Raw genomic sequence first — 115343 nt, 5'->3', positions numbered from 1 at the left:
CAACATCTCCGGACTGGCGAACATCGGTGGAAACATGGCCGGCGCGGTGCGCGACGTCAACGGCGTCTACATCAACGTGGGCCTGGTGAATGCCGGCGAATTGAACCTGGGCAACGGGAACTTTGGCAGCGGCAACCTGGGCAACGGAAATATCGGCGGCGCAAATATCGGCGACGGAAACATCGGCAGCACGAACTTCGGCTTCGGGAACATCGGCTTTGGGAACATCGGGTTCGGTAACACCGGTCCGTCGTTGGCAGCGGGCATCCACAACATCGGCTTCGGCAACACCGGCAGCGACAACATCGGCTTCGGTAACACCGGCAACGGCAACATCGGCTTCGGCAACACCGGCAACGGCAACATCGGCATCGGGTTCGCCGGCGATCGCCTGATCGGCTTCGGGAACTTGAACTCCGGCAGCGGCAACTTCGGCCTGTTCAACTCGGGCACTAACAACGTCGGCTTCTTCAACTCGGGCGATGGAAACTTCGGCATCGGCAACTCCGGCAGCTACAACACCGGCTTCGCCAACACCGGCAGCACCAACACGGGCTTTTTCAACTCCGGCATTGCCAACACCGGTATCGCCAACGCAGGCAGCTACAACACCGGGACCTACAACATCGGCAGCACCAACACCGGCATGGCCAACCCCGGCAACTACAACACCGGATGGTTCAACGCCGGAAACTCCAACACTGGCCTGGCGAACTCCGGCGACGTCAACACCGGCGGCTTCGTCACGGGTGACATGAACAACGGCTTCTTCTGGCGGGGCAACCAGCAAGGCCTGATGGGTGGGAACTACACACTCCGCGTTCCCCAGATGCCTGGGCACGTCACCCTGAGCGTCCCCATCAACATTCCCATCACGATGACTGCGACCGGTGGCGTCTACAACGGAATGACGATTCCGAGCATCCCCTTCAATATCACCTATGGATTGTTCACGGGGATCAGCCTGTTGGACGGGAGTATCAACTCCCTCACGATTCCTCAGATTCCATTCGAAATAACGCTATTGAGCGTCTACATCGGCAATCCGAACGGTTCTACAGCGATAACCGTGCCTGCTACATTCAGCGTTAATTACTTCGAGTGGACGGCCTTCAACCAGGATTTCAAGCCGGGCTTCTACAACTCCGGCACCGGTGTCTCCTCCGGATTTTTCAACGGCGGCCTGGGCGGCAATTCGGGCTATGGAAACATCGGCGCCAACAGCTCCGGCTTCCAGAACATCGGTTCCGGAATTCTCGGAAACTCGGGTTTCAGGAACTACGGCGCCCTGCAGTCGGGTATGCAGAACATGGGCAACACCGTATCGGGTGTGCTCAACTCGAGTTCGCTGGACTTTGCGACAGCTGCTCGCGTCTCCGGCATATCGAATACCGGCACCAACCTGGCAGGCATATTCCGCGACGCGCTGCCCGGCAGCATTGGCGGCACCACTAACTTCAACCTGGGCTTCGGAAATTTGGGCGGGCTCAACGCCGGCTTGGGAAACGTCGGCGAATACAACTTCGGCCTCGGGAATCTCGGCGACTACAACGTCGGCAACGGCAACGTCGGCGACCAGAACTTCGGCAACGGGAACATCGGCAGCCTCAACATCGGGTTCGGCAACAGTGGGCCCGGGCTGACGGCGGCCCTTAACAACATCGGGTTCGGCAACACCGGCAGCAACAACTTCGGTTTCGGCAACTTCGGCGACGGCAACATCGGCTTCGGCAACACCGGTAGCGGCAACATCGGCATCGGGCTCAGCGGCAACAATCAGTACGGCTTCGGCGGCTTGAACTCCGGCAGCGGCAACGTCGGTCTGTTCAACTCCGGCACCGACAACGTCGGCTTGTTCAACTCGGGCACCGGCAACTTCGGTATCGGCAATTCCGGCCGTTACAACACCGGCTTCGGCAACACCGGCAGCACCAACACCGGCTTTTTCAACACCGGTCTGGTCAACACCGGGATCGCCAACGCGGGCAGCTACAACACCGGCAGCTACAACATCGGAAATACCAACACCGGTGACTTCAACCCGGGCAGCTACAACACCGGCAACTTCAATACCGGCAACTACAACACCGGGATGGGGAACTCGGGCAACGTCAACACCGGCGCCTTCAACACCGGTAACCTCAACAACGGCTTCGGATGGCGGGCCGACAATCAAGGGTGGGTCAGCGCCGACGCGGGCACGGTCATCCCCGACACCCCTGTTCCGTTCGAGTTCGACGTGCCGATTCACTTGTCCATACCGATCGGCGTCGCACTACCCACCATCAGGATCTCGAGCTTCACCATTCCGTCACTGACGGTTGACCTCGACACGATCATTGGCGACGCGAACCTCGGCCTCACCTCAATCGGTGTCCCACCTCTGACGATCGGCCTCCCGTTCATCGGTATGCACATCGGCACACCCGTAGGTGAGACCGGACCGTTGATCCACATCACCGGATCCGGTGGGCTACTGCCCCTCACCACGCCGGCCGTCGACGTCAAGCCGTCTCCGGGCTTCGGAAACTCGACCACGAGTCCGTCGTCGGGCTTCTTCAACTCCGGAAGCGGCATCTCTTCCGGCTTCATGAACCTGGGCGCCAACGCATCCGGCTTCTTCAACGTTGCGTCCGGCACCTCAGGAATCTCGGGCTACAAAGTCTTCGGCGACCTGGTATCGGGCTTCTCGAACCTGGGCAACACCGTCTCGGGCTTCTTCAATACAAGTTCCGCCACCAGCGTGTTCACCACGCCCGCCTTTGTTTCCGGGGCCGGCAACGTCGGTATGAACCTCGCGGGATTACTGAGCAGCAGCGAGGACGGATCGTTGCTCAATTTTGGCCTGGGCGATGTCGGCCAGTTGAATGTGGGCAGCGGCAACGTCGGCGACTTCAACCTGGGCAACGGAAACATCGGCGGCTACAACATCGGCAGCGGGAACGTCGGCGACCAGAACTTCGGCAGCGGGAACATCGGCTTCGGGAACATCGGGTTCGGCAACAGCGGGCCCGGGTTGACGGCCGCGTGGAAGAACATCGGGTTCGGCAACACCGGCAGCGACAACTTCGGTTTCGGCAACTTTGGTGACGGCAACATCGGCTTCGGCAACACCGGTAGCGGCAACATCGGTATCGGGCTCAGCGGCAATAACCAGTCCGGCTTCGGTGGCTTGAACTCCGGCAGCGGCAACATCGGCCTGTTCAACTCCGGCACCAACAACGTCGGCTTGTTCAACTCGGGCAACGGAAACTTCGGTATCGGCAACTCCGGCGAGTTCAATACGGGCTTCGGCAACACCGGCAGCACCAACACCGGCTTTTTCAACACCGGTCTGGTCAACACCGGGATTGCCAATGCGGGCAGCCACAACACCGGCAGCTACAACACCGGCAGCACCAATACCGGTGACTTCAACCCGGGCAGCTACAACACCGGCTACTTCAACATCGGCGATACCAATACCGGCATCGGCAACTCGGGCAACGTCAACACCGGCGCCATGAATGGCGGCAGCTACAACAACGGGTTTATGTGGCGGAGCGATGGCCAAGGCATGACCGGCGCCCAGTACTACCTGACCGTTCCGGAAACGCCGGTCGCCAACATGGACGTCAGCATTCCCCTCAATATCCCCATTGGCATCAACTTCGGCAGCCTACGGGTCTACGGCTTCAGTCTGGACCCGATCAACATCAGTTTCAGCGGTCCCGTGTGGTCAAACGTCACCGGCACCGTCAGCTCCATTCAAGTCCCGTCGATCACGGGCACCCTGCCCACAATTACCGCAAACATCGGGAGCCCGGACGGTACAACGGCGCTCAATATCTCCATTCGCAGCCATACCGGTGCCACTCGCATCCGGTTCATGGATATCCCACCGGCAACTGGCGTAGGAAACACGACTACCAGCCCGTCGTCGGGCTTCTTCAACAGCGGCGCCGGTGGCGTCTCTGGCTTCGGGAACTTCGGTGCCAATTCATCCGGCCTGCTCAACTGGCAAGCCCTCGAAAGCTCGGGTTACAACAATGTCGGCACGTTGGCATCGGGCTTCTCCAACTTGGGCAACACCCTTTCGGGTTTCTTCAACACCAGCTCCGCCGCAGATCCATTCACGACGCCGGTCAACCTGTCAGGATTGAACAACGTCGGCGCGGACCTTGGGGGCCTATTCCGCGACGGCGCGTCCGGGGCGAACTTCAATCTGGGCCTGGGCAACATCGGACAATTGAGTCTGGGCAGCGGGAACATCGGCGATTTCAACCTGGGCAACGGAAACATCGGCGATCTCAACGTCGGCAGCGGGAACGTCGGCGGCCAGAACTTCGGCAGCGGGAACATCGGCAACCTCAACATCGGGTTCGGCAACAGCGGGCCCGGGCTGACGGCGGCCCTTCACAACATCGGTTTCGGCAACACCGGCAGCAACAACTTCGGTTTCGGCAACTTCGGCGACGGCAACATCGGCTTCGGCAACACCGGTAGCGGCAACATCGGTATCGGGCTCAGCGGCAATAATCAGATCGGCCTCGGTGGCTTGAACTCCGGCGGCGGGAACCTCGGCCTGTTCAACTCCGGCACCAACAACGTCGGCTTGTTCAACTCGGGCAACGGAAACTTCGGTATCGGCAATTCCGGCAGTTTCAACACCGGCTTCGGCAACACCGGCACCACCAATACCGGTCTGTTCAACACCGGTCTGGTCAACACCGGGATCGCCAATGCGGGCAGCTACAACACCGGCAGCTACAACATCGGCAGCACCAATACCGGTGACTTCAACCCGGGCAGCTACAACACCGGCAGCTTCAACATCGGAAGCGGCAACACCGGGATAGGGAACTCCGGCCACGTCAACACCGGGGTCTTCTCCTCCGGAAGCTACAACAACGGCCTCTTGTGGCGGGGCGAATACCACGGCGTCCCCTCCGGCGGCTACGGCTACACGATCGATGAAGTTCCGTTCGCATTCCAGGTTCGCGTACCGATCAATATCCCGATCACAGCCACCATCACCAGCGTGTCGATGTCGGCCATCAATATTTCTCCGATCAGCATCACCGGCACCGGCGAAGTCCTCGGCTTCCTCGACGTTGTCGACTTCAACATCACCATCGGCAACATCAGCATCCACGGTGGCGGTGCCGACGCCCCGATAACAACGCCCATCGTGATTGACTTCGGCAGCCAACCCCCGGTCAACACCGTGAACCTCAACATCGGTGATCGCAACGGTTCGACCATCGTCGTCATCAACGGCACCGGGGCATATGGCCCCGTCAGGATTCCGATCATCGACATTCCGGCATCACCGGGCTTCTTCAACAGCACGACAAATCCGTCGTCGGGCTTCTTCAACTCCGGCTTGGGCGGCCTTTCGGGCTTCCTCAATTTGGGCGCTAACAGTTCGGGCTTGTGGAACTACGCGACCGGAGTCCATGGAAACTCGGGATTCCAAAACTACGGTTCGCTGCAATCCGGCATAGCCAATCTCGGCAACAGCATCTCGGGTGTGTTCAACACCGGATTGGGTTCGGGCGGGCCGGACAGTGGCTCGGGCGGCGGCAACCTCGGCACCGACTTGGCCGGGTTGTTCCAGAACGGCCCCACCGGAAAGACGAGCTTCAACCTCGGCCTGGGCAATTTCGGCTCCTTGAACATCGGCGGCGGGAATGTCGGCGGATTCAACTTCGGCGGCGGCAACATCGGCAGCAACAACGTGGGTGGCGCCAACTTCGGCGGTGGCAACTTCGGCGGTGGCAACTTCGGCAGCGGCAACTTCGGCGGTGGCAACCTTGGCAGCGGCAATATCGGGTTCGGAAACTCCGGTCCAGCGCTGACGGCGGCCCTGCAGAACTTCGGCTTCGGCAACACCGGCAGCAACAACTTCGGTTTCGGCAACTTTGGCGACGGCAATGTCGGCTTCGGCAACACCGGCAACGGCAATTTCGGCATCGGCCTCACCGGCAACAACCAAGTCGGCTTCGGTGGCTTGAATTCAGGCAATGGCAACATCGGTCTGTTCAACTCAGGCACCGGCAACGTCGGATTCTTCAACTCCGGCACCGGCAACTGGGGAATCGGCAACTCCGGCACCTACAACACCGGTATCGGCGACAGTGGCAGCACCAACACGGGCTTTTTCAACACCGGACTGCTCAACACCGGCATCGGCAACGCGGGCAACTACAACACCGGCTTCTTCAACACCGGCAACACCAACACTGGCAGCTTCAACCCGGGCAGCTACAACACCGGCGACCTCAATGCCGGCAACTACAACACCGGCTGGCTCAACACCGGCAACTCCAACACCGGCATTGCGAACCCCGGCAATGTGAACACGGGAGCATTCATCTCGGGCAACTACAGCAACGGCTTCCTCTGGAGGGGCGACTACCAGGGCCTAATAAGCTTCGGCTACTCCTACGTTATGCCGGGCATGCCGTACCACTACGACGTGCCACTGAACATACAAATACCGATCACTGGCACTGTCGACGCCATTACAGCGGGCGCGTTCACCTATACGATTCCGATACACATCCAAGCCTCGACGATATTGGGGATCCGAATAGAGTACGGCGACAGCAATGTTGGGCCCGTTACGTTCAACTTCAACACGGTTCAACCCGAAACCCAGATAGATTTCACGTACACCAACGTCACCAATCTCAGCGGCACCGGCATCATGGGCCCGTACACGTACGGCTTCAAGTTTCAGCAGAGCCCGGGCTTCTTCAACTCGGGTAGCACCCCGTCCTCGGGCTTCTTCAATTCCTCGGGAGGCGCATCCGGGTTCTTCAACAACGCCAGCGGCGCCGTGTCCGGCTTTGCAAACCGCTTCGCCCAAATATCGGGCTTCTTCAACTCCGGCGGCATTGACGTATCGGGCTTCCAAAACTTCGGCACAATGGCATCGGGCTGGGCAAACCTCGGCAACTCCTTGTCCGGCGTATTTAACACCAGCATTTATGACTTCGCCACGCAGACCTTCATCTCCGGCTTCGGCAACTACGGCGCCCAACTGTCTGGGTTGCTCAATGGTCAATAGCGGTATCGGGTCCTAGTCATTCGAGGCCAACCCCAAGGCCCGGGTCGTGCTCGCCAGGTGCGTACGCACCGCATCCCGCGCCGCGGCAACGTCGCCGGCCCGCAGCGCTTCGGCGATGCGTTCGTGCTCGTGAATGATCGTGGCCAGGCGCCCCGGATTGCGTGCCGATTCGCCGATCATCCGCATCTGGCGATCGCGCAGCGACGAGTAAAAGCCGGCCAGGATGGCGTTGCCCGCCGACTCCAGGGTGATGCTGTGGAATGCCCGGTCGGAGTCGAGGAATTCCGGCAACTGGCCTGCGGCGGCGGCCTCGCGCTGGCGCTGCACTTCGGCGGTGAGTCGCTCGAATACCGCCGCACACGAATCGGGACCTCGTCGGATTACCGCGCTCGCCGCGAAGTCTTCCATCACTAGTCGGGCTTCGAGCACCGCCCGCACTTCGCCGGGGGAAACCGGCACCACGAGAGCCCCGCGCTTGGGATAAAGCCGCAGTAGGCCGGCCACTTCCAACTGCAGGAAAGCCTCGCGCACCGGGGTGCGCGACATACCCAACGCTGCAGCGACCTCGCCCTCGCTGATCAACTCCCCACCGGGAAAGTCCCCGGTGAGCACCCTGGACTTCACGTAGTCGAGCGCACGATCCTTCGCCGCGCCCCGTCCGTTGGTTGGCTCCAACGCCATCCCCGCCTCTCTTGCGGCTAAGTCGTATCTGACTGTATTCGACGCCCCAGTCACCCGGGTTGATGCTTAGATACAAGATAGATACTATTTAGGTCTAAGCGATTGGAGAGTTTCATGACGATCACCGCGCACGCCGAGCCGACGAACCTGGACCCAACGGTTCCGGCGCCGATGGCTAACGTCGCCGACTACGGATTCGAGGGCAGGTTCGACCAGTGGGCCGCCCAGTGGGGACAGGACGCCCGCTACTTCGAATACACCTCTGCGGCAAACCCCATCGCTTCCGGACACGCGCCACAAATGCCGATCTCCCAGTTCAACCCGGACATCTACCGGGACCAGCCGACGGGCGTCATCCCGCTGGACCTGTCCAAAAGCCTTGGGATCACCACCGGGGCAGCCACCAGCCCCGCGCTGCTGGCAAACTTCGTGCGGATCCGCCCGGGTGAGCAGATCGACACCAGCCCGAACGCCACTTCGCAGCTCTACTACGTGCTGCACGGGCGCGGGATGGCCGCCGTCAACGGCCGATTGGTTCAGTGGGAGAAGGGCGACTTTTTGACCCTGCCCGCCGACGCACGAGCGGTGTTCTACGCAGATTCGGACGCGACGATGTACTGGGTGCACGACGAGCCGCTGCTGCGCTACCTCGGCGTCCAGGCGACCGAGCCCAGGTTCCGCCCCACCAAGTTCCACCGCGCGGACGCGGTCGCCGAACTCGAGCGAATCGCGTCACGCCCCGGCGCCAACAACAAGAATCGGGTCAGCGTGTTGCTGGCCAACGCCGAACAGGAGCAGACGTTGACGGTGACGCACGTGCTGTGGGCCATGTTCGGCGTGCTGCCCGCCGGCCAGGAGCAGCGGCCGCATCGCCACCAGTCGGTCGCGCTCGACCTGATCCTCGATGCGCAGCCGGGGTGCTACACCCTGCTGGGCACCCATCTCGACGACCGCGGCGAGATCGCCGATCCGATCCGGGTCGACTGGCAGGCCGGTGGAGCATTCACGACGCCACCGGGCATGTGGCACGCGCACTTCAACACTTCCGACGCGCCTGCCCATCTGATTCCCGTGCAGGACGCCGGCTTGCAGACACATCTGCGCAGTCTCGACATGCAGTTCAGCCGCCCACCTTCGGCGTGCTGAACAGCGTGAAAAATGTTGTCAGGCAAGCCGATTAGCGCGTTTTCGGCGTATCAGCAGGACTGCTCGGACGATCAGGAAGATGATGGCCACTCCCATCATCAGCGACGACAGCGCGTAGGCGCCGTACGCGTTACCCCGGTTGTAACGGTCGTTGACCAGCAGCGTGAGGGTTTGGGTGCTACCCGGCAGGTTGGACGAAACCATGATGACGCCGCCGAACTCGCCGAGCGTGCGTGCAACGGTGAGCACCACGCCGTAGGTCAAGCCCCATCGAATGGACGGGATCGTTACCCGCCGAAACGTCTGCCACCACGTCGAACCCAGAGTTGCCGCAGCCTGCTCCTGCTCGGTGCCCACCTCGAGTAGCACGAGTTGCACCTCGCGCACGACGAACGGCAGCGTGGCGAAAAGGCTGACCAGCACGATGCCGGGGACGCCGTAGATGATCTTGATTCCGGTGTCACGCTCGATGAAGCCCAGCGCCCCGGCCGAACCCCAGGCCGAGATCATTGCCACGCCGACAATGATGGGCGACACCGCGAACGGCAGGTCGACGATCGCCTGCAGCACACCCTTGCCCGGAAACCGGTTGCGCGCCAGCAGCATTGCCGTCGCTACACCAAAGATCGCATTCAACGGAATGACGATCGCCACCACCAGCAGGGACAAATGCAGGGCCGAGATCGCCGCGGGGGTGGTGATCCACGCAAAGAACTGGTGAAAGCCGGGCCGGAACGTCCGATACAGAACCAATGAAATCGGAAAAACCAGCATCACCAACAGGTAGGCGATGGCCACGTAACGGATGACGTAGCGAGCCCGCGACATCTGTGTCACTTGTCGCGCTCCTCGCGTCTGGCTGCACGACCACCGAAGATGCGCAACGCGTAGAGGACCGTGAACGACATGGTCAGCAGCACAATAGATACCGCAGCAGCGGAGGGGCGGTCGTCGCTCTCGATCAGAGTGCGGATCCACTGCGACGACACCTCGGTCTTACCCGGAACAGCGCCACCGATCGTGATCACCGAGCCGAACTCACCGATGCACCGCGAGAATGCCAAGCCCGCACCGGACATGATCGCCGGTACCAGCGACGGCAGCACGATCGAGGTAAATACCTTTACCTCGCTTGCGCCCAGCGATGCCGCGGCTTCTTCGACTTCCTGGTCGATTTCCCGCAGCACCGGTTGAACGGCCCGGATCACGAACGGCAGCGTGACGAACGCCAGCGCCATCCCCACGCCCGGCGGGGTGTGCTGCAGATGCAGGCCTACGGGACTGTGTGGGCCGTACAGCGCCAGCATCACCAGGCTGGTGACGATGACCGGTAGCGCGAAGGGCAGATCGATGATCGAGTCCAGCAGGCCTTTGCCGGGGAAGTTGTCGCGCACCAGCATCCAGGCGACCAGCACGCCGAACACCACGTCCAGAGTGGTGACCACGACGGAAATGATCAACGTCACCTTGAATGACTCCAGCGCGGTATGCGAAGTCACGGCCAACCAGAAATGCTCCCAGCCGCTGCCGACGGCCTGCCAGGCGATCGCGGCCACCGGCAGTAGCACGATGACCGACAGCCATAGGGTGATCACGCCGACCCGAAGGGGCAGACCGCCCGGCGGCTTGACTATCGGGATGCGCGACTGAGCGTCGGGCGGCTCGTCGGGAAGGTTTGCGACTGCCAAAATCACCGGGTCCGGGGATACGGCGGTCACTGGACGGCCTGCAGGTAGATCTTGGTGATTCTGCCGTTGCTCCGATCGAACAGCAGCGAGTCGACGTTGCTCCAACCGCCGAGGTCGGCAATGGTCCACAGCTTTACCGGTACGGGGAATTGGTCCCGGAAATCGGTGGCGACGGAGGGATCCACCGGACGGAATCCGGCCTGCGCCCACAACCGCTGGGCCGCCGAGGTGTACTGAAAGTTCTTGAAGGCGGTGGCCGCCGCCACGTGCTGGCTGCTGGTCAGCACCGCAACCGGATTCTCGATCTTGAAGGTCTGGGCCGGGTTGATGTGTTCGACCGGAAGGCCCTGCCGTTCGATGGAGAAGGCTTCGTTCTCGTAGCTGAGCAACACGTCGCCGGTGCCCTCGATGAACACGTCGGTGGCGATTCGCCCCGAGCCAGGACGGAGTTTAACGTGCTCGCGCACCAGGGCATTGATGTAATCGGTGCCTGCCTGCGGATTGCGACCACCGCCGCTCTTGACGGCATAGGGGGCCAGCAGATTCCACTTCGCCCCGCCCGAACTGAGCGGATTCGGTGTGACGACTTCCACGCCCGGCCGCAGGAGGTCGTCCCAATCCTTGATGTTCTTCGGATTGCCCTTACGCACGACCAGCGTCACCACGGATCCGAACGGAATGCCCTTACTCGCTTCGGTGTCCCAGTCCGCGGCGACCTTGCCCGCTTTGACGAGTCGGTTGACGTCAGGCTGCAGTGAGAAGTTCACGATGTCGGCCGGCTTTCCCGCCAGCACGCCGCGGGCCTGGTCGCCGGAGGCGCCGTAAGAAGTGATCACTTGCACGCCGCGCCCCTCGTCGGAGGCGTTGAATGCCGGAATCACCTTGCTCCAGCCGGGTTCGGGTACGGAGTAGGCGACCAGCGTGATGCTGGTGCTCACGGTGTTGAGCCCGCCGTCTATGGCGTCACTGGCGCCGCCGTGGCACGCGGCGATCACACCGGCAACCAGCGTCAGGCCGACGGCTTGCCGCCAGCGGGACGCTCTGCGAATCATGAAAGGCCTTCCGAGCTGAATGTGGAACGAAACGGGAATAGTCGGATCCCGTTACTGCGGAAGGGCTCTCATACTTCGATCAGCCGACTCGACACCACACCGCGCGCGGGATTGGAGGGTCAGCGACAACAGCGCAGGGCAGTGCGACGCTCCGAAACGCCGGTTGCCAGGTGCATGGCCGAAACGTAACAGAGCCCAGCGCGCCTTGGCATCTCGCGATCTCGGACATCGCGATCGCGACGTCACACGTATTTGAGGTGTCGGTTAATCGGACGTCACGTCGTCGTGCTGGGCGAGTCCATCGCATCGGTCCTGCATCGAGCGCGCCGTCGAAACAAGTACACATAAATCAGGGTGGCGACGTTTATACGATCTCGGTTCATTTTCCGTTGACTTACCGGCAAAAGCGCAGGTCGGAGCCGCCCGCTCCGGACGGGTAAGCGTTTGCCGCTCACACCAGTAGCACACGAAAGCCACATCCGCTCACGACAGACCAAATGCGCCCGCGCCGCACGGCAAACCGCTGCCGAACATACACCTTGCGGACTATTTACACACACAATTCGAAAAAGTCACGCTGATCGGAAAATGGCAGGCGGGCAGCGGGATTCAGGCACCGTCCCCGTGGCCGGCCTGATCGGTGGCCGCGGCTTCGACGGTCGCGATCTTGCTGAAACCACTGACGGTGAGGACTCGCACGAGCAAGGGGTGGACGATGACGCGCAGCTGGTCGACTTCGTCGACGTGATCGAACAGCGCGTTGATACCCGCACTGTCCAGGTACCTGACGGCGCTGAGATCGATAGTGAGCGGACCTTTGGTTTCCGCGCTGGCGCTGGCGAGCGCCCGGGTGAATGAGCCGACGTTGCTGAGGTCGATCTCCCCTGTCGCAACAATGCGAGACGCCCCGTCGGAGTCACGATCGGTGTTCAGGGTGAGCTGTGTGGCCATTACGTGATCCTCGTGTACATGTGAACTGTCGTGCCGGTATCGCTGGATTGAATATCGAAGTCCTCCATGAGGACTCGCATCAGGGATATACCGCGACCACGGCTGAACCCCTCGAGAACTGTCGGCTGCTTCCACGCGCCGGTGTCGGCGACAGTCACCTGCAGCCGGTCGACGATCGCGGTCGCACGCAATGAGACCGTGCCCCCGGGCCGGTCGCGATGACCGTGTTCGATCGCATTGGCCAACGCCTCGCCCGTCGCGATGAGGACGTTCTGAATCTGATCGGGTTCGACGCCGGCCCGGGTCAGCCAACTGCGCAACGCTGCCCGGCTCCCGGCGAGGTGGCTGGCGTTGGCGATGAATTCCATCGCCAACGGAGCGGGCTGCCGATAGAGCAGCATTGCCACGTCGTCGGGGTAGCCGCCGGACGGCTCCATTTGTGACATGAGTTGCTCTGCAACATCTTCGATGCCCTCGGACAGCCCGCCCCGCAGCAGATCGGTGGCATGGTCGATGCCGTCATCAAGCGATGCACCGCGGCGTTCCACCAGTCCGTCGGTATAGAGCAACAGCGTCGCGCGAGGCGGCATCTTGGCCCGGCACTCGGGTCGAGTCCAATCGGGCCGCAACGCCAGGGGCAGCCCATGTTCGCCGTCGAGCAGCACGGTGGTCCCGTCCGCGTGCACCATGACAGGCGGCGGATGACCCGCGCTGGAATACACCAGCTCACCGGTGCCAAGGGTCAGGACCGCGCAGAATGCCGTAGTGCAGCGGGCCCCGGGCAGCCGCGCGGCGAAGCGGTCCAAGGCGGTGAGCGCGGCACTCGGGCTGGGCTGCTCGAGTAGCAGGGCACGGCAGGCACTGCGCAACTGGCCCATCACCGTGGCCGCGGCCAGACCATGACCGACGCAGTCGCCGACGATCAATGCGACGCGCTCATCGTCGAGTTCGACGACGTCATACCAGTCACCACCGACCTGCAACGGATGGGTCGCGGGGCGGTACCGCACGGCAAAGCCCTCCGGAAGCGTTGCCGGGCCCAGCATTGCGTGCTGCAGGGCCAACGCGGTTTCGCGTTGCTCGTCGAGTTTGTACACGCGGTGCAGTCCCTGAGCCAGCCGACCGGCCAGCACGGTGAGCAGGGTGTGGTCCTCACGGGTGAACCGCCGGCGTTCGGACAACTCGATCCAGACGACCAGCAGGCCGCGGGGATGCTGCAGCACGATGCCCGCGGCCCCGGTTTCTTCGGTGTGGACGCTCAACAGATCGGCGTCGCGCAGAGTTTCGATCAGCTCGCGCTGGCGTGCCGGCAGCTCGGCCCATTTGGCTTGCTCCCCGGCACAAACCAGGTCCAGCGTGCGCTGCTGTTGCGAGTCGCGACTGAATGTCACCGCCGACACGCGCCGGGCGTTCCATACCCGAAGCAGTACCTCGGCGGCACCCTGCAGCGCGTCGTTCAGTGTATCTGCTTGTGCCAGTTGCTGATTGAGGCCGGCCAACGCGCTCTGGCTTTGCACGGCGTAGTGCTCGGCGGTAACGTCGCGGAAGGTGCCGACCATGACGCGTCGCCCCGAGTCGGGATCGTCGGCGTGGTTGAAATTGACCGCGACCCAGACCCGGTGGCCGTCGTTGTGGGTGACCGGAACCGTGAACGCACCGTGAGTTTCGCTCAGCAGGCCGGCGAAAGCCGTCTCGACCTGCCGGAAAGATTCGGGATCGGCGTCGACATCAGGCCACCAGGGGTGAACGGCCGGGTACGGCAAGTTCTCCGGCCCATAGCCGAGGATTTCGGTGAAAGCGCTGTTGATCTCGATGACGGAGCCGTGCTCGTCGCAGACGAAGAAGGCCTCCTGCAGCGAATCCACCAGGGCGGTGCGCCAGCGGGCGTGATAGTTGCGCAGGCGCGCCAACTCCACATTCGCGCGGACCCGGGCAAGCAGATCCGCGGCGGCAAAGGGTTTGACCAGATAGTCGTCGGCTCCGGCCAACAGACCCTCCACCGAGGCTTCCTGCCCGGCGCGAGCGGATAACAGCAGCACGGGTAGCGCGGCGGTGCGCGGATCCTTGCGCAACGCCGCAAGTAGCTGCAGACCATCCAGGCCCGGCATCATCACGTCACTGATGACCAGGTCGGGGACCTCGACGCGGATCGCCTCGAGCGCCTGCCGTCCGTCGCTGATCGCGCTCACGTCGTAACCGGCGGGTGTCAGCAGGCTGGTCAGATATTCACGCATATCGGCGTTGTCGTCGGCGATCAACACCCGAGCCCGTGCGGCACGGCCGGAGTCGGCAACGAAGGCAGGGGCTGCAGCCGCCGTCGTGCTGGTGTCCGACGGCGTGAAGTCAGGCTCCCTGGGCAGCCATCTCATGGCTTCCTGCAGATACGGTTGGGCGTTCGCGACGGCTACCTGGGCGGAGGCTGATGGCGGGGCCAACTCATCTGTCGGCAGATGAGTCCCGCCGAAGGGCACTCGGATGGTGAATGCGGTGCCCACACCTTCGGTGCTGCTGGCGTCGATGGTGCCACCGTGCAACCCGACCAGTTCCTTTACCAGGGCCAGTCCGATGCCGCTGCCCTCGGTGGATCGCGCACGGGCCGTCTCAATCCGATGGAAACGCTCGAAGAGCCGGGGCATCTCCGCTGCGGAAACGCCGATTCCGGTGTCGGCCACCGTGACCGCAGCCTGGTCATTTTCGCGGGTGACCCGCACATCGATGGAGCCGTCGAAGGTGAACTTCAGCGCGTTGGAGAGCAGGTTGAAAACCACCTTCTCCCACATCTCGCGGTCCACGTAGACGGGCTCGTCGAGCGGTGGGCAATCCACCGTAAACGTCAACCCGGCCTGATCGATCGCCGAACGGAAGACGCTGGCCAGATCCGCGGTGACCGCAGCGAGGTCGACGGGCTCGAATCGGGCGCGCATCCTCCCCGCCTCGATACGCGAGAAGTCCAACAGGGTGTTGACCAATTTGGCCAGCCGCAAGCCGTTGCGGTGCACGAGCTCGAGTTCGCGGCGGGCGTGCTCATCGAGGCCGGCCGTCTGGCTGCGCAACTCGTCGACCGGTCCCAGGATCAGCGTGAGTGGCGTCCGGAACTCGTGGCTGATGTTGGAGAAAAATGTCGTCTTGGCGCGGTCGAGCTCGGCCAGCTCTTCGGCGCGCAGCTGCTGAGCCTCGTAACTGCGCGCACTGCTCACCCCCGCGGCGAGGTACCTGCCGACAAGCTCGACGAAGCCTCGGTAGCCGTCATCGGACTCGCGATATCGGTTCAGCCCCGCGACCAGGAAGCCGACCGGTGCGCCACCCTGCTGCAGCAACGGCACGACCAGCCCGTGAGTGGGCGGCTCGGACCAGGCGCCGGTGGGCAGCGCCAATGCGGCGCCATCGAGCTCGAGCAGTGCGGACTCGCCCCCGGCCGCTTTGTCGACGGGCCACACCATGGGGCTGGAGTTCGGGATGATTTCCGGGGCTGCGGGATGCCCGGACGCTATGCCGCTGACCCCGGCCAATCGTGCGTGGCCGCGGTCGTCGAACAGATAGGTGAGGGTGAACGGAAGGTCGTAGGGGTTGTTCCCCAGTTGCACGGCGGCGAAGTCGAGCATTTGCCGCTCGGTGCGAACGACGCTCGGGTCGGAGCCGAGGTCGCGCAGCGTAGCTATGCGGCGCTGCGCGATCACCCGCTCGGTGTCCTCGCTGACCACGCAGAGCATTCCGACCACATTCGTGTCGTCGTCGCGTAACGGGCTGTAGGAGAACGTGTGATAGGTCTCCTCCGGGTAGCCCGACCGCCCCAAGATGAGCATCAACGCCTCGTCCCAGGTTGCCTGTCCGGTCTCGAGCACCCCTTCGATGCGGGGGAAGACGTCGGTCCAGATTTCGGCCCAAACCTCGCCGGCCGGGCGCCCGAGTGCCCACGGGTATTTGCGTCCGAGTGTGTCGCGGCGGTACGCGGCGTTGCAGAAGAACGTCAGCTCCGGACCCCAACCCATCCACATCGCGAACTGCGACGACAGCAGGATGTCCACGGCGGTACGGAGACTCTGCGGCCAGTCCTCTACCGGCCCGAGTGGAGTTGACGACCAGTCGACCGCAGCTAGGTCGCGCCCGATCTCCTGGTCTGCACGGAAGACCACCGACGTCCCTCTCGAGTGAGGCCTTTCATTGGCTGATGGCTTTGCACTGGGTCAATGCGGTCGGAACCATACCCAGCGTTCAGTATGTCGAATCCTGTTAACCGCGTAATCGCGGGCTGCGCCTCGCGACCCGCCTAATCCCTGCTTGCCGACAGCGGCGCGGCGATGTCCTCCAACGACTTGCCTTCGGCGTCGACGGCGAGGAACCAAGCGACCGCTCCCCCCGCGACCATGATCACCGCGGCCAGTAGATACCCCAGGAACAGCGGGAGCGGTTTCTCGCCATTACCGATGAGTGCGGCGTAGATGATCGGCCCGAGGGCACCGAAAGCTTGCGCAATAGCAAAGAACACCGCGATTGCCTTGGCCCGGACCTCGAGCGGAAAGATCTCGCTCACCGTGAGGTACGCCGCGCTGGCACCGGCCGAGGCGATGTAGAAGATGACGCACCAGGCGATGGTCTGGGTGATGGCGTTGAGCAGCCCGGCCTGGAACAGGCCCGCGCTGACCGCCAGCAGAATCCCGGACAGCGCGTAGGTGCCCGTGATCATCTTCCGGCGACCGATGGTGTCGAAGAAACGCCCGAGGGTCACCGGGCCCAGCAGGTTGCCGACGGCGAATGCGATCAGATAGAGCGGTGTGGATCCGGACGGCACGCCGTAGAACTTGCCCAGTACCAGGGTGTAGGTGAAGAAGATCGCGTTGTAGAGGAACGACTGACTGATCATCAGCGCGGCGCCCAGCACCGCCCGGCCCGGGTAGACGCGGAACAGCACCCGCGTCAACGCCAGGTAGCCGATTTCCTCGGTGGGCCGGAGCTCGATTGCTTTGCTGTCATCGACCGCGGGCAGGGTGACACCGGTGGCCGCCACCTCCTGCTCGATGAACGAGATGGTCTGCTCGGCCGCCTCGGCGCGGCCGTTCATGACCTGCCACCGCGGGCTCTCCGGCAGATCGCGGCGCACCAGCAGAATCACCGTCGCCAACACCGGACCGATCAGGAAAGCCAGCCGCCAGCCCAGGCTCAGGTCGATCATCCGAAGGAATATGAAGGTCCCCAGCGTGCCGAGGATCGCGCCCGCCCAATAGGTTCCATTGACCGCGATGTCGACGCGACCGCGGTATTTCGCCGGGATCAGTTCATCGATGGCCGAGTTGATGGCCGCATACTCACCGCCGATGCCCATTCCGGCGATGAAGCGAGTGAGGTAAAGGAACGCGAGCCAGCCGACGTTGTTACCCATGGTCAGCGCCGTCAAGCCGCTGCCCAGCAAATACACGCCCAAAGTGACCATGAAGAGGTTGCGGCGACCCAACTTGTCGGATAGCCGACCGAAGAACAGCGCACCGACCACCTCGCCGGCCAGGTACACGGTGGCGGTCAGCCCGACCGCCGCCGATGACAGATTCAGCGTCTCGGGCTCGGTCAGCGTGTCCGCGACCGCGCTGGCCACGGTGATCTCCAGGCCATCGAGCACCCACGCCACCCCGAGGGCCACCACCATCCGGGTATGAAAGCTCGACCAGGGCAGCCGGTCGATACGGGCAGGGATCAGACTGCGGATCGGAGCGTCAGGCACTCGACCGAGGTTACTGATTCACCCGTTCGCCCAGCGTATTCACCCGGCCCGCAATCTGGTCGGGCACCAGGGAGCGGCCGTCGATCCAGTACCGCATCACCGCGTCGGCACCGTCGTACACCGTGCCGTCGGGGAGTTCATAGTCCGATGGTCGCGACCCGCTGCGCCCGGCTCCGCCACGCTTGCGATCGCGACGAAGTCCGATGGTCGCGACCCGCTGCGCCCGGCTCCGCCACGCTTGCGATCGCGACGAACGCGCGTGACTGAACGTCGCCATCGTTCGATCCCACTGCTGCACGTTCTCGCTCTGCATATGTTCGATGACCTGCGCCCTGCGGCGCGCGGCCCGATCCGGGTCCGACATTCTTCAGCTCCTTTCGTCAACCGGCCGAGTTGCTCAGTCCGACAACCAGATTGATGGTGACCGCCAGAATGACCGCACCGAACGCGTAAGAGAGCAACGCCTGGGCAAGCGCGATCCGACGGAGTTGACCGGTTTCCAGACTGGTGTCGGACACCTGGTAGGTCATGCCGATAGTGAACCCGAGGTAGAAGAAATCCAGGAATCGCGGGTTGTCGTTTCCGTTGAAGTTGATGCCTTCCCCGGAGTTCGAGTAGTAGACGTCGGCGTAGCGGACGCTGAAGACGGTGTGCACGACGCACCAGGCGGCGACGATGCCGACCACTCCGACTGCCGCGGCGAGATTGCGCTCCGCTCCGGCCTTGGAACCGGCGGCCAGCAGCTGACCGACTCCGGCCAGGCTCGCCACACTCGCCAAGAGAATGACGGCATCGGTGAGCCACCCGTGCGGCGGGTCCTCGGGCTCGACATGTTCGCGTGTCTGGTCGGCATCCATCGGCAGGACCACGATCCACGTCCAGCCGAGATAGACGCACGCCGCGGCGATCCAGCCGACGCTCGGTGCATACGGCCAGCCTGCCGCGAATCCGACCAGCAGGATGGTTGCGACCCCAACCAGTGCCGCCACCAACAGCCGAATCACGACGTGCTTGCGCCAGCGTTGCGGTGGCACTAACCGACCGCCGCAGCTAGCGGCAGCACGTCGCCGATCGGCGTCAACTCTGCGGAAAGACCCGCGGCAGAGCGGATTTCGATGAAGGCCTCGATCATGGCGTCGGTCGCCTCGTGTGGGTCGTCGAGGGTGAGATCGTCGGTCAACACGGAGATGGCCAACTGGTCGACATAGCTCCACACGGTGATGTTCAGGCCGCTGCCGGCGACAATCGGTCCGACGGAGTAGATCTCACTGACGGTGGCGCCTTCGATCTGGCCCCGTTCCCGTGGTCCGGGCACATTCGAGACGGTCAGGTTCATCACGCTCGCCGACTCGACGCGACGGGCCTGGCTGCGAAACATGCCGGGCGCCAGTGCCGGCGGGAGGTAGGACATCCAGGCCGGCAACACGGTGGGACCGAGCAGTTGGTGGTTCTCCTTGGCGATCTTGGTGGCCATTGACGTCAGTCGCACCCGCTGCAACGGGTCCTCGATGTGCACCGGCAACGACGGTGTCATGTAGGTGAATTCGTTGCCCGCCAACCGATCCGGCGAGACGTTGTAGCTCACCGGTACACCGGCGATCAGTGGTGAGTCGGCCTGCCCGTCGTAGCGCAGCAATAGCCGCCGCAACGCACCCGCCACCGTGGCCAGGACGACATCGTTCAGCGTCACGCCAAGGTGTTTGCCGGTCTGCTTGACGTCCGACAACGCCAGCGGCGCGGTGGCGAACCGGCGCCCCGGTGTGACCCGGTGGTTGATGAAGCAGGTCGGAGGCGCGAAGTTGCGGGCCAGGTCGGGGTGCGTACCGCGTTCCTTGGACCTGCGTCGCACCCGGGACACGCCGGTGGCCGTCTCGTTGACCAGGCGCGGCAGTTTTCGGATCAGTCCCACATGGTCGCGGGCGGCCGCTTTCAGCAGATCGGATCGCGCTGGTTGCGGATGCGCGCCGCCCGGGCGGGACACCTTGCCAGGTTGCTGCGACGCCATCGCTTGTCCCATCTGGTTCGCCGAGGCGACACCATCGGCAAGAACGTGGTGGACCTTCTGCACGATGGCAATCCGGTTGTCCGCGAGACCATCGACCACGTGCATTTCCCACAGGGGCCGAGCCCGATCCAGCGGAGTGCTCGCGATGTGCCCGATCAACTGATCGAGCTCGCGCCGACCACCCGGGGCGGACAGCCGGGCTCGGCGTAGGTGATAGTCGAGGTCGATATCGTCGTTCGTCACCCACATCGGGTGATGCAGTTTCAGCGGGATGTCCACGAGTTGATAACGCAGCGGCTCCAGCGCCATCAGACGCGGATAGGCGACCTGCCGGAATAAGTCAAAACTGAAGTCCTGCTGCATTTTTGACACATCGAGGATACCGATCTTCAACGTGTGCATATGGATTTCAGGTGTCTCGGTGTACAGCATCAAGGCGTCCACACCGTTAAGTCGCTTCACATCCCGGCCCGTCCATCGGCGTCAATCGCACAGATTCAGTGGTCCTACCCATTTGACTCCTTCGCACGGTAGGCCGCCAGGGTGATGTCCGCCGACCCACGGCTAGAGTTGCGGTAAATCGCGCGCCGGCTATCGCTGTGACGCCCTTGTGCGACCAGGGGGCAGCGTGATCGGCAGGAGAAGCGAGCGATGGCGGAATTGACTTACCGCAGCATGGAAATCATGGCGCAGGCCTTCTTTCTGCGCACCGGCACCAAAATCAGCTGCACCGGGTTGGAACACATCCCCGAGCGCGGCGGCGCCGTGGTCGCCATCAACCACACCAGCTACGCCGACTGGATGGCGGCCGGACTGGCCACCCGTCGCAGGCAACACCGCCGGTTGCGCTACCTGGTCAAGGCCGAACTTCAGCAGGTCAAAATCATCAACTTCGCGATCAAGCACACCAGAACCGTCCCGGTCGATCGAAACGCCGGCGCGCTCGCGTTTTCCGCTGCCGTACAGCGACTCAACGAAGGTGAACTCGTCGGTGTCTTTCCGGAGGCGACGATCAGTCGCAGCTTCGAGTTGAAGCGGTTCAAGACCGGCGTCGAGCGGATGGCCGGCGAAGCGCACGTCCCCATCATCCCGATGATCGTCTGGGGTACCCAGCGACTCTGGACCAAGGGCCACCCCAGGAATCTGCGCCGCGCGAAGGTGCCGGTCACCGTGACGGTGGGGGCACCGCTGCACGCCGCGTCAGACGACGAGCAGACCGGAGTCGCCCTTCGCGAATCGATGACCACGTTGTTGCACCAGGCGCAGCAGGACTACCCGCATCCGGCCGGCGAGTTCTGGGTGCCGCACCGGTTGGGGGGCGGCGCTCCGTCCCTGGAAGTTGCCGACCAACTGGACGCCGACGAGGCGGCCGCGAAGACGGCGCGCCGCACCGCCAACAGCGCAAAGCGGTGAAATACCGAGCGGGACAACCGAACCGAGAGAACTGACGCTCAGCTGTCAAGTGTGACGTGCGGGCTCTGGCCGTAGACCATCCGGTAGTAGACCGAGAACCGGCCGACATGGGCGAACCCCCACCACGTCGCGATAGCGGAGACAGTTGTCTGAGCGCGGCTCAACCTGATCAGGTCGTGGTGGGCATGGTGCAGCCGGACTCGACGCAGATACTCGATGGGCGTGCAGTCCAGGTGCCGGCGGAACATGTACTGCAACCCACGCGGTGTTACGTAGATCGCGCGGGCGATTTCAGCCAACGAGATGTCGATGCGGACGTTTTCCTCGATGAATGCGATCGCCCGGCGCAGCAGGACCGGGGTGCTGTCCCGCCGGTCCTCGATGGTCGGGTTCAACAGCGCGGTGTTCGGAAAGGCCGCGAGCATGCTGGAGGCGAGTTGGCGCTGCATTTCCCCCGCGATCAACAAGTTCTCGGTCGCATTCGGATTGGTGAGCGCCGTGGTGCGGATGGAGTCGATCACCCCGACCAGGTGCCGGTTGGCAACCGAGGAAACCGGCGTGGTCGAAGTGAGTTGGATAGGTTCATCGCTGCCCGACACGTTGGCGGCGACCTCGCCGAACAGGTGCCTGTCGATGAGGATGACGTCGTAGTTCGAATGATGCACCGCACCCGACAGCGGCACACCCTCGACCAGACCGAACAACCCCACGTCGTCCGCGCAAAATATCGTCGGGTCCCCCTCCGGCAACCGATCTTCGAGCACCCCGGACCGGACCCGACACAGCATGAGCTGGTCGGGCGGTTCACCATCGAAGCTCATGCTGTAGCTGAAACGGAAGTCATCGAGCGTCAGCGAACCCAAGGAACTCCGCAACACTCGCGTGCGAACTGGTGACCCGCCGGGATTGGCGCGGATCCGCACTTTGACGAAGTTCGCCCCCAGGACGTCCTCGGCTTCGCCGAGATCGCCCGTATCGAGCAACACCTCACTCATCGCTGACCGCTCCCCTGACCACTGCTGCCAACTCGTCGACTGTAGCTCCCTCACCCGGAGTGCGGAAATACTACGACGACGCCAGACGAATGTGTCATCCATAAACGGACGTATCTGCCGAGATGAAATAGTGGCGATATGAGCGCGGAGTCTAACGTCGGCGATGCAGCCTCCGCACCAGAGCCCGAACACGGCGAACAACTGGCACTGCGTTTGACCAACGTCGGCAAGACCTACGGCGCCGAGCCCACCCGGGTCGTCGCGTTGCATGGAGTCAACCTGGAGGTTCGGGCCGGCGAGTTCGTGGTACTACTCGGACCCTCCGGCTCGGGAAAGACGACCCTGCTCAACATCATTGGCGGAATCGATCAACCTTCCGATGGCGAGATCGAGGTCGACGGCCGCAATGTCGGAGCGCTGAGCCGCAAACTCGCGACCCAATATCGTCGCGACCATGTCGGTTTCGTCTTCCAGTTCTTCAACCTGGTGCCCACCTTGACAGCACTCGAGAACGTGGAACTCCTCGCGGAACTCACCGGACCCGATGCGCGGTCACGCAGTCTCGCCGCGCTGGAACGGGTGGATGTGGCTGAAGTCGCCGAACGTTTTCCGGCGCAGCTCTCCGGGGGCCAGCAACAACGCGTCGCGATCGCCCGGGCGATCGTGAAGCGGCCCCCACTTCTGCTTTGTGACGAGCCCACCGGCAGCCTGGATTTGGTCACCGGCCGGCACGTCTTGGCCGCGTTGAGCGATCTGGCTCGCTCCCGTCAACAGACAGTCGTTCTGGTCACGCACAATTCCGCGATAGCCCGGATGGCGGATCGTGTCCTCTGGCTGCACTCGGGTTCGATCAGCAAGACAGAGATTGTCGACAACCCGGTGGACGCATCGGAATTGGACTGGTGAGCCGTGCGTTGAGGCGCAAGCTGCGTCGCGACGTGTGGCGCGAGCGGTGGCGCTTCGCCGCGATCGCCGTCATCATGGCCATCGGCATAGCTGTGTTCGTCGCCGCCACCGACAGCTACCGAAATCTCGATCAATCTTTCGCAAGGTCCTACTCCGCACAGCGACTTCCGGACGCGGTCTTGTCCGGACCCGGGGCAGCCGGACTGCGCGATACCGTCGCCACGATGCCCGGCAGGCCGCTGGTCGAAGTCCGCCATCAAGCCGAAGTCGGCATCCGGGTGAACCAACATGCTCTCTACGGCCGCGCGATTGGGGTACCCGAAACAGGGCAGCCGGGCGTGTCATTGCTCGACCTGCGGACGGGAACACTGCCTACCAACGGGCATCTGGTCGTCGAACAACATCTGGCCGGCCATTACCACCTCGCGCCCGGTGACACTGTGGAGCTGTTGGGACGGCAAGGTTGGCAGCCTTTTACGGTTGCGGGCACGGCGCTGTCCACCGAGTACCTCTGGCCCGCACGCTCAGGTCAGGAAGTTCTCACCACCCCAGAGGACTTCGGGGTGGTATTCCTGCCCGACGATCAACTGCAGCGGGTACTGCCGAACGCGAACCAGCAACTGGCCGTCTACGCGCGTGACCGTTCGGCGGCAGGTGCGCTGACCGCGGCCGCCGGCGAGCTTGCGCGAAACACCGGCCTGCAGTTCGTTCCTCGCGATGAGCAGGCGTCATTCCACACCTTGCGCGATGACGTCATGCAATTCGGCAGCCTCGCCGGGCTTTTGCCATGGCTGTTCCTGGCTGCCGTCGCACTCGGCACTTATGTGCTGCTCTCCCGGATAGTCGCTGCGCAGCGCGCGGTCATCGGAACCCTGATAGCGAACGGACTGTCCGCAGGCACGGTGCGCACCCACTATCTGTCCTACGGATTAGCCTGTGCTGCAGTGGGATTACTGCCGGGGCTGCTCGGCGGCTACCAACTGGGGCAATGGATCACGGTCCAGTACACGACCGCCATCGCACTGCCGATGCATCTCACCGCGATTCATCCACTCACCTACCTGACCGCTGTCGTCGCCGCCGTCGCAGTCGCACTGCTGGCTGCGGTGTTACCGGCCAATGCGGCCGCACGAATGCAGGCCGCCGAGGCCATGCGGATTGCCCCACCGATGGATCGAGGCAGGCGCAGTGTCATCGAGCGGGTGGTACCGGGACTTGGGCGCCTGCCGGCGCGATGGCGGATGCTGTTGCGGGCCGTCGCGCGCAACCGTCGACGTACCGCATTCACCGTGGCCGGGGTCGCCGTGTCGGTCATGCTGGTGATGGTGTTCGCCGGCATGCGCGACACACTTCCAGGCATGGTGCACAAGCAATTCGGGCAGATCGCACACCAGGACGGCGAGGCGGTGACATCCGGGCCGGCCGATGCAGTTTTGGACAGCCTCCGCGCGGACCCCGCCGTGGCAACGGCTGAGGCCTACAGCGCACACGGCGTCTCGGTCACCGCAGGCACGCACCGCTATGAAACACAGCTGATCGGGCTGCCGTCGCAACCTCAACTGCACACTTTTCCTGCCGAATCGGGAGCAGACCGACTCCCGGAAGACGGGGTGCTCCTCGGCGTAGGCCTGCGCGACCTACTGGCCACCTCGTTGGGCGACCGCATCGACATAACGATGCCGCAGTACGGGCTCCGTTTCACCGAGCGAGTGGTGGGTTTCGTCGATGAACCGTTCTCGCCGGTCGTGTATATCTCGCTGAACCAGCTTCGTGCACAAGCAGATTCGCTGCCTGCCAATGGGCTGCTGATCAAGCTGAGAACCGGAGTCAACGAGCGGGCGGCGGGCGACCGGATAGCGGCGATGCCGGGCGTGGTGGCCTACCGGTCGACGACAGCACTGGCGTCGACCATGCGCCAGGCTTTCGGCCTGTACGACACGCTGGTCAGCATCATGCTCATCTTCGCCGCGGTCATGGCGGCGGCACTGTTGTACAACGCGATGTCCGCCAACATATCCGAGCGACTCGGCGAACTGGGCGCACTGCATGCCGAAGGGATGAGCGCCGGCATGCTGTCCCGATTGATCGCCACGGAGAACTTCGGCTTGGCCGTCGTAGCGGTACCGTTCGGAGTGGTCGGCGGTGTGCTGCTGGCAGACCAACTGCTGTCCACGTACCACAGTCTGGGCTACCACCTGCGACTCGAGATGCAGGCGACAACACCCGTGGTGGTGGCCGGCGTAATCCTGGTCGCTGCCGCGCTGTCCCAACTACCTGTTGCGCGACGGATTCACCGTATCGATCTGGCGCGGATCGTGCGGGAACGCGCGCTGTGAACTGAAGTCGTCATTCGGCAGTCAGGTCCGCGGCCGAAATGGGCTCAGCCGGTTGCGGTTGGATCAGCGTCGCCGGCCCGAGGGCCGAGGTGAAGTCCGACCATAGCCGGGTCGCACGAATGAATCGCTGCGAGACAAGCGTGCGGGATCGGTCGATCGACTCGACGAAGTCAGTGGCTGCCAGCCGAATTGCATCTGGCCACAGCCAATTTCGCACATCCGCTACCGTCGGTTGGTATTCGATGCCGACACGTTCGGCGATCGGCACGTCTTGCGCTGATACTTCGGCTCGGGGACGCCGATGCCACCGGGTGGAGCCGTGGGTGTGGGCGAGAACCAATTCACCCGCGTCGGATCCGACGGTGATGGTGTGCATCAGTCGCGCGTGATGGTCGGGATCGCGCGCGCACAGTTCGTTCTGGATGAGCAGGTCGACGGTCACGTCGCCGAGCTGCAGGCGACCGACGGCGAAAGAGCCATGGGCGCTTCCCGTTTCGGGTGCCGCGGTGATTCGTGCCGGCGTGAGCGGGCCGATGACGGTGCTGAGAATTGTGAATAAGGGGTAGCTGACGTGGATCGCCGACCGGGCATGGACGTACTCAATCCGCGCCCTTTCATCGAGAGCCTTTGCGGCACTGACGAATTGGCGCACCGACGCGATTCGGCTGTAAAAGTCGTTGACGGCGTAAAGCGCCGAGTTCGCCTTGGCGACCCGCAAGAGCGACAGGATCTCGTCGGCGTGGACGGGTTGCTCCTGCATGACGTGAATTCCTCGGGCAAGCAATTCCTCGCTGATCCGGACACCGTCGCCGCCCACCACACCGGACCGCACCACCACAAACGCGATGTCTACCTTCGGTAGGTTGTCCAGGCCGGCAATCAGCGGCACCCCGAGTCGATCGGCCAGCGCCGCTGACGCCGTGGACCCGGTGGACACCAGACCCACCAGGTCAACCGGCGAGTTCGGCGCCGCAAGGGCTTCGGCGTAGACCGCACCGAATGTCGCTCCCACCACGACTGCCGTCGGGCGCCCCTGGCGCCGATCGGTCACAACGAGCCTTCCTCGATCAGCGTCGGCGCCGAGTCTTGGGTGAACGAAAACTCGGCCTCCGGAACGGCTTCGCTCACGAATTCCAGCACCCGGCGTGGTTCATCGATAGTCCAGAACGGGTGAACTCCTGCCGACATGCCCGCGATGTGCCCGGCCGCGAACGCCGCCGCGGCCCCGGTGACGCGGAAGCTGTCCGGGCAGGTGAACGCGGCGGTATTGGCGAAGGCGCCGCTGCCGTCATATGCGCTGGCGACGATCGCGAAATACGGTTGGCGGCCGAAGAGGTCCAGTTTGGCAGCCGCCAGCACCGCATCCACACCGCGCGAGCGCTCGTCGTCGACCGCCAGCAACTGTATCGCCCTGGTGGTGTGCGCCCCGTCGAACACGTTCATCCAGCAGACGTTGCCGATACCGAGATACTCTGCCACCGAGACAGTTTCGGCATCGAGGTGCGGGTGCGGCGTCACTGATCCCGGGAAATATTGCGCCGGAGCGGCTTTGCACTCATCGCGACCGATCCGGCGGATCGTTCCACCGCACAGCGCGGCACCCGGGTGGCTGTGGGTATCGCGCAGGCTGGCGAGATATTCGAGTACCGACGCGGGCGTCAGTCGCTGCAGTCCCCCACACCATGCGGTGACGCCGTCGATCTCGCCGGTCTGGTGCAGGGCGAGCGCTCGAAGCAACAGTCCGGAGAGGCCGGGCTGAACCCCCGCCTGCAGCACAACGGGAACCCTGGGCCGCGTTGCCGTCAGTTGATCGAGCAGCCTTTGGTCACCGCCCGGATCGACGTAGGGCACCCCGGCGGCGATGACGGCGGTGGCGACGTGGGTGCTGAACCGCTGCGACGGTCCGGCGCAGTTGACGACGACGTCGCACCGCCCCGCCGCGGCGGTGACGGCCGTCGCATCGGACAGATCGACTTGATCGCGGCCGGCTGTCACCACAGATATGTCGCTGCGGCGCCTCAAGACATCGAGGCAAGCCGTGCCGACCGATCCGGTACCGCCGAACAGCAGGACGGTCTTCACGGTCCCCCGGCCCAGGAGTCCGCCAGGAGTTTGGCGACAGATTCCGCGTTTTCGCCAGTCAGACAATCGAAGTGGTTGCCGTCGATGGTGCTGACGGTCAACTCGCCCAGACAGTAGTCCGACCAGAACGCGGTCATGTCCTCCTGCAGGGTGGGCAGGAAATGTATATCGCCGCGTTGCCGCAGAAAGTGGACGTCACCAAGGAAAGGCTCGGCCGCACCGTGCACCACCGCCTTCAGGCTGTGCACAAAGATCGCCCGCAGTTCGGTGAGCGATTCGACGTCCCACATGTCGCCCAACGCGCCCGATTCCGCCAGCAGCCGCAAGCGCGGCTCGCCCGCTTCCGCACTGCGCTCTAGGCACGCCGCGAGGACCGGCTCAGCCACGCTGCGCAGCGCGCCGGCCGGCACCACGTCGTCGTAGCGTGCCCTGGCGCGGGTGAACGCCCCCCGGACGGCGTCGTCGTCGACCTGCATTCCGAGTGCTTCTGTTGGCACACCCATGATCTGGGCAAAGCAGTAGTCGAGAACGTCGTCGTCTTCGACGTCCATCGGCACCCGGTAGGAGCTCACGACGGTGACGGTGCCGACCTCGATGCCGGCCTCTTCCAGACACTTCGCGATTTCGGCTGCGAGCAGGCCGCCCATGCAGTAGCCGAGCAGATGGACCTTGCCGGGTGCCAGCGCGACTATCGGGGCGCTGTAGCGAGCGGCGAGCGTGGTGAACAGCTGCGCAGGTTCGATCTGAGCGTAACCGTCACCCGGAATCCGTTGCAAACCATATAGATCCGGCCCGGGGCCAACCGCCGTCCGCAGGTGTGGAATCAGCTGCTCATACGGCGCGAGCCCGCCGCTGCCGTCGTGCACGCAGACCGCGATCTCGGCAGCCGAGGTAAAGCCCTGTCCCGCACCGAGATACACCAGCGGCGATATGACGTCGTCGGCATCGCCGGAGCGGCCCGGCACGGACTGTGGTGCCCGCACCGCCTCGGCAGCGGCGCCCAACGTGGGATTGGAGACCATCGCCCGAAGCAGATCGTCCCAGGCCAGCCCGGAGGCTTCCGGCATTTCGCGGCGAATCCGGCCGATCGCCTGGGCCATCAGCAACGAGTCGCCACCCAATGCGAAGAAATCCGAAGTAGGCGAAAGGGACTGGGCTGACGCCAACCCGAGTACCGATACCCAGATCTCGGCGATGCGGGACTGTATGGCGTCCAGTGCTGCCGATCGGCCGGCCGCGTCGTGTCCGCCGCCGCGCGCCGCCGACCGAAGCGACTCGAGTTCTGTGGTCACCGCGGTGCGATCGATCTTGCCGTTGGCCGTGAGTGGCAGCGTGGGCAGGCAGATGACCTGTTGCGGAATCATGTAACTCGGCAACACCTGCCGGGCCTGCTCGATCAGATCTGCGGGCCGCAACGACCGCGCGGTGGACTCCGAATCGCACCAGAACACGTGCTGGCCGAGCAACCCGAGTGGATGATCGGCGGGCGGAAAGCTCTGCACCCGGCCAAACGGTGATCGCGCCAGCGCGCTCTCCCATTGCCCGAAGGTGAGAAAGGCAGCGTTGGTCCCCGAGCGTGCGTCGGTGAATCCGTGCAGGCCCTCCTTGAACTCCATCGAGATCATCAGTGGGTAGTTGACGGCGGTGGCATCGATGAAGACCAGCGATCCACCGGGTGCGAGCAGACGGTTGAGCATGACGAGGGTGTCGTCGATGTTGATTGCGTTGTGCAGCACGTTGGCGCAGACGATCACGTCAAACGAGCAGGGGCTGAAACCTTGCTCGGCAGGCGGGCGGTTGATGTCGAAGATCCGGTAGTCGATGAAGCCGTGTTCGGCGAACATCTGCCCGGCCCGAATGAGGAAGAAGTTCGAGACGTCGGTGAACGTGTAGTGCACGTCGTAGGGGGCAAGGGCTGCAACCAGACCCGCGGTGGTGCCTCCGACCCCGGCCCCGACCTCCAAGACCCGCAGCGGTCGCTTCGCAGTTGCCCTACTTGCGCGGCTGGCGATTCCGGACACCACCAGCCCGTTGGTGTATCTGCTGAGCAGGTTGTCGCGGTAAGCGGCCGTCGCGGTGTCCACTGTTCCCTCCCGGAACAGCAGCCCGAGCGGATCGACGATGCCCGCCAGCAAGCCGGGCAGGTTCTCGATACATTCGCCGACGTAGGCCAACAGGTCGTCGCCGTAGTCGACGGCGGCGCCCAGCTCACGCGCCTGCTGCCAGTCTGCAGCACAATCGGAAAGTTCCTGCTGCTCAGTCAATTTCAGGGTTGGCCCCGGCTGGAGCGTGACCCGGCCTTCATCGACGAGCGCATCGATCCAGCGGCGGAACAACCGGCGTAACCGATCCGGCAGCGACAATCGGCGGGCGAGTTCGTCGACGGTGACCGGTTCGCCCGGATGTGCGACGGTGCTCAGCGTCGCACACATGCTCGCCAGCGCGGCCGTGCGCGCGGCGGCAGCGAATCGAAGCAGGTCATCAGCGTTCAGGTCAATGGTGTGGTGGCGATGCGCCTTCTCGATGTCGCGGCCGACTGTCCCTGCACTGCATCGCCTTTCCGATTGCTCGTCTTCATCGGCGACATCGGGTACTACCGCCGCCGCGATGATCCGTTCGTGCGGTGTCTCGCCGATGGTGGTACTGATCCCGAACTGCACACCGGGAAGTCCGCACAGCGCGGCATCGACTTCCGCCAATTCGATGCGGTGACCGCGAATCTTGACTTGGTTGTCTCGCCGGCCGAGCAACTCGATCACGCCGTGGTCGGTGAGCCGACCGTAATCCCCGGTGCGGTAGAGCCGCTCGCCGCTGACCGAATGTTCAATGAACGCGGCCGCGGTGCGCGCCGGGTCGCCGAGATAGCCCTGCGCGAGACCCGCTCCGCCGATGTGTATTTCACCGACCTGCCAGGGTGTTGCAGGCTCGCCACGGTGGGTCAGCACGTGGACGCTCTGGTTGCGCATCGCCGTGCCGTACGGGACGCTGCGCGCATACCGGCGAGCCTCGAGTGGATGGCAGATCGACCAGATCGCAGCCTCGGTCGCACCGCCGAGGCTCAGCATCGACGCCTTCGGTGCCAGCGACGCAATGTGTTTCGGTTGGGAGACCGGAATCCAGTCGCCGGACAACATGATCTGCCGCAGCGTCGGCAGGGTTTCTGCGTCTCCGGCATGTTCGATTAGCAGTTGCATCTGGGCCGGCACGGAATTCCACACCGTGACAGCGTGTTTTGCGATGGCATCGAACCAGGCCTGCGGATCGTTGCGCGCGTTACCTTCAGCGAACACGATGGTGCCGCCGGCGGCGAGTATTCCGAAGATGTTGTAGACCGACAGATCGAATGTGTGCTGCGATACGGCGAGCACGGAGTCGGTTGCGCGAATATTCAACCGCTCGTTGACATCGTCCACGGTGTTGCGTGCGGCCCGATGACTCATCATCACGCCCTTGGGAGTACCGGTCGACCCCGACGTGAAGATCACGTAGGCGGTGTCGTCCGGTGTTACCGCGCCTGCTCTTTCGGCGCCTGGATCGGCTCGCAGCCTGACGATTCGGCCGTCCGGTTCACACATCGCAGCCAGTGGGCATTGCGCAATGATCTGCGCTGTCCGGTAATCCGGCCACGCCACGTCGAGCGGTAGGTAGGCGGAGCCGGTCAGCATGGTACCCAGGATGGCGGCGACCTGACTTACCCCCTGCGGCATCCGGATTCCGACATAGCTACCGGCACCCGCTCCCGCGGCCGACAACTCAGCGGCGACCGACCGGGCGGCGGCCAGCAATTCGCCGTAGCTGGTGGACCGCTCGCCGTGCCTGATTGCCACCGCATCAGGAGTCTGCGCGGCATGGTGCAGGAACCCGGAGTGCAACAGCGAGTTCGGCGCTCCCCGCACCTCGGTGACCGCTGGTGCGACCACCGGCAGCAGCGGGCGATCCCAGGTCAGGGGGTCGCCGCTGAGCGCCTCGAGGGCGGCGCGGAAGTCGGCGAAGGCGCGGTCGAGCACGTCAGCGCTGATCACCTCGTCGCGGGTGTCCCAGTTGATTTCGCAGACGCCGCCGAGTTCGAACACCTGGCAGTCCAGCAGCACCTGAGGGGTTTGACTCAGTCCACGGCCCGCAATGGGGCGCAAGAAGGACGATTCGGCGGATCCCTCTCGGGCGCCGGCGCCTAGCGTGGTCGAACCCAGCGTCGAGGTGAGTACCACCGGTGAATGCTCGCCGCGGTTTTCGTCGTTGCGAGCCAGCATGCGCGCGACGTCCACACCACCTACGTTCGCGTGGTCCATGTCCTCGAAAAGGCGCGCACCGATAGTCCGCAGCGATTCAGCGAATGTGGGTTGCCCACGAACATCCACCTCCAGCACGCTGGTGCCGGTGAAGTCGCCGACCAGTCGCCCGACGTCCGGGGTGAAGGGATGGCGGGCCATCGTCGTCAGCGTCAGCAGAAAATGGTCGCGATCCCCGTACCGGCCCAGCACGGTGCTGAACGCCGCCGCGATCGCCACACTGGCGGTGGCGCCTCGCTCGGTCGCGTAACGGCTGAAGGCCGCAAACCGGTTGGCCGGCAGCTGCATTGACCGGCGCGAAAAGGTGGGAGCGACCTGAGTCGGGCCGGTCCGGTCTGCCGGCAACAGCGGCAGCGAGATAGGGGGCGGAAGCTGATCGAGCCGGGACTGCCAGTAGTCCAGGTCCCGTTGCCGACGCAGCGATCCGGCAACCGAAGTGCGCTGGCGGGTCAGATTCAGCAGGTAGTCGCGAAAGCTGAAATCGACTGCGGGAGGACAATATTCCAAATCGAGCAGACACTGTCCGAAATCCGTCATCAGGATCAGGATGCTGACGAAGTCGGCGATCAGCAGATCAACCGAAACATGCACCACGGTGTCGTGCGGGCCGATGGTCACCTTGACGTCGTACATCGGGCCCACGCCGAGCGGATAGGTACGGTTCCTGAGTTCGTCGGCGATACGTGCACGCTCGCGGGCGACGTGGTGGTGCTCGCCGCTCTCGTGAATCGTCAAGCCGTCAGCCAGATCTGGGCAAATCTCCTGGTAGCCATCGGGGTGGACCACACAGCGCAACATGTCGTGGGTGTCGACCACTTTGCGCCACGCCGACCGATACTGTGCGGCAGTTGGTTGCGCCAACGCGTGGTCGACGGCGAACTCCGCATAGCCGTGGCAACCGACACCGCCCCAGCGAAACGCCAATGTGCGTCCGACCGAATACGCCGCCTGCACGTCGGTGAGCGGGAACGGTTCGAATCTGTCTTCCGGCGCCCGCAGCACCTCGGTCTCACGGCTGAGTTCGGCAATCACGTCCGCTTTTGCTTCGGACAGCCGAGCTTTCAGGTCCGCGCCGAAAACGCCCTGGGGGGCGCGGAAGCGCAGGTTCTCGCCGTCGACCCAGAGTTGCACCCCGATGCGGCGCACCTGGTCGATAAGCTCGGCGGCGGTCACAGCACGCCCTCTTCAAACTCGTCGGCCGTGTCGTCCGCGGCAGTGGCCGGGGCCGCCTTCAGTTGCTCGGCGAACTCCCCCACCACTGGGTTTTCGAATAGCAGTCGCAGTGTCGCCGTGGACGACACCTCCCGGCTGACCTGCTCGACCACCCTGGTTGCGGTTACCGAGTCGCCGCCGAGCTGAAAGAAGTTGTCGGAAGGCTGGACCTGAGGCAGGCCGAGCGCCGCGGCACAGATGCGCAGAATGCGTTCGGCGAAATCATCGAGCGGCGCTTCGCGCCTCGCCGATTGGACGGCAGCAACCATGCCGGCGACCATCGAATCGAGGTTGCGCCGTGCCACCTCGGGCGTGATCGCCTGGGTGACAAAGTCCCACGACAGCGAGAGTGATCCGGACTTCTCCCACATCTGGAAATCCAGCACCGTCTGCGGTGTCTGAGAGAGCCCGAAATCAGGCGCGCCGAAACCGAATGACGATCTCCCCACACTGTCGATTAGCCCGAGCCCACTGGTGAACACCACGGGAAAGACCGCATCCGCCGGCCGGCCGTGGTGCCGCAGCAGTTCGCGCTGCAACCACACCGCGTTCGCGGCGCGGTGCGGCAGATCGGTGATCAGCTGTCGCTGTAACCGTCGTGCCTGTTCCCAGATCGACAGTGCCGCATCGACGTGGCACTCCAGCAGCAACAATGAGGTGAAATCGCCGATGATCTGCTCGATTCCGGGAACGCTGGGATCGCGGTCGAACAGGGTGACGTTGACGCAGAAGTCCGCCGCGCCGGCCCAATGCGCCAGCACCCGCGCGTAGTTGGCCAGCAAGAATGACGCCGCGGTCACCCGTTCGGTCCGACAAGCCTGAGTGATCCGCGCCCAATCGGCTTCGGCGATGGCGGCTTCCACCCGCTCGAATACCGGCGTGTCGATATCGAGGATCACCTGCATCGGGGCAAGCGACGGAGCGGGCGGCAGCGATGGGAGGCGGGCTCGCCAGTAGTCGCGGCTGGCGGCAAGGTACGGCAGCGCGGACTCGTCCGCATCGGGCCGCAACTCGGGGTGGCTGCGCACGTAGTCAGCGAATGTTGTTGCCAAAGAGGGCAATTGATCGCGACTTCCGCCGCGGTAGAGATAGTCCAGCTGGGCGAGCGCGATCATCATGCTGGTGCCGTCCAGCATGATGTTGTCCATGCTGATGCCGATGATGTGGCGGCCGTCCGCTGCTGCCTCGATGCCGAAGTCGATTCCGGGACGCGCTGTGACATCGATGACCTGATCACACATCCCGGCCCGCACGTCGTCGTAGTAGCGGATGACGGGTTCGATCGGCGCCGGGTGCACCACCGCGTCGATGCGCTGGCCGTTGTTAGGTGTCGTCGTGACCGTGGTGCGTAGACCCGGATGGTGCTCGATGAGTTGCCGCGCCGCCGTTTCGAATTTCGCAGGGTCGAAATCTGTTGCCCCGAACTCGAAGTAGCAGTGTGCCGCGACACCGCTGAGCATGAACCCACCGACCCGGCCGGCCAGGTATGCCTGCTGCACGACGGTGAGCGGATACTCGGGTTCGCCCCCGGCCAGGGCGACACCCGGTGCGGGCTGGGGTGAGGTGGGCGCACCGGCTTGCGCGACAAGCTCACCCAGCACGGGGTAGTTGAATAGATCGACCAGGGCGAGTTGACCGAACCCGGCGGTCCGCAGATCCGCGTACACCCGGGTCGCCACCAGGCTGTCGCCGCCGAGCAGGAAGAAGTCGTCGCGTGCCGTGGGTGTCTTCACTTGCAGGTGCCGCTGCCAGATGTCGGCGATCGTGGCGAGGACCTCCCGGTCGACGTGGCGCTGTGGCTCCGGGACGGTCACGGCTTGCGCGGTCGGCGCGACGCGACGTGGGACGAGGCGCTGTGGTCGGCGCGCGATGATCGTTACGCCCGCGCCGTCCTGCGCCATCTGAGCCGGCTGCCAATTGTGTTGGGCGACAAAGCGCCACCACTGGTCGGCGGACGGCAATGCCCCGGCCAGCAGCAGGCCGGGGTTGAGGACGGCCGCGCTGGCCAGCGTGGCCGGAGTGACCTCGCAGATCTCCGCCACCCATAGCCATCCGCCGTCGGCCACCGCGACTTCTTGAAGTACTGCCCCCGCGTCGACTATCTGGTGCAGGGACCCGCAGCAGATCACCACATCCACGTCCGCGGCCTCTGCCGGTGCCGTGATCTGCCGGGTGGCTGTGGCCACCGACCGTCCGGCAGCGATTTCAGCCAGCACCGGATTCGGTTCGAAGCAGAGATATTCGTCGGCGACCGCACCGACCAGGCCGGTCAGTCGTTGGGTGATCAACCCGGTCCGCGAGCCGACTTCCAGGACGCGAAGCCGCCGCCCCTGTTGCCGGGCATGCCCGAAGATGCGTTCGCTGAGATCGTCGAGCGCACGTTGCAACCGCTCGTCGGCGAGCAGCAACGCCTCGGGGGCGAGTTGGGGGTCGCCGATCAGTGTCTGCGGCGAGGCCGATCCGGTGACGATGTCGGCCAGTCTCCGCCCCGCCCGGGCGATATCTTGGCTTGCCGCAGCGCTATTCGGCAGTTGGCGCCAGCGTCGCACGAGCTCTGTATATTCCGGCCTGATCGGCTCGGCTGGGCAGAGACTCGCCGCCGTGGCGGCCACCGTGGCCGCCCAATCGGCATCCGCGGGCTGCGGGATCGGTCTGGGGGCCTGCCCTGCGTGTCGGCGCACCGCACGCTCGAAATTCCCGAATGCGGTCGCCAAGGTTTCGTCCGCGACGATTCCGACGGCGGCGTCCCAGCTGATCCGGGCCCCACCACGGTCGTCCTCGATCTGGCAGTCCAGCCAGACCCCCGGGGTCTGGGTCAACGTCCGGATGCTCGACAGCCCGCTCGTTTCCGCCGGCACGAGCCCGAGTGTGCTGGTGAAAACGACCGGGTAGCCGGCAGAACCGGCCGATCGCATCGCGGCGAGGCGCCCGGTGGCATCGCTGCCGCTGCCGACCGCACGCCACAGCTCTTCCTGCGCGGCACCGATCGCCGCCGTCGAGCCGGGTTGCATGACACGATAATCGATGTCGCACAACGCGAGTCGGGTGAAATTACCCAGCACCTCACGGTCAGCTGGGGCGTAGTCCGGCCGCTGAGAGGCGGGCACAACGATGGCGAACCGCTCGCCCGCCCCCACCGAATGCAACGCATCGCCGAATGCTTCGAAGAGCAGCGCAGTGGGGGTGACGCGTAGCTGCACGGCCCGATTCCGCAGGCCGGCAAACGCATCGGAATCAAGGGTGAAACTCGACCTGGCGAACGCAACGCGGGTGACCGAATCGAACCGGCCTGGACCCAGCGGTAACGTCGGCGGTCCTCCCACCTCCTGACTGAAGTTGTCTTGTTCGTTATGGCTCTCGGTGACGAATCGCGCGAACACGGCGGCGCTGGGATCAACCTCTCGTAGCCGGGGCGCCCCCTGGTAGTCGGCGATGATGGTCGCGATGACGGTGGCCAGGCTGCGGGCGTCCAGTCCCAGATAGTTGACCAGCAGGCCGACATACCGCGACGGCCCTGGCGGGGCGAAACATCGGATGACGGGAACCGCCCGCGGGTCGAACTTTGCGTTCGCCATGTGGCGCAGCAATGCGTCCGGGTCGGTGACGTCGACGACATGGACGGCCATATCGGCACCGGCGCCGTGCACGCGTTGGGTGGCGTCGGAGTCCAATGCACAACGCAGGGCCGCGAATTCACCGACACAGCGACCTACGGTGGTCACGAAGCGGTCCACATCGACACTGTCTCCCGGGGCGCCGGCCGCTAGCACAATGGCGAACAACGTTGGTGCGCGGACGCTTCCGTTCAGTCCCGCGCTGCCGAGCACGTACGCCTGTTGCAGGCGGGTCAGGGCAAAGTCCGTTTCGGCTAGCGTCGGTTCCACGGCGTGATCTCGCCGGCCGAGTCCACCGACAACGCAGACCGCGCTGAACTCGCCGAGTGTCTGCCGCCGCAGCAGTTGGCCGACTTCAGCCCCGAGCACCCCGTCGCGTTTCAGCAGGGCGGCCACCTGGGTTGCACGCAGGCTGTCACCACCATGGGCGAAGAAGTTATCTTCTCGTCGGGTGATCGGCACCCCGAGCACCTCCGACCAGATGTCGGCGACCAACTTTTCGACCGGGTCCAGAGCACCCGGCGACTGCCGGCCTGTCGCTGCGCGAACGGAGTCCTCCACATCCACAGCGGCCTGGCCGCGATCGACCTTCCCGTTCGCGGTCAACGGCAGCGTGGTCCGGCAGATCACCGATTTCGGGATCATGTACTGCGGCAGCCGGTCCGCCAGGTACAGGCGCAGTTCCGCCGCCGCCGCATCAGTAAATTCCGAAGTGCCGCATACGATTACCGCACCCAACGCGGAGTTGCGGTGGATCGGCACCACGGTAGCGCTGTCGACCAGTGGGTGTCCACGCAGAATGTGTTCGATCTCGCCGCATTCCACCCGGTGTCCGCCGATCTTGACCAGCGAGTCGATCCGGCCGAGGAACTGCAGCGTTCCGTCGTTCCAGTAACAGCCGAGATCGCCGGTCCGGTACCACCGGTGTCCCGACTGGTCCAGCACGAATCGCTCGGCGGTCAATTCGGGAGCATTGTGGTAACCGTGGGCCACACCCGCCCCGCCGATCCATAACTCGCCCGCGACATAGTCGGGTCGATCGCGTCCTCGGCGATCGACGACCCGAAAGGCCTGGTTGGACAACGGGAATCCATACGGCACCGACACCCAGTCGGGTGCAATGTCACCGACGACGAACTCGTTCGACCAGATTGCGGCTTCGGTGGCGCCGCCCATCGCGACGAGGCGTGCCTGCGGTGCGACATGACGCAGTCGCGCCGGCATGTCCAGCGGGATCCAATCGCCAGAGAGAAACACCGAACGCAAACTCGGCAGCGCCCCGGCGCTTTCCCCCGCCGCGATCAGCAGCATGTCCATCAAGGCCGGGACGGAGTTCCATATCGTGACGGCATGCTCGGCGATCAGGGCGTTCCACCGGAAGGCGTCGCGACGAGACTGCTCCGAGACGGCCACCACGCCGGCACCCGCGCTGAGGGGGCCGAAGATGTCATAGACACTGAGGTCGAAGTCCAAGGCGGACAACGCAAGCACCGAGTCGGCGTCGCTGATGTCGTTGCGACGGTTCACGTCCAGGATTGTGTTCAGCGCCGCCGTATGCGAGACCAGCACACCCTTGGGTTCCCCGGTAGAACCAGATGTGTAGATCACGTAGGCGGCGTCGTCCGGGTCCGCACGGATGGTGTCCGCGGGCGTGCCGTCCATCATCGACTCGAAGTCGTGTGCCAGGCAGCCGGCAGGTATTGGTCTGTGGCTCAGCTGCTTTGACCGGATCAGGCCCGACATTGCGGACAGGGCGCAAATGCGTGCGAACCGGTCGGCCGGCTGGTCCTGACCGATCGGGAGGTAAGTGCAGCCGGCCATCAGCACGCCGAGCACGGCGACGAACTGCCCTGGCCCCTTGGGCAGTTGGATGCCGATGATGGAGCCCGGTGCATGCCTGCCGGCCAGCACCCCCGCGACACTGCGCGCGTGCTGGTCGAGCGCACCATAGGAAAGCTCGCGATACGAGTCCGCGATCGGGTCGGTGCCGGCGTCGAATTCTCCGGCTGTCCAGCGCACCGCGATCCGGGTGGGATCGCGCATCGCCCGCTCCCGGAACGCGTCGTACAGCAGTCCCGACGGCTTCGGTGCGTCAGTGGCGTTGCGCTGCATGCGAATCACTCGGGAATGCTCGGGCAGATCGATCACCGCGGGCCTGGACCACTGGCAACCAGCGAGATTTTCCAGCAGGCCGACGTAGGCATCGAACATGTCCGCGACGACACCGGGCGGAAAGCAGCCCGCACGGTAGTCCCACGAAACGATCAGATCCGCACCGACCGCCCCCACCTGGTTGTCGATGATGACCTGCGGAGTCATCGAGGTGACTTCGCCGATGGTTCCCAGCGTGTCGGCAACGCGGCGGTCAAGGACGGCGGTGTCGGCCGCATAGGTGAATACCACGGGAACGATTCCGCTATGTCCGGTACCGCTTTTCAGTTGGGCTGGCAACAGATCGGTGGATTCGGGTGCGCTCAGCGCGACGCGCAGGCCTCGCTGCGCAGTCCGCGCTTGGTCGGCGAAGCCGGTAGGCCCGGCGGCATCGGCTGAGTACAGCTGGGTCTTGGTGAAATCGCCGATGACCTCGGAGACGCCGGGTGGACGACCGAATGTCGTCACGTTGATCAGGAAGTCGTCGGTGCTGCTCCAGTTACGCAGCACCACGACGTAGGCGGCCAGGAACACCGCGGCACGGGTGACCCCGTGCTCCCGGCACGCAGCATCGAGTGCGGTCGTCGTGTTAGCAGACAGGGTGTGTTGCCTGCGACGGAACGCGATGTCGCGTTCTTCGGACTGGGGCAGCTGCGGGCCTTCGGGGAGTCGTTGCACGGCTTCCGTGAGCGACACGGGCGCGGTGCTGTCCCAGTGGCCGAAACCACCTGATACAGCTGGCAATTCTTCGCCGCTGTACAGCGCGGCGAGGTCGCGCAGCAAGATACCGATGCTGGTGAGGTCGGCGATGATGAGATCGATCGCGAAATGTACGATGCAGCCATCGGGCAGCTGGGTCAGTTCGACGCGCCAGGTGTCGCCGACCTCGACAGCAAATCTGCAGGTGCGCAACCTGTTCCGAATGCCGTCGAGGTGCCGGCTGCGTGCCGCATCGGTGGCCTCGGTCAGGTCGTGCACCTGCAGCGGCGAATGGAGGTTCTCCGGCATGACGCGCAATCGGGCGTCCTCGGGAAACTTGCTGCGCAGCATCGGGTGTCGCTGGGCCAGCGCGCCGAGCGCGTTGTCCAGCCGCGATGGGTCGAGAGCGGCACCGGCGAATTCGAAGTAGGTTTGACAACCCACTCCCCCGAGAGGTTGCTCGGCACCCCGGCCGATCCAGTACGCGCGTTGCAGCGCGGTCGTCGGGAACGTGTCGCCGTTACCGGCGGCGACTTGCGGGATGGGTGTCGCGGAATCTAAGAGGTGCTGCCAATTGCGCAGTGTTGGTTCGGCATACAGGGCGGCGAAGTCCAGGTGCCGGTCCGATGCCGCCGACCATTCGACGACCTGCGCGGTCATCATCGAGGTCAGCCCCAGCGTGGTGAGATCTGTGCCGATGGCCAGGGTGTCAGCGTCAACCCCGAGCAGGGCCGCGACGTACTCGGCCAGTTCGGAGGCCCGCCGCACAGTGGTGGACGGCACCTGGCGGGCCGACACCTGATGGACGATCTCGAACGCTGCGGCATTGAGCATCTCGAGTGTCTTGCGGCGCCTGATCTTTCCGGATGTGGTCCTGGGCAGCACGCGGTTACGCACCCAGACGATGCGTTCCGGCGCGGTCTGATGTGCCGCAAGTATTCTGCGCCGCAGCACCCGACTGATGTCATCGAGATCCTCGGCCGGAGCGGTGGTCTCCAGCACCAGCCACCAGTCGTCGGACCCATCGGGTTGCACTGCGCAGGCGCCCCCGCCTTGCACCCCGCAGCCCGCCTCTTCGACGGTCGACTCGATGTCGTTCGGAAAATAGTTGCCGCCGCCGACGATGATCAGGTCGCGGTAACGTCCGCAGATGTACAGTTCGCCGTTGCTGCGAAAGCCGGCGTCACCGGTACGCAGGTAGGGCCCGTCGCCGTTCGCGGTGGTGGCACCGAATGTTTCGGCCGTGTCCCGCGGGCGGCGCCAATACCCCTGCGGCAGTCCCGATCCCGCTACCCATATCTCACCGACAGCGCCGTCGGGCACCGCGGTTCGCCGTTCCGGGTCGACGATGCGCACATCCCAACCGAATGTGGCGTTGCCGCAACTGACCAATGTGTGGGTGCGTCGTCCTGGCTGTCGCGCGTCGATCTCGACGGCGCGACCGCGGTTGAGTTGCTCGGCATCGAAGTCGGCCTGCACCCAAGGCCGCGGCTTGTTCGTCCCGGAGACCGCCAGACCGGCTTCGGCGAGCCCGTATTGCGGCGCCATGACGTCGGCTCGCAGGCCGGCCGGACGGAACTTCGCGACGAAGTCGCGCAGTGTGGAAGCGCGAACCGGCTCCGCGCCACTGATGGCCAGCTGCAGACAGGACAGATCCAGGGCATCGATCGCCGGGGCGTCAAAAGCGTCCAGGCAGAGGCGGTACCCGAAATCTGGCCCAGCGATCCAGTTTCCGCGCACCCGGTCGACGGTTTCCAACCAGATGCGTGGGTTGCGCACGAATTCGAACGGTGGAATGAGGGTCGCGCTACCGCCGGTGGCCAATGCCAGCAGGGTGCCCCAGAAGATGCCGAGGTCGTGGTAGAGCGGCAGCCAGCTGACCGTGTGGATGTCGTCGGGACGGTTCCACAGCTCCAAAGCAATGGCGAGTTGATGCAGCATCGACTCGTGCGTATTGACGATTCCCTTGGGTTCCCCGGTGGAGCCCGAGGAGTACTGCAGGAACGCGACCTGTCGGGCGTCGGTCGGCGTGCCGGCAGGTCGCGACGGGGCGGCTTCGGCAACCGAGTCCGGAGTCTTCAACGCCAGCCCGTCCAACAGCGAAGCTCGTCCAAGCACGTCGGCGAGATCGGTACTGGTGTAGACGGCCGAGGGCGCACAGTCCCGGAGGATGTGTTGGGCACGTTGCAGAAATCGTTCGGGCGCATCGGCCGACGGCAGAAAAAGCGGGACCGGGACGAGCCCGGCTTCCAGCGCGGCGAGGAATCCGGCCACGTAGTCGGCGTCACCGGCTTGGGCCATCACGACACGCGAGCCCAACGGCAGATCAGCGAAGGCGTTGTCGCGAATCCGGCAGACCCGGTCCCACAGCCGCCGGTAGGTCCAGGCATCCGTCCCGGTCGCCTCGATCATCCGGAGCGCGACCGTGTCGGGACACCGGTCGACCCAGGCGCCGATCACCTCGTTGGCGCGTCGCGCGGTCGCGCGCTCACCCAGGCCGTGGCGCTGGAATTGACGGCCCTCAGTCGTAGACGTCGGTGTCCCGGTCGCCGCGAACACCATCCCTTACCCCCTAACCCGGCGATCGGCGTCAACGCGGGCGAGCTGGTCAGCTTTGGTCACTTCAACACCTACCACGGACCAATGTGGGTGACGTAACCCGCAAATAACCGGGCAGGGTGTCCACGACGTGCAGCGTCATCAGGGATCAGCTCTCTCCGGGGTGCTCCGCCCCGGGGTGGCAGGATGCGATGACGCGAGTCTCCTGGCTCTCGGATCGCTGCTCGCCTCGCCTTCCAGCCAATGGCCGTGGCGTGTGAGGGTCGCTCCCCGATGACAGTGGCGGGACCGCGCCGGATTCACACCGGCTTCCTGCATCATCATCGCCGTACAGGCGACATTGTCGCACCCCGGCCGAATCCGGGCAGATACGCGGGTTCAGCCGAGCAGAGTGCCATCTAGTGCCTGCCCGATGATGTCCAACAATCCCGCAGAAGCCCCGATCGGTCCCACCGGGACCGGAGGGATGTTGACGAAGCCGCCGGCGTAGTCGTCCGGCGGCACGAAGATGATGTTCAGACCCAGGGCGTTGAGCGCCGAGCCGCCGGTGCCGTAGTACATCGCGCCGCCGGGACCGTCCACGACCTGGCCGGGGCTGAGCAGCCCGCCGAAGGCGAAGCTGAGGCCGGTGAGTTGCTCGCCACCGTCGGCGCCGCCGCTGACGAACGGGCTGAAGACCGGTGCCAGTGGGTCGAGGTTGAGGGTGGCGCCGTTGACGAAGCCGTTGACGACGTTGGCGGGTGCACCGAGCAGGTCGGTCATCGCCGAGGTCGGATAGCCACCGGTGAGGTGGGTGAAACTGGACCCGACGCTGTTCAGCAGCGCCACTTCGGGGCTGACGAAGGGGCCCACCGCACCAAGCAGGACACCGCTCAACGGTGACGAGGCGAAGTTGGTCACCGCCGCCACGAACTGGCCTTCAAGACCGGTCGGCGGAGTGAAATCCCCTGTCCCGACAAGACCGTCGTATATCTCGATATGCGCGTTGGGCACGGGAGTCGGCTCGCCGTCGGCGGCGAACGAGGTGGTAATACCGCCGAGGGTGTGGTTCACCACGGCCTCGAGCACATTGCCGGGGGCGCCGACCAGTGTCGCGGACTGCAGTGCGGTTTGCAGGCTCCCGAAAAACGCAGCGGGGTCGGTGGCGAGTTGGCTCAGTCCTGTGGAGGCGCCACCGGACAGACTGTTCAAAGCCTGTTGAGAGGCAGCGAATACGGTCTGGGCATTGGCGGCCGTCGTCGAGGCCAGAGCCTGGTAGGGGGCGGCGACAGCGGTACCGAAAGCATCCAAGCCCGACATCGGCGTGGATTCCGCGGCGACCGCTTGGGCGTTGGCCAGATCGGCGCCCAGATAGGTCGCGGCGTTCGCATTCAGCAAGCGGACGAACTGCGCGTGAAATGACTGCGCTCGGGCGCTGAGCGCCTGGAAGTCTTGGCCGAAGTCGCCGAGCAGCGACGCGATCGCGATTGAGACCTCGTCCTGCGCGGCCGCCGCGATCCCGGTTGTCGGGCCCCAGACGCTCGCTGTGGTGTCCGCCAGCGACAAGCCGATACTCGCCAACTTCTGGGCCGCACCCTGTACCAGTTCGGGTGCGGCAATCACAAACGACACCTGGTTCAGCCCCCATCGGCCAGCCGTAGCGCGAAGTCTTTTCCGTCTGGTTAGGAGTCGGCTCGAGCACCGACATAGTTCCCGGCCGGCGGGAGCGGTCCGCCGGGACGCACCGCTCGCGAAGTTGACAAAAAGTGGCTCCGAATGCAAATTACTACCTGCAAACGATATGCAACAAGGGTAGTTTCCAGTGTCGCCAACGGCGAGTTTGACGGGAAGCCTCGGGTTCTTCATCTCAACCGAGAACGGTGGATATGTCGTTCATCATCGCAGCGCCGGAGCTATTGCACGGCGCAGCAAAGGATTTGGCTGGTATCGGGTCGTTGTTGGCGGACACCACGGCGAGCGTCTCGGCGCCCACCACGGGGATCGCGGCTGCCGCCCAAGACGAGATATCTGCAGCGATTGCTTCGATTTTCGGTGACTTCGGCCAGGAATTTCAAACTGTCAGCAGCCAGGCGCAAGCCTTTCATGCGCAGTTCGTCGGCTTGATCAACGCCGGCGCCGGCGCCTACGCGAACGCTGAGATCGCCAATGTCGCGCCGCTACTCGCCGGCGGACCCGCCGCCGCACCCACCGGGACCATCGACCCGGTGGAACCATGGTTGCGGGCCTTCGGAACCACAGCCCAGAATGCCGCTGCGGTGCTGGACGCGTCCGGGGAAAGCGTGAGCACCCTCGTGACCGGCGTGGGCCAACTGGTTGCCAACCCCGCGGCATTCGTCGGCAACCTGCAGACCGCCGTGCAGTCGGTGTTCCTGGTCGGCGCGCCCCCGGATGTCGCGACGGCGGTCATCGAGCACACCCTCGGTGGTGTCACGTCGGCGACCAACCCGGGGGCCATCCCACCCGATCCCACCGTGGTACCGGTCAACAACGCACACAACGAGGTGTACACCGGGCTGTTCGGCGATGGATACATCCCCACCGGGCCGGACGGCCTGTTGCTCTCCGCCGTGACCAACTTCGCTACCTCGCCGTTCAGCGGAGTGCTGCTGGGCGCGGTGGGTCCCGTGGTAGCCCCTGCAGTGGCGCTGCTCAACACCGCGGGCGGCGTCTTCGCCGACCTGACCGGCGGCAATCTGACCGGCGCACTCGGTCACCTGATCGACGCGCCGGCCAACGTCGTCAACGCCTTCTTCAACGGTGCCGAACTCAACCTGGACCCGCTGGCACCGATCTTCAACCCGTTCGTGGTGGACGGCTCCGGCGGAGCCGAGCAGCTCACCGGCCTCAGCCTCGCCTTCGGTGGGCTGTTCAGCCCGGGACAGGTGGTGGACGGCGCGAGCGGCGACATGTTCTATGGCGTCGGCGGCTCGGCCTTCAACTCTCTGGGTCTGGATCTCAGCTTCTACCCGCCGGATGAATTCGCCGGCGGCAGCATCGCGATTCCCGCGGTGCCGGTGGGCCCGATCGGTGCCACCGCCGGTCTACTCAGCATTCTCGGACGAGCGCTGGGCGGTAGCCTGCTGTCCTGAGCCCCGTAGACGTCCCCCGGAAGGCGGCTAGATGAGCGGAACCGCACCCGGCGTGGGCCCCGAATTGGGCCCAGTCCAGGAAACCTTGCTGATTCCGCTCTACGCCCGCGCGTGCGACGCAGCGGCACGGCGCCCGGTGCTGGGTGACCAACGGGCGCGTGAACTCGTCGACGCCATCGACTACGACTTCACCCGCTTCAGTGGTGGGTCGCTGCCCGGATCGGTGTCTCGGACGTCGATCTTCGACGGCTGGACAGCCCGATTCCTGGGCGAGCATCCCGCCGGCACCGTCGTCGAACTCGGCACCGGGCTGAACACCAGGTTCGACCGACTCGACAACGGCCAGGTGCACTGGTTCGACCTCGACCTCCCCGACGTTATTACCCTGCGCCGCAAGTTCTTCAGCGACAGCGAGCGGCGCAGCATGATCGCCGGCTCGGTCCTCGACACCGACTGGTTCGACACGATCGCGTCCTCCCCCGGGCCGTACTTGTTCCTCAGCGAAGCCGTCCTGATCTACCTCAGCGACGACCAAGTACGCCGGTTGCTCGCCCAACTCGGCGAGCGGTTCCCCGGTTCCCAGATCGCCTTCGACACCGCGGGCAAGAAGATGATCGACAACCAGGATCGCAACAAATCCTTGGCGCAGGTCAGAGGTCGCATGCAATGGGTCTGCGACGAACCGCGCGACCTCGAGGGCTTGGGCCTGGAACTACTGGACACTCGAACACTGGCGACGCCGCAGCCCGAAATCGCCAAAACCTGGCCACCGCAACGTCGTTACGGTATGGCGCTGGTCTCGCGGTTGCTACCGTCGATGGTCAACGTCTATAAGTTCAATCTGTTTCGGTTGGCCGCCTGAGCTGCCAGCCGCGGGCGCGAAGGCGCTCCTCCCAGAACCGGGCGTAGGTGCCACCCGCGGTGACCAACTGGTCGTGACGTCCGCGCGCGGTGATCCGGCCGTCGTCTACGACGAGGATCTGGTCGGCGTCCATCACCGTCGAAAGCCGATGTGCGACAACGATAACCGTGCGATTGCTGGCTAGCTCGCGAATGGCGCCGGCCACCGCGGCCTCGTTGACGGCGTCGAGCGCGGCAGTGGCTTCGTCCAGCAGCACGACGGGTGCATCCTTGAGTAGAGCGCGGGCGATGGCGACCCGCTGCCTTTCACCACCCGACAGTGACCATCCGGCTTCGCCGACACGAGTGTCCCAGCCGTTAGGAAGGCGGTCGATCACCTCGTCGAGGCGGGCGATGGCCGCAACGTGATTCAATTCGCGCTGCGTGGCATCGGGATTGGCCATCCGCAGGTTGTCGGCGATGCTGCCATCGAAGAGATAGGCGTCTTCGAAAACGTGCGCGGTCAGCCGCGAGACTCGGTTGGTGCCGAGTTCCCGCAGATCGTGGCCGCCGAGCAGGATGCTGCCGTCGTGGACGTCGAAGAATCGGCCGATCAACCGCAGCAGGGTGGTCTTTCCGGCTCCGGACGGGCCGACGATCGCGGTAAGGCTCCTGTTCGTTATGACGGCGTCGACACCTTTGATGACTTCGGTCCGCTCACCGTAACCGAAACACACACCGCGTAATTCGATATCCGCAGTGTCGGGCGCAGTACTGCTGGCGGGCTCGGGGAGCGACGGCACTGCCAGCAATTCCCGCACCCGGACGATCGCGTCCGCAGTGACCTGGACATGGCCGGCGAGATCACCGAGTTGAGAGAGCGGGTCGATCATCCGCAACGTGATGATGAGCAGTCCGATCATCGTCGGTAGTGCGAGTTCGCCGCGCAGCGTCAGGGCGACGGTCAACGCGATGATTGTCGTCACGACCAGTTGCATCGTGCCGAAGCAACCGATCAGGCCCCACGCTCCGCGGATGGTGAGCCGGGACTGCGAGCGTTGTTGGCGGGTAAGGGATTCTTCGAGCGTGCCGAGCTCCCGGCGGTTGAGGACGCCGTAGGCCCGCAGCGTCGGTTGCAGGCGGGCGTATTCGACGATCCGGGATGCGGTAGCGCCGATGTCCGCTTCGTAGTCCGCATCGTTGTGATGCACGATGGCCATGAACATCCGCAGCGCCAGCGCGCAGAGCACGGCGCCCAGAGTCAATGCCAGCCCAATGCGCCAGTCGCTCAGGTAACTTCCGATGATCAGGGTGGCCGGCGTGCTCACGCCCACGACCAGGTAGCGCAACAGGTGGGCCGGAAAATCCGCCACGTCGACAGCGTCCTTGGCGACCAGGCGGGCGATGGGCCCGGTGCGGTCGGCACCGAACCAACCGATCGGCAAGGTGGCCAGGTGATTTCCGATACGGGTGTGAAAACCGGTCAGCACGCCGGTGCCCACCCGATAGCCCAATGACGTACTCCACGCCAGCAATCCGTGATGGACGACTACCGTCGCGGCGATCGCCGCGATCCAGAACCAGAATTGATCGGTGTCCGCGGGCCGTTCGAGAAGCGCCCCGATCAACGGAACGACGAAAAGGAACCCCAGACCCTGCAGAATTCCTTGCGCGCCTTGCAGAATGAGCATCGTATGCAACTGGCGGCGCCCACGATCATCGAGCAACTCGAGTAGATAGCGAATGATGATGCTCATCGCTTCGCCTCCAGCTGCTCGGTGACGCCGCGTTCACTTCTGCGCTCCTGTTCCCAGAGTCGTGCGTAGATTGCGTTGTTCCCCAGCAGTTCTGAGTGCGTGCCAAGTTCGGCGATGCGGCCGCTGTCGAGTACCACGATGTTGTCGGCGCCTCGAATCGTGCTGAGCCGGTGCGCGATCACCAACACAGTCCGGCCCCGAGCGACCTCGCTGAGCGCATCCTGGATGCGGGCCTCGTTCTCCGGGTCGGCACTCGCGGTGGCCTCGTCGAGAACCAGAATCGGACGGTCGGCGAGAATCGCGCGAGCGATGCAGACACGCTGTCGTTCGCCCCCCGACAGCGCCGCGTCCTCGCCGACGACCGAGTCGAACCCGCGCGGCAATTCCTTGATTCTCGACAGTATCTGGGCTTTGCCGGCGGCATCGCGCACCGCGGCGTCGTCGGCGTCGGGACGCCCCAGCGCGATGTTCTCGCGGATGCTCATCGACGACACCAGATGCGAGTCCTGGAATACGAACGCGACGTGTTGATACAACTCGGCGGGGTCGATCCGGCGCAGGTCGACTCCATACAGTTCGACCGCGCCTTCGGCCGGATCGTTGAACCGGGGCAGCAGTTTGGCCAGAGTCGATTTCCCGGACCCGGACGGTCCGACCAGCGCTGTGATGGTGCCCCGCTCGAGGCGCAGATCGATTTCGGTGAGGGCAACCGTGTCTGCGTATGTGACCCGCACGCCGCGCAGCCGTACCACCGGCCCGGCGGTCGTGGGATCGGGTTCGACGGGTTCATCCGGCGTCGAAAGCTCTGGGGTGGCGAGTAATTCACGAATTTCCCGGTATACCTTCAGCCCGGTGACCAAGGGATGCACCGACATCAGCAGGGTCATCCATCCCGAAGTTATGACGGTGCCGAACACCAGGAAGGCAATGAAGCTCGCCAGGGAAATGTCTCCGTCGGCGGTGAGTATGCCTCCGGCCGTTGCGACAACAAGCAGGATGCTCGGCGGCGACAGCAGTATCTCCGCGGTCACGCTGGCGACGCTCGTAGATTTGGCCCAGTCGAGGAAGAAGTGCGCGAAACCACGCGCCACGTCTTGGAAACGCCGACTCGATTCGCCGGGAGTGCCGAACGCCTTCACCACGCCGATGCCGTTCACGAACTCCACCGCCGCGCCGTTGAGGCGCGCCAGCCATTCCATGAACTCCGGATACTTGGTGCCCGCGCTGGCCATCGCGCGTTGGTAGGCGCCCAGGCCGGCGAACACCGGCAGCAGGGTCGCCAGTGCCATCCGCCAGTCGAGGGCGAAAAGGTAGACCAATGCCACCAGCGGCGGCACCGCGGCGGCGCTGAGCTCGACGATCGAGTGCGCGATCAGCCGATGCAGCGCCGCGACGTCGTCTTCGACCGCCTTCTTGACGATGCCGGAATTGCGGTCGCTGAACCAGTTGAGCGGCACCCTGGTCAATTTGGCCAGAAGTTCACGGCGGATTCGAAACGACACCCGGATGTCAGCCAGATGAGTCATCACGCCGGCAGCCAGGACACCGAGTTGTTTGACTGCCAGCGCGACGATCGCCACGATCACGACCGGCCAGAGGTTGTGGTCGCCGCCGAGGAGTCGTTTGCTCACCTCCACGACCACAACGAGTGGAGCCATGCCCGCCAGCGAGCTCAGTGCCGACAGCAGAGCGCAGGCGATGAGCGTGGTCCGCGCTGACTTGAGAATTTCCGGCGATCGCACGGCTTCCGGTTCAGGGTGGGGTCGCACGCATACCTCCGTCGCAACTCTCTTGCCGCGGACCAACGTGGCAATGATGCGCTACGTCAGCAACGTTGAGGCACCGCGGTGCGGCGGTCGCGCAGCTGCGGCCAAATACGATCGCCGGTTACTCATGCAAAAGGTTCGCAGGACACTTGCAAATTGCCTGCACGTAGTCGGGCGCAGGAATATTGTCGGCGGATGCCCGGTAGGTGCAGCCCGCGGGTGCAATTGGGTGCAACAATGGCGCCTGTACGGCGATGATGATGCAGGAAGCCGGTGTGAATCCGGCGCGGTCCCGCCACTGTCATCGGGGAGCGACCCTCACACGCCACGGCCATTGGCTGGAAGGCGAGGCGAGCAGCGATCCGAGAGCCAGGAGACTCACATCATCGCGACCTGCTAACCCGGGGCGGAGCACCCCGGAGAGAGCTGACGCTTTGAGCATCTTCGCGTCCGGGGCCTGCCCCTAATGACCGCCCCGTTCTGGATGGCCGCGCCGCCCGAGGTGCACTCGGCGCTGCTGTCCAGCGGTCCGGGGCCCGGGCCGCTTCTCGTCTCCGCGGCTGCCTGGGATTCACTGAGCACCGAGTACGCCGAAGTCGCCGACGAGCTGACCGCCGTGGTGAGCGCCGTGCAGGCCGGGGCCTGGGCCGGTCCGACCGCCGAGGCCTATGCGGTCGCCCATGCGCCGTATCTGGCGTGGCTGATGCAGGCCAGCGCGGACAGCGCCGCGACCGCCGCCCAGCAGCAGATCGCGGCCGCCGCCTACACCGCGGCCCTGGCTGCCATGCCAACTCTGGGTGAGCTGGCCGCCAACCATGCCACCAATGCGGTGTTGACCGCGACGAACTTCTTCGGGATCAACACCATCCCGATCGCGCTCAACGAGGCCGACTACGCACGGATGTGGACCCAGGCCGCCGCCGTCATGAGTGCCTATCAAGGGGTCTCTTCGGCGGCGGTGACGGGGTCGCCGCACTCGAGCGCGGCGCCGGCGATCGTGAACGGGAACCCGACGGCGGCCTCCGCCGACCCGTTCTCGGCGATCACCGACTTTTTCGCGGCCGTCGACAAGGTCTTCAACAGCGTGGGCGGTGAAGGCGGCGGCGACCTGTTCTCCTACATCTTCAGCGTCCCTCCCGGAACCGATCCGCTGTCGTGGCTCGTCGGCAAAATCAGCACCTTGTCGTCGCCTACCAGCGGCTACCCCGCACTCCTGCAGGGACTCACCAGCGCGGCCGGCAACAACCCCGCTTTGCTGGCACTGGCCTACCTGTTCGGCGCGGCCGCGATCGGCTACGACCTGACGATCCAGGCCATCCAGTTCCTGGTCACCTTTCCGTTGCTGGCGGTGGGGCTCGCCGCTCCCCTGCTCGCCCTCCCGGCGGCGGTGGGGGGTTTCGGGGCAGGTGGCGTCATCGGCATCGCCGAGATACACGCCCACCTGGATGCAGGTCTGGGACCCGTCCCGGACGAGCCGATCGCCGCGTTGAGCCCGGGTTCGACGACGGTTTCGGGACCGGCTGCGCCGGCACCGGCCCCGGCGGCTTCCGCCCCGGCGCTTGGCCCGGCGCCGTCGGTGCCGGCTCCCGCGCTCGGGGCGCCTGCCGCGCCTGCCGCACCAACACCGCCGCCGGCCCAGCCCGCGGGGCCGATTCCCTACCTGATGGGCATCCCCGCCGGCCTGCCGTCCCGGGCGAGTGCCCGGGTCAGCACCAAAAGTAAGGCCAGTCGTCCCGACGTCGCCGCCGCCCCGGCCGCCGCGGCGGCGTCAGCGAAGAAGAAGGCACGGTCTCGTCGACCACGGCGAGACAACGTCGAAGTCAAAGGCCGCGGTTACGAATACGTGGATCTCGACGACCCGGTCGGCGAAGATCCCGGGACCGCCGCGTCGGACCGGGGTGCGGGACCCCTGGGCTTCACCGGGACCGCCCGGCGGGTGGCCGCGGCCGCGGGATTGACGATGCTGACCGACGACACTTTCGGCAGCGGCCCGAGAGAGCCGCTGGTGCCCAGCACCTGGGCGCCGGACGAGTCCGGTGGGGCGGGCGGAGAAGACGACAGCAGTGCTTGAAAGCCGAGACGCCGCAATGCGGATTGAGGAACAGTGGGCAGCGTGTCATTTCTGAGCGTGCCGCCCGAGTCGCTGGCGGCGGCGGCAACGGATCTGACGAGCATCGGTTCGGCGATCGACGCCGTGCAGACGGCCGCCGCGGCCCGCACCACCGGACTGCTGGCCGCCGGCACCGACGAGGTATCGACGAAGGTCGCCGCGCTGTTCGCCGATTACGGTCGGCAGTTCCAAGCGGTCAGCGCGCAGGTCGGCGCGTCTCAACAGCAGTTTGTTCAGACCCTGAGTGCAGCGGCCGGATCGTATCTGGCCACCGAACTTGCCCAGCGCGATCTGCTCGCAACCGGGACGACCGCAGGCCCTGCGGCGGTCGAGACGCTGATCATGGGCGGCACCGGCAATCCCACCCCGAGTGCCGCCTACCTGAACAACATCTACAACGCCTACATCGCGCCGCTCATCTCCCCGTTGACCGCAGTCCCGACCGGTTTGACCACACCCGAGCAGGGCTTCCCGCTGACCGGTCTCAACAGTCTGACTTTCGACACATCGATCGCCCGCGGAGTCGACATCCTGAAGCAGGCGATCGCAGCTCAACCGCCGGGCACCCAAACCGTCGTCTTCGGTTTCTCCCAGAGCGCCACCGTCGTCACCAACTATCTCAATGGCATTGCCAACGGTTCGATAGCTCCACCGAACCCGGCCGACCTGCGGTTCGTGCTGGCCGGCAATCCCAACAATCCGAACGGCGGCTTCTACGAACGATTCACCGGCTTGTACATACCGGGCTTCAACCAGTCATTCGGTGGCGCCACACCAAACTTGGCCTACCCGACGGACATCTACACGATCCAATACGACGGCTTCGCCAATTTTCCGCGGTACCCAATCAACCTCCTGGCGGACGCCAACGCCCTCGCCGGCCTGTACTACGGCCACCTGAGTCCGAGCCCCGCATACGAAAACCTCACGGCCGCGCAACTCGCGTCAGCGATCGTCGCGCCGGTGTCTCCCGGAACCACCGGCAGCACCACCTACTACGTGATTCCGAGTCAGGACCTGCCGCTGCTGAGGCCGCTCAACCTACCGCAGCCGTTGCTCAATCTGATTCAGCCGCAGTTGCGGGTGCTGGTCGATCTGGGCTACGGCGATATCGGCGGAGCCAATACCGAATACGCGAACCTGCCCACCCCGGCCGGCCTGTTCCCCCTGATCAACCCGATCAACGTCGGGACCTACCTGGTCAAGGGCACCGTACAAGGCGTGCAGGCCAATCTGGTGTTAGCTGGATTACTGCCGCCGTCAGACATGCCGAACACCTACCCATTTGTTCCGCAATTAGATCCAGGCCTGACGATCAACCTTGGCCAGTCTCCGGTTACTTTGCTGTCGGCGGTGACGACGGCGATCGGCACCGGGCTACACGCCCTGCCTATCCCACCTTTCGGAGCCGGCTGAGATTCGGCTGACGCTCACACCGTTTGCCTGCAGAACTTCTGCGGAACTCTTAACAACTCTCGCGCGACTACTAGGTATGCGGTCTCTGATTGCGCGCGGCTGACGGTGACCGCGCCGGTCTGGATGGCGTTCCCACCCGAGGTTCATTCGGTGTCGCTGAGCAGCGGCCCGGGACCGGGCTCTCTGCTGGCCGCGGCCGCAGCATGGAACGCCTTGAGCACCGCCTACTCCGAGGCGCTCGACGACCTGTCGGCGCTGGTGGCTGCGGTGCAAGCCGGCGTGTGGCAGGGCCTCAGCGCCGAGTCGTATGCCGCCGCCAATGCGCCTTACCTGGCGTGGCTGGCGCAAGCCGTCGTCAACGCCGCCGCGACAGCCGCCCAGCACGAGACCGCGGCCGGCGCTTACACCACCGCATTGGTCTGCATGCCCACCCCGGGTGAGCTGGCCGCCAACCACGTCACCCACGCTGCCTTGATGGCAACGAACTTCTTCGGCGTGAACACCATCCCCATCACGCTCAATGAAGCTGACTACGCGCGGATGTGGATTCAGGCCGCCGCCGTCATGAGCACCTATCAAGCGGTTTCGGCTCAGACCGTGGCCGCGGTGCCCGCTACGTCACCGGCGCCCGTGATAGTGAAATCCGGCAACCCCGCGGCCGCATCCACTTCCCCCGACGACATCGCAACCCTCTGGGAGAACCTCGTGCGAAGCGTGGTGGATCAGTTGTTCGGCGTCCAGAGCCCGCCCGAACTCGATTCGCTGGACACGTTCTTTCCGGCGGTTCAACAGTTCTTGAGGTCCCCTTCCCCGGAGCTGTTGGGTGCTCTGGTGGTGGCAGCGACGTACGAAGTCACCTTCGACACCCTGTTCGCCTCGCCCGCGGCGCTGCTGGGCACTCCGTTCCTGACGTTCAGCGGCCTGGCCGGCTTGGCGGGACTCGCCAGACTTGCCGCGGTACCTCAGCCGGATCAGTTGCCCACTGACGACAGCCGGCTTCCGGACTCCCCCGCAGCTCAAGCACGGTCGGCCGCAGGGATCGCACCGGCGGTCGCGGCCCCCGCGCCTGCCGCGTCGGCCGGGACTGGCCCGGCGCCGCCCGCACCAGCGCCGGCGGCGCCGGCATCGGCTCCGGCGGCCGCCGCAACGGGTTTCGGCTACCTGGTGTCCAGTCGTGGACCTGACGACGGGGAGGGTCCGACACTGACCGATCGCGGCAAGGGCATGACGCTGCCGGCGCCCGTCGCCGCGGCGGCCGCAGCTTCAGCGCGTGAATCAGCGCGGGGACGGTCGCGGCGACGCGCACGCGCCGTGATGCGCGGGCGCGGTCGCGAATACATGGACATCGATTCCGAGCTGAGCGCTCCACCGGACCACGCACCCGCCGCCACGGCTGCGTCCAACCAGGGTGCGGGGCCGTTGGGGTTCACCGGGACGGTGTCGGCGGCAGCGGAGGTCCGCCCGGAAGGGTTGATCACACTGGCTGACGGCCTCGATGGCGAACCCGTCGCGCCGAGGCTGCCCCACACGTGGGGCAGCGACCGCATTGAGAATCCGCCGGGGGTCTGAACCTACTGACCCGCGTTGCTGGCCAATTCGGTCGCGTACGAGCTGACGAAGTGACCCGCCGACGGCCCGCCGTTGCAGGATCCGTCGGATTCACCTGGGCGCTTGATCCACAGGTACGCGTCGGCGTGCCCGCCCGAAGTGTTGGTGGTGGGCGGCGTGCCCAGGGCCCGGCCGCTGGGATTGCACCAGCTGAGCGCGGAGTCGGCGGCGGGCCCCGCGCCGTTGCGGCCGGTGTCGATCACGTAGTGCGCACCGCCGGTCATGCCGGAGATCGCCTCGCCGTAGCCGGTCTCTTCATCGGTGGTGAAGAAGTTCGAGACATTGAGACTGAAGCCGCGCGCATGACCTACGCCGGCTTGGTTGAGCCGGTTGGCGATCTCCTCGGCGCTCAGCCAGCGCGAGTGCCCGCCGTCGACGTACACCACCGCCGCCGGGTCGTGGGTCAGCGCGTCGACGGCATAGCTGATCAGGCTGTAGCGCTCCTGGCGCTGATCACCGGACAGGCAGTCGGCCATGTCGAGCGCGTCGGGTTCGACGACGAACGTAGCCGGCGAGCCGCCCAGACCGGAGGCGATCCCATCGATCCACGCCTTGTAGTCGGCGCCCGACGAGAAGCCGCCGGCGGCGTAGCTGCCACAGTCACGGTGCGGGATGCCGTACAGCGCGAAGATGGGCATGCTGCCGGCAGCTTGCGCCGCGCCGACATAGCTAGCGACCCTGCCGCCGACCGAGCCGGCCGGAAATGCCTGGTCCAGCCAGTAGGCCTGCGGCGTGCTGGCGATGACTGCGAGCTGGGCACTGCCCGGGTTGGCGTTGTGCGCGCCCATGGCTGCTGACGCGGGATCTACGTAGAAAGGCTGTCCGGCCAACGGGTTTCCCGAATCGGCCAGCCGCATCGCCGGGGCGGGACTCACGGGGGTGGCGGTGAATCCCGCTACAGCAACGGCCGCAACCGCTGTCAGGGGAACGATCCAACGCGCGACTGCACCAGCGACTGAGGAGATCACAGCGAAGAAGATAGTGTCGCACCGCAGCAAATGCCAATTATGCGTGTGTCTGATGCCACAACCGGCGCTCTGGCCCCCTGCCTCACTCCAATCACGTAGCGATAACGGGTCTTGAGGCTCAGCCGAGGTTCTTCAGTGCCTGAACCAGACCGAACAAGCCCGCCGCACCGGTGCCCGTATTGAACAAGCCCGAAAGCACGCCGCTGAATTGCCCGCTCGGGACCATGCCTACCGGGCCGGTGATGCCGGTGTTGAAGAAACCCGAGATCCTGCCGTTCAACGCCGCACCGCCACTGGCCTGATTGAAGAAGCCCGAGATATTACCGGCGCCGTTGCCGATCGCGGAATTGTTGAGGCCCGAGATTCCATTGCCTATGTTGTTGAACCCGGAATTGGGGAGGCCGGTGTTGGTCACCATTCCAAAGCCCGTGTTCACGTTGCCCGAGTTGTAGTAACCCGTATTGAAGTTGCCCGAATTTCCGTCGAAGGTGTTCCCGTTGCCAGAGTTGTCCATTCCGGTGTTGAACGCGCCGGAGTTGCCGAATCCGGTGTTCAACTGGCCCGAGTTGCCGAAGCCGGTGTTGAACGCGTTCGAATTTCCGAAGCCGAAATCGCCTTGGCCGGAGTTCCCGAACCCGATGTTGCCGACTCCGGTGTTGCCGAATCCCAGGCTGCTGAGGCCGCCCGGGTCAGCGGCGTTGAAGCCCGAGCTCAGGAAACCGATGTTGCCACTGCCAGAGTTGAAGAAGCCGATGTTGTTGTTACCTGAGTTGCCGAAGCCGATATTGCCGCTGCCGGAGTTGAGCAGCCCGGCGAAATTGATACCGCGCTGGTTGTCCCCGGTGAGACCGATCCCGATGTTGTTGTTTCCGGTGTTGCCGAATCCGATGTTGTTGTTGCCATGGTTTCCGGCGCCCTGGTTTGCGATTCCGGTGTTGCCGCCGCCCTGGTTTCCGAAGCCGTTGTTTCCGAGGCCGACGTTGTTGTTACCAAAGTTGCCCAGGCCGATGTTGCCACCGGCATCGAGGGTGGCGCCGTTGTTTCCGAAGCCAATATTTCCGGCGCCGATATTTCCCATGCCGAAGTTGCCACTGCCGAGATTTCCGCTGCCGATGTTCTTGTCACCGAAGTTGCCGCCGCCGAAGTTGGAGCTACCGGTGTTGCCATTACCGACATTGCCGCCGCCGTCCGCACCGCCGTTGTTTCCGTTACCGATGTTCGCGCTGCCTTTGTTGCCGACGCCGAGATTGGGTAGACCGGTCAGCGGTTCGGCCCAAGACTGCAGTTGTGCAGCCGCCGCCGAGGCCCCGGCGTGGTACCCGGTCAGCGCGGCGACATCGGCCGCCCAGAACTCCTCGTAGATGCTCTCGGCGGTCGCGATCGCGGGTGCATTGAGGCCAAATAAGTTGGAGCGCACCAACTGTACGAAGGCGTCGCGATTCGCTGCGACCTCCAACGGGTGAACGGTGGTCGCCTTCGCAGCCTCGAACGAGCTGGCGACGGCGTTGGCCTGGCCGGCCGTTCCGACGGCCCGGGAGGCAGCCGCGTTCAGGAAGGCCGCATAGGGTGCCGCCGCGGCCGTCATCGCCTCGGCGGCCGGGCCTTGCCAAGCCTGGCCTGCCAGATTTGAGGTCACCGAGGAAAACGAACTGGCAGCGGCGCCCAGTTCGTCGGCCAAGCCCTGCCATGCCGCTGCGGCCTGCAGCATCGGCGCGGAACCCGCACCGAGGAACATCCGTAAGGAATTGATCTCCGGAGGCAATACCGAAAAATTGAACACAATGGCCCTCCAATGACAACTTGGCACTCACATCAAGCAAACCCATAACGCCGGAGACGATACGACCGAAAGACGATCTTCAACAGCAGTTTCGGCGATTCAGTAGCGCCTAGATAGCGCAGGCCAGCTAATTAAATACTGACGCCCGTGTAACTATTTGCATTTCCCATGAATCGCATTTGAACTTTTTTCGCCGAGGGCGATCCCGGTGAGTTCTCGGGTTTGCGGAAGTCAAAACAGAGAGAACTGCATTCACGAAGGAAGATAAGGAGGGTACATCGTGCGAGCACACCACCTGCTGGCCGTGATCCCGGTGTCGGATATCCAGACGGCAGCGCGATGGTACCAACGGTTGTTGGGAGCCCCGCCGACCAACAATCCGATGCCGTCGTTGGTTGAATGGCGAACAACGAGCACGGGTTGGATCCAGGTATTCGCCGATCCCGAGAAAGCCGGCAGCACAACGGTGAATCTCGCCGTCGACGACTTGGAGGCGGCGATCGACGAGCTGGCCAGTCGCGGATTGAAACCGGGCGAGATCCAGAGCGCGAGCAAGGGTGTGAGGCTCTCGGCCTTGAACGACCCGGACGGCAACACGATCACGCTGATCGGCGGCTTCCGTGAGACTTACTAGATCTCAGCCGATCGGCTAGCGTCAGATCCGATCGATGGGAGCATGCGATGGCGCGAATTGAACCGGCCGAGTTCGCCGCCGCGATGACGACAGCTGACATCGGCCAGGGGGATCGGATCAATCTCGGCGTCGCCGGCATCATGGGCCGCCTTCCCTCCGTTGCCGGTGCCGTAGGCGGAATGACCGCTGCCCTGCGCGAAACCGGCGCCCTGGCACCGCGATTGATGGAACTGGTTCGACTGCGGATCGCGTTTCACAACCAGTGCCGTAGTTGCATGTCGGTCCGCTATCAGAGCGCGATTGACGACGGCCTCACCGAAGACGCGGTCTGTTCGTTGGAGCGGCCCGCGGAGGCAACGAATCTGACGGAGGCGGAGCGCAGCGCATTGAGGTTCGCCGATCTCTTTGCGACTAACCACCTCGCCATCGATGACGCAATCTACGACGACCTGCGCTCGCACTTCAGTGAGGACCAACTGGTTGCGCTGGGTTTGCACTGCGCACTCTGCGTCGGACTGGGACGCCTGGCTGCCACCTGGAACGTCACCGAGAATCTGCCAAGTGGCCTCTCCGCCGACAGCGGTGCGCCGGTGGCGCCGTGGTCCGCGGAATCCGTTGTTGCTTCTGGTTAATATTTGTAACTTCTTTGCATTGACCACTTTTCCGTCGAACGACATCGAGACCGCTGGCATACTGGCGCGATGGGGCACGCTGGGGGCGGCTCACGTCCGCCAATCCTGTTCATACACGGAGCATTCGGTCGGCCATCATTATTCAAGCCATGGACCGACTTTTTCACCCAATCCGGATTCGATTGCATCGCAGCGACTTTGCCGGGTCGCGATCCCACGGATGACGCCGTTCTGGGCCGCACCGGCATTGGCGAGATGTTCGAAGCAGTACTCGGCGTCTACGACAACCTTCCTGCCCGACCGGTCATCATTGGCCACAGCATGGGCGGGCTTCTCACCCAGAAGCTGGCCGCGGCACGCGATCCACTCGCCGCGGTGCTCCTGGCCTCGGTTCCTCCCGGCATCCTTTGGCCGCAGCTGAAACCGCTTCCGCACCTAGCCCCGGTGATGCCGAACATTCTGCTGGGCAAGCCATTCCTTCCGTCGCCGCGAACGATGCGCGAAGTCCCGCTCTGCACACTGCCGGCCGCCGAACAGGACGAGTTGATCCCTCGACTTGTTCGCGATTCCGGGAAGGTCTACCGCCAGATGCTTGTCGGCGCGTCGGTAGCAAAGGTTGACGCGTCGGCCGTGACCTGTCCCGTCCTCTGCGTCAGCGCGGGTGAGGATCGAAACGTCGCGGCATGGACCTCACGGCAGATCGCCAAGCGCTACGGCGCTGAACACCAGGTACATCCCACGCTGCCGCACTGGATCATCGCGGAATCGGCGCTGCATGATGTCGCACCCCCGGTGCTTGACTGGATATCGCGCGTGCTGGCTACTCGTGACGGGCGGCCTCTTGAATGAGCTGCACCCGGGAAGTTAGGCCCAGCTTGTTATAGACGTGGGTGAGGTGGGTCTGCACGGTCCGCGGCGACACCAAGAGCCGGGTTGCAATGTCCTTATTTCCCAGGCCTTCACACACCAGACGGACGACGTCGGTCTCCGACGGCGTGAGTGACGCCCAGCCCGTCGCCGGTCGCCTGCGTTCGCCGCGGCCACGCTGGGCGTAGGAGATAGCTTCGTCGGTGGACAGGCCGGCGCCCTCGGCCCATGCGGCCTCAAATTCGTCGTCGCCCAACTCATTACGCACTGCCGCGACCGCCGCTTCATATTCGGAGTCGTAGATCTTGAACCGAACCGCGCCGATGCGCTGCCAGGTGGCTTCGGCCGCGCCGAAGAGCCGGGCTCCGGCGCGGTGCCGACCGGCTTTCGTCGCGACTGCGGCCAGGCACTCAAATATGTTGGGCACGAGCAGGTTTGCCCCGACGTCTGCAGTTCGCGTGAGAGCGTCGTGAGCGTCGGATTCGGCCTGCTCTGGCTCCCCTTGTGCGATCGCCACGTGTGCGCGTGCAGTCAGCGCCACAGCCAGGTGCCAGCCTGTCGCATGGGTGACAGCGTCATCGGCCCAGCGCCGGGCTGCGTCGAGGTCCCCGCTGGCCTGCGCGCACTGCGCGTTGTAGGCGCGCCACACGGCTGCCGTCGGCGGCTGAACGCTGAGGGACTGCCACGCCAGCTCGCACGCTTCTCGGGCTTTGTTCACGTCACCGGCAGCCAGGGCCGCGACGCCCGACGCGGAATGGGCGACCCCGGTAAGCAAATCGCTCACTTTGGCGGCCTCGAGGAGCGTGTTGGCCGTGCTTCGTGCGGCGTCCACCTCGCCCTGGTAGGCGAGCGTGTATGCAAGGCCTTGCAGGCCATCCATGTTCGCAACGACATCGTGAACGCGCTGGCCTTCGGCCGCAACAGCGCCGAACTGCGCAGCGGCACCTGCCAAATCGCCGTCGTACCACAGCGCCCACCCGAGGACGATCCGGCACCACAGCGAATTGGCAACGTGCCCAAGCGAATCAGCAAGATCGCGGCCCTCTGCACCGGCCGCGCGAGCCGTGCTCACGTCTCCGGAGATGATTGCCCCCCAACCCTGCCAGGCGAGCAGCTGACTCAACGTCCAACGGTCGCCTATCGCTCGGGTCAGGCCCAGCGCCTCGGAAAAATACGGCTGGGTCGCCTCGGCCGTGTAGCCAAAGCTGGCGATGAGGGCGCAGGCCGCCAGCGCCCGCGCCAAGACCGCCTCGTAGTCGACCCCGCGGGCTATTTCCAACGCCTTTCGCGCTGTGTCCAAAGCGTCGGCGACGCCGACTTGCGTGCCGAGCAGCGCGTTGTCGGCAAGCGCTCGTGCGTAGACAGCAGGGGGCACTCGAACTTCACGCTTCCGCTGCTCGGCGAACGCGGCATCGAACCACGCCAGTCCCTCGCGTAGGTGCCCGCCCCGGAACCACAGCGGCTGCAGCGATGACGCCTGCGCCAACGCCAGTTCGACGTCGGAGTTGTCCAGGCTCCAGCCGAATGCGCTCCGCAAATTTTCCATCTCAGCTTCGGCACGCTCGACGCGGCGCACGTAATCGCTGCCCGCCGGCTCGTCGAGCGCGGCCGCTATCGACACGTAGTAGTCGCGGTGCCGAGACCGGACGGCATCGGCTTCGCCGGATTCGCCGAGTTTCTCCTGCGCGTACTGGCGCACAGTTTCGAGCAGCCGGTATCGCGTTGGACCGCTTGTGTTTTCCGCCACCACGAGTGATTTGTCGACGAGCAGGCTGAGTTGATCCAGCACCTGGTAGCTCTCAATGGTGCCGGCGCCGGCGACAGTCCGGGCGGCGTCCAAGTCGAATCCGCCGAAGAACACGGCTAACCGGCGGAACAGCGTGCGTTCGGTTTCGGTGAGCAGTGCGTGCGACCAATCGACCGAGGCGCGCAACGTCTGCTGGCGACGCACCGCCGTGCGGGAACCACCGGTCAACAGACGAAAGCGGTCATGCAGGCTGCCCACGATGTCCGCCAGCGACAGCGCGCGCACCCGGGCGGCCGCGAGTTCGATCGCCAACGGGATGCCGTCGAGGCGCCGGCAAATCTCGGCTACGGCAGCGACGTTGTCATCGTTCATGGCGAAGTCCGCCTGAATCAGGCGGGCACGATCGGCGAACAACTCGATCGCCTCGTCGGCCAGCGACAGCGATGGGACCTGCCAGGCGGCTTCGCCGGTCACGCCGAGCGGCTCACGGCTCGTTGCGAGCACCGACAGCCGCGGCGCCGCACCCAGAAGTGCAACGGCCAGTTCGGCACTGGCGTCAATGAGGTGCTCGCAGTTGTCCAGCACCATCAACATCTCGCGGTCGCGCACAAATCGCAGCAGCGTTTCGGTCGTCGACTGCCCGGGTTGGTCCGGCAGACCCAGCGTGCGGGTCACGGTGACCGGGACCAACTGCGGGACTGTGACCGGCGCCAGGTCGACGTACCACACGCCGCCGGGGAACCTGTCCGCCAGATCGCCGGCGACCTGCACTGCCAGGCGCGTCTTGCCAACCCCGCCGGCTCCGGTCAGCGTGACGAGCGGGTTGCCGGCCAAAGTTTCGCGCAGACTCGCCATCTTCGCTTGGCGCCCAATGAAACTCGTGAGCTGAACCGGGAGGTTGTGGGCGGCGACGGCACTGGTCGCCCGAAGCGGCGGGAAGGTGTCACGGAGGTCTTGGTGGCATAACTGAGCCACTCGTTCGGGACGGGGCAGGTCACGCAGCGGGTGCGCCCCAAGGTCGATCAGCCAGGCGCCAGGTGGGAGCTGATCGATCACCAACGGCTCGGTCGCGCCCGACAACAGCGTCTGGCCGCCGTGGCCCAGATCGCGCAACCGCGCGGTGCGGTTGATCGTCGGGCCGATGTAGTTGCCCTCATCTCGCAGTCGGACCTCGCCGGTGTGTACCCCGATACGCAACAGGATCGGGAGCAGCGGCGCCTGCTGCAGTTGGAGCGCGCAGGCGACCGCGTCCGACGCGCGCCTGAACGCGATGACGAAGCTGTCGCCCTCGCCTTGTTCAACCGGTCGGACGCCGTCGTGCGCCGCGACAGCCACGGACAGGGCTTGGTCCAGGCGCGCCACTGCGGCTCTCATTTCGTCCGGCCGGGTTTCCCATAGCCGCGTCGAGCCCTCGACGTCGGCCAGGAGCAACGTCACCGTTCCCGTCGGCAACTCGCTCACATCGACGTCGCTCCAGTCCACCGGCGGCATGTCCGCACGTAGATCGATCATGCCAGTCAGCATGCGGCTCCGACGAGCATCAAACATCAGCACAAACGCGTATGGCTGGCTACTCGTGTCGGGCGGGCCTACGACCCGATCTTCCGGCTCAAGCCGCGTTAACGGCGGTGCTGCTCCAGCCTCGGATCCGAATCCTGAGTCTGACGGCGCGGTAGTCGCGGCACCCTCTCCAACCAGGCCAGCTGGTCGCGGCCCCGGTCTTTGGCCTGGTAGAGGGCTCGATCGGCGCGAGCGACGGCGTCCGTGAGCGACTCGGGGGCCTCCCACGGGGTGAAGCCGATCGAGCAGGTCTGGTCTGAGGGAACACTCGCGCGAACCCGCTGCAAGATGCGTACGGCACCCTCGGGTGTGATGTCGGGCAGTGCCAAGATGAACTCCTCGCCGCCCCACCGGGCGAAGACATCGCAACGTCCCAGGACCGCGCGGACCGTGTCAGCAAATCCACGAAGCAGCACATCACCGGCGTGGTGGCCGTTGCGGTCGTTGTAGGCCTTGAACCGGTCGAGGTCGATCAGGGCAACGATCAACGAGCCTTTCAGGTCGCGGGCGTCGGCGATCAAAGCCGGCAGTTGGAGATCCCAGCCTCGGCGATTGAGTAAGCCGGTCAAGGGATCCGTCGATGCGGAGCGCTCCAGGTCGGCCTCAGCTGCTGCCGCGTCAGTGACGTCACGCAACTCCAACTGGACGGCAGCGGCACCTCGGTACTCGATCCGAGTGGCACTGACCTCGACGGTGCCGTGGGTGCCACCGATCTGCTGGATGGTGGTTCTGCGACCCCGTAGCGGAGGTCCCCCGTCCAGTACGCCGGCCAGCAATCCTCGACTTTGCGGTCCGGTGTTCATCAGCATGAAGTCGAGCGTCGGCCCGCTAGCGTCCTCAGCCGTGCAGTCGGCCCCGAACAAGGTGATGGCCTGCGGATTGAGGTAGGCCGCTCGCCCGTCGGCGCCGACGACGGCAACCGCGATCGGAGATTGCTCAACCAGCGCACGCCAGCGCTGCTCGGCCTCCTGATGAGCCGCTCGCGCGGCGGCAAGTTCGGTCACGTCGGTCGATACACCGCCGATCCCCAACACCATGCCCGCCTAGTTGATCAGCGGAAACTTGTTCGACCGATAGGTGTGGACCGAACCGTCTGCATGAATCAGGTCTTCGACGAAAACCTGAGGCTCACGCCTTTCAATGATACGTAGATCGTTGTGACGATACGTGTCAGCGAGTTCCAGCTCGAACAATTCATGGTCGGTACGGCCCAGCACGCCGCCCGGCAACTGAGTTACTTGTTCGAGAGCAGGATTTGTTATGACGAATCGACCGGAGAGGTCCTTGGCATAGATCAAGACATCGGTGTGTTCGAGGACAGCGTCGAGCAACCGCTGCTGTTCAAGCAACGCGGCATCGGCCTCCAGTCGAGCCGCCACCTCCAGCGCCAACAGTTTGGCTTGACGCCGCACTTCCAGTTGGCTCATGACCTGAGCGGCAAGCACTTCCAGGCAACGCCGCTGCGGGTCGGTCAGCCTCCGGGGTACGAGGTCGAGCACACACAACGTGCCCAAGGCGTGACCGTCGGCACTGATCAGCGGCGTTCCCGCATAGAAACGTAGGTAGGGCCGCCCCGCCACCCAGGGATTGGCGGCGAAACGCGAATCCAGCCGAGCATCGGGAATCTCGACAACTCCCGTGCTGCCAAGCAGGTCGGCGCAGAATGAATCCGCACGCGGAATGTGGGTCAACCCGTCCAGGCCGTGCCGAGACTTGAACCACTGCTGCTCGGCATCGATAAAGCCGACCAAGGCGATTGGCGTGCCACACACGTGCGCGGCCAACTCCGTCAAGTCATCGAACATCGGCTCTGGTTGCGTACCAACCACTTCGAACGAATCCAATGATGACAATCGATCGGTCTCGCCGTGTTTGCCATCGGCCCGCAGTACTACACCGGGCGGCTGAGAAGCCGACAGGCGAGCGTACTGATCCTCCGAGCGCACTACAGCAAACCTCCCGCCAACGTCCATGGACGTCAAGCACATAAGCGGGCCATACTCAGCTAGCCTCGCAAATCATAAGCGTCACATGCTTCGCAAAAGGGATAGCTTAGCGCTTTGCGGCTAGCGTTAGTGAGCTGTTAGCGAACCTGGTGTGTCAGGGTTTCCAGCCTTAACCCGCAACGACAGTCGGAGTGTTGATGACAGAGTTTCCGGACGCTCCGCCCCCTCCGTATCACGCGGGCCCCTATCCTGGTGCCCCGCAGCCTTATTGGGGATTCATGGGGGCAACGCGGACCCCTCCGAAGAACGGCCTCGGTGTTGCGTCACTCATCGTGGGCATCGTCGCCCTCGCAGTGAGCGTCACGCTGCTGGGTGGTGTCATCCTCGGCTTGGTTGCGTTGATCATCGGCCTGGCCGCGCGATCACGGGTCAAGCGCGGCGAAGCCACCAACGGTGGGGTCGCGGTGGCCGGCATTGTGCTCGGAACGATCGCTGCGGTCGTCCCGGTGCTCATCGTGCTAGTGCTGGCATTCGGCACCGAGGTGTTCAACGAGGACTACCAGCACTGCATCGGCTACCACCAAGGACACGAAGAGGCGTGTGAGCAATACCGCTGACCGAGAATCGAAGGGTGGCCGCGCGCCGAGTTGAGCTCGCCAATCGAACTTGTGTTCTAATGGCTCTCGCCGCAGCCCGCTCAACGCGGGCGATGTCGAGAAGGAGTTCTCCGCAGAGATGACCGTAGACACACTGACCGCAGAAGCGTTGTCCGCCGACTTGAACGCTCCCGATGACGTAGTTAGTGCTACGCCGTCAGGCAGTACGTCAGCTCAAAAGGCACCTGCCTCGGGCGCGGATGTGACAGCGAAGCCCGACAAGGCTCCCGCCAAGAAAGCTCTCGGAAAGAAGACCAAGACTCTCGAGTTGACCCTCACCGTCACCGGCACCGCCGACGGCGAATGGCGCGCCGAACTCAAGCAGGGCACCACCTACCTGGCGCGTAATCTCGCGATCGCGGCCGCCGCCGTTTCCCGCGCGGCCAAAGAGCTGCACGAAGATCTGTCCACGCCCATTGACGAGGTCATCGAAGAAGCCCGCTCTCAGCAAGCGGCCAGGGTCGCCGCACTAGAAGCCGAACTCGAAGCCGCCCGAAAGGCTCTCGCCGACCTGGACTGAGGCACGCCACGAGTGGTCGACCTTCTCCAGTTGGCCGACCACTCCGCAGCGTTCGGCGACGATCGGAATTACTTGGGACCGTTGCCCGGATCGCCGAAGTCGTCACTGATCGGCCAGCCGACCGCGTCCAGTCGTTGCTTCACCCGCTGTGTGTCTTCGGGCGAAGGCAATTCGTCGGTGAGTTTGGTGATGGCGACTCGCACATCGGTGCCGTCAGCCGGAACACTTTTGCCTGAGATCACTTGCGCGGCAACGGCGATGACATCGTCATCAGAGAGACGCCGGCGAAGAAGCGCCAGAAGAGGAACGTAGTCGCGCAATGGAACGCCTTCCGGATAGCCCGCTCGCAGGAAGCCGACAATCCGCGTCAACAAGCCAGATAGCGCCATCTCTGCCCTTCTTGGAACTTACTCAACAATAAGCTTCTCCGGCCCTGCTCCAGCCGGGAACCCCTTTCACCTATCAGCAAAACTCTGTTAACGATGCGTCCACCGGATAGGTTGCACCGGACATAGGGCCTTCTAGGCTGACGAGATGCGTACCGCGTTCCATGAGCAGCTTGATTCTCTGATCGAGACGCTGAGTCAGATGTGCTGGTTGGCAGGCGTAGCGATGGCGCAGGCTACCGAGGCGCTGTTGAATGCCGACTTACCGGTGGCCGAGCAGGTCATCGGCAACCACGAACGGTTGGCCGGCATGCAAACCGACGCGGAGGAGAAGGCTTTTGTACTCCTGGCGTTGCAGGCACCGGTGGCAGCCGATCTGAGGACAGTGGTCGGCTGCCTGCAAAATGTTGCCGACGCCGAAAGAATGGGCGGTCTGGCACTGCACGTCGCCAAGATCGCCCGGCGCCGACACCCAGCCGGCACCGTGCCCGAGGACATAAGAAGTTACTTCGCCGAAATGGGCAGAATCGCAGTAGAACTCGGCGAGAGTGCCAAAGATGTTGTGATCTCCCGTGATTCCGAACGAGCCGCGGAGATCAGTCGTGACGACGAACAAATGAATGACCTGCACCGGCAGTTGTTCAGCCTGTTAAGAGAAAAAGACTGGCAGCACGGCGTCTCCGCTGCTGTCGACGTCACACTGCTGGGCCGGTTTTATGAGCGCTTCGCTGACCACGCGGTCCAGATTGGGCGTCGAGTCATCTTCCAATCAACCGGAGAAACCCCCGCTGTGTGAAGGGCTCAACTCTTTTCGGGCCGCATGTCGTCGTGGCGGTGTTCTGCTGCGTCGAACCGCATCGTGATTTGGGTGCCGTGCGCCGACCCTGCGATGTCGACGTTATCGGCGAGTGCGTTGATCAGATGCAGGCCGCGTCCCCGCAACTGGGTTGGGGCGGGAGATGCGATCGAGGGTTCGATCCAGCGACCTTGATCGTTGACGGCTACGGTGAGCGATTCGCCGCGCAGCGTTGCCTGCAGTGACACCGGCATGGTGGGGTCGAAGCAGCTTCCGTGTTCCATTGCGTTGGTGACAGCTTCGCTAACGGCGAGCAGGATTTCTTGAGACCGATCCGGCTCCAAGGCAACGCTTTTGAGCCATTGCGCGAGTTGGTGCCGCGAGGTGACGACATGTTGTGGCGTGGCACTCCACTGGCCGGCAAATGTCGGTGGCCGCTCCTCGCGGATCGCGGCAATAGTGTCCATTGTTGACTCTTACCCCCGTGGCTTGCGTGCCCGGCGCGGGCGTGATCGCACTACGAGGCCCGGCGCTTCGCCAGTGGTGCGCCGATGACACGATAAAGCTGCATTGCCCCAGGCAGACGTACCAGGAGACACCCGGAGGTGAACAATGTCGCTAGATGATTTGATGGCCTTCTCGGTTGAGCACCACCACGGTGTGGCGGTAGTCAAGGTCGAGGGCGAAGTCGACACGAGCAACGCGTCGGTTCTGATGGCTTTTGTCGTCGACGTTCTTGCCGAGCGGCCGTCTGCGTTGATCATCGACCTGTCCGCGGTGCTGTTCCTCGGATCCGCGGGCATCGGAGTTTTGTTGCAGGCCAAGCACGACGTCCTCGGCTGGGCGGAATTCGCGGTGGTCGCAACGGGCCGGGTCACCCGCAGGCCGCTTGAAGCGACCGGGCTCCATGCAGAGCTTTCGGTCCACGACACGCTTGACGACGCGCTGGCCGCGATAGCGAGAGACAACAGGAGAAAGTCCTCCTAACCTGTTGCGGCGAGGTCGGATTTGCCAGCGCCTTCGCGCAACTTTGCCAGGGCTCTGGCGAGTAGACGTGAGACGTGCATTTGCGAGCAACCGATCCGCTCAGCGATGTCGCTTTGCGTCATCTCATCGAAGAAACGCAGCTTGATCACCGTTTGCTCACGCTCCGGCAGCGCCGCAATCAGAGGGCGGACGGTCTGCACACTGAGAACGTTGTCCAGTCCTGGATCCGGTGCCCCTATCGTGTCGGCGAACGACCCCGAGGTGTCGTCTTCTCCGCGAGGGACATCAATGGACAAGACCGAGTAGTTGCTCCCGGCGATCAGCGCATCCACCACCAGCGCGCGGTCGATTCCCAGGTATTCGGCGATTTCGGTGGCGTTGGGAGAGCGGTGAAGCACGCGCGAAAGCTCCTGGGTGGCCGCTTTCAACTGCGGGTGCAGCTCCTTGATCCGTCGCGGTACTTTGACCGCCCATCCGTGATCACGGAAGTGCCGACGAACTTCCCCCATGATCGTGGGAACAGCGAAAGACACGAATTCTGAACCGTTTTCGACGTCGAAGCGATTCACCGCATTGACCAAACCCACCCGAGCCACTTGAACAAGATCATCAAAGCCCTCGCCGCGGCCCTGAAACCGGCGCGCGATGTGGTCAGCGAGCGGTAGGCAGCGCTCGATGATCACATCGCGCTGCTGCCGGTAGGCGCCAGATTCGGGATCTAGCTCGTTCAACTGGTGAAACTTCGCCGTGACATCGGCGTACTCATCCGACGATTCCCTCATCGAGCCTCTTCTCTCCGGCTAACAGCTGGATCGACGGGCTCTTGACTGAACTCGACCCCCCCATTTACCCCCAAGACCATGAACGCAAACCCCGCGCCTGCAGCAGCGGACACTGCTCCCAGTCACAGCACCTTTCGGTACAAGTCATCCTCGTGGTGAGCTTCGGGGTTCACCGCGCCGCTGCCGCGCCTGGCCGGCCGTTGAGGTATGAGGCGGGGCGATCTTCGCGACGTCGGCCCGAAAGTCGGTGGTCCACGTGATCACCGCGGCCACCGATGCGTAGGCCGACCCCGAACACGCGACCTTCCATAAGCTTTCGATGATGTCGCCGCTGATGCGGGTATCGAGTGTCTCTTCGGTGTTATAGACGTCGGTGAGGAACTGGTGGAGGAACGCGTAGCGATCTTTGACCGCGGCGGCCAGGGCCGAGGCGAATAGCGCGCCGTCCAGACCGGCCGGGTTGGTGTCGGTTCGCAGCAGAAATGGCTCCAGGGCAGCCACGAGAACCGCCTTGTCGATCCTGGCTGACCCATAGGTTCCCAAATACCGACTTACCTCACCGGTGCCCATCGAGAATCCAGCCAGGACAACATCGGTCACGTCGCGGACCTCGATTAAAGTGTTGAGGTCCGCGGCGAAGGTGTCGTAGTCATAGCCGATGGTCGCTTGGCCGGAGCGGCCGAATCCGCGCCGGTCGTAGGTAATTACGCGGTATCAGGCGCCCAGTAATGCTGGGACTTGTTTCTCCCAGGTATGCCCGCCGAAGGGAAAGCCGTCGATCAGGACGACGGGCTGACCGTTGCCGTGGTCCTCGTAGTACAGGTCGATATCGGTGGTGTTCTCCACATCGACGGAGATGAAGGGCATGCGACCGCCTTTCAGCACGGTGAGGGGTTGCCGAGCAACCATGTCGTGTGCAAGGGAGTGGTTCGGCCAGCACAGCACGGCGCCACGACCGTCGAATCCGGGAAAAGCCCCAGTCGGTCACTCGAGCCAACGTGAGTTGGTACCCAGATGCCGCTCCGGGCCTTCAGAGAGCGCGGAGGCAAGTTGGCGGCGCGACGTCACGCCTAGTTTTCGGAACACTTTGCTGAGGTGGTATTCCACGGTGGACGTCGTGATGAACAGCCGACTGGCGATTTCAGCGTTGGTCGCGCCCTCGCCGGCTTGGCGTGCCACCTGAGCCTCCTGTGGTGTGAGGCCGAGCGGATGGTGTGCCTGCGGCGCGTCTACCGTGGCTTGGCCTGCGGCGCGCCGCTCGGCACTCGCGCGGCCGGCGAATGCGGCGGCTCCCATCGCGGTGAACATGTCATAGGCCGTGCGCAGTTGTACCTCCGCGTCGCGGCGACGTTTCTGACGGCGAAGCCACTCGCCGTAAAGCAGATGCGCACGCGCGAGTTCGGTGCGCACTGCGGTCGCCGCCAGCAGCCCGATGGCTTCCATATAGTAGGGCTCGGCGTCAGGGTCGGTAGTCATCAATGCCCGCGACCGAGCCAGCAGACCGAGGGCCCACGGAGTGGACGCGGCGGTGGCGCGTTCGGTCAGTCGCGACAGCGCGGCCTGGGCGGCGGCTCGGTCTCCCCCACGCACGCCGGCCTCTACGACCTCAGGCAGCACTCGGTTCCCGAAGCCCGGCGGGTCATCGTGGAATATCTGCAATCCCCATCCGAGCGCCTCTGGGTACCGACCTAGCCCGAGTTCCAAGACGGTCAGACCCATCAGCGCGAAGATCTCCAGAATCGAGGCGCCCTTCTGACGACCCCAGTCCGCGGTTGAGGACGCCACCTTGCGGCTCTCGCTTTCGCGGCCCTGCCATGCGCGTACTTCCAGTAGCACTCCGGTCGTCGCGGGAGGTGGCACTCCGATCAGCGCCGAGATCTCGGCCGCCTCGCTATAGCTGTTTTCGGCGTCGTTCATTTGCCCTGCCCAAGCCTGGCTCGTCGAGAGCCCCGCCAGGGTGATCCGCATCGCCCCCAGCGCCCCTTGGCGTCGCTCGATTGCTTGGGCGCGTTCGAACATCGCCCGTCGACCTTGTTCATCCCATACGTCGTCGGCGGCGAACCATCCCAGGATCGTCGACGGGATGTCGACGTGCGCTGCAGTCTCGTCGGTGAACATCATTGCCACCGCAGCCCGCAGCAATGGGACCGCTTTCGCATAATCGCTGGCGATTCGAGTTGCGAAACCGTCCAGAAGCAGGTCGTTGCCGGTGGGTGGCCGACAAGGGTCCCTGACGGCCCCCAGCACAGCGTGCGCCACCTCTTCCAGCGTCGTTCCCGCGGTGTATTGGCGGGCGACGATCGCGGCTTGCATGGCATCGAACAGAATTTGTCGGATCAGGGACACGTCGCCTGGTTCCACCCTCGTCGCCGCATCCAGCAGGATGGCGGGGGCGTCTTTGTGTCGTGAGAAGAACACCGAAATCGCTGCGCGCAGGCGTTGCACTGCCACGTGCATGCCGGCGTCGTCGAGTCCCGGAGTCGCCAAGTCCAGCAGGGCCTCGGCGAGAGGGCCGTCGCCGGCCGCGAGATGGGCCTGCGCGGCAGCGAGATACCGCAGCGCACGGTCTCGGGTATCGGGCGACAGCTCAGCGGCGCGCGTCAAGAAAGCAGCCTGCATGGTGTAGCCACCCCTGCGCTGAGCTCGCGCCGCCGAGGCCTGCAGGTCGGCCGCGATCGTCTCCTCCGGAGTCGTCACGGCGGCTGCCCGGTGCCAGGCTGCCCGGTCGTCATCACCGTCACGACGGGCCACCGAGGCCAGCGCGTCGTGAACGCGCTGAAGCTCCTCTGGTGTCGCTCCGTCATACACCGCCGAGCGGATGAGGGGATGACGGAAGGCGATGCGCGGCTCTAGCGACACGATCCCCTGCTGCACAGCCAGATTAGCCGCCGCCGCGGCTATGCCCAGCAGCGCAGCAGCTCGCCACAATATCGATGGCTCTTCGTCGCCGCCGGCAGCAGCGATCAGGAGAACGCTGCGCGCCTCCGGTGACAGGTTGGCGACCTGCGCCAGGAAGTGAACGTCTACCCGACGCCCGACCGGGAGGCGGCGCGGCAAAGGGAACCGGCCGGCCAGCTGCTCAGCGGTGAGTTCTCCGAGCAGCTCCAGCATTGCCAACGGGTTGCCGCCGGTTTCCTCGATCACGCGCGCTGACACTCGCGGATCCAGTGGTCCGGGCACGACCTCGGCGAGGATGGTGTGAGCTGCCGCGGGATCCAGTGCCGCGATCCGCCGCGTTGCCAGTCCGTCTAGCGTCGTGAGGTCTCCGGCGTGCTCGCGGGCGCTGAACACGAAGGCGATGGGGTCGGCATATAGGCGCCTGGCGATGAATCCGAGCACACTAAGTGATTCCTGGTCCAACCACTGGGCGTCGTCGACCAGGCAGACCACCGGGCCATCCGCGGCAACGTCAGACAGTAGCGCCAACGCGGCCAGGCTCAACAGGAATCGGTTCGGTGGCGGCCCGGCGCTGAGGCCGAACGTCACCTCCAGCGCATCGCGGTGCGGGCCAGCAAGCCGGTCGAGGCGATCGAGATAGGGCAGGACGAGTCGGTGCAGCGCAGCGAAGCCCAACCGCAACTCCGATTGCGTTCCGATAATCCAACGGATCGTCACCTCAACAGCGGTGTCCGCCATGTACTGCAATAGGCGGGTCTTGCCGACACCGGGTTCACCGACGAACACCAGCGAGCCGCTGAAGCCATTCCGGACATCAGTAGCGAGCCGCTCGAGCATCGCGCACTCCGCAGCCCGCCCTAGGAGGGCACGGGTCGCACCAGCACAGTCGTTCTGATCATCGTGCAATGTGTTACCCCATGCCTATCACCGGTGGAGACAGGCCACTCAACGGTGCGATTTGCTAAGAGATAGAGCCTAGATCTGACCAGTGCAGTCTGACAGCGATGCGCGGGCTTCGACTCCCTAAGACGTCCTGATGTCGCGCGGCAACGTTTGCGGGTCAAACGTCAGTCGGTCAAACGCCCATTCGTCTGACCACTGGGGTTCATCCTGGATTCGCGCCGGCGCGGTTCCGTGGTCGGCTTCAGGTGTCGGCGGCGGCGCCGACACGCTTACCAAGCAAGCCCACTGTCCTGCCGGCCGGACCACTTGGCGGCAGCTTCCGAATAGGTGACGTCCATGAGTGCTTTTGCCACCCGGTACAACACGGCCTCGATCGAGGGACTCGAGGTGTTCTACCGCGAAGCGGGCGATCCCAACCACCCCACGTTGCTACTGCTGCACGGCTTTCCGTCCAGCTCGCACATGTTTCGCAACCTGATCAACTCCCTGGCCGACGAATATCACCTGGTGGCTCCCGACCACATTGGCTTCGGCCGCTCGGCGATGCCGACTACGACTCAGTTCACCTACAGCTTTGACCGCCTCACCGAGATCACCGAGGGTTTGATCACGCACCTCGGACTGGACCGGTTCGCCCTATACATCCACGACTATGGCGCTCCGATCGGACTGCGGATCGCCAGCCGTCGTCCCGAACGCATTACCGCGTTGATCACGCAGAGCGGCAACGCGTACATGGAGGGGTTCACTCCGTTTTGGGACATTCTGTTCGCTCACGCGAAGGATCGCGCCGCCAATGAGGAATGCGCGCGTGAAAAGTTCACCCCCGAAACCACCCATTGGCAGTACACCCACGGCGTACCCACCGATCGGCTGGACCGGATCGCGCCCGAAACCTGGCAGCTCGACCAACTCGGCTTGGACCGCAAAGACAACGACGCCATCCAGTTGCAGCTGTTCTGGGACTACCAGTTCAACCTCGACGGCTACCCCGCGTTCCAGGAGTACTTCCGCACCCACCAACCGCCCCTGCTGGTCACCTGGGGCAAGAACGACGAAATCTTCGGCGCCCCTGGGGCGGAAGCGTTCCGCCGCGACTTCCCCAACGGAGAATTCCACCTTCTCGACGCTGGCCATTTCGCGCTGGAAACCCACGGCGAGGAGATCAGCGGGTACATTCGCGACTTTCTGCCGCGAGCGCTGGCCACCGCGACGGCGAACTGATCCGGCCGAGCCGTCTCCGCCGCGGAGGCCTACCAACTGGCCTGCCGCAGGACATCATCGTGCTTTACAGCGAAGACACCCTCAACGCAGAGGCGCTCGGGCGCACCGTTGCGGTCGTGGTGCGCGGCCAGGGTGAACTGCGCCGGCGGGGCCTGCTCGACGCCTACCGCACCGAACAAGGTGACGACCTGTCAGACATGTACGAATCAGGCAGGCTCGCAGTCGGCCATCTCGCGTCACCCGACTATGACCTCTACCTGCTCCGAAGGTCACCCGCGGGTCCCGCAACGGCGAAGATCTTCGGCATGGTGTTGGACACCGACAGCAACGAATTCACGGCACTAATCCCCACGACGGAGCGGAACTCAGCTAATGCAGAAGCTCACCACGCCGTTCGGATTCGAGTCGACGGCCGACGAGGTCATTTGTGGAGTCGACCTCACCGGCAAGCGGGCGGTGATCACCGGTGCCACAAGCGGATTGGGTGTGGAGACCGCGCGCGTATTGGCGGCGGCCGGCGCCGAGGTCGTGCTGGGGGTGCGCCGACTCGACGCGGGCCAGAGTGTCTCCGAAAAGCTGCGGCGCGCCACGGGAAATGACGCCATCGAGGCGCGTTTACTCGACCTGTCCGATCTCACATCGGTGTCCGCATTCGCGCGGGCGTGGACAGGTCCGCTGCACATCCTGGTCAACAATGCCGGAGTCATGGCGTTGCCCGAACTGCAGCGCAGTGACTTGGGGTGCGAAATGCAATTTGCAAGCAACTATCTTGGCCATTTCGCGCTCGCCGTTGAACTGCGGGAGCCTCTCGCCTCGGCTGGCGGCGCGCGCGTAGTGTCGGTCAGTTCCACGGGGCACCTGTTTTCGCCTGTGGTGTTCGACGACCTCCATTATCGATTTCGACCATACGATCCGATGACCGCTTACGGTCAGTCGAAGACCGCGACCGTACTGCTGGCTGTCGAAGTGACTGAACGGTGGGCCGATGACGGAATCGTCTCCAACGCACTGAATCCGGGCGCGATCGCCACCGGACTCCAGAAGCACACTGGCGGACTGCGCACTCCTGAGGAGTTCCAGAAAACCGTTGAACAAGGCGCCTCAACATCGGTGCTGCTGGCAGCATCGCCGCTCGTCGAAGGGATCGGCGGACGGTACTTCGAGAACAACAACGAAGCTGACGTTGTTACCGAACGCCCGCATAGCCTCGGCCGTACGAGCGGCGTCGCCAAGTACGCGCTCGACGGAGACAACGCGAATCGTTTATGGCGCGAGGCAACCTTCCTGACGAGCCCCGAATAGTCGTCCACGCCGAGACCCGCCGGTGACATACACAATGACCACGGGTTTGCACCGCGACGAGCAACATGCCTGTCCGTCGGAAGAGATTGGGCGAATCCGCTACAGCCTTGCAGCGCAGAGGGGCACTTCAATTCCTGAGCACCTTCATCTCTGCACGCCAGCGAGCTCAATGGATCGGCCCGGTGCGAACCGATGCTCAGAATCGCCGCTCGGCCCGGTTCAACGGAGCCGTTGGCTCAACGATGTTCATCGATCAGTTTCGCCACTGCTTTCTGGGCATTCATAGTGTCTAGCGGAGGCGAGGCGAACATCTCGGCGAGCATCATTGCTACTGGCGTCGTCCACAGCAGCATGCCCAGCGCAACGGAATATTCACGGTTGGTCTCAGTACTCAGTCGGGCATTCAGAGCCGCCAACGCCGCGCCGAGGCGTTCCAGGTGTTGCCCATCAAGCCCAGCGCGCAACTCCTTGGTCGAGATGAGAATCTCCAACCCGGCCATCGCTCTTGGGTTCGCGAAAGCCTCCCACGTCGCTCGCACCAACTCTTCGGTGTCCATGACCAACGCCGGATCAGACAACACCTCAAGCGATGCGACGAGGCGGTCAACGGCATCGTCTATCACCGCAGTCAGCAGACCATCCCGGTCCCCGAAGTGATGCTGAATGACACCCCAACTCATTCCGGCTCGTTCAATGATGTGCCGAGCACTCGCCGCCGAGAAGCCTTCCTCGCGAATGCACCGAATCGTCTCGTCGATCAGCAGTTCTCGGGTCCGGTCACCCCGCTGTTGCCGACCGGCAATCGGACGACGCGGAGCGGTGCGTCTGCCCGCAGTCACCGTCGCAATCCGCCCGGCTCGCCGCGTTGCCTCATCGAAATCAGCTTAAGACCTGCCCAACGTTCCCCGCTCGTCAGCACCGTACACGCTCACCTGCGCAATCGCGGCGAGCCGACCCTTGCCACAAAACATGGCGCGTGCCATGCTTTGGTCATGCAGCTAACCGTGCGCGACGAAAGTCGAACGCATGACTGAGACGATCAGCGAGCAGTGACGGCGAAGCAGGGACTTTCGTTTCTGCAGAAGTCGCTCTTCGGCGTCCTGGCGTTCTTCTTCGTCATCCATGCGGTGTTCTGGTACCTCGAATTTCATGCCGGGGTGTCTCACGTCGTCGCGTCCACTACGTTGGTCGCCTTGGTGGTGGGCTGTTTCGTGACGGCGCTTGCACTGCCGTGGCTACCGCTTCCCGGCCAACGTGACCGCACGCGGTCGGAACGACTGGGTTCGATGGTGATTGTCTGGGTCTTCATCGCCCTGATTCCACGGTTTATTTGGGAACTACCGTGGCTCTTGGCTTTTGACCAGATCAGAGACGGTGTGCACCATGGTGCGCTGTGGACCTACATGTGGTCGCCCATCCTGCTCGGAGGCGACTCCCGTTACCTCAACGGCGACCCGCTCATCGTCGTGCTCGAGTGGATCGCCTTCTTCGTAGGGCTCTTTGAGGCGTATGCAATGGTGCAGTTCTTCCGAAACGGTAAGCGGTTCAGCAGCACACAACTCTCCTTCATCATGGGCGGGATGATCGTCGAGGTGACGCTGCCGGCGGTCTACTTCGGGGTGGAGATCGCGAACAATCTGCACAGCATGACGAGCCCTGTCGAGATGTGGGTCAAGTTCGTCGTCCTGAACCTCCTGTGGTGCACCATGCCGTTCGTCACCTACTTCTGGGGCGTTCACAGACTGGCTCGCCAGGACCTCGCGGTGAAGTTCTAAGGACTTTGCTTGCCGGTGGCGGCTCGCCGCGCCCGCATCGACAAGAAATCAGCCACGCACATCGCAGTAGGTTGACTCTGGAACGATCTCAGGAATCTCAAGTGGGTGTCCGGCCTCAAGCCGCCCGATAAGACTGAGTAGACGGCGGAAGACGTCAACCTGCCGAACAGCATTGCGACAGCGCAATTTTCCTGCTGGCGACTACTGATCCGCGGCCAACGATGCGGTACGGTCCGCTCGCATTCGCTGATTTAGTCCGCGAATGGTCAGCATCGGCACAAAAGCACTGTGTCCCAACCATTTTGAAACCTCCATCTGGTGTTCGCCAGCGGACAAGTGGTCGCGCGTGTTTAGGCTGACGCAGGTCATGAATCGGACGTTGCCCAGCTTCAACACCCGACGCCGACACGCGGCGAATCGTAGGCGGTGATTTCTCTCGAAGCGACATGCCGTGTTGACGCCGGCCCAGAGTTAGACCAGTAGCGACGCTGACTGGAACCCGCCCGCCGCAGGCCGCTCAGACTTCAACCGGAGCCGAAAGTCTCCCAGGTTTACGCATTCGCCGCGTGAATGAGTGTCCGACCCGCTTGCTGCGCTCGGCGCGCCGCGTCTAGTCCCAGACCGACGAACAATGCGGCGCCCGCGCCTCCGCTGAGCACCGTCCACACCGAAATGCGACCACGCGCGCGCTCCACAACAGTGGAGACCACGTCCAAGGAATCGATCACAGCACCTGCCACCGCCACGTGGTAGACCTGCTCGTTCGAGGCGGTCAGCAGACTGGCGGCCAGAACAAGTTCACGTGAACCAAACAATCGGGTGATCCACCGGTTAGAGCGATCGGGATCAGCCCCGAAGGCACGTGCTGCGGTTACGGGAGCAATTAAGGAGATTGCACCAACGACTGCGCGCAGCGTTCCAAGCGTTGTCCGTGAAGAAATGTTGTTCATAGTGCGTGATACTGCATCACCGTCATCAGCAAAACGAGTCCAGCCACTGCCATCTACTGCCAAACACCCTTGCATCGGGTCCGCCATGGTCCGTTTGTGGTGCAGATCGGCGTGGGCGTCAGTCGGGGTTTCTCGTTTGGCGCAGGGGCAGCCTGCTTAGTCCTGGTTGGATGGCTTTGACGGCCACGTGGTAGCGCAGGCTTGCTCCATGCGTCCTCGAAACGGACGCTGCGGCGCAGCGGCCAACGCATCACAGGGAGGAGGGATTCGGATGGCTATAGAAACCCAAGCCGGCGTCGAACGCGTCATGCGGGACCGCGGCGTGGCGTTTCTCTATGAGTCCGTGGTGACCAAACAGTCCGATGGATCCTGGTTCGCCCGCAACCCCGGCGCCGACTGGTTGGTCATAGGCGGCGATGAGGAGCAGGCCCGCGCATTGCTACTCGCCGAGAATCTTCAGCACTACGGCACACCCAATGCCAACGCGTGGACCATCAACGCTGTACGCCAGCACATCGAACACGGCCCCATTGCCGGCGTTTGCGAAATCCCGAACGCTGATTTCGCGCGCATTCGCAACGCTGGTACAGCTGAAGAGAAGGCCGCCGCCCGGGAGGCGCTCAGGGCAGAGGCAGTCGATATCATTCATGATCGGAAACCGGGCAGTCGCACTGACCATTTCCGGCGATAGGGCGTTCGGCTAGCTCGCCGGGGCTGCCCGGAGAGCCATTGACGGCGGTGTCGGTGCGCCCTACCGCAGGTTCGCGTTCGGCCCTGGCAGTTCGCTCGCCGCAGCTCATCGACAATCGCGACGCCGTTCCACAAAATCGTTACCGACGCTAATGTTCCCAATAGTGTTCCCAACCGCATAGGAAATGGCCCCCAGGCTGTTGCCTGAGGGCCATTTCCGCTAGTAGCGGGGACAGGATTCGAACCTGCGACCTCTGGGTTATGAGCCCAGCGAGCTACCGAGCTGCTCCACCCCGCGTCGGTAAACGCAAGGTTACCCAACGTATGACTACCTATCCAAATCGCCAGGAAGAGCGGGAGTTTTTGCTGGTCAGGCTGTGCCGTTTTCCGACTTCAGCAGCCATGCCTGCTTCTCCAGATCGTCGATTATCGCGTGCACCACGTCCGCTGTCGTCGGGTCGGCGGCGTCGACGTCGTCGTGCACCGTGCGCAGGGTGTCCACGACGGCATAGATTCGGATCGCGATCATCTCGACCGCCTCAGAGCCGCTGCGCAGGCCCGGCGGAAAGGCCGGAACGGTGGTGGAAGCGACGACGGTGTCCGAACGCCCGTCGGGAACTGCATCCAGAGCACGCATCCGCTCGGCGATGGTGTCGCTGGCTTCGCGCGCGATGTCGACAAGGCTGTCAAGTTGCAGATGCAGATCGCGGAAGTTCGTTCCGACGACATTCCAATGCGCCTGCTTGCCCTGCAGATGCAGCTCGATCAGATCGACGAGCACCTTCTGCAGATTGTCGAACAGACCGGCCGGGGCCTGAAATGCTTTGATCTCGTTGGTTTTACGGCGAGTTGTGGCTACTGATGTGGTCATCTCTGCACCCCTCATTCGGGCCAGGAGTTGCCGCGGATGATGTCGACGAAGTTGTCGCGGACGAAATCCGGGTCGAAGTAGGCCAGCACGTCGTCATTGACCGTGCCGAACGTGCTCTGCGGACGGTGCTTCATGCCCTCGTTGAAGGCCGACAGGATGCGGTTCTTGAAGTCCGGACGCGGGTGGGCGGCGGTCACCGCGGCAAGAGCCTCGCTGGACAGATCGTCGCGCTCGATACCGAGCACGTCGGTTTCGACACCGGCTGTCACCAAAGCGATTTCGGGATCCAGGAACTCGGGAATGCCGGGCGTCGTGTGCAGTGCAATGCTCAGCCATACCTTCCTGGCGTCGGCCGCGTCATAACCCCGCTCCAGCAGGAAGTCACGCGCCGCGTTGGCGCCGTCGACCTCAAAACGTCCCTGGGAGGCGCGGTAGGGCGCGGTCAAACCGATGTCATGAAACATCGCGCCGACGTACAGCAACTCAAGGTCGGGCTGCAGGCCGCGGCGCTGCCCCTGCAGTGCACCGAAAAGGAATACCCGGCGCGAGTGGTTGAAGAGCAGTTCATCCTCTGCGCTGCGAATGAACTCCGTCACGTCGCGCACCAGAGCGGTGTCCGGGACGACGATGCCGGCGATGGTTTCGATCGATTGAGCGGTCATGATTTCGTCTCCTTGGGTGGGCCTGTGACTACTCTGCGCCGATCCAGGGGAACGGTGCTGATGAGTTCGGGCCGTCAATCCCACAAAATGCGACACGGTCCGCACAATGGACAGGTGGGTGAGCCTCGCGAAGTGGTGATCGTCGTCTTCGACGGCGTGAAACTGCTGGACGCAGCCGGTCCCGCCGAGGTATTCGCCGAGGCCAACCGATTCGGCGCGAACTATTCGCTGCAGATCGCATCGGTGGACGGAAACGACGTAATCACCACGATCGGAACGCGATTCGCTGTCACCACGCGCATCTCGTCGATTGAGTCCGCGGACACGGTTATGGTCGCCGGCGGCGATGTGCTCATTGGACGGCCGATCGACCCAGGACTCGTCGCGGCACTCAAGGCGGTGCCGGGCCACACGCATCGCCTGGCATCGGTCTGCACCGGTGCGTTCATTCTGGCGCAGGCGGGACTGCTCGACGGCCGGCGCGCCACCACGCACTGGCGCCACACCAGCCTGATGGCCCGAGCCTTCCCTGCGGTGCGCGTCGAGCCCGACGCGATCTTTGTGCGTGACGGCGACGTGTACACCTCCGCGGGTGTGTCGTCGGGCATCGACCTTGCGCTGGCCCTGGTCGAAATGGATTACGGGTCGGAGTTGGTTCGCGAGGTGGCGCGGTCGCTGGTGGTCTATCTCAAACGTGCGGGCGGGCAGTCGCAGTTCTCCGCTCTCGTTGAGGCGGATCCCCCGCCGGGCTCCGCACTGCGGGTGATTACGCAGGCGGTGACCGCTGAACCAGGCAGCGACCACAGCGTGGCCAAGCTCGCCGCCCGTGCATCGCTGAGCACGCGCCAGCTGACTCGGCTATTTCAGTCCGAGTTGGGTACGACGCCGGCACGCTACGTCGAAATGATCCGAGTCGACGTAGCGCGCGCGGCACTCGACGCCGGCCACAGCGTGGGTGACACCGCGCGACTGGCCGGCTTCGGGTCTCCCGAAACGCTGCGACGCGTGTTCCTCAATCACCTCGGCATCAGCCCCAGGGCCTACCGGGACCGGTTTCACACCACGTCCCGCAGTTGAGGGGAGCCGTAGGCCGGGCCGAGTGTCCCTGAAATGCCGGCGCTACCACGCCAGCTCGCGACGCGACAGGCTACTTGGTGTTGTTGAACTTGGTGATGGCCTCGTCGAGACGCTGCAGCGCAGACCCGTAACCGGCGAAGTCGCCCTTCTTCTGCGAATCGCGAGCTGCGGCAATGTCGGTCTGAATCTCTTGCAGCAGGGCGGCTTTAGCCGGCGATAAGGTCACCGAGCCATCGGGCGGCGGTGGCACCGCTGTCGGTGGCGGCGTCCCCGGTCCGGCGTTCGGATTCGGCGGTGGGTTAGCGGGCGGGTTCGGCGGCAACCCAGCATCGGTCGGTTGTATGCCCGTCGCCGCGGCACCGGCGCCCGGCCCGAACAACGCGGTCAGCGCGTCACCGACCGTAGGGCCGTATCCGATCTTGTCGTTGTACATCATCGCCACACGGATCAACCGTGGATACGAGGACGCAGCATCGCTGGCACCCGGCGACGCATAGACCGGTTCGACGTACAACAGTCCGCCTTGACCCACTGGAAGCGTCAGCAGATTGCCCCAGCGGATGCGGTTCTGGTTATCTCGCCCGATCACACCAAGGTCCTGGGAGACCGCCGGATCGGTGGTGATGGCGTTGTTGGCCAGCTTCGGGCCGTTCACCTGGCCAGGGATGGTCAACACCGTGATCTTGCCGTAGGTCGCGGGATCGGAACTGGCGCTGATGTAGGCGGCCAGATAATCCCGTTTGAACCGGTTCATCGCGCTGGTCAGCTGATACGAAGCCGAATTGTCGTTCTTGGCAATGTTTTTCGCGACGATGTAGTACGGCGGCTGATAACTGCTGGCGGTCGGATTCGGGTCCAGCGGCACGTCCCAGAAGTCCGAGGTGGAGAAGAACGTCACCGGGTCGTTGACGTGATACTTGGCCAGCAGCATGCGCTGCACCTTGAACAGATCCTCGGGATAGCGCAGATGCTCAGCGAGTTCAGGGCTGATATCGCTCTTGGGCTTGACCGTGCCGGGAAACACCGACATCCAGGCCTTCAGGACCGGGTCGTTCTCGTCCTGCTGGTACAACGAGACGGTGCCGTCGTAGGCGTCGACGGTGGCTTTCACCGAGTTGCGGATGTAGGAGACCTTCTTGTCCGGCGCCAGTCGGTTGAACGCCACCTCGGTGGAGTCCGCCGTCGCCGACGACAGCGACGTGAGTTCGGAGTACGGGTAGTTGTCCAACGTCGTGTAGCCGTCGATGATCCACACCAGTCGCTTGTTGACGATCGCCGGATACACCGAACTGTCGGTGGTAAGCCACGGCGCCACGGCCTCGACCCGCTGCGCCGGGTCACGGTTGAACAGGATCCTGCTGTTGGAGCCAATCACATTGGAGAACAGAAAGTTTCGCTCGGCGAACTTCGCCGCGAACACGCTGCGGGAAAGCCAGTCACCGATCGGGACACCGCCACCGCCGGTGTAGGTGTAGTTCTTGGTTTCGTTGCTGGTCTCGTAGTCGTACTCGCGATCGGCACCGGTCTTGCCGACGATCGCGTAGTCGGCAGCTGTGTTGGAGATGACCGGTCCGTAATAGACCCGCGGCTGATCCAGTGGCGCCGGCCCGTCGGACACGATGCTGCCGTTGGCGCCGACGACATTGGCCAAGAACTCCGGATATCCGCCGTTCTGGTTGGGGTCATTGGCGATGCCGCGCACCGTGTTCGCCGGCGACGCGATGAACCCATTGCCGTGCGTGTAGACGGTGTGGCGGTTGATCCAGTCGCGCTGGTTGTCGATCAACCGATCCGGGTTGAGTTCGCGTGCGGCGACCACGTAGTCGCGGAGATTGTTGTTCTTGTCCATGTAGCGGTCGATGGACAGCTGGTCGGGGAAGTAATAAAAGTTCTTGCCCTGCTGAAACTGGGTGAACGCCGGGCTGACGATGGTCGGGTCCAGCAGACGGATGTTCGAGGTTGTCGCCCGGTCGGTAGCCACCTGCTGCGCGGTCGTCTGACCGTCGCCGGTGTAGTTGCGATAGGTCACCGCATCCGGTGTCAGCCCATAGGCTTGGCGCGTCGCAGCGATACTTCGGCTGATGTATTCGCTTTCCTTCTGCGCGGCATTGGGTTTGACGCTGATCTGTTCGACGATCATCGGCCAGCCGGCACCCACGATCAGCGATGACAGCAGCAGCAGCACCAGACCGATGGCGGGAATCCGCAAGTCCTTCAAGGTGATCGCGGAGAACACCGCCACCGCGCAGATCAGCGCGATCGCCAGCAGGATCAGTTTGGCCGGAAGCACCGCGTTGATGTCGGTATAGCCGGCCCCGGTGAACGGTTTGCCGCCCCTGGTGTGCGACAGCAGTTCGTACCGATCCAGCCAGTAGGCAACGGCTTTGAGCAGCACCAGGGTTCCGACCAGGCTGATCAGCTGGACCCGCGCCGACCGGCTCAGCGCCCCGGCACGCCCGGAGAGTCGAATGCCGCCGAACAGGTAGTGCGACACCAGGTTCGCCACCGCCGCCAGGAAGATCGCGACGAACAGGAAGCTGAGCACGAGCCGGTAGAACGGCAACTCGAACGCGTAGAAGCCGAGGTCCTTACCGAACTGGGGATCCGTGATGCCGAAGTCGCCCCCGTGCAGGAACAGCTGAATCCGCACCCAGTAGCTTTGCGCGACCATGCCGGCCAACACACCGATCGCCACCGGGATTCCGATGCCCACCAGCCGCAGGCGCCCCATCACGATCGCGCGATACCGAGCCACCGGGTCGTTGTCGTTGTTCGGAACGAACACCGGGCGGGTGCGGTACGCCAGCGCGAGCCCGCCGAACACGATGCCGCCCACCAACACCCCGGCCACCAGGAACACCACGATGCGGGTGACGAGAACCGTGGTGAACACCGAGCGGTAGCCCAGTTCACCGAACCACAGCCAGTCGACGTAGGTGTCGATCAAGCGCGGACCCGCCAACAGCAACACGATCACGCTGATTGCGATAAGAATCAGAATCCGGCTGCGCCGAGTCAACTTCGGCATCCTTGCGGTGGGCCGCATTCCCACTGGCTACGCTCCCTGCTTCGTTTCCCCGACGGTCATAACTGTACGCATCCGGTCGGACTAGCAACTCGGAGTTTGCGCGCCATGTGTCATTGCGTGTAATGCGTCTACCGCTGAACCGATCGTGTCCACCTTCACCAGCTTCAATCCGGCTGGAATATCGGAGGCCGCCTCGTAGCAGTTCTTCGCGGGCACCAGGAACACCGTGGCACCGGCCGCGCGGGCGGCGGCCATCTTATGCGTGATTCCACCGATCGGCCCCACCTTGCCGTCGACGGAGATCGTCCCGGTGCCCGCGACGAAGGTGGAACCGGCCAGGTCGCCGGTGGTGAGCTTGTCGACGACGGCAAGGCTGAACATCAATCCGGCCGATGGCCCGCCGATATTGGCGAGGTTGAAGCCGACTGTGAACTGCGCCCAGGGCGCGTCCAGCACCGCGACGCCCATGAACCCATAGTCGCGATCCTTGTTGGTGCCCAACGTGATTTGCGCGACGCCGGCCGGCTCGTTCTTGCGGCGGTAGTCGATCGTGACGACCTGTCCCGGCTTTGTGTTCTTCAGCAACGAGGTGAATTGCTCCACGTTGGCCACCGGCGTCCGATCGACCGCGTCGATCGCATCACCGGCGTTCAGCTTGCCCGCGGACGGGCCGCCATCGGTGACCGTCGCGACGGTCACCGCTTCGGGGTATTTGAGGTATCCCAGCGCGGCGTACTCCGCGCTGTCCTCGGAGTTCTTGAAGTCGGCGTTGTTCGCCTTGTCGACTTCGTCGCGCGACCTGCCCGGGGGGTAGATCAAATCGCGCGGGACCAGTTGTTCGGAACCGGAGACCCACAGCGTGAGGGCTTCACCCAGGGTCAGATCGTCGCGTTGCGACACCGTCGTCATATTGAGGTGGCCCGACGTCGGGTGCGTCTGTGTTCCCTCGATCTGCACTACCTGCTTGCCGTCGACCTCACCAAGGGTGTCGAACGTCGGCCCGGGACCCAGTGACACAAACGGCACTGTCACCATCGTCAGCAGGACGCCGAACACCACGATCGGCACCAGCGCGACCATCAAGGTCAGAATCCGCCTGTTCACGCCGTTCACCCTAACCGGCCCCTCAGTCGTGGGGTCGCGGAGGAATTCAGCTACAAGCGTGACCGTGCCTCGCGCGTTCGGATTCGCTGGTGAGTACCGTTGACCCCATGGCTGACGTGCCTTTCGGCTTCTCCAGTGGAGACGACCCCGAACGCGACAAGCGCGGGAAGAACGACCCCGACTCCGGATCGGGCGCCAACCCGTTTGGCCAGTTCGGCTTTGGCGGCGGCGATTTCGATATGGCCAACCTCGGCCAATTGTTCACCAAGCTGGGTGAGATGTTCGGCGGTGTCGGCAGCGCGATGAGCGCGGGAAACAATGCCGGTCCGGTCAACTACGACCTCGCCCGACAGGTCGCGTCCAGCTCGATCGGATTCGTCGCGCCGATCCCGGCAGCTACGACTTCGGCGATTTCCGACGCGGTGCATCTGGCCGAGACCTGGCTGAATGGGGCGACGGCACTGCCGGCCGGCACCACCAAGGCGGTGGCCTGGAGCCCCTCCGATTGGGTCGACAACACGCTGCAGACCTGGAAGCGACTGTGCGACCCGATGGCCGAACAAATTTCGGCCGTGTGGGTGTCGTCGCTGCCGGAGGAAGCCAAGAGCATGGCCGGACCGCTGCTGCAGATGATGTCGCAGATGGGCGGCGTCGCCTTCGGCTCGCAGTTGGGACAGGCGCTGGGCCGGCTCTCCAAGGAAGTGCTGACGTCGACGGACATCGGCCTGCCGCTGGGGCCCAAGGGCGTCGCAGCGATCCAACCGGATGCGGTGGAGGCCTTCGCCAGCGGACTGGAACAGTCGCGCAGCGAGATAATGACATTCCTCGCTGCCCGGGAAGCGGCCCATCACCGCCTGTTCAGCCACGTGCCCTGGCTGTCCAGTCAGCTGATGGGGGCCGTCGAGGCGTACGCGAAGGGCATGCAGATCGACATGTCCGGGATCGAGGAATTGGCCCGGGATTTCAACCCGGCCTCGCTGGCCGACCCCGCCGCCATGGAGCAACTGCTGAGCCAAGGTGTGTTCGAACCGAAGGCGACGCCGGCGCAAACCCAGGCGCTGGAGCGGCTCGAGACGCTGCTCGCGCTGATCGAGGGCTGGGTCCAGACAGTGGTGACCGAGGCCTTGGGTGAGCGGCTTCCCGGTGAAGCGGCACTCAGTGAGACGCTGCGCCGCCGACGGGCCAGCGGCGGGCCGGCTGAACAGACCTTCACCACTTTGGTCGGCTTGGAGCTGCGTCCGCGCAAGCTTCGGGAGGCTGGCGCATTGTGGACCCGCCTGACCCAGGCCGCGGGTATGGACGAGCGTGACGCGGTCTGGCAACACCCGGACCTGCTGCCGGGTGCGGAGGATCTCGACGATCCAGCGGCGTTCATCGACCGGATCGTCGGCGGCGACACCAGCGGGATCGACCAGGCGATTTCCGATCTGGAAGCCGAACTCAACCGTGAGAGCCGCGACGATCCAGAATCCGGTGCCGGCGGATAACTGACCCGCCGGCAGGGTCACCCGTTGCCGGCTTTGCCACCCTGGCCGCCCTGGCCGGTAGCGCCAAAGCCGCTGCTTGAGCCACTTCCACCGCCACCGCCGCCGCCGACACCGCCGGTACCGCTCAGGCCGGCGGTCGCCGTGCCCATGTTCTGTACGTACGCGAAGCCGTTGCTGCCGGCCTGGCCCGCAGTGCCGCCCGGGCCGCCACCCATCAGGCCGCCGCCGTTCCCGCCTGTACCGCCCGTGCCGCCAGCAGCGCCGCCGCCGCCCCCGCCGCCGCCGCCGCCAGAGGCAAAGAGCCCGGTGGCATTGGCCCCGGCGGAGCCGCCGCCACCGCCCAGCCCTCCGCCGGTACCGACCCCGGTCAAGCCGCTGGGGGCGCCGGCCATCGTGGGTCCGACTATCGCGACGGTGCCGGCACCACCGCCGCCTCCTGGGCCCCCGTTCAAGCCGACGGCGCCACCCCCGCCGCCGCCCCCGCCACCAAGAAGATTATTTAGGCCACCTTTGCCGCCCCCGCCGGTGTCGGCGACAGCGCTCGCACTGCCGCCGCTCCCACCAGTGCCTCCGGTACCTCCATGCCCGCCGCCGGTGCTGTCGCCGCCTTCTCCGCCGCCGCCCCCTCCACCGCCGACTGCAGCGGCCGAGGTGGTGGCGACAGTGAGGCTCTGGCCGCCATTGCCGCCGGTACCCCCGTCGCCGCCGTTGGTGCCGACGCCGCCCGTGCCGCCATTGCCGCCATTGCCGCCGGCGGTGCTGAAGGCGCCGGGCGCATTGAGGCCAGCATTGCCGCCATTGCCGCCAACACCACCGGCACCGCCGTCGCCATTGACCCCGGCGTGGCCGCCAAACAGTCCCGCCAGGCCTTGGGCCTGGCCGCCCGGCCCGCCGTTGCCGCCAGTGCCACCGTTACCCCCGCTGCCCCCTTTAGCGTTGAAGGTGATGCTCCCGCCAGTCCCGCCGGTCCCGCCCACTCCTCCGTGACCGCCGATGCCGCCATTGCCGTAAATAAATCCGCCATTGCCGCCCGGGCCGCCATTGCCGGCAAGACCGCCGGCGCCGCCCGCACCGCCCATGGCGTTACCCGCGATGCCGGTAGCGCCGGCCCCGCCGGTCCCGCCTTGGCCGCCGTTGCCGAAAAGCCAGGCATTGCCGCCCCTGCCGCCGGGCTGCCCGGCCGCTCCGGACCCGCCGTGACCGCCATTGCCGAACAACAGCCCGCCCGGCCCGCCCGCCTGCCCAGTGCCAGGCACACCGTCGGTTCCGTTCCCGATCAGGGGCGTTCCGAACAACGCATTCGTCGGAGCATTGATCACTCCCAACACCGCCTGCTCGATGGTCTGCAAGTTGACCGCCTCCGCTGACGCGTAAGCGCCCCCGGCCGCGTGCAGGGCCTGCACGAACTCGCCATGGAATGCCGCCGCCCGCGCGCTGAGCGCCTGAAAGTTTTCGGCATGGCCGGAGAAGAGCCCCGCGATTGCCGTCGATACCTCATCAGCACCCGCAGCCAGCAACTGTGTCGTCGAGGCCGCGGCAGCATTGCGCGCCGTGCTGAGCGCCGACTCGATACTCGCCAGATCGGCGGCTGCCGCCGCCATCGTCGCTGGCAGCGCGGTTGCAAATGACATGTCTACGTACCTCCGGGCAGGTCACTGATTTGTCGCTAGCGTCTGGCTCTAGCAACGTAAAACAGGACGTTCGGCGAAGCACGAGTAGTTGACTACCTGTTCTGCCGTTTCACAGCTGCGCTTCATGCAAGCACGTCTTTAGATACCGAGTTCCTGCTTGATCTGCGGCCAGTAGCGAAGACCTCCCGGACTCAGCAAAATCCAGTCATGGAATCCGCCGCTGGCCATCGCAAACCTGATCGGAGCCGACTCAGTTATGGCTTTTTGCGCGAGGACAAACAAATCGGGTGCGACCGGATCTAGCGAACCCGCGTAGATATAGGTCGGCGGGAGCCCGTCAAGTGATCCGAATAGTGGACTCACCAGAGGATCGGTCAACGCAAGATCGCCTGCCCAAAGCTGCGCCGTGTGGTAAAGCATGTTTCCGCGAGGAGGGAAAAAAGGATCGTTGATGAACCCAATGTTCGGATTAATCAAACGTTGGTCCATAAGCGGGGACAGCAGAACCATCGACGCCGGTACGGTTTGGTGGTTCGCCACCAGGTATTGAACGGCGGCCAGTCCGATGGTGGCGCCTGCGGAGTCACCGAGCACGCTGACGCGAGAAGCGCCGTGTGCGGCGATTTGTGTGGAGATGAAGCCGGCCACGCTGGGGACCACCGTGCCGGCGGTACCTCCTTGTTGAATCAACGGATAGATCGGCACCTCAAAGGTCGCGCCGGTCTGGTAGGCCATCACCGAGTAGCCAAGCCAGTGGAAGATCATCGGCGGCCAGATAAACCCGCCACCATGCAGGGCGACCACGTAGTTGCCGTTGGGATTTGCAGGGGTGATCTGCACGACGCGCATGCCGTCGTAGGTGGTGTACTGGACCGTTTCTCCCAACAGCGCCGTCAAGAGCTTCGGAGGGGAGTCGCTGAAGATCGGCGCCAGGAGACCGCTGGCAAATAGCTTCTGGACTGGGGAATTCAGCACCCCCATCTGGTCCCATATTCCGGATACGGTCATGAAAGCGCTTACCGGCCGCAACAGAGCGGTTTCAATTCGGGTTAGTAGCGACTGTTTGCCGGTGAAAATCGGATTTTCCGTGGCCGGGACCGGCTCGATGGCCGGCGACCCGAAGATATCGGTGAAGACACTGTTTCCCAACGCCGCAAAATTGGCGGCTTCGGTGCTGGCAAAGGATTCCGCACTCGACTTCAACGCGTGCACGAACTGCTGATGAAACGCCGCCGCCCGCGCGCGAAGCGCCTGAAACCCCTGACCATGGTCTGAGAAGAGCGCCGCAACTGCCGCCGATACCTCATCCGCGGCTGCAGCCTGCACCGCCGTAGTGCGGGAAGCCGCTGCCGCTTGGGCGGCGTCGAGTTCGGAGTCGATAGTTGCCAACTCGGTTGCCGCAATCGTCATGATCTCGGGTGCTGCGATGACCAATGACATGTCTGTCCACCTCCGGGCGAACCCCTGTTTTTCACTCGCCCGGCGGTCTCCTCCGTCAGGTAGACGCAACGTAAAGCGAAAGGGCCAGAAGAAGCCTGAGTAGTCAGGTACCTGATTCTTCGGGTGTCGTTTACTTCTGTGGATAACCGACTACGGCGCTTCGCTCAGGCATGGCACCGTGACATGTCATGGCGCGGCCCGGACATTGCTTGTATTGCCTGGATCCGGCCATGCCGGTATTGCTGCGGCCCGACGGTGTTGTGCAGGTGGGTTGGGATCCGCGCCGGGCCGTTCTGATCCGTCCGCCCAGTGACCTGACCGCGACGCGACTGGCCGCGGTGTTGAGGTCGATGCGGTCGCCGGTAGCGCTGGCGGACCTCCAGCGTCAGGGCGGTGGCCTCAATGGCGAGGACCTGCAGCACCTGGCCAACCAACTCGTAGAGGCCGGCGTGGCGACCCGCGGTGACCGCAATGTCACCGGACGGTCGGCATCCATCCGGGTGCATGGCCGGGGGCCGCTGTCGGACCTGCTGGTGGGAGCCCTGCGAGGATCGGGAGCCAAGGTCGGGCAGAGCAGCCAGTCACATGCGACGGTGACCACCGCGTCGGTCGATCTGGTGGTGCTGGCGGACTTCCTCGTAGCCGATCCGCGCGTGGTGCGCGACCTGCAGAGCGCCGGCGTTCCACACCTTGCCGTGCGGGTTCGGGATGGCACCGGCCTGATCGGCCCGCTGGTGATCCCCGGAGTGACCAGTTGCCTGGCATGCGCTGACCTGCACCGGCGTGACCGCGATGCGGCGTGGCCGGCAATCGCCGCGCAGTTGCGTGACACCGTCGGAGTGGCCGACCGGGCCACCTTGCTGGCGACCGCCGCGCTGGCACTGGGTCAGGTGAACCAGGTTATGGCCGCCGTGCGCGGGCAGCACGCGGACCCTGATCCCCCGTCAGCACTCAACGCCACGTTGGAATTCGATCTGCGGGCCGGCTCAATCGTGACGCGGCAATGGACGCGGCACCCGTTGTGCTGCTGCTGAACAGCTCTACCCCAGTCGGCCCTGCTCAGGAACCGCCGTGGAGATCGCCGCATATGCCCGTCCGAGGGCGTCCAACACGTTCTCGTTCAAGGTCCGCTCGTCGCGGTGTCGGTGCAGCGTCTCGATGATCGCCCGGAACAAGGCGTCGGCGGCGTCGTGCTGCGATTGTCTGGCTGCCATGGCTAGTGCGGTCCACCCTCCGGACGTGCGTTCAATGCTTCACAGGATTTGTGACGCGTAGAGGCTACCTAGCCAACGCAAACGAAAAATTTGCATTCAAATGTCGAGGATCGATGCTCCGAGGCGAAATCGATGCATGCGATGAGCTGGCCGTCGTGGATGATGGATATGTGTCAGACATCAAGCGTGGCCGCGCTGCCCGAAACGCAAAGCTCGCTAGTCTGCCGGTCGGCATGGCTGGTCGGGCCGCCCTCGGCTTCGGAAAGCGCTTAACCGGCAAGTCGAAGGACGAAGTTAACGCCGAGCTGATGGAAAAGGCGGCCAATCAGCTGTTCACCGTGCTGGGTGAGCTCAAGGGCGGCGCGATGAAAGTCGGCCAGGCGCTGTCGGTGATGGAAGCCGCCATCCCCGAGCAGTTCGGTGAGCCCTATCGCGAAGCCTTGACCAAGCTGCAGAAGGACGCCCCGCCGCTACCCGCAGCCAAGGTGCACCGGGTGCTGGACGCCCAGCTGGGTACCAAGTGGCGGGATCGCTTCAGTGAATTCAACGACACCCCGGTCGCCTCGGCCAGCATCGGCCAGGTGCACAAGGCCATCTGGTCCGACGGCCGTGAGGTGGCCGTCAAGATCCAGTACCCGGGCGCCGATGAGGCACTGCGCGCGGACCTCAAGACCATGCAACGCATGGTCAGCGTCTTCAAGCAGCTCGCTCCCGGGGCCGACGTGCAAGGCGTGGTGGACGAGCTGTTCGAACGCACCGAGATGGAGCTCGACTACCGGCTGGAGGCAGACAACCAGCGCGCGTTCGCCAAGGCGTACGAGGGTCACCCCCGCTTCGCGGTGCCGCACGTGGTGGCCAGCGCGCCGAAGGTGGTGATCCAGGAGTGGATCGAAGGCAAGCACATGGCCGAGATCATCCGACACGGCACCCAGGAAGAACGCGACCGAATCGGCACCCTGTTGCTCGAGTTCTCTTTTGACGGGCCACGCCGGCTGGAGATGCTGCACGGCGATGCCCACCCCGGAAACTTCATGCTGCTGCCCGATGGCCGGATGGGCGTTATCGACTTCGGCGCGGTGGCTCCACTGCCGGGCGGCTACCCCATCGAGCTTGGTATGACGATTCGGTTGGCCCGCGACAAGAACTACGACCTGCTGCTGCCGACTATGGAAAAGATCGGATTCATCCAGCGCGGCCAGCAGGTGTCGGTCCGCGAAATCGATGAGATGTTGCGCCAATACGTCGAACCCATTGAGGTCGACGAGTTCCACTACACCCGCAGGTGGTTGCAGCGGATGACCGTCAGCCAGTTCGACCGGTCGGTCGCCCAGATCAAGACGGCTCGGCAGATGGATCTGCCGCCCAAGCTGGCGATCCCGATGCGGGTTATCGCGTCCGTGGCGGCGATCCTGTGCCAACTCGACGCGCATGTGGAGATCAAGCGTTTGACCGAGGAACTGATCCCGGGCTTCATTGAGCCCGATGCCGTTGTTGTCTAGTCCTCGCACGTAACGCCACTGCGAGATCCGGGTTCGGAAGTCGCAGTGGCTTCACGTTGCTCGATCGCCGTCAGGCCGCTTCTTTACGCGGACGACCGCGCGGACGCTTGCGGCTGACGATCGAGCCTCGCTCGAAGATCTCGCCGCCCCACACACCCCATGGCTCGGCCCGGTCCAACGCGGCGGCCAGACACTGGCGCCGCAGCGGGCAGTCCTCGCACAGCGTCTTTGCACGTTCGAGGTCTGCCGGGGTATCGGCAAACCATAGGTCGGGGTCACCGGCATGGCACGGTAGGACCGATTGCAGTGCTGGCTGCGTCCGTTCGGGGACTGTCGGTGCCGACATGTCCTCTTCACCTGCTTCCTGGTCGGTTGACTGTCTTCCTTTGATCCGGACCAGGATTGGGAGGCTCTGAACGGCTGGTTCCCAAATAACGGTGGCCACGGATCCGGGTGACTTCGGGTCCGTGGCCATTTGGCGAAACTGGGTTCTCTACCTAGGTTGAGCCCCGATTCACGGACGCTTCAGTCGCGGCGGCGGCGCGGTGCTTACCCGCGGCCGCCGGCGTAGCGGCGGCATGGCTGGTGGCCCATACGGGCGTGCGGGTGGCCGCGCTTACGCCGAGTTCATTTTTCGAGATCATGACGGGCCACCCTCCTTTCGCGTTACCTGCTTTGAGACCAACCCAACGGGCCGGCCGACTGTGGTTTCGAGACTAAACGGTACCAGCTGCCGAAAACAACCGATTTTCTGACCTGCGGAAATACCGCTCAGCGAGCCTGACGGACCAGGTCGAGCACATCGGGTCCGTACTGTTCGAGCTTGCGGGCCCCGATCCCGGGAATGGCGATCAGGGCAGCATCATCGGTGGGGCGCAGCTCGGCGATCGCGATCAGCGTGTTGTCGCTGAAGACGATGTAAGCCGGCACGTTCTGCTCCTGGGCGGCGCCGCGCCGCCAGTCCTTGAGCGCGAGCAGCAGACCCTCGTCGACGTCGCCGGCACAGGATTCACACCGCCGCAGCATCACTGCCGCCGGCGAGGTCAGGTCCTTATTGCAAACGCGGCAACGCAGCGGCCCCTTGTTACGCCGCGACTTGCCCGGCGCGGCGTCCACTCGGGTTTGCGGCGCGATGCCGTTGAGGAACCGCGAGGGTTTGCGGCTCTGGCGACCACCGGCCGACCGGGCCAGCGCCCAGCTGAGAGCCAGATGCACTCGTGCTCTGGTGATTCCGACGTAGAGCAGACGCCGCTCTTCCTCAACCGGTTCGCTGTCCGGGCCGTGCGCGATCGCGTGCGAAATGGGAAGCGTGCCGTCGGCCAGTCCGACCAGGAAGACCGCGTCCCACTCGAGGCCCTTGGCCGCGTGCAGCGAGGCCAACGTGACGCCCTGCACCACGGGTGGGTGCCGCGAATCGGCCCGTATCCGCAATTCGGCCACCAGCGCGGGCAGTTGCAGCTCGGGGCGTAGGGCCACCTCGTCGTCGACCAGTTCAGCAAGCGCGGTGAGCGCCTCCCAGCGTTCCCGGGCCTTGGTGCCGACGGGCTCCTCGGCCGTCAGCCCCAGCGGTTCGAGGATGGAGCGGACCACGCCCGGCAGGTCGCCGTCGACCTCGCGCTCGGCTGCGCGCTGCAAGGCAACCAGCGACTGCTTGATCTCCTGGCGGTTGAAGAACCCCTCGCCGCCGCGGACTTTGTAGGCGATCCCGGCTTCGGTCAGCGCCTCCTCGTAGATCTCCGACTGTGCATTGACTCGGTAGAGGATCGCGATTTCGGATGGTGCAGTGCCGGATTCGATGAGCGCCGCGATAGCGGAGGCGACCGCGGCAGCCTCGGTGGCCTCGTCGGGGTGCTCCCGAAATGACGGGGCCGGGCCGGGCTCCCGCTGGCCGATCAGCTGCAGCTTGCTGCCCGCGACACGGCCTCGTGCGGCGGCGATCACCTGGTTGGCCAGCGATACGACTTGTGGGGTCGACCGGTAGTCGCGTTCCAGGCGAACCACCGCGGCGTCCGGGAATCGACGGGAGAAATCGAGCAGGAAACGCGGCGATGCGCCGGTGAATGAGTAAATGGTCTGGTTGGCGTCGCCGACGACGGTGAGGTCGTCACGGTCGCCTAGCCAGGCCGACAGCACCCGTTGCTGCAACGGCGTGACGTCCTGGTATTCGTCGACCACAAAGCAGCGGTATCGGTCGCGGAATTCTGCCGCGACCGCGGCGTCGTTCTCGATCGCAGCGGCGGTGTGCAGGAGCAGGTCGTCGAAATCGAGCAACGTGACGTCCTCGTCGCGCACCTTGAGCGCCTCGTAGGCGGTGTAGACGGCGACCACCTTCTCGACGTCCAGCGGGATGTCCCGGGAGACGGCCGCCACGGTGCTCGCGTACTCCTCCGGGCTGATCAACGACGCCTTGGCCCACTCGATCTCACCGGCCAGGTCTCGCACATTGTCGGTGCTGACGTTGAGCCGGGACCGGCTGGCAGCGCGGGCGACCATCGCGAACTTGGTGTCGAGGAGTTCCCAGCGAGTATCGCCGATCACCCGCCTCCAGAAATATCGCAGCTGACGGTGTGCGGCGGCATGGAAGGTGAGCGCCTGCACGGCGCCCACGCCGGCTCCGCTCTGCGTTGCGGCATCGATTGAGCGCAGCCGGGACCGCATCTCCCCCGCGGCGCGCTGGGTGAAGGTGACTGCCAGCACCTGGCCCGCGGCGACATGACCACCGGCGACCAGCTGGGCAATGCGGTGCGTGATGGTCCGGGTCTTGCCGGTTCCGGCGCCTGCCAGCACGCAGACCGGCCCGCGCGGCGCCAGTACGGCTTCGCGCTGTTCGTCATCCAGCCCTGCGATCAATGGGTCGGCTATCACGGGCACGACGTCCATCTTGGCAGTGACGGCTGACAAGCCGGGCATGACGCCATGGCGCCTGCAGCGGGGTGGAGCTTGGAATGGTTCATCGTCCAGCTACGTTAACGAGTCATGACCAATGGTGCGCTCACGATCTACTCCACGACTTGGTGTGGTTACTGTGTTCGGCTCAAGACAGCGCTCAAGGCTCAAGGGATTTCCTACGACGAGGTCGATATCGAACACGACGCGGCCGCTGCAGATTTCGTCAGCTCGGTCAACGGCGGCAACCGGACCGTTCCGACGGTGAAGTTCGCCGACGGGTCGACTCTGACCAACCCCAGCGCCCGCGAGGTCAAGGCGAAGCTGGCCGAGAGCGTCGGCTAGGCACGTCGGATCCTCGGCGTGCGCCAGGGACGGTTGGCGATTGCGGCCTTACGATAAAGACCATGGCATCGGCGCTCGGGCGCAAACTCCGGCTGTTGCAAGTGGTCTTCCTCGTCTGGTGCATGTTCGCCACGATCCCGGCGTGCTCGCACAACAACGCACCAGCTGCGACGACTCCCACCGCAACGGGAGCCGACGCACTGATCGTCAGCGTCGAAGATGTCCGGCGGATCGCCAACTATGAAGAACTCACCGCGCACGCACACGCAGACTTGCGCCATCCGCCGTCCGGCGATGTGAACGCTCCGGGGCCGTGCCGAGCGGCCGGCACCAGTGACCTCACCTTCGCCGCCGGATGGACCGAGTTCCGCAGCGCGGGCTACAGCGGGGTGACCGACGACATCGACCCGGGCGGGCTCGCCCTGATCGACTCGGTGAGCCAGGCCGTCGCGATCTACCCGGACGCCCACTTGGCGCGCAGCGCGATCGAACAGCTGGAGTCCTCGCTGAATGCGTGCATCGCACTGAACGACCCGAAATACGACTTCAAGCTCGACAAACCCAATCCCACCACGCTGCGGATCACCGACAACGGCTGGAGCCATCAGTACCGGGTGAAGAACTCGGTGTTGATGTCGGTCGGTGTGCTGGGCATCGAGCCTGCGGAGCGAATCGCCACCACGATCATCGACAACATCGCCGATCGGGTCAAATAGCAGCCCAGGATTCGATGATCACCCGGGCTATCGAAATCGACCCGGGCAGTAGCAGTTTCGACTCCGATGTACTGGTCCAGTCGCCGGCGTCCAGCGACGTTCGTATCTCGTCGCGAGTGAACCAGGCCGCCTCGGCGATCTCGCCGTCGTTGAACGCGAACGGCTCATCCGGGTCCCCCACGGCGTGAAAGCCGACCATCAGCGAGCGCGGGAACGGCCACGGCTGGCTGCCGAGATAACGCACATCGGTGACGGTCAGTCCGATCTCCTCGCGGATCTCCCGTGCAACACAGACTTCGAACGACTCGCCGGCCTCGACGAAGCCCGCCAGCAGCGAGAACATTTTCGGCGGCCACATCGCTTGGCGGGCCAGCACAGCACGGTCGGCGCCATCGTGAACCAGACAGATCACCGCGGGGTCGACGCGCGGGAACTCTTCGTGGCCGGTGAGCGGGTTGACCCTCGCCCAGCCTGCTCTGGCGGGCTTGGTCGGCGTGCCGTCTACCGCACTGAATCGGGCGTTGTCGTGCCAGTTCAGCAGCGCCAACGCTGACGACACCAATTGGCTGCTGGCGTCGTCGATGATGCGGCCGAGCCTGCGTAGATCCAGCACCTCGACATCTTTGGGACCGTCTTCGGGGGGCTGCAGTGGGCCGCGGATCGCCCAGACATGGCGGCCATCGTCGACGCGCCCCAGGAACACCGCCTCTGGCGGCGGCGCATCGCCCAGCGCGATGGCGGGGCCCAGCACGACGCGGCCGTTCGCGGCCAGCACCTGGTTGCGGGAGTCCACCCTCAGCAGGGCGGCTTCGGCCCAACCCGCGGCGGCCGCGTCGATGTCGGTGCGCAGTTGGTCGGCGCGGTCGGCGCCTACCCGCGACAGCAACGGCACGTTGCGTAGTTGAAAGTCCATCGCGCGTCAGTGTCCCGTGCTGCGGACGTACAGCAGCCGATCACTGGCCTCGATGGCGTCCACTTCGGGTGCATCGACGCGCAGCAGCTTGCCGTTGCGGACCACCCCGAGCACGATGTCACGCAAATGCCGAGGCGATCCACCGACCTCGGATTGCTCGACTTCGCGTTCGGCAATGGCGAACCCCTCATCGGGAGTCAGCAGGTCCTCGATTACCTGCACGACGCTGGGGGTGGTGGTCGCCAGACCGAGCAGCCGGCCCGCGGTCTCCGATGAGACCACCACCGAGTCGGCGCCGGATTGCTGCAGCAAATGCTGGTTCTCCGCCTCGCGGATCGACGCGACGATCTTCGCCTTCGGTGACAGCTCTCGCGCGGTCAACGTGACCAGGACGGCCGTGTCGTCACGGCTGGTGGCCACGATGATCGAGGCCGCGTGCTGAGCACCGGCCAGCCGCAGGACGTCTGATTTCGTCGCGTCACCATGCACCGTGACCAGGCCCGCGGACGCGGCCCGATCCAACGCGGGCCGGTCCATATCGACGACGACGATATCTCCCGGGGCCACTTCGTCGCCGAGCATCGCGCCGATCGCGGTTTTGCCTTTCGTCCCGTAGCCGATGACGACCGTGTGGTTGCGCACCCTATTCCTCCAACGCTGGATCTTGAATGCCTGCCGGGACGTTTCGGTGACGACCTCGAGGGTCGTCCCGACCAACAAGATCAGGAATGCGATGCGCAGCGGGGTGATGATGAAGATGTTCGCCGCACGCGCGAACTCCGAAATGGGTGTGATGTCGCCGTAGCCGGTTGTCGACAGCGTGACCGCCGAGTAGTAGAGGCAATCCAGGAAGGACAGCCGATCGCCCTGCGCGTCGCGATACCCATCGCGATCGAGGTAGACCGTGACGGCGGCGAGCAGTAAGGCAGCGACGGCGATCGCTACGCGACGAGAAATGATCCGCGCGGGACTGGCCTGGCCCTGTGGTATCCGCAGCACGCCGACCAGCGCGTAACTGGGCTGGTCGGTCAGCTTTTCGTCGAGACGCCTCCGCCGCCAGCTACCTTTCGCCACGGAGACCCGTCATCGGCTCGGCCCCAGCGCGTGACTCATGCACGAGAAACATGTAACCACGATCAGGCTGGTGAGGGGCGACCGGAGTGTGACAGCAGCAAGGCCAGCTCGTCGACATCAAGCAGTTCATCGGGGACGACGGTGGTTCCGCTGCGCACGTAGTAAAAGGCCGTCCGCACCGATGATTCAGGGCAGCCATGCAGTGCGGCCCAGGCCAACCGGTACACGGCGAGTTGGATGGCGGCCTGGCGCCTTGCTTCAGCTCCGCGCGGCGGCTCACCGGTCTTCCAGTCGACAACGGTGGTACCCCCGTCGGCGTCGGCGAAGATCGCGTCGATCCGACCACGCACCACGATGTCGCCGACCGGCATTTCGAATGGCACCTCGACGGCGAGCGGCGTGCGCGCCGCCCACGGAGATGCGGCGAACAATTCCTGCAACGCGGCCAGCTCTTCGGGGTCGCCCACGTCGGAGTCGGAGTCCGCAGCACCCGGCAGATCACTGAGCTCGAATAGCAACTCAGCACCGTAGAACTTCTGGACCCAGGTGTGAAAGGCGTTGCCCAACAGAGCATGTGGGTCCGGACGGGTCGGCAGGCGATGGATCAGCCGCTGCGTTGCGGCCTTCGGGTCGCGCGCGAGCTCAACCAGGCCACTGACCGAAACCTGGCCGGGCAGCGTCCGATCAGGCGGTTGTGCGGCACGCGCACGCTCGGCCAGGAGCGCGTCGACGTCGGCGATCCAGCCTTCGATGTCAGCGGCGGCGTCGTCGGTCTGCGGCGGCGCCGCCGCAATCGCTTCCGTCACCAGCAGGGCACCGCGTTCGACGTCGCCGCGGCGATTCGCGAACGGGTCGGCAGGCCACACCGCCTCGATAACTTTGTCCCGTAGTGGGTTTCGTTCACCGTCAGCCGGCGCCGGGGCCCAATGATCCACCACACCGCAAGGATCGCAGGCTTCGGCGGACCGGTCGATGATGTCCTTCAGTTCGATCAGGAATTCCGACGGCCCACGTGGCTTGATGCCGCTGGATCCCCAGTGATGGCCGGACACCAGCAGGGTGTCCTCGGCCCGGGTGACGGCTACGTAAAGCAGCCGCCGTTCCTCGTCCACTCGACGCTGATCCAGCTCACCACGATGGTCAGAGATCTTGTCCGACAACTGCTTTCGATTGCTGACGGCTGATGTATCAAGCACCGGAATGCCCAGCGCACCCGCTCCGGCGCGATCTCCGCGGAGCAGTGGCGGCAGCTCGCCCGGGTCAGTGAGCCAGCTGCTCCGCGACGCCGTCGACGGGAATACCCCACCGGACAGGTGTGCGACCGCCACCACCTGCCATTCCAATCCCTTGGCCGAGTGCACGGTGAGAATTTGGACTCGGTCGCGAGCCACGACCGGCTGGGCGGGCGCCAACCCGTTCTCCACCTGCGCTGCCACGTCCAGATACGCCAACAGGCCGGCCACCGAAGCCTTTGTGGCGACATCAGCGGAGTGGGAGCCGCTTACCCGCTCGGCGTAACCGGCGACCTCGTCAGCGAAGGCGTCCAGATGTTCGGCCCCAGACCACTCCCCGGCAGCGGTGGCACGGACTTCGCAATCGATTCCCAGTACCCGTCGCGTCTCGGCGACCAGGTCCGGCAGTGCATAACCGAGGTGGCCGCGCAGCGAAATCAGTTCACCGGCAAGAACTTCGATGCGCCGGTACCCGGCCGCCGAATAGTTGGCGGCCGGGCCGGGGTCGGAGATGGCGTCGGCGAGGCAGGCCGCGTCGGCGTCGGGACCGGAGGCCATCGCTATCGTCTCGGCTGAAGCCGATTCGATCGGACTCGCCGAGCGGGTGGGCGCTGCACCCAACTCCTGCGCGCGTCGCCACAGTGCGGCGATATCCCGACCACCCAGGCGCCAGCGGGGACCGCTCAGTACCCGCATCGCGGCGGCGCCGGCCACCGGGTCGGCAACCAACCGCAACATGGCCACCAGATCAGCGACCTCCGGGACGGACAACAGGCCAGCCAGGCCGACGACTTCCACCGGGATTCCACGGGCGCGCAGCGCATCTGCGATGGGAGCGGAGTCGGAGTTGCGGCGCACCAGCACTGCTGCGGTGGGCGGGTCGGCGTCGCGGTCGCGGGCGTCCTGGTACTGCTGCTGCAGATGGTCGGCGATCCAGTCGCGTTCGGCCTGCACATCGGGAAGCAACGCACAACGAACCGTGCCCGGTGGGGCGTCCGGGCGCGAGCGCAGCGGGCGCACCGCAACCGACCGCCGCCGGGCCTCGGCCGATATCGCGTTGGCCACGTGCAGCGTTCGGGGCGGATTGCGCCAGCTGGTCCGCAATTCCAGGGTCGGCGCCGGGGAGCCGTCAGAAAGCGAGAAGTCGGTGGTGAATCGCGGCAGGTTGGTGGCCGAGGCACCGCGCCAGCCGTAAATGGACTGGATCGGGTCGCCGACCGCCGTCAAAGCCAGCCCGTCGTCCGCGCCGCCGCCGAACAACGACGACAACGCAACCCGCTGCGAATGGCCGGTGTCCTGGTATTCGTCGAGCAGCACCACCCGGTACCGGCTCCGCAGATCCCGACCCACCTGCGGGAACGTCGCAGCCAACCGCGCGGCGGAGCCCATCTGCATCCCGAAGTCCATGACCTTCTCGGCACGCATGCGTCCGTGCAAGGCGTCGAGCAGCGGCACCAACTCGGCTCGCGCATTCTGGGTGGCCAGCATGCGCAGCAACCATTGGTTGGGGCCGCGCTCGCGCTGGGACGGGCCCGCCGGCAGGGTGTGGACCAGCCTTTCCAACTCGAGGTGGGTATCGCGGAGCTGGTCGGTGTCCACGAGGTGTTCGGCGAGCTGCCCCGACAGTCGCAACACCAGCGAGGTGACAGCCGCCGGGGTTTTTTCGGTGTCCAGCGACCCGTGGTAGCCGTTGACGACGTCGAATGCCAACTGCCAAAGCTCTGTCTCGGTGAGCAATCTGGTGTCCGGCTCGACGGGCAGCAGCAGGCCGTAATCACGCAGCAGCGAGCCGGCGAACGCGTGGTACGTGCTGACGGTCGGCGCGCCGGCGGGTTCGGCGGCCGCTGGCGCGCCGGATCCCACACCAACGCCGGCCAACCGGGCCAACCGGGACCGGACGCGACGCAGGAGCTGGCCCGCGGCCTTCCGCGTGAAGGTCAATCCGAGCACTTGGCCAGGTTCGGCGTAGCCGTTGGCCACCAGCCATACCACCCGTGCGGCCATCGTCTCGGTCTTGCCCGCGCCCGCTCCGGCGATTACCACCAGCGGGCCCGGCGGTGCGGCAATAACCGCGGCCTGCTCGTCGGTCGGCGGGAAAATGCCCAGGGCACTTGCTAATTCGTATGGGGTGTAGCGCGGGTTCACGGTGCCGACCCGTCGACGTGGGCGGGGCATGACGGGCGCATCGGGCAGTGGGAGCAGCCGTCGTTGCGCCGGGCGATGAACTGTGGGCCGGCGGTCGCCTCGGCGGCCTGTCGGACCACGTCGCGCCAGTGGTCACGGGCCTCCGGCGTCAACGGGTCCTGTTCACGCTGCGTGGCGCCGGCCGCGCCCGTCTTGCCGGGATAGACCAGACGAGCGCCGCCGGGTTCGTCACCGGCGGGCACCATGCCTTCGGCCACCGCCAGTTGGTACAGCGCCAACTGCGCGTGCTGTTGGGCGTCGTCCTTGCTGACCGGTGTCTTGCCGGTCTTGACGTCGACTACCACCAGACGTCCGGCGCCATCGCGCTCCAACCGGTCCACCCGTCCGCGCAGCCTGACCTCTCCCCCGCCATTGCGCGGGGTGTCGAGTACCCCGTCAACTGCAACCTCGACACCGACCTCTGTCAGCTCGCCCCGCGTCTGCGCGCGCCATTCCACGAAGGCCTCGATCATGGCGCGGTGGCGGGTCAACTCGTTGGCCGAATGCCAGTCGGCGTCGAAGGGCAGGTGCTGCCATACCCGCTCCAGGTCGGCCAACAGTTGCGATTCGGTCTTGCCAGGTTCGGCGAATAAGGCGTGCAGCACTGAGCCGACCGTAGAGCGAAGCTCACGTGGGTTGGTTCCACCATGCCGCTCGGCAAGCCAACGCAGCGGGCAGTCATTGAGGGTCTGCAGGGTGGACGGCGTCAGGGTGACCACATCGTCGGCGCCACGCAACGGAACCTCCGTGCTGACCGGGACCAGGGCGTGCCAACCTGCCGGATCAGCTCCCGGCACACCACCTTTGGCCAGCCGCGCCAATTGTGTTGCCGCGCAGGCTCGGGCGGAGCTGTCCACGGCACCGGCAGGCGCGCAGACGACCGCGCGTAATCGGCCTACCACCGCCGCGGTCGACAACACGCGCGGCGCTGAAACCGTTTGCACCGCATCAGCTTCTGCGTCACCGTACTGAGCAATCTCGAAGAAGAACGGCGACGGCAGTGCCGTTTCCCCGTTGCTGCCGGTCTCGCTGTCTATCGCCGTCACCAACAATCGACGGCGCGCTCGGCCCATCGCCGCGACCAGCAGTCGGCGCTCCTCGGCAAGGAGCGGAGCCCGCGCGGACGCGGCTTCGGTGACACCGTCGAGTTCGTCGAGCAGTCGCTGGGTGGCCAGGACGCCACCGCGCGGAATAGTGTTGGGCCACAAGCCCTCCTGCAATCCAGCGATGACGACCAGGTCCCATTCATGGCCGAGTGCGGCATGTGCGCTGAGCACCTTGACCTGGTCGGTCTCGGCTGCCGCCGCTCTGTTGGCACGCGGCAGCTGCAAGGCCGCGACGTGCTCGATGAGTCCTCGCAGCGAGGCGCCGGACGTGCGCGACACATAGGCGTCGGTGATGTCGAACAACGCCGTCACGACTTCGAGATCCCGGGTGGCCTGGGCACCGCCGGTGCCGCCGCGCTCGGTGGCTGACAGCCAACGTCGCTGCAATCCCGACCGGTGCCACGCAGCCCACAGCGTGTAACGCGGGTCTTGACCGTCGCGGTGACACCGTGCCGCCGCCGAAAGTACCGCGCGCACGCGTCGAAGCGCACCGGACTGCGGCCCCGATACGGGTTGGTCGTTGCTGAGCGCCTCCACCAGTACGTCACCGAATGGAACGGACGGACGGTCGCCGCGGGTTCGCTGTAGTGACCTGCGCAGCTGTCGAAGCGAGACCGGGTCAACCCGACCTATCGGGCCGGACAACAGGGCCAACGCATGGTCTCCGTCGAGTCCGTCAGCCGTCGCGGCCAACACGGTGAGCAGGGCACGCGCCGCGGGCTCGTCGAACAGTGACCCGCCCAGCACCGGTGTCGCCACGGGAACCCCGGCGGCGGCCAATGCCCGCGGCAACCGGGCTCCGGCCCGCGGGACCGACCTGACGATCACCGCCATCTGCGACCAGGGGACCCCGTCGACGAGGTGCGCGCGTCGCAGCGTGTCGGCGATCAACGCCGCCTCCGCGTGCGCCGAGGCGGCCAGTCGCACCGCCACCGCTCCGTCGTCACGGCCGGTGCCCTCGATCCGCCGGCCGACCCGGGCACCGGGCAACCTGCTCGCGACACCGCTGACAGCACGTGCCACGGCAGGTGCGCAGCGATGCGACACGCTCAGTGTCACCGCCGGACCGTCCTTGCCGAGCAGTCCAGCCGACTCGCCGCCGCGGAAACCGAATACCGCCTGGTTCGGGTCGCCGGCGATCAAGGCAAGCTCGGCACCGGCCGCCAACACCTCGACCAGATGGGCCGCTTGCGGATCGAGTTGCTGCGCGTCGTCGACGAGCAGCACTCGGACGCGGGCACGCTCAGCGGCCAGGAGGTCCGGGTCGATCGCAAAGGCCTCCAGCGACGCGCCGACCAACTCGGCTGCCGCAAGTGCCGGCGCGGTCGCTTGCGGGGCCGCAGTGCCGACCGCCGCGCGCAACAGCATCACCTGCTCATATTGGAGGGCGAACCGTCCGGCCGCAGCCCACTCCTGGCGCCCGCACCGACGCCCCAACCGCTCCAGCTCCTGCGGATCAACACCGCGTTCGGCACAGCGCGCCAACAGATTTCGCAGCTCGTCCGCGAATCCCGCGGTGCTCAGCGCAGGCAATAGATGGTCGGGCCACCAGGACCCTGCCGCCAGGCCGTCCTCGAGGTCGCCGGCCAGCAGTTCCCGGATGATGGCGTCCTGTTCGGCGCTGGTGAGCAATCGGGGCGGTGGACCGCCCGCACGTTCGGCGGCCTGTCGCAATACCGCATAGGCGTAGCTGTGCACGGTGCGCACCAACGGCTGACGTACCGCGGACCGTCCCGCACCGCTGGGACTCGAGCGCAGTAGCGCTGTGGTCAACGCAGCGCGCTCCCGCATTCCGAGTTGCCCCGAACCAGTCAGCAGCAGAACCGATTCCGGATCTACGCCCGCAGCGATGTGAGCGATCGCGGCGTCGACGAGCAGGCTGCTCTTACCCGTCCCGGGCCCACCCAGCACTCGGACCGGTCCGCGCAGGCCAGGCTGAAGAACCGCACTCGCCTCGGCATCCCAGCTGTATGACATAGCAGGCATGCAACCATCAACGTCTGACAAGTTGCCGCAGCGCGACACCCGCGCGGTCATCCGGCATTGCACTGGAATGGCATCATCGACGCGTGAGCGCCTCCTTGCACGTGCATCGCTTCGGTCCGCCCGGCCCAATTCAGATGCTGGCACTGCACGGACTGACCGGCCACGGGCAGCGCTGGCAGCATTTTGTGGACTTTGTGCCCGAAGTGGCCGTCGCGGCGCCCGATCTGCTCGGGCACGGCAGATCGTCCTGGGCGGCCCCGTGGACCATCGAGGCCAACGTCGCGGCATTGGCCGAACTGCTGGACGCCGAGGCGGACGGACCGGTGCTCGTCGTCGGACATTCCTTCGGCGGTGCGATCGGGCTGCATCTGGCTGCCACCCGCCCCGACTTGGTAGCGGCGTTGCTACTACTCGACCCCGCTATCGGGCTGCCCGGGACATGGATGGCCCAGATCGCCGAGGCGATGTTCGGCAATCCCGACTATCCGGATCGCGAGCAGGCCTGGCAGGAAAAGGCGGGCGGTTCGTGGGCGGACGTCGACCCGGCGGTGCTGGCAGCCGACATGGACGAACACCTGATCCAGCTACCGAACGGCAGGTTCTGCTGGCGGATGAGTTTGCCTGCGATCATGTCGTATTGGAGTGAACTCGCGCGCGACATCGTGCTGCCCGACGGGGTGCCGACGACCGTGGTCCGGGCCAGCAGAACGTCGCCGCCCTATGTCGGCGACAAACTCATCGCCGGCCTGCGGGACCGATTGGGAGCCGATTTCGAACTGCTGGACTACGACTGCGATCACATGGTGCCGCACGCCAAGCCTGATGATGTCGCGGCGCTGGTGCGCAAGCGGTTGGGGACGCAGTAGCAGTGGCCCGGGTGACCGACGAGCAGATCGAGCGGGTGCGCTCGCTGGTCGCGACCATCCCACCGGGAAAGGTGTCGACGTACGGCGATATCGCCTCTGTCGCAAAGCTTTCCAGCCCACGCATCGTCGGCTGGATCATGCGCACCGACTCAGCCGACCTACCCTGGCATCGAGTGATCACCGCTTCCGGACGGCCGGCCCAACATCTGACCAGCCGACAGTTGGAGCTGTTGCGCGCCGAGGGGGTGTTGTCCGTCGACGGGCGGATCGCGCTCAGCGAAGTCCGCCACGAATTCGGTTCCCAGGATTAGAGAATCAGCCGAACGAGTGCTGCGGTGCGAGCCAGGCCCGGGAAAGCCTCAGCGGTGGATCGTGGATGCAGCGCATGCACCGCGAGGCGGAACATCAACGCGCGCAATAACATCTGGGACCATTCAGGCAGCGCGTTCCACCGCTCGATTAGGCCGTCGTCGGCCTCACCCCAGGAAAGCGCATCTACGACGACCACTCCGGCCGCCCAGGATGCGGGGCGCCAGTAGGGCGTGATGTCGGTGATGCCGGGGGGCGCGGTGCCCGCGAAAAGCACGGTGCCGTAGAGGTCTCCGTGCACTAGTTGGTTAGGGCTGCGCGTCGGCTTACGCAGCGCCGCAAGTTGATCGATCAATTCCACGGAACGGTCGGCGTCGGCGGACGGCGGCGCGGTCCGGGCGCCCGGTGGAACCGACTGCAGCGGTCGTTCCTCCCACGCGGCACGGTCGGCGGCGATGAAAACGTCGACGTCGGCCCACGGTGCGGTGGGTCCCTGCGTGAGGAATCGCGGTCGCTCCAGCTTGCCGGTGGCTTCGTGCAGGCGTACTGCGGCGGAGACGACCTCGTCGTGGCGGGCCTCGGGCGTGCCGGCGACGAATGTGTCTGCCCGCCAGCCGGAAACCACGTAGCGACCGTCCGTCGAACGGACCGGCCGGGCCAGCCGCACGCCGTCGACGAACAACGTCTCGCGCACCCGGGCCGACCAGGCCGCGCGGGCATGGTCAGCGACCATTGACAACACGACCTCGCCGCATCGCCAGCCGCCTTCCCAACTGGGACCCAACGGGGCCGGCTCAAGACCGGTCAAACCGAACGCCGCTAGTACGTGTTCGGGCGGCGGCTCGGCAGTCACGGTGGTTAGCCTAGTAGTAGGTCGATGCGGGTCGGCGCGACCCGCTGAGGCTGCGACGGTAGCAATTGCGCCGACCACTTCCAGCACCCCGGGCCGTTGCCGTTTCCACCGTTCACGGGCGGTGTTTCTCAAAAGGACAATCTTCGCTGCCGGGCGCGGCTAACATCGGCGTAGCAAATGTGTTGTAGGTCACGTTCGACTTGCAGGCCTTTCGTTGTCGGGTCGGAGGTCCTGAGATGTCATGGGTAATTGCCGCGCCGGAGTATGTCACCGCCGCGGCCGGCGACCTGGCGGGTATCGCATCCAGCATCAGCGCGGCAAACCAGGCGGCGGCCTTTCCGACCAGCGCAGTGCTGGCCGCTGGTGCAGACGAGGTGTCGGTGGCAATCTCGGCCCTCTTCGGCGCGCACGCCCAGGCCTATCAAGCGATCGGCGCACAGGCGGCGTCGTTTCACCAGCAGTTTGTCCAGCTCATGAGCACGGGCGCCAACCAGTACGCAACGGCCGAAGCTCTCAACGCCTTGCCGATGCAGGCGCTCGCTGCGACCATCAATGACCCCTTCGTGGCCCTGACCAGGCGGCCGTTGATCGGTGACGGCGCTAACGGCGCGTCGCCGGGTGCCGCCGGCGGCAACGGCGGATGGCTGTTCGGCAACGGCGGGAATGGTGCGGCGGGTGGTCCGGGACAGACAGGCGGCAACGGCGGATCGGCGAGCTTGTTCGGTAGCGGCGGCGCCGGCGGCGCTGGTGGCATCGGAGCAAACGGCGCTGCCAATCAAGCGGGCTTTGCGGGGGCAGGCGGCGGCAGTGGCGGTGCCGGCGGCTGGATCTACGGCAACGGCGGCGTCGGCGGCGTCGGCGGAGTGGGTGGCAACGCCACCGGCAACGTTCAGCCGTCCGGCGCGGGCCTTAACGGCGGGGTCGGCGGCAATGGCGGTCTCGGCGGCGCCGGTGGGCTGCTGATCGGTCAGGGCGGAATTGGCGGCAACGGTGGCGTCGGCGGCATCGGCACCACTCCCAGCGTTCCCAATCAGATTGCCGGAGCCAGCGGCGGCGGCGGGAGCGGCGGCAACGGCGGCCACAGCGGTTGGCTGTACGGCAACGGCGGAGCCGGCGGACACAGCGGCGCCGGCGCCGATGGCCTGTTCAACAACGCCCGCGAAGCCATGAACGGCGGTGACAACTTTTCGGCCACCGGCGGCCGCGGCGGCGACGCCGGACTGTTCGGCAACGGGGGTGCCGGCGGCAACGGAAGCCGCAGTGGAAACGGCGCGAACACCAATGCGAACCCCAGCCTCGCCTTCACGGGCGGCGACGGCGGTGACGGAGCAAACGGCGGCAGCGGCGGCAACGGCGGATTCTTCTTCGGCAACGGCGGCAGCGGCGGGCTAGGCGGTGACAGTGGCAACGGCGGCAACGTTTCCCAAGATGGCCTCAGCACGCATATTGCAGGCAGCAGCCAATTCGCCGGCTTCGGTGGCGTGGGGGGCAGCGGCGGGCTGTTCGGGCAGGGCGGTGCTGGCGGGACGGGTGGCGGCGGCGGAAACGCCGGCACGGGAACCGAGAATGCCGGCCCGTTCGTGCCGACGGCCGGCGCGGGCGCATCGGGCGGCGCCGGTGGACAGGGCGGACAGGTCATCGGTAGCGGTGGCCGGGGCGGTGACGGCGGCGCCACCGGCACCTTCGGCAAGGTATTCCAGACCGGTGACGGCGGCCCCGGGGGTGACGGCGGATTCCTGTGGGGCAACGGCGGCGCTGGCGGCAACGCCGGTTCGGCCCCGGTGCTGCCTCCCAGTCCCGTGACGGGCATCGGCGGCAATGGCGGGCGCGCCCAACTGTTCGGCAATGGCGGAAACGGCGGCGCCGGAATTCTCGGCCAACCCGGCGGCGTCGGTGGCGACGGCGGGCAGATCTTCGGCCAGCCCGGGGCCAACGGACCGGCCTAGTCGACAGCGAGAAGTTCGTCGATCAGGGCCCGGACTCGCCCGGAGATGTCGTCGCGGATACGACGTACGACATCGAGAGGCTGGCCGGCCGGATCGTCGAGTTTCCAGTCGCGGTAGGACACTCCGGGAAAGTAGGGGCACGTGTCGCCGCAGCCCATGGTGATGACCACATCACTGGCCTGTACGGCCGGGCCGGTAAGAACTTTCGGCGTCGCCGCGCTCACATTGATTCCCAGTTCAGCCAGTGCGGCGACGGCCGCAGGGTTGACCTGATCAGCGGGTTCGGTTCCGGCCGAAAGCACTTCGACGCGGTCGCCGGCAAGGTGGGTCAGAAGTGCCGCCGCCATTTGAGATCGGCCCGCGTTGTGCACGCAGACGAACAGCACGCTGGGGACATCGCGCTCCGTCACGAGAGATCCTGCCGTCGACGCAATGCGAGAGATACATAGACCAGGCCGACAAGCACCGGCACTTCGATGAGCGGCCCGACCACTCCGGCCAGGGCTTGGCCCGACGTGGCGCCGTAGGTGGCGATTGCCACCGCGATGGCGAGCTCAAAGTTGTTGCCGGCGGCGGTAAATGCCAACGTGGTCGTGCGTTCGTAGCTCAGCCTTAAGGCGTAACCCAGCGCATAGCCGCCACCCCACATGATCGCGAAGTAGGCCAGCAGCGGCAACGCGATACGGGCAACGTCCAACGGTCGGTTGAGGATCTGATCCCCTTGCAGCGCAAACAAAATCACGATGGTGAACAACAAACCGTAAAGCGCCCAGGGCCCGACCGCCGGCAAGTACCGAGTCTCGTACCAGCTTCTGCCTTTCAGGCGTTCACCGAAGCGGCGGGACAGGTAACCAGCAGCCAACGGGACGCCCAGAAATATGAGTACGGACTTGGCAATCTGCCACGGCGACACCGAGATACTGGCCTGCGGCAGTTCGAGCCATCCAGGGAGCACCGACAAGTAGAACCAGCCCAGCACGGCGAACATCACCACCTGGAAGACGGAATTGAGCGCCACCAATACGGCGGCGGCTTCACGGTCGCCGCAAGCCAGATCGTTCCAAATGATGACCATGGCGATGCAGCGGGCCAGCCCGACGATGATCAGTCCGGTGCGGTACTCCGGTAGATCAGGCAGGAGCAGCCATGCCAGGGCGAACATCAGCGCCGGGCCGACCACCCAGTTCAAGATCAGCGAGGACGCGAGTAGTTTGCGGTCGTCGGTGACCGTGTCGAGCTGGTCATAGCGGACCTTGGCCAATACCGGATACATCATGATGAGTAGTCCCAGCGCGATCGGCACGGAGATGCCGTCGATCTGGACTTTTTCCAAGGCGGTATTGAGTCCCGCGACCCAGCGGCCCATGAGCAGACCGGCCGCCATCGCCAGGCCTATCCAGACCGGCAGCAGCCGATCAAGAATGGAAAGCCTTGTGAGGGAGACATTTTCAGCTTCGGCTGTGCTGGTCATCGGCTAGCAGCACACCGCTTGTTCCGGGCTGGCGCCAAAGGCCTCGGCGTCGGCGAGCACGGTGTAGATCTCCCATTTCTCACCGCCGGGCCCGGTGGCCCACACCTTGTCCTGAGTGGCGTAACAGCAAGTGGTGCCGGTCTCCTCGGCAGTGATCAAGCCGGTCTCAACCAGGCGGGCCGTCTCGGCGTGCACCGTCTCGCTCGAGTCCACCTCGACGCCAAGATGATTGAGACTGCCGCCGGAGCCAGGGTTCGCCAGCAGGACGAGCTTGAGCGGAGGATCGGCGATCGCGAAGTTCGCGTATCCGGGCTTGACCTTTGCCGGTGCGGCATTAAAGAGCTTGCTGTAGAACGTGATTGCCGTGTCGAGGTCGTCGACGTTGAGGGCGAGTTGTACGCGGGACATGGACCGGGCCTCCCTAGCTGTGAGACATATATCGAACTGGTGCTGACATCAGCATGCCTACCTTTTTGATATATGTCAAAGTAACTGGCATGATGGTGGGATGCCGAAGGCGTTACCGCTGATCGACACCACCGCGCCCGTTTGTTGTGCCCCGGTAGCGGCGGGTCCGATGAGTGACGCCGACGCACTGGAAGTTGCAGTGCGCCTGCGGGCGCTGGCGGACCCGGCACGGGTCAAGATCGTGTCGTTGCTCTTCAGCTCGGCGGCCGGTGAGCAGTCGTCTGGAGATTTGGCCGCCGCGCTCGGCCTGAGCGAGTCCACGGCAAGTCACCACCTGACGCAGTTGCGGAAGGCGGGGTTGGTGGTTTCGGAGCGGCGCGGGATTAACGTATTTCACCGAGTGCGACCCGAGTCGTTGCAGGCTTTGTGCACCGCGCTCGATCCGAACTGCTGCAACTAGCCGCGGCCGATCAGGCCGGACCTGCCCCAGCGGGGTTTGGCCTCCGCACATCCCGTCAGCCGGATTGCCCGGTCTTGCCCAGGGAACCGGATGTGCCGTTCGCGCCCAACTGGCCGTCGGTGCCGGCCAAGCCGCCGGCGCCGCCTGCTGCACCACCAGTGCCTGCGGCGCCGCCGCTTCCTAGAGCGCCGCCGATGCCCGCACTTCCGCCAGAGCCGGCGCCGCCCGCGCTGCCGAACAGTCCGCCCGCGCCACCGGCACCGCCATTGCCGCCGTCGCCACCCACGCCTCCGTCGCCGCCGCGACCGCCGTCGCCTCCGGTGCCACCGTTGCCGTCGGCTGCGTTCGAGGCGCCGCCTGTGCCACCGTTTCCGCCGGTGCCACCCAGAGCGCCAGCACCGCCATTGCCCGCGCCACCTCCGATGCCGCCATGACCGCCGTTGCCAATCAGTAGGCCGCCGTGCCCACCGGCACCCCCAGACCCGCCGGCGCCGCCTGTGCCACCAGCCGCGCCGATACCTCCGGTGCCGCCGTTGCCGCCGCTACCGGCAACGGGGATGGCTTGTCCCGCGCCTAACGCCAAGCCGCCGGTTCCGCCGTCACCGCCAGCGGCGCCGATTCCGCCCGTTCCGCCATCACCACCGTTGCCACCAATAGTCACGGTCCCGGCAGTACCGGAGGAGGTGGTGCCAAATCCCCAAGCACCGCCGGCACCGCCTTGCGCGCCGGCGCCACCAGTTCCAACGGTGCCCCCGCCACCTCCGGTGGCCTGGCCACCGGCACTGGCACTGGCACTACCTCCGTCGCCCCCGGTGCCGCCGGCTGCACCGGGACCACCGAATCCGCCGGCGCCACCAGCGCCGCCCTGGGTAAAGGCCGGGAGACCGCCGGTGTTGCTACAGCGTTTGCCGAGTTAATCGTCAAATTGATACCTGAAAGATCTGTCGCCGCAGCAGCTAGGACCCCAGGTAAAGCGCTCACAAACGACATTTTTCAGACTCCGATTGGATTGCTAGGTCCGCTGACGCCGTTCGCGCCCGGGCTTGAAGGAGAACAGACGGCACCGGCGCGCCGCAGTTCATTGGAAGAATTGCACCGTGCACGGTTCGCCCACCGAGGGCCCGATGAACAGTCAGCCGACTAACGGCAAACGCGGATGCTTTGCCGCCGAACGCGCTACGGTGCCCGGCGGCCTGTTTGGCGCGGGCGGCGGCGGCGGCGGCGGTGGTCCCGCCAATATCGGCACCGGTGGTAAAGCCGGATCCGGCGGATCGGGCGGGCTGTTCAGCGGGCTTGTCGGCGCGGGCGGCGGAGGCGGTGGAGCCGGCGGTTCGGCCAGCTCCAGTCAGGCCGGTGCTGGCGGTATCGGTGGCAATGCCGGATTGTTCGGCGGCCCGGGCGGCTCGGGCGGAACCGGCGGGTCGGGCGGCAACGGCGGCGCAGCAGGCGCCGGCGGAAGCGCGGGACTTCTCTTCGGTAGCGGCGGAGTCGGCGGTACCGGTGGATACGGATTGCAGACAGGCGCCGCCGGTGGGCACGGCGGCAACGCCGGCCTGCTGTTCTCTAACGGCGGGGCAGGCGGCTCGGGTGGACTCGGCGCTCTCGGTCAGGCCGGTGCCGGCGGTGACGGCGGCGACGCGAACCTGCTCGGCAACGGCGGTGCTGGCGGCGCCGGCGGACTCAACACACCTGTGGGTGGAACTATCGGCGCCGGCGGTAGCGGCGGGAAAGCCGGCACACTCCTCGGCAGCGGCGGTGCCGGCGGTAGCGGCCTGGCGGGCGGCAACGGCGGCAACGCGGTGCTGATCGGCAACGGTGGAAACGGCGGCAACGGGACTACGACGGCCAACCACGGCACCGGCGGAACGGCAGGCGCGCTGCTGGGTCTCGACGGGCCAAACGGTCTGCCCTAACCAGCGCCTAGTACATCACCATGTCGGGCTGAATCTGCTTGGCCCAGGCCATGATTCCGCCTTGCAGATGCATAGCGTCAGAGAAACCAGCCTTCTTCACCGCGGCCAGAGCCTCAGCGGAGCGCACACCGCTCTTGCAGTACAAGACCGCCTTGCGGTCCTGGGGCAGCTGGGAAAGACCCTCCCCGGACGTGATCAACGACTTCGGAATCAGCTGGGCCCCGTCGATGTGCACGATGTCCCACTCCGCCTGTTCGCGAACGTCGATGAGCGCCATCTCTTTACCGGAGTCCATCAACTCCCGCAGTTCCCGCGGGGTGATCGTGGAACCGGCGGCAGCATCGGCAGCGTCGTCGGAGACCACGCCGCAGAACTGCTCATAGTCGACCAACTCGGTGATCTTCGGCGTCTCCGGGTCTTTGCGTATCCGGATCGTCCGGTAGCTCATCTCGAGCGCGTCGTAGATCATCAGCCGGCCCAGCAGCGTCTCCCCCACACCGGTGATCAGTTTGATCGCCTCGGTGCCCATCACCGATGCGATGGAGGCGCAGATGATGCCCAGCACGCCACCCTCGGCGCAGGACGGCACAAGACCGAGTGGCGGCGGCTCCGGATACAGGTCGCGGTAGTTCAAGCCGAGTCCGTCGGGGGCGTCTTCCCAGAACACCGAGACCTGACCCTCGAACCGGTAGATAGAGCCCCACACGTACGGCTTGCCGGCCAGCACTGCGGCGTCGTTGACCAGGTAACGGGTGGCGAAGTTGTCGGTGCCGTCCAGGATCAGGTCGTATTGCGCGAACAGATCGACGGCGTTTTCGGGCTCGAGTCGAAACTCGTGCAGTCGAACGTCGACGAACGGGTTGATCTCGACAATAGAGTCGCGCGCCGACTGCGCTTTGGAACGCCCGACGTCGCTGGTGCCGTGAATGACCTGGCGCTGCAGGTTGGATTCGTCGACGACGTCGAAATCGACGATGCCGATGGTGCCGATGCCGGCGGCGGCCAGGTAAAGCAACGTCGGCGAACCCAGCCCGCCGGCGCCGATCACCAGCACCCGCGCGTTTTTGAGCCGTTTCTGCCCGTCCACACCGAGTTCCGGAATGATGAGGTGGCGACTGTAGCGGGCCACCTCCTCACGGCTGAGCGTGCCGGCGGGCTCAACAAGCGGTGGCAATTGCGGCGATGACGTCGACACCGAACATCTCCCGACTATCTGGTGGGTCAGCTTCCGTTCGAAACCTGATCTGAGTCGTCCATAACCATCACAGCAGTTACAACTATTGACAGCAACGACCGACGTCAGACTTCAACGCCACCAACCCCGGCAATGCTTCCGAGCGGTCAGCTAGGGAATCGGGTAGGGCCAAGGATTGAACCGGCACGTCTTGCCGTCGGCCTTGACCTGGTCCGGGTCGAACTTCGCCCCGTCGTTGTTGGATGTGGAGAACGTCTGCTGCATCATCACCGGCGCGAGGCCACCCTGCTGGTCACACGGTTCGTGTTTCACGTATCCGATGGCATGGCCGA

General features: G+C 64.9%; 82 protein-coding genes, 1 tRNA gene, 2 pseudogenes and 2 riboswitches (2 of these 87 running past the window's edge). Of the genes and pseudogenes, 32 read left to right on the top strand and 53 right to left on the bottom strand.

Going from position 1 to position 115343, the window contains the following annotated elements:
* A protein-coding gene (locus tag ACZY1I_RS03975; protein WP_463752953.1) for a PPE domain-containing protein crosses the window boundary here: on the top strand, window positions 1-7054 show its 3' portion. It extends 2996 nt beyond the left edge of the window; the window shows 7054 of its 10050 coding nt (coding positions 2997-10050); its start codon lies beyond the left edge, outside the window; it ends in the stop codon at window positions 7052-7054.
* Window positions 7055-7066: 12 nt separating this feature from the next.
* Here ACZY1I_RS03975 and ACZY1I_RS03970 read toward each other — a convergent pair whose 3' ends face one another.
* Window positions 7067-7735: a GntR family transcriptional regulator gene (locus ACZY1I_RS03970; protein WP_463752952.1), complete on the bottom strand. Its 669-nt coding sequence runs from the start codon at window positions 7733-7735 to the stop codon at window positions 7067-7069.
* A gap of 114 nt (window positions 7736-7849) precedes the next feature.
* On the opposite strand from ACZY1I_RS03970, the gene ACZY1I_RS03965 reads away from it, so the two are divergent.
* Window positions 7850-8881 (top strand): cupin, encoded by a 1032-nt coding sequence (locus ACZY1I_RS03965; RefSeq protein WP_463752951.1) that lies wholly within the window; start codon window positions 7850-7852, stop codon window positions 8879-8881.
* A gap of 18 nt (window positions 8882-8899) precedes the next feature.
* Here the strand turns inward: ACZY1I_RS03965 and cysW are convergent, their stop codons facing one another.
* The 9 genes from cysW to ACZY1I_RS03920 form a co-directional block, all read right to left on the bottom strand.
* A complete protein-coding gene (cysW, locus tag ACZY1I_RS03960; protein ID WP_463753499.1) occupies window positions 8900-9709 on the bottom strand; it encodes a sulfate ABC transporter permease subunit CysW in 810 nt (269 codons plus the stop codon).
* A gap of 5 nt (window positions 9710-9714) precedes the next feature.
* A complete protein-coding gene (gene cysT / locus ACZY1I_RS03955; protein ID WP_463753498.1) occupies window positions 9715-10521 on the bottom strand; it encodes a sulfate ABC transporter permease subunit CysT in 807 nt (268 codons plus the stop codon).
* A 74-nt stretch (window positions 10522-10595) separates the two neighbouring features.
* Window positions 10596-11621 carry a sulfate ABC transporter substrate-binding protein gene (locus tag ACZY1I_RS03950; RefSeq protein WP_463752950.1) on the bottom strand — a complete coding sequence of 342 codons (1026 nt, stop codon included), beginning with the start codon at window positions 11619-11621 and terminating at the stop codon, window positions 10596-10598.
* 609 nt (window positions 11622-12230) lie between these two features.
* Complete coding sequence (locus tag ACZY1I_RS03945) at window positions 12231-12572, bottom strand: STAS domain-containing protein (protein WP_463752949.1); 342 nt, start codon at window positions 12570-12572, stop codon at window positions 12231-12233.
* Complete coding sequence (locus ACZY1I_RS03940) at window positions 12572-16705, bottom strand: SpoIIE family protein phosphatase (RefSeq protein WP_463752948.1); 4134 nt, start codon at window positions 16703-16705, stop codon at window positions 12572-12574. Before ACZY1I_RS03940 ends, ACZY1I_RS03945 begins: the two co-directional genes overlap by 1 nt.
* Before the next feature lie 134 nt (window positions 16706-16839).
* Complete coding sequence (locus tag ACZY1I_RS03935) at window positions 16840-18285, bottom strand: MFS transporter (RefSeq protein WP_463752947.1); 1446 nt, start codon at window positions 18283-18285, stop codon at window positions 16840-16842.
* A 10-nt stretch (window positions 18286-18295) separates the two neighbouring features.
* Entirely contained in the window at window positions 18296-18649 is a 354-nt protein-coding gene (locus tag ACZY1I_RS03930) for a hypothetical protein (RefSeq protein WP_463752945.1), read from the bottom strand.
* A gap of 16 nt (window positions 18650-18665) precedes the next feature.
* Window positions 18666-19319, bottom strand: a complete 654-nt coding sequence (locus ACZY1I_RS03925) for a DUF1345 domain-containing protein (RefSeq protein ID WP_463752944.1) — start codon at window positions 19317-19319, stop codon at window positions 18666-18668.
* Window positions 19319-20752 (bottom strand): WS/DGAT/MGAT family O-acyltransferase, encoded by a 1434-nt coding sequence (locus tag ACZY1I_RS03920; protein ID WP_463752943.1) that lies wholly within the window; start codon window positions 20750-20752, stop codon window positions 19319-19321. Before ACZY1I_RS03920 ends, ACZY1I_RS03925 begins: the two co-directional genes overlap by 1 nt.
* 189 nt (window positions 20753-20941) lie before the next feature.
* On the opposite strand from ACZY1I_RS03920, the gene ACZY1I_RS03915 reads away from it, so the two are divergent.
* Entirely contained in the window at window positions 20942-21703 is a 762-nt protein-coding gene (locus ACZY1I_RS03915; RefSeq protein WP_463752942.1) for a lysophospholipid acyltransferase family protein, read from the top strand.
* 38 nt (window positions 21704-21741) lie between these two features.
* Here the strand turns inward: ACZY1I_RS03915 and ACZY1I_RS03910 are convergent, their stop codons facing one another.
* Window positions 21742-22698, bottom strand: a complete 957-nt coding sequence (locus tag ACZY1I_RS03910) for an AraC family transcriptional regulator (protein ID WP_463752941.1) — start codon at window positions 22696-22698, stop codon at window positions 21742-21744.
* A gap of 138 nt (window positions 22699-22836) precedes the next feature.
* Between ACZY1I_RS03910 and ACZY1I_RS03905 the strand changes: the two genes are divergently transcribed.
* The gene (locus ACZY1I_RS03905) at window positions 22837-23604 is read left to right on the top strand and encodes an ABC transporter ATP-binding protein (RefSeq protein ID WP_463752940.1); all 768 of its coding nucleotides are present in this window, start codon (window positions 22837-22839) and stop codon (window positions 23602-23604) included.
* Window positions 23601-25940, top strand: coding sequence for an FtsX-like permease family protein (locus ACZY1I_RS03900; RefSeq protein ID WP_463752939.1), 2340 nt, complete (start codon window positions 23601-23603; stop codon window positions 25938-25940). Before ACZY1I_RS03905 ends, ACZY1I_RS03900 begins: the two co-directional genes overlap by 4 nt.
* 10 nt (window positions 25941-25950) lie before the next feature.
* Here ACZY1I_RS03900 and ACZY1I_RS03895 read toward each other — a convergent pair whose 3' ends face one another.
* The 5 genes from ACZY1I_RS03895 to gjpA (ACZY1I_RS03875) form a co-directional block, all read right to left on the bottom strand.
* Window positions 25951-26991 (bottom strand): Gfo/Idh/MocA family oxidoreductase, encoded by a 1041-nt coding sequence (locus ACZY1I_RS03895; RefSeq protein WP_463752938.1) that lies wholly within the window; start codon window positions 26989-26991, stop codon window positions 25951-25953.
* Window positions 26988-28022, bottom strand: coding sequence for a saccharopine dehydrogenase NADP-binding domain-containing protein (locus ACZY1I_RS03890; RefSeq protein WP_463752937.1), 1035 nt, complete (start codon window positions 28020-28022; stop codon window positions 26988-26990). The genes ACZY1I_RS03895 and ACZY1I_RS03890 overlap by 4 nt, the downstream gene beginning before the upstream one ends.
* Window positions 28019-33484 (bottom strand): amino acid adenylation domain-containing protein, encoded by a 5466-nt coding sequence (locus ACZY1I_RS03885; protein ID WP_463752936.1) that lies wholly within the window; start codon window positions 33482-33484, stop codon window positions 28019-28021. The genes ACZY1I_RS03890 and ACZY1I_RS03885 overlap by 4 nt, the downstream gene beginning before the upstream one ends.
* Window positions 33481-42549, bottom strand: a complete 9069-nt coding sequence (locus ACZY1I_RS03880; protein ID WP_463752935.1) for an amino acid adenylation domain-containing protein — start codon at window positions 42547-42549, stop codon at window positions 33481-33483. The genes ACZY1I_RS03885 and ACZY1I_RS03880 overlap by 4 nt, the downstream gene beginning before the upstream one ends.
* A 175-nt stretch (window positions 42550-42724) precedes the next feature.
* A riboswitch (cobalamin riboswitch) is annotated at window positions 42725-42904 on the bottom strand.
* Between the two features lie 20 nt (window positions 42905-42924).
* On the bottom strand, window positions 42925-44157 hold the full coding sequence (gjpA, locus tag ACZY1I_RS03875; protein WP_463752934.1) for an outer membrane porin GjpA: 1233 nt from the start codon (window positions 44155-44157) through the stop codon (window positions 42925-42927).
* Window positions 44158-44411: 254 nt separating this feature from the next.
* Here gjpA (ACZY1I_RS03875) and gjpA (ACZY1I_RS03870) point away from each other — a divergent pair, with 254 nt between their 5' ends.
* Together gjpA (ACZY1I_RS03870) and ACZY1I_RS03865 are read left to right on the top strand one after the other, a co-directional pair.
* Window positions 44412-45635 carry an outer membrane porin GjpA gene (gene gjpA / locus ACZY1I_RS03870; protein ID WP_463752933.1) on the top strand — a complete coding sequence of 408 codons (1224 nt, stop codon included), beginning with the start codon at window positions 44412-44414 and terminating at the stop codon, window positions 45633-45635.
* Between the two features lie 31 nt (window positions 45636-45666).
* Window positions 45667-46497, top strand: coding sequence for a class I SAM-dependent methyltransferase (locus ACZY1I_RS03865; RefSeq protein WP_463752931.1), 831 nt, complete (start codon window positions 45667-45669; stop codon window positions 46495-46497).
* Here ACZY1I_RS03865 and ACZY1I_RS03860 read toward each other — a convergent pair.
* Together ACZY1I_RS03860 and ACZY1I_RS03855 are read right to left on the bottom strand one after the other, a co-directional pair.
* Window positions 46472-48232, bottom strand: a complete 1761-nt coding sequence (locus ACZY1I_RS03860) for an ABC transporter ATP-binding protein (RefSeq protein WP_463752930.1) — start codon at window positions 48230-48232, stop codon at window positions 46472-46474. The two genes, ACZY1I_RS03865 and ACZY1I_RS03860, sit on opposite strands and share 26 nt — an antisense overlap.
* Window positions 48229-50001, bottom strand: coding sequence for an ABC transporter ATP-binding protein (locus ACZY1I_RS03855; protein ID WP_463752929.1), 1773 nt, complete (start codon window positions 49999-50001; stop codon window positions 48229-48231). Before ACZY1I_RS03855 ends, ACZY1I_RS03860 begins: the two co-directional genes overlap by 4 nt.
* Window positions 50002-50218: 217 nt before the next feature.
* A riboswitch (cobalamin riboswitch) is annotated at window positions 50219-50398 on the top strand.
* Window positions 50399-50464: 66 nt separating this feature from the next.
* Here ACZY1I_RS03855 and ACZY1I_RS03850 point away from each other — a divergent pair.
* The 3 genes from ACZY1I_RS03850 to ACZY1I_RS03840 all read left to right on the top strand — a co-directional run bounded on the left by ACZY1I_RS03850 (window position 50465) and on the right by ACZY1I_RS03840 (window position 55093).
* Entirely contained in the window at window positions 50465-52069 is a 1605-nt protein-coding gene (locus tag ACZY1I_RS03850) for a PPE domain-containing protein (protein ID WP_463752928.1), read from the top strand.
* A 42-nt stretch (window positions 52070-52111) separates the two neighbouring features.
* A complete protein-coding gene (locus ACZY1I_RS03845) occupies window positions 52112-53524 on the top strand; it encodes a PE-PPE domain-containing protein (protein WP_463752927.1) in 1413 nt (470 codons plus the stop codon).
* Window positions 53525-53629: 105 nt separating this feature from the next.
* Entirely contained in the window at window positions 53630-55093 is a 1464-nt protein-coding gene (locus ACZY1I_RS03840; RefSeq protein ID WP_463752926.1) for a PPE domain-containing protein, read from the top strand.
* Between the two features lie 2 nt (window positions 55094-55095).
* On the opposite strand, the gene ACZY1I_RS03835 is transcribed toward ACZY1I_RS03840, so the two are convergent.
* Complete coding sequence (locus tag ACZY1I_RS03835) at window positions 55096-56100, bottom strand: glycoside hydrolase family 6 protein (protein WP_463752924.1); 1005 nt, start codon at window positions 56098-56100, stop codon at window positions 55096-55098.
* 118 nt (window positions 56101-56218) lie between these two features.
* Complete coding sequence (locus tag ACZY1I_RS03830; RefSeq protein ID WP_463752923.1) at window positions 56219-57880, bottom strand: PPE family protein; 1662 nt, start codon at window positions 57878-57880, stop codon at window positions 56219-56221.
* Window positions 57881-58160: 280 nt separating this feature from the next.
* On the opposite strand from ACZY1I_RS03830, the gene ACZY1I_RS03825 reads away from it, so the two are divergent.
* The 3 genes from ACZY1I_RS03825 (at window position 58161) to ACZY1I_RS03815 (ending at window position 59995) form a co-directional block, all read left to right on the top strand.
* Complete coding sequence (locus ACZY1I_RS03825; RefSeq protein ID WP_463752922.1) at window positions 58161-58514, top strand: VOC family protein; 354 nt, start codon at window positions 58161-58163, stop codon at window positions 58512-58514.
* 47 nt (window positions 58515-58561) lie between these two features.
* Window positions 58562-59146, top strand: coding sequence for a carboxymuconolactone decarboxylase family protein (locus tag ACZY1I_RS03820; RefSeq protein WP_463752921.1), 585 nt, complete (start codon window positions 58562-58564; stop codon window positions 59144-59146).
* A 69-nt stretch (window positions 59147-59215) separates the two neighbouring features.
* Window positions 59216-59995: an alpha/beta hydrolase gene (locus ACZY1I_RS03815; RefSeq protein WP_463752920.1), complete on the top strand. Its 780-nt coding sequence runs from the start codon at window positions 59216-59218 to the stop codon at window positions 59993-59995.
* Here ACZY1I_RS03815 and ACZY1I_RS03810 read toward each other — a convergent pair.
* The 3 genes from ACZY1I_RS03810 to ACZY1I_RS03800 all read right to left on the bottom strand — a co-directional run bounded on the left by ACZY1I_RS03810 (window position 59967) and on the right by ACZY1I_RS03800 (window position 65125).
* Entirely contained in the window at window positions 59967-63272 is a 3306-nt protein-coding gene (locus ACZY1I_RS03810; protein WP_463752919.1) for a LuxR C-terminal-related transcriptional regulator, read from the bottom strand. The two genes, ACZY1I_RS03815 and ACZY1I_RS03810, sit on opposite strands and share 29 nt — an antisense overlap.
* A 107-nt stretch (window positions 63273-63379) precedes the next feature.
* Window positions 63380-64357 (bottom strand): sensor domain-containing diguanylate cyclase, encoded by a 978-nt coding sequence (locus ACZY1I_RS03805; RefSeq protein WP_463752917.1) that lies wholly within the window; start codon window positions 64355-64357, stop codon window positions 63380-63382.
* 6 nt (window positions 64358-64363) lie between these two features.
* Window positions 64364-65125, bottom strand: coding sequence for a GAF domain-containing protein (locus tag ACZY1I_RS03800; protein ID WP_463752916.1), 762 nt, complete (start codon window positions 65123-65125; stop codon window positions 64364-64366).
* A gap of 338 nt (window positions 65126-65463) precedes the next feature.
* Between ACZY1I_RS03800 and ACZY1I_RS03795 the strand changes: the two genes are divergently transcribed.
* Both ACZY1I_RS03795 and ACZY1I_RS03790 read left to right on the top strand, forming a co-directional pair.
* Entirely contained in the window at window positions 65464-65883 is a 420-nt protein-coding gene (locus ACZY1I_RS03795; RefSeq protein WP_463752915.1) for a DUF4190 domain-containing protein, read from the top strand.
* 118 nt (window positions 65884-66001) lie between these two features.
* Window positions 66002-66442, top strand: a complete 441-nt coding sequence (locus ACZY1I_RS03790) for a DUF6319 family protein (protein WP_463752914.1) — start codon at window positions 66002-66004, stop codon at window positions 66440-66442.
* Window positions 66443-66510: 68 nt separating this feature from the next.
* Here ACZY1I_RS03790 and ACZY1I_RS03785 read toward each other — a convergent pair whose 3' ends face one another.
* Window positions 66511-66831, bottom strand: a complete 321-nt coding sequence (locus ACZY1I_RS03785; protein WP_463752913.1) for a DUF3349 domain-containing protein — start codon at window positions 66829-66831, stop codon at window positions 66511-66513.
* 145 nt (window positions 66832-66976) lie between these two features.
* Between ACZY1I_RS03785 and phoU the strand changes: the two genes are divergently transcribed.
* Window positions 66977-67624: a phosphate signaling complex protein PhoU gene (phoU, locus tag ACZY1I_RS03780; protein WP_463752912.1), complete on the top strand. Its 648-nt coding sequence runs from the start codon at window positions 66977-66979 to the stop codon at window positions 67622-67624.
* A 5-nt stretch (window positions 67625-67629) separates the two neighbouring features.
* Here the strand turns inward: phoU and ACZY1I_RS03775 are convergent, their stop codons facing one another.
* Window positions 67630-68091 (bottom strand): ATP-binding protein, encoded by a 462-nt coding sequence (locus ACZY1I_RS03775; protein WP_463752911.1) that lies wholly within the window; start codon window positions 68089-68091, stop codon window positions 67630-67632.
* A 145-nt stretch (window positions 68092-68236) separates the two neighbouring features.
* On the opposite strand from ACZY1I_RS03775, the gene ACZY1I_RS03770 reads away from it, so the two are divergent.
* Window positions 68237-68611 carry an STAS domain-containing protein gene (locus ACZY1I_RS03770; protein WP_463752910.1) on the top strand — a complete coding sequence of 125 codons (375 nt, stop codon included), beginning with the start codon at window positions 68237-68239 and terminating at the stop codon, window positions 68609-68611.
* Here the strand turns inward: ACZY1I_RS03770 and ACZY1I_RS03765 are convergent.
* The 4 genes from ACZY1I_RS03765 to ACZY1I_RS03750 all read right to left on the bottom strand — a co-directional run bounded on the left by ACZY1I_RS03765 (window position 68608) and on the right by ACZY1I_RS03750 (window position 73197).
* Window positions 68608-69393: a SigB/SigF/SigG family RNA polymerase sigma factor gene (locus ACZY1I_RS03765; RefSeq protein ID WP_463752909.1), complete on the bottom strand. Its 786-nt coding sequence runs from the start codon at window positions 69391-69393 to the stop codon at window positions 68608-68610. The genes ACZY1I_RS03770 and ACZY1I_RS03765 overlap by 4 nt on opposite strands.
* Before the next feature lie 144 nt (window positions 69394-69537).
* Complete coding sequence (locus ACZY1I_RS03760) at window positions 69538-70098, bottom strand: alpha/beta fold hydrolase (protein ID WP_463753497.1); 561 nt, start codon at window positions 70096-70098, stop codon at window positions 69538-69540.
* A 9-nt stretch (window positions 70099-70107) separates the two neighbouring features.
* Window positions 70108-70260: an alpha/beta fold hydrolase gene (locus ACZY1I_RS03755; RefSeq protein WP_463752908.1), complete on the bottom strand. Its 153-nt coding sequence runs from the start codon at window positions 70258-70260 to the stop codon at window positions 70108-70110.
* Window positions 70261-70377: 117 nt separating this feature from the next.
* Window positions 70378-73197 carry a helix-turn-helix transcriptional regulator gene (locus ACZY1I_RS03750; protein WP_463752907.1) on the bottom strand — a complete coding sequence of 940 codons (2820 nt, stop codon included), beginning with the start codon at window positions 73195-73197 and terminating at the stop codon, window positions 70378-70380.
* A gap of 333 nt (window positions 73198-73530) precedes the next feature.
* Between ACZY1I_RS03750 and ACZY1I_RS03745 the strand changes: the two genes are divergently transcribed.
* A complete protein-coding gene (locus tag ACZY1I_RS03745; RefSeq protein ID WP_463752906.1) occupies window positions 73531-74418 on the top strand; it encodes an alpha/beta fold hydrolase in 888 nt (295 codons plus the stop codon).
* A gap of 29 nt (window positions 74419-74447) precedes the next feature.
* Here the strand turns inward: ACZY1I_RS03745 and ACZY1I_RS03740 are convergent, their stop codons facing one another.
* Window positions 74448-74597, bottom strand: a complete 150-nt coding sequence (locus tag ACZY1I_RS03740) for a hypothetical protein (protein ID WP_463752905.1) — start codon at window positions 74595-74597, stop codon at window positions 74448-74450.
* Window positions 74598-74790: 193 nt separating this feature from the next.
* Between ACZY1I_RS03740 and ACZY1I_RS03735 the strand changes: the two genes are divergently transcribed.
* The gene (locus ACZY1I_RS03735) at window positions 74791-75720 is read left to right on the top strand and encodes an SDR family NAD(P)-dependent oxidoreductase (protein WP_463752904.1); all 930 of its coding nucleotides are present in this window, start codon (window positions 74791-74793) and stop codon (window positions 75718-75720) included.
* Between the two features lie 236 nt (window positions 75721-75956).
* Here ACZY1I_RS03735 and ACZY1I_RS03730 read toward each other — a convergent pair whose 3' ends face one another.
* Window positions 75957-76559 carry a TetR/AcrR family transcriptional regulator gene (locus ACZY1I_RS03730; protein ID WP_463752903.1) on the bottom strand — a complete coding sequence of 201 codons (603 nt, stop codon included), beginning with the start codon at window positions 76557-76559 and terminating at the stop codon, window positions 75957-75959.
* 210 nt (window positions 76560-76769) lie between these two features.
* On the opposite strand from ACZY1I_RS03730, the gene ACZY1I_RS03725 reads away from it, so the two are divergent.
* Complete coding sequence (locus ACZY1I_RS03725; protein ID WP_463752902.1) at window positions 76770-77495, top strand: hypothetical protein; 726 nt, start codon at window positions 76770-76772, stop codon at window positions 77493-77495.
* Window positions 77496-78046: 551 nt separating this feature from the next.
* On the opposite strand, the gene ACZY1I_RS03720 is transcribed toward ACZY1I_RS03725, so the two are convergent.
* Entirely contained in the window at window positions 78047-78532 is a 486-nt protein-coding gene (locus ACZY1I_RS03720) for a hypothetical protein (RefSeq protein ID WP_463752900.1), read from the bottom strand.
* A gap of 184 nt (window positions 78533-78716) precedes the next feature.
* On the opposite strand from ACZY1I_RS03720, the gene ACZY1I_RS03715 reads away from it, so the two are divergent.
* Entirely contained in the window at window positions 78717-79136 is a 420-nt protein-coding gene (locus ACZY1I_RS03715; RefSeq protein WP_463752899.1) for a hypothetical protein, read from the top strand.
* A gap of 223 nt (window positions 79137-79359) precedes the next feature.
* Here the strand turns inward: ACZY1I_RS03715 and ACZY1I_RS03710 are convergent.
* The 3 genes from ACZY1I_RS03710 to ACZY1I_RS03700 form a co-directional block, all read right to left on the bottom strand.
* A tRNA-Met gene (locus tag ACZY1I_RS03710) sits at window positions 79360-79433 on the bottom strand.
* Between the two features lie 72 nt (window positions 79434-79505).
* The gene (locus tag ACZY1I_RS03705) at window positions 79506-80006 is read right to left on the bottom strand and encodes a Dps family protein (RefSeq protein WP_463752898.1); all 501 of its coding nucleotides are present in this window, start codon (window positions 80004-80006) and stop codon (window positions 79506-79508) included.
* 11 nt (window positions 80007-80017) lie between these two features.
* Window positions 80018-80668, bottom strand: coding sequence for an HD domain-containing protein (locus ACZY1I_RS03700; RefSeq protein WP_463752897.1), 651 nt, complete (start codon window positions 80666-80668; stop codon window positions 80018-80020).
* An 87-nt stretch (window positions 80669-80755) separates the two neighbouring features.
* Here ACZY1I_RS03700 and ACZY1I_RS03695 point away from each other — a divergent pair, with 87 nt between their 5' ends.
* On the top strand, window positions 80756-81745 hold the full coding sequence (locus tag ACZY1I_RS03695; protein ID WP_463752896.1) for a GlxA family transcriptional regulator: 990 nt from the start codon (window positions 80756-80758) through the stop codon (window positions 81743-81745).
* Window positions 81746-81815: 70 nt separating this feature from the next.
* On the opposite strand, the gene ACZY1I_RS03690 is transcribed toward ACZY1I_RS03695, so the two are convergent.
* Complete coding sequence (locus tag ACZY1I_RS03690) at window positions 81816-84797, bottom strand: UPF0182 family protein (protein ID WP_463752895.1); 2982 nt, start codon at window positions 84795-84797, stop codon at window positions 81816-81818.
* Between the two features lie 57 nt (window positions 84798-84854).
* Complete coding sequence (locus ACZY1I_RS03685; RefSeq protein ID WP_463752894.1) at window positions 84855-85877, bottom strand: YlbL family protein; 1023 nt, start codon at window positions 85875-85877, stop codon at window positions 84855-84857.
* A gap of 107 nt (window positions 85878-85984) precedes the next feature.
* On the opposite strand from ACZY1I_RS03685, the gene ACZY1I_RS03680 reads away from it, so the two are divergent.
* Complete coding sequence (locus tag ACZY1I_RS03680; RefSeq protein WP_463752893.1) at window positions 85985-87364, top strand: zinc-dependent metalloprotease; 1380 nt, start codon at window positions 85985-85987, stop codon at window positions 87362-87364.
* A 17-nt stretch (window positions 87365-87381) separates the two neighbouring features.
* Here the strand turns inward: ACZY1I_RS03680 and ACZY1I_RS03675 are convergent, their stop codons facing one another.
* Both ACZY1I_RS03675 and lipY read right to left on the bottom strand, forming a co-directional pair.
* Complete coding sequence (locus ACZY1I_RS03675; protein ID WP_463752892.1) at window positions 87382-88995, bottom strand: PE family protein; 1614 nt, start codon at window positions 88993-88995, stop codon at window positions 87382-87384.
* A gap of 138 nt (window positions 88996-89133) precedes the next feature.
* Window positions 89134-90435, bottom strand: a complete 1302-nt coding sequence (gene lipY / locus ACZY1I_RS03670; protein WP_463752891.1) for a triacylglycerol lipase LipY — start codon at window positions 90433-90435, stop codon at window positions 89134-89136.
* Between the two features lie 188 nt (window positions 90436-90623).
* Between lipY and ACZY1I_RS03665 the strand changes: the two genes are divergently transcribed.
* Window positions 90624-91469 (top strand): cyclodehydratase, encoded by an 846-nt coding sequence (locus ACZY1I_RS03665; protein ID WP_463752889.1) that lies wholly within the window; start codon window positions 90624-90626, stop codon window positions 91467-91469.
* 6 nt (window positions 91470-91475) lie between these two features.
* Here the strand turns inward: ACZY1I_RS03665 and ACZY1I_RS03660 are convergent, their stop codons facing one another.
* Entirely contained in the window at window positions 91476-91649 is a 174-nt protein-coding gene (locus ACZY1I_RS03660; protein WP_463752888.1) for a hypothetical protein, read from the bottom strand.
* A gap of 155 nt (window positions 91650-91804) precedes the next feature.
* Between ACZY1I_RS03660 and ACZY1I_RS03655 the strand changes: the two genes are divergently transcribed.
* Window positions 91805-93148, top strand: a complete 1344-nt coding sequence (locus ACZY1I_RS03655) for a macrolide-binding ATPase MABP-1 (RefSeq protein ID WP_463753495.1) — start codon at window positions 91805-91807, stop codon at window positions 93146-93148.
* A 70-nt stretch (window positions 93149-93218) separates the two neighbouring features.
* Here the strand turns inward: ACZY1I_RS03655 and ACZY1I_RS03650 are convergent, their stop codons facing one another.
* Together ACZY1I_RS03650 and ACZY1I_RS03645 are read right to left on the bottom strand one after the other, a co-directional pair.
* On the bottom strand, window positions 93219-93494 hold the full coding sequence (locus ACZY1I_RS03650; protein WP_463752887.1) for a WhiB family transcriptional regulator: 276 nt from the start codon (window positions 93492-93494) through the stop codon (window positions 93219-93221).
* A 425-nt stretch (window positions 93495-93919) separates the two neighbouring features.
* Window positions 93920-96028, bottom strand: a complete 2109-nt coding sequence (locus ACZY1I_RS03645) for an ATP-dependent DNA helicase UvrD2 (protein WP_463753494.1) — start codon at window positions 96026-96028, stop codon at window positions 93920-93922.
* A gap of 96 nt (window positions 96029-96124) precedes the next feature.
* Here ACZY1I_RS03645 and mrx1 point away from each other — a divergent pair, with 96 nt between their 5' ends.
* Together mrx1 and ACZY1I_RS03635 are read left to right on the top strand one after the other, a co-directional pair.
* Entirely contained in the window at window positions 96125-96379 is a 255-nt protein-coding gene (gene mrx1, locus ACZY1I_RS03640) for a mycoredoxin Mrx1 (RefSeq protein ID WP_463752886.1), read from the top strand.
* A 62-nt stretch (window positions 96380-96441) separates the two neighbouring features.
* On the top strand, window positions 96442-97095 hold the full coding sequence (locus ACZY1I_RS03635) for a sensor domain-containing protein (protein WP_463752885.1): 654 nt from the start codon (window positions 96442-96444) through the stop codon (window positions 97093-97095).
* On the opposite strand, the gene nudC is transcribed toward ACZY1I_RS03635, so the two are convergent.
* From nudC to ACZY1I_RS03615, 4 genes are all read right to left on the bottom strand, one after another.
* Window positions 97088-98008, bottom strand: a complete 921-nt coding sequence (nudC, locus tag ACZY1I_RS03630; RefSeq protein ID WP_463752884.1) for an NAD(+) diphosphatase — start codon at window positions 98006-98008, stop codon at window positions 97088-97090. The two genes, ACZY1I_RS03635 and nudC, sit on opposite strands and share 8 nt — an antisense overlap.
* 6 nt (window positions 98009-98014) lie before the next feature.
* Window positions 98015-99082 carry a potassium channel family protein gene (locus ACZY1I_RS03625; RefSeq protein ID WP_463752883.1) on the bottom strand — a complete coding sequence of 356 codons (1068 nt, stop codon included), beginning with the start codon at window positions 99080-99082 and terminating at the stop codon, window positions 98015-98017.
* Window positions 99083-99144: 62 nt separating this feature from the next.
* On the bottom strand, window positions 99145-102489 hold the full coding sequence (locus ACZY1I_RS03620; protein ID WP_463752882.1) for an ATP-dependent helicase: 3345 nt from the start codon (window positions 102487-102489) through the stop codon (window positions 99145-99147).
* Complete coding sequence (locus tag ACZY1I_RS03615) at window positions 102456-105581, bottom strand: ATP-dependent helicase (protein WP_463752881.1); 3126 nt, start codon at window positions 105579-105581, stop codon at window positions 102456-102458. The genes ACZY1I_RS03620 and ACZY1I_RS03615 overlap by 34 nt, the downstream gene beginning before the upstream one ends.
* A 92-nt stretch (window positions 105582-105673) precedes the next feature.
* On the opposite strand from ACZY1I_RS03615, the gene ACZY1I_RS03610 reads away from it, so the two are divergent.
* On the top strand, window positions 105674-106456 hold the full coding sequence (locus ACZY1I_RS03610; RefSeq protein WP_463752880.1) for an alpha/beta fold hydrolase: 783 nt from the start codon (window positions 105674-105676) through the stop codon (window positions 106454-106456).
* A 2-nt stretch (window positions 106457-106458) separates the two neighbouring features.
* A complete protein-coding gene (locus tag ACZY1I_RS03605; protein ID WP_463752879.1) occupies window positions 106459-106767 on the top strand; it encodes an MGMT family protein in 309 nt (102 codons plus the stop codon).
* On the opposite strand, the gene ACZY1I_RS03600 is transcribed toward ACZY1I_RS03605, so the two are convergent.
* Window positions 106764-107618 (bottom strand): TIGR02569 family protein, encoded by an 855-nt coding sequence (locus ACZY1I_RS03600; RefSeq protein WP_463752878.1) that lies wholly within the window; start codon window positions 107616-107618, stop codon window positions 106764-106766. The two genes, ACZY1I_RS03605 and ACZY1I_RS03600, sit on opposite strands and share 4 nt — an antisense overlap.
* 236 nt (window positions 107619-107854) lie before the next feature.
* Here ACZY1I_RS03600 and ACZY1I_RS03595 point away from each other — a divergent pair, with 236 nt between their 5' ends.
* Window positions 107855-109564 (top strand): PE family protein, encoded by a 1710-nt coding sequence (locus ACZY1I_RS03595; protein ID WP_463752877.1) that lies wholly within the window; start codon window positions 107855-107857, stop codon window positions 109562-109564.
* On the opposite strand, the pseudogene arsB reads toward ACZY1I_RS03595, so the two are convergent.
* Together arsB and ACZY1I_RS03585 are read right to left on the bottom strand one after the other, a co-directional pair.
* Window positions 109561-111035 (bottom strand): annotated as a pseudogene (arsB, locus tag ACZY1I_RS03590) (ACR3 family arsenite efflux transporter). The gene ACZY1I_RS03595 and the pseudogene arsB sit on opposite strands and share 4 nt — an antisense overlap.
* Before the next feature lie 3 nt (window positions 111036-111038).
* Window positions 111039-111443, bottom strand: a complete 405-nt coding sequence (locus ACZY1I_RS03585; RefSeq protein ID WP_463752876.1) for an ArsI/CadI family heavy metal resistance metalloenzyme — start codon at window positions 111441-111443, stop codon at window positions 111039-111041.
* A 100-nt stretch (window positions 111444-111543) separates the two neighbouring features.
* On the opposite strand from ACZY1I_RS03585, the gene ACZY1I_RS03580 reads away from it, so the two are divergent.
* Window positions 111544-111903, top strand: coding sequence for an Rv2640c family ArsR-like transcriptional regulator (locus ACZY1I_RS03580; RefSeq protein ID WP_463752875.1), 360 nt, complete (start codon window positions 111544-111546; stop codon window positions 111901-111903).
* Between the two features lie 55 nt (window positions 111904-111958).
* Here ACZY1I_RS03580 and ACZY1I_RS03575 read toward each other — a convergent pair whose 3' ends face one another.
* Window positions 111959-112564, bottom strand: a complete 606-nt coding sequence (locus ACZY1I_RS03575) for a hypothetical protein (protein WP_463752874.1) — start codon at window positions 112562-112564, stop codon at window positions 111959-111961.
* A complete protein-coding gene (locus ACZY1I_RS03570; protein WP_463752873.1) occupies window positions 112561-112758 on the bottom strand; it encodes a hypothetical protein in 198 nt (65 codons plus the stop codon). The genes ACZY1I_RS03575 and ACZY1I_RS03570 overlap by 4 nt, the downstream gene beginning before the upstream one ends.
* A gap of 332 nt (window positions 112759-113090) precedes the next feature.
* Here ACZY1I_RS03570 and ACZY1I_RS03565 point away from each other — a divergent pair.
* Window positions 113091-113816 (top strand): annotated as a pseudogene (locus tag ACZY1I_RS03565) (PE family protein); the annotation flags it as partial.
* A 7-nt stretch (window positions 113817-113823) separates the two neighbouring features.
* Here ACZY1I_RS03565 and moeZ read toward each other — a convergent pair.
* Window positions 113824-115011, bottom strand: coding sequence for an adenylyltransferase/sulfurtransferase MoeZ (gene moeZ, locus ACZY1I_RS03560; RefSeq protein WP_463752872.1), 1188 nt, complete (start codon window positions 115009-115011; stop codon window positions 113824-113826).
* Window positions 115012-115161: 150 nt separating this feature from the next.
* A protein-coding gene (locus ACZY1I_RS03555) for a DUF3152 domain-containing protein (RefSeq protein ID WP_463752871.1) crosses the window boundary here: on the bottom strand, window positions 115162-115343 show its 3' end. 850 nt of this gene lie beyond the right edge of the window; 182 of the gene's 1032 nt are visible here — the last part of the coding sequence; its start codon lies off the right edge, out of view; it ends in the stop codon at window positions 115162-115164.

This window comes from Mycobacterium sp. IDUB_37, from assembly GCF_055419245.1.
The sequence above is the reverse complement of the archived record's forward strand: the minus strand, read 5'-3'. Positions and strand labels throughout refer to the sequence as shown.

Coding starts and splice junctions, on each gene's coding strand:
- ACZY1I_RS03970 (WP_463752952.1), bottom strand. CDS start 7,735: ATGGCGTTGGAGCCAACCAACGGACGGGGCGCGGCGAAGGATCGTGCG.
- ACZY1I_RS03965 (WP_463752951.1), top strand. CDS start 7,850: ATGACGATCACCGCGCACGCCGAGCCGACGAACCTGGACCCAACGGTT.
- cysW (WP_463753499.1), bottom strand. CDS start 9,709: ATGTCGCGGGCTCGCTACGTCATCCGTTACGTGGCCATCGCCTACCTG.
- ACZY1I_RS03950 (WP_463752950.1), bottom strand. CDS start 11,621: ATGATTCGCAGAGCGTCCCGCTGGCGGCAAGCCGTCGGCCTGACGCTG.
- ACZY1I_RS03945 (WP_463752949.1), bottom strand. CDS start 12,572: ATGGCCACACAGCTCACCCTGAACACCGATCGTGACTCCGACGGGGCG.
- ACZY1I_RS03930 (WP_463752945.1), bottom strand. CDS start 18,649: ATGTCGGACCCGGATCGGGCCGCGCGCCGCAGGGCGCAGGTCATCGAA.
- ACZY1I_RS03915 (WP_463752942.1), top strand. CDS start 20,942: ATGGCGGAATTGACTTACCGCAGCATGGAAATCATGGCGCAGGCCTTC.
- ACZY1I_RS03910 (WP_463752941.1), bottom strand. CDS start 22,698: ATGAGTGAGGTGTTGCTCGATACGGGCGATCTCGGCGAAGCCGAGGAC.
- ACZY1I_RS03905 (WP_463752940.1), top strand. CDS start 22,837: ATGAGCGCGGAGTCTAACGTCGGCGATGCAGCCTCCGCACCAGAGCCC.
- ACZY1I_RS03880 (WP_463752935.1), bottom strand. CDS start 42,549: ATGGTGTTCGCGGCGACCGGGACACCGACGTCTACGACTGAGGGCCGT.
- gjpA (WP_463752933.1), top strand. CDS start 44,412: ATGTCGTTCATCATCGCAGCGCCGGAGCTATTGCACGGCGCAGCAAAG.
- ACZY1I_RS03865 (WP_463752931.1), top strand. CDS start 45,667: ATGAGCGGAACCGCACCCGGCGTGGGCCCCGAATTGGGCCCAGTCCAG.
- ACZY1I_RS03860 (WP_463752930.1), bottom strand. CDS start 48,232: ATGAGCATCATCATTCGCTATCTACTCGAGTTGCTCGATGATCGTGGG.
- ACZY1I_RS03850 (WP_463752928.1), top strand. CDS start 50,465: ATGACCGCCCCGTTCTGGATGGCCGCGCCGCCCGAGGTGCACTCGGCG.
- ACZY1I_RS03820 (WP_463752921.1), top strand. CDS start 58,562: ATGGCGCGAATTGAACCGGCCGAGTTCGCCGCCGCGATGACGACAGCT.
- ACZY1I_RS03815 (WP_463752920.1), top strand. CDS start 59,216: ATGGGGCACGCTGGGGGCGGCTCACGTCCGCCAATCCTGTTCATACAC.
- ACZY1I_RS03810 (WP_463752919.1), bottom strand. CDS start 63,272: ATGATCGATCTACGTGCGGACATGCCGCCGGTGGACTGGAGCGACGTC.
- ACZY1I_RS03805 (WP_463752917.1), bottom strand. CDS start 64,357: ATGGTGTTGGGGATCGGCGGTGTATCGACCGACGTGACCGAACTTGCC.
- ACZY1I_RS03800 (WP_463752916.1), bottom strand. CDS start 65,125: ATGTTCGATGACTTGACGGAGTTGGCCGCGCACGTGTGTGGCACGCCA.
- ACZY1I_RS03795 (WP_463752915.1), top strand. CDS start 65,464: ATGACAGAGTTTCCGGACGCTCCGCCCCCTCCGTATCACGCGGGCCCC.
- ACZY1I_RS03790 (WP_463752914.1), top strand. CDS start 66,002: ATGACCGTAGACACACTGACCGCAGAAGCGTTGTCCGCCGACTTGAAC.
- ACZY1I_RS03785 (WP_463752913.1), bottom strand. CDS start 66,831: ATGGCGCTATCTGGCTTGTTGACGCGGATTGTCGGCTTCCTGCGAGCG.
- phoU (WP_463752912.1), top strand. CDS start 66,977: ATGCGTACCGCGTTCCATGAGCAGCTTGATTCTCTGATCGAGACGCTG.
- ACZY1I_RS03775 (WP_463752911.1), bottom strand. CDS start 68,091: ATGGACACTATTGCCGCGATCCGCGAGGAGCGGCCACCGACATTTGCC.
- ACZY1I_RS03770 (WP_463752910.1), top strand. CDS start 68,237: ATGTCGCTAGATGATTTGATGGCCTTCTCGGTTGAGCACCACCACGGT.
- ACZY1I_RS03765 (WP_463752909.1), bottom strand. CDS start 69,393: ATGAGGGAATCGTCGGATGAGTACGCCGATGTCACGGCGAAGTTTCAC.
- ACZY1I_RS03755 (WP_463752908.1), bottom strand. CDS start 70,260: ATGCCCTTCATCTCCGTCGATGTGGAGAACACCACCGATATCGACCTG.
- ACZY1I_RS03745 (WP_463752906.1), top strand. CDS start 73,531: ATGAGTGCTTTTGCCACCCGGTACAACACGGCCTCGATCGAGGGACTC.
- ACZY1I_RS03735 (WP_463752904.1), top strand. CDS start 74,791: ATGCAGAAGCTCACCACGCCGTTCGGATTCGAGTCGACGGCCGACGAG.
- ACZY1I_RS03720 (WP_463752900.1), bottom strand. CDS start 78,532: ATGGCGGACCCGATGCAAGGGTGTTTGGCAGTAGATGGCAGTGGCTGG.
- ACZY1I_RS03715 (WP_463752899.1), top strand. CDS start 78,717: ATGGCTATAGAAACCCAAGCCGGCGTCGAACGCGTCATGCGGGACCGC.
- ACZY1I_RS03705 (WP_463752898.1), bottom strand. CDS start 80,006: ATGACCACATCAGTAGCCACAACTCGCCGTAAAACCAACGAGATCAAA.
- ACZY1I_RS03700 (WP_463752897.1), bottom strand. CDS start 80,668: ATGACCGCTCAATCGATCGAAACCATCGCCGGCATCGTCGTCCCGGAC.
- ACZY1I_RS03695 (WP_463752896.1), top strand. CDS start 80,756: ATGCGACACGGTCCGCACAATGGACAGGTGGGTGAGCCTCGCGAAGTG.
- ACZY1I_RS03680 (WP_463752893.1), top strand. CDS start 85,985: ATGGCTGACGTGCCTTTCGGCTTCTCCAGTGGAGACGACCCCGAACGC.
- ACZY1I_RS03675 (WP_463752892.1), bottom strand. CDS start 88,995: ATGTCATTTGCAACCGCGCTGCCAGCGACGATGGCGGCGGCAGCCGCC.
- lipY (WP_463752891.1), bottom strand. CDS start 90,435: ATGTCATTGGTCATCGCAGCACCCGAGATCATGACGATTGCGGCAACC.
- ACZY1I_RS03665 (WP_463752889.1), top strand. CDS start 90,624: ATGGCGCGGCCCGGACATTGCTTGTATTGCCTGGATCCGGCCATGCCG.
- ACZY1I_RS03660 (WP_463752888.1), bottom strand. CDS start 91,649: ATGGCAGCCAGACAATCGCAGCACGACGCCGCCGACGCCTTGTTCCGG.
- ACZY1I_RS03650 (WP_463752887.1), bottom strand. CDS start 93,494: ATGTCGGCACCGACAGTCCCCGAACGGACGCAGCCAGCACTGCAATCG.
- ACZY1I_RS03645 (WP_463753494.1), bottom strand. CDS start 96,028: ATGGACGTCGTGCCCGTGATAGCCGACCCATTGATCGCAGGGCTGGAT.
- mrx1 (WP_463752886.1), top strand. CDS start 96,125: ATGACCAATGGTGCGCTCACGATCTACTCCACGACTTGGTGTGGTTAC.
- ACZY1I_RS03635 (WP_463752885.1), top strand. CDS start 96,442: ATGGCATCGGCGCTCGGGCGCAAACTCCGGCTGTTGCAAGTGGTCTTC.
- nudC (WP_463752884.1), bottom strand. CDS start 98,008: ATGGACTTTCAACTACGCAACGTGCCGTTGCTGTCGCGGGTAGGCGCC.
- ACZY1I_RS03620 (WP_463752882.1), bottom strand. CDS start 102,489: ATGCCCCGCCCACGTCGACGGGTCGGCACCGTGAACCCGCGCTACACC.
- ACZY1I_RS03615 (WP_463752881.1), bottom strand. CDS start 105,581: ATGTCATACAGCTGGGATGCCGAGGCGAGTGCGGTTCTTCAGCCTGGC.
- ACZY1I_RS03595 (WP_463752877.1), top strand. CDS start 107,855: ATGTCATGGGTAATTGCCGCGCCGGAGTATGTCACCGCCGCGGCCGGC.
- ACZY1I_RS03585 (WP_463752876.1), bottom strand. CDS start 111,443: ATGTCCCGCGTACAACTCGCCCTCAACGTCGACGACCTCGACACGGCA.
- ACZY1I_RS03580 (WP_463752875.1), top strand. CDS start 111,544: ATGCCGAAGGCGTTACCGCTGATCGACACCACCGCGCCCGTTTGTTGT.